Origin of the sequence: Sphingomonas sp., assembly GCF_019746665.1 — a bacterium.
Taxonomy (GTDB): domain Bacteria; phylum Pseudomonadota; class Alphaproteobacteria; order Sphingomonadales; family Sphingomonadaceae; genus Sphingomonas.
Genome location: NZ_JAIERS010000025.1, coordinates 1 through 112,639 on the forward strand (window position 1 = coordinate 1; position 112,639 = coordinate 112,639).

The 112,639-nt window shown below is 67.4% G+C and carries 103 protein-coding genes and 4 tRNA genes (1 of these 107 cut by a window edge); 53 read left to right on the forward strand and 54 right to left on the reverse strand.

Features of this window, described 5'->3' with window-relative positions; translation table 11 throughout:
- On the forward strand, positions 1-418 hold a 418-nt coding region (locus tag K2X73_RS14265; protein WP_294111917.1), incomplete at its 5' end, for a GcrA family cell cycle regulator.
- A 163-nt stretch (positions 419-581) separates the two neighbouring features.
- Positions 582-1,505 carry an AraC family transcriptional regulator gene (locus K2X73_RS14270; RefSeq protein WP_294111919.1) on the forward strand — a complete coding sequence of 308 codons (924 nt, stop codon included), beginning with the start codon at positions 582-584 and terminating at the stop codon, positions 1,503-1,505.
- A 109-nt stretch (positions 1,506-1,614) separates the two neighbouring features.
- On the opposite strand, the gene pdeM is transcribed toward K2X73_RS14270, so the two are convergent.
- Positions 1,615-2,277 carry a ligase-associated DNA damage response endonuclease PdeM gene (gene pdeM, locus K2X73_RS14275; protein WP_294111921.1) on the reverse strand — a complete coding sequence of 221 codons (663 nt, stop codon included), beginning with the start codon at positions 2,275-2,277 and terminating at the stop codon, positions 1,615-1,617.
- A 116-nt stretch (positions 2,278-2,393) separates the two neighbouring features.
- Between pdeM and K2X73_RS14280 the strand changes: the two genes are divergently transcribed.
- Positions 2,394-4,340 carry a potassium transporter Kup gene (locus K2X73_RS14280; RefSeq protein ID WP_294111922.1) on the forward strand — a complete coding sequence of 649 codons (1,947 nt, stop codon included), beginning with the start codon at positions 2,394-2,396 and terminating at the stop codon, positions 4,338-4,340.
- Positions 4,341-4,359: 19 nt separating this feature from the next.
- Positions 4,360-5,046 carry a 2,3-diphosphoglycerate-dependent phosphoglycerate mutase gene (gene gpmA / locus K2X73_RS14285; protein WP_294111923.1) on the forward strand — a complete coding sequence of 229 codons (687 nt, stop codon included), beginning with the start codon at positions 4,360-4,362 and terminating at the stop codon, positions 5,044-5,046.
- A gap of 308 nt (positions 5,047-5,354) precedes the next feature.
- Here gpmA and K2X73_RS14290 read toward each other — a convergent pair whose 3' ends face one another.
- Both K2X73_RS14290 and K2X73_RS14295 read right to left on the reverse strand, forming a co-directional pair.
- Positions 5,355-6,908 carry an MFS transporter gene (locus K2X73_RS14290; protein WP_294111924.1) on the reverse strand — a complete coding sequence of 518 codons (1,554 nt, stop codon included), beginning with the start codon at positions 6,906-6,908 and terminating at the stop codon, positions 5,355-5,357.
- Between the two features lie 69 nt (positions 6,909-6,977).
- Entirely contained in the window at positions 6,978-8,024 is a 1,047-nt protein-coding gene (locus tag K2X73_RS14295; RefSeq protein WP_294111925.1) for a LacI family DNA-binding transcriptional regulator, read from the reverse strand.
- 218 nt (positions 8,025-8,242) lie between these two features.
- On the opposite strand from K2X73_RS14295, the gene K2X73_RS14300 reads away from it, so the two are divergent.
- The 8 genes from K2X73_RS14300 to K2X73_RS14335 are packed head-to-tail and all read left to right on the forward strand — an operon-like array spanning position 8,243 to position 21,761.
- Entirely contained in the window at positions 8,243-11,062 is a 2,820-nt protein-coding gene (locus tag K2X73_RS14300; RefSeq protein ID WP_294111926.1) for a TonB-dependent receptor, read from the forward strand.
- Positions 11,063-11,120: 58 nt separating this feature from the next.
- Entirely contained in the window at positions 11,121-12,638 is a 1,518-nt protein-coding gene (locus K2X73_RS14305) for a tryptophan halogenase family protein (protein WP_294111927.1), read from the forward strand.
- Positions 12,635-14,422: an alpha-amylase family glycosyl hydrolase gene (locus K2X73_RS14310; protein ID WP_294111928.1), complete on the forward strand. Its 1,788-nt coding sequence runs from the start codon at positions 12,635-12,637 to the stop codon at positions 14,420-14,422. The genes K2X73_RS14305 and K2X73_RS14310 overlap by 4 nt, the downstream gene beginning before the upstream one ends.
- The gene (locus K2X73_RS14315) at positions 14,419-16,038 is read left to right on the forward strand and encodes an alpha-amylase family glycosyl hydrolase (RefSeq protein ID WP_294111930.1); all 1,620 of its coding nucleotides are present in this window, start codon (positions 14,419-14,421) and stop codon (positions 16,036-16,038) included. Before K2X73_RS14310 ends, K2X73_RS14315 begins: the two co-directional genes overlap by 4 nt.
- 53 nt (positions 16,039-16,091) lie before the next feature.
- The gene (locus tag K2X73_RS14320; RefSeq protein WP_294112086.1) at positions 16,092-18,098 is read left to right on the forward strand and encodes a glycoside hydrolase family 97 protein; all 2,007 of its coding nucleotides are present in this window, start codon (positions 16,092-16,094) and stop codon (positions 18,096-18,098) included.
- A complete protein-coding gene (locus K2X73_RS14325; protein ID WP_294111932.1) occupies positions 18,095-19,009 on the forward strand; it encodes an alpha/beta hydrolase-fold protein in 915 nt (304 codons plus the stop codon). Before K2X73_RS14320 ends, K2X73_RS14325 begins: the two co-directional genes overlap by 4 nt.
- Entirely contained in the window at positions 19,009-20,484 is a 1,476-nt protein-coding gene (locus K2X73_RS14330) for a tryptophan halogenase family protein (protein WP_294111934.1), read from the forward strand. The genes K2X73_RS14325 and K2X73_RS14330 overlap by 1 nt, the downstream gene beginning before the upstream one ends.
- 2 nt (positions 20,485-20,486) lie before the next feature.
- On the forward strand, positions 20,487-21,761 hold the full coding sequence (locus tag K2X73_RS14335) for a sugar MFS transporter (RefSeq protein ID WP_294111935.1): 1,275 nt from the start codon (positions 20,487-20,489) through the stop codon (positions 21,759-21,761).
- A gap of 6 nt (positions 21,762-21,767) precedes the next feature.
- On the opposite strand, the gene mtnA is transcribed toward K2X73_RS14335, so the two are convergent.
- The 5 genes from mtnA to K2X73_RS14360 all read right to left on the reverse strand — a co-directional run bounded on the left by mtnA (position 21,768) and on the right by K2X73_RS14360 (position 24,788).
- On the reverse strand, positions 21,768-22,826 hold the full coding sequence (mtnA, locus tag K2X73_RS14340; protein WP_294111937.1) for an S-methyl-5-thioribose-1-phosphate isomerase: 1,059 nt from the start codon (positions 22,824-22,826) through the stop codon (positions 21,768-21,770).
- Positions 22,823-23,458, reverse strand: coding sequence for an acireductone synthase (mtnC, locus tag K2X73_RS14345; RefSeq protein WP_365980732.1), 636 nt, complete (start codon positions 23,456-23,458; stop codon positions 22,823-22,825). The genes mtnA and mtnC overlap by 4 nt, the downstream gene beginning before the upstream one ends.
- Positions 23,455-23,991, reverse strand: coding sequence for a cupin domain-containing protein (locus K2X73_RS14350; protein ID WP_294111940.1), 537 nt, complete (start codon positions 23,989-23,991; stop codon positions 23,455-23,457). Before K2X73_RS14350 ends, mtnC begins: the two co-directional genes overlap by 4 nt.
- A complete protein-coding gene (locus tag K2X73_RS14355) occupies positions 23,988-24,617 on the reverse strand; it encodes a methylthioribulose 1-phosphate dehydratase (RefSeq protein WP_365980734.1) in 630 nt (209 codons plus the stop codon). Before K2X73_RS14355 ends, K2X73_RS14350 begins: the two co-directional genes overlap by 4 nt.
- Positions 24,618-24,714: 97 nt before the next feature.
- Positions 24,715-24,788 (reverse strand) — tRNA-Gly (locus tag K2X73_RS14360).
- Positions 24,789-24,881: 93 nt separating this feature from the next.
- On the opposite strand from K2X73_RS14360, the gene K2X73_RS14365 reads away from it, so the two are divergent.
- Complete coding sequence (locus K2X73_RS14365) at positions 24,882-26,165, forward strand: isoprenylcysteine carboxylmethyltransferase family protein (RefSeq protein ID WP_294111941.1); 1,284 nt, start codon at positions 24,882-24,884, stop codon at positions 26,163-26,165.
- Here K2X73_RS14365 and K2X73_RS14370 read toward each other — a convergent pair.
- Genes K2X73_RS14370 through K2X73_RS14380 form a run of 3 tightly spaced genes read right to left on the reverse strand, consistent with a single transcriptional unit; the run spans position 26,162 to position 30,308 of the window.
- The gene (locus K2X73_RS14370; RefSeq protein WP_294111942.1) at positions 26,162-27,079 is read right to left on the reverse strand and encodes an AraC family transcriptional regulator; all 918 of its coding nucleotides are present in this window, start codon (positions 27,077-27,079) and stop codon (positions 26,162-26,164) included. The two genes, K2X73_RS14365 and K2X73_RS14370, sit on opposite strands and share 4 nt — an antisense overlap.
- Before the next feature lie 50 nt (positions 27,080-27,129).
- Positions 27,130-27,945: a class I SAM-dependent methyltransferase gene (locus tag K2X73_RS14375; protein WP_294111943.1), complete on the reverse strand. Its 816-nt coding sequence runs from the start codon at positions 27,943-27,945 to the stop codon at positions 27,130-27,132.
- On the reverse strand, positions 27,945-30,308 hold the full coding sequence (locus K2X73_RS14380) for an HAD family hydrolase (protein ID WP_294111944.1): 2,364 nt from the start codon (positions 30,306-30,308) through the stop codon (positions 27,945-27,947). Before K2X73_RS14380 ends, K2X73_RS14375 begins: the two co-directional genes overlap by 1 nt.
- A gap of 150 nt (positions 30,309-30,458) precedes the next feature.
- Here K2X73_RS14380 and fliD point away from each other — a divergent pair, with 150 nt between their 5' ends.
- Both fliD and K2X73_RS14390 read left to right on the forward strand, forming a co-directional pair.
- A complete protein-coding gene (fliD, locus tag K2X73_RS14385) occupies positions 30,459-31,922 on the forward strand; it encodes a flagellar filament capping protein FliD (protein WP_294111945.1) in 1,464 nt (487 codons plus the stop codon).
- Positions 31,919-32,323: a flagellar protein FliS gene (locus K2X73_RS14390; protein WP_294111946.1), complete on the forward strand. Its 405-nt coding sequence runs from the start codon at positions 31,919-31,921 to the stop codon at positions 32,321-32,323. Before fliD ends, K2X73_RS14390 begins: the two co-directional genes overlap by 4 nt.
- A gap of 7 nt (positions 32,324-32,330) precedes the next feature.
- Here the strand turns inward: K2X73_RS14390 and K2X73_RS14395 are convergent, their stop codons facing one another.
- Positions 32,331-33,881: an NAD(P)/FAD-dependent oxidoreductase gene (locus K2X73_RS14395; RefSeq protein WP_294112091.1), complete on the reverse strand. Its 1,551-nt coding sequence runs from the start codon at positions 33,879-33,881 to the stop codon at positions 32,331-32,333.
- Positions 33,882-33,983: 102 nt separating this feature from the next.
- Here K2X73_RS14395 and K2X73_RS14400 point away from each other — a divergent pair, with 102 nt between their 5' ends.
- Positions 33,984-34,553, forward strand: a complete 570-nt coding sequence (locus tag K2X73_RS14400) for a response regulator (RefSeq protein ID WP_294111948.1) — start codon at positions 33,984-33,986, stop codon at positions 34,551-34,553.
- Here K2X73_RS14400 and K2X73_RS14405 read toward each other — a convergent pair.
- Both K2X73_RS14405 and K2X73_RS14410 read right to left on the reverse strand, forming a co-directional pair.
- Positions 34,550-35,287, reverse strand: a complete 738-nt coding sequence (locus K2X73_RS14405; protein WP_294111950.1) for a hypothetical protein — start codon at positions 35,285-35,287, stop codon at positions 34,550-34,552. The genes K2X73_RS14400 and K2X73_RS14405 overlap by 4 nt on opposite strands.
- A 112-nt stretch (positions 35,288-35,399) precedes the next feature.
- A tRNA-Ala gene (locus tag K2X73_RS14410) sits at positions 35,400-35,475 on the reverse strand.
- Positions 35,476-35,704: 229 nt separating this feature from the next.
- On the opposite strand from K2X73_RS14410, the gene K2X73_RS14415 reads away from it, so the two are divergent.
- Together K2X73_RS14415 and K2X73_RS14420 are read left to right on the forward strand one after the other, a co-directional pair.
- A complete protein-coding gene (locus K2X73_RS14415; protein ID WP_294111952.1) occupies positions 35,705-36,898 on the forward strand; it encodes a DUF2171 domain-containing protein in 1,194 nt (397 codons plus the stop codon).
- 132 nt (positions 36,899-37,030) lie between these two features.
- Positions 37,031-38,020: an NADP-dependent oxidoreductase gene (locus tag K2X73_RS14420; RefSeq protein ID WP_294111954.1), complete on the forward strand. Its 990-nt coding sequence runs from the start codon at positions 37,031-37,033 to the stop codon at positions 38,018-38,020.
- 108 nt (positions 38,021-38,128) lie between these two features.
- On the opposite strand, the gene K2X73_RS14425 is transcribed toward K2X73_RS14420, so the two are convergent.
- From K2X73_RS14425 to K2X73_RS14460, 8 genes are all read right to left on the reverse strand, one after another.
- Entirely contained in the window at positions 38,129-38,476 is a 348-nt protein-coding gene (locus tag K2X73_RS14425) for a nuclear transport factor 2 family protein (protein ID WP_294111956.1), read from the reverse strand.
- 377 nt (positions 38,477-38,853) lie between these two features.
- Complete coding sequence (locus K2X73_RS14430; protein WP_294111957.1) at positions 38,854-39,024, reverse strand: hypothetical protein; 171 nt, start codon at positions 39,022-39,024, stop codon at positions 38,854-38,856.
- 200 nt (positions 39,025-39,224) lie between these two features.
- Positions 39,225-40,280 carry a ribonucleotide-diphosphate reductase subunit beta gene (locus K2X73_RS14435; RefSeq protein ID WP_294111959.1) on the reverse strand — a complete coding sequence of 352 codons (1,056 nt, stop codon included), beginning with the start codon at positions 40,278-40,280 and terminating at the stop codon, positions 39,225-39,227.
- Positions 40,281-40,301: 21 nt separating this feature from the next.
- A complete protein-coding gene (locus K2X73_RS14440; protein WP_294111962.1) occupies positions 40,302-40,475 on the reverse strand; it encodes a hypothetical protein in 174 nt (57 codons plus the stop codon).
- 20 nt (positions 40,476-40,495) lie between these two features.
- Positions 40,496-40,798 (reverse strand): hypothetical protein, encoded by a 303-nt coding sequence (locus K2X73_RS14445; RefSeq protein WP_294111963.1) that lies wholly within the window; start codon positions 40,796-40,798, stop codon positions 40,496-40,498.
- 301 nt (positions 40,799-41,099) lie between these two features.
- On the reverse strand, positions 41,100-41,513 hold the full coding sequence (locus K2X73_RS14450; protein WP_365980738.1) for a PepSY domain-containing protein: 414 nt from the start codon (positions 41,511-41,513) through the stop codon (positions 41,100-41,102).
- Positions 41,514-41,650: 137 nt separating this feature from the next.
- The gene (locus tag K2X73_RS14455) at positions 41,651-43,552 is read right to left on the reverse strand and encodes a ribonucleoside-diphosphate reductase subunit alpha (RefSeq protein ID WP_294111966.1); all 1,902 of its coding nucleotides are present in this window, start codon (positions 43,550-43,552) and stop codon (positions 41,651-41,653) included.
- A gap of 448 nt (positions 43,553-44,000) precedes the next feature.
- Entirely contained in the window at positions 44,001-46,616 is a 2,616-nt protein-coding gene (locus K2X73_RS14460) for an EAL domain-containing protein (protein ID WP_294111968.1), read from the reverse strand.
- Between the two features lie 117 nt (positions 46,617-46,733).
- Between K2X73_RS14460 and K2X73_RS14465 the strand changes: the two genes are divergently transcribed.
- Positions 46,734-48,248, forward strand: a complete 1,515-nt coding sequence (locus tag K2X73_RS14465; protein ID WP_294111970.1) for a fumarate hydratase — start codon at positions 46,734-46,736, stop codon at positions 48,246-48,248.
- Positions 48,249-48,472: 224 nt separating this feature from the next.
- Here K2X73_RS14465 and K2X73_RS14470 read toward each other — a convergent pair whose 3' ends face one another.
- The gene (locus K2X73_RS14470) at positions 48,473-49,585 is read right to left on the reverse strand and encodes a serine hydrolase domain-containing protein (RefSeq protein ID WP_294111972.1); all 1,113 of its coding nucleotides are present in this window, start codon (positions 49,583-49,585) and stop codon (positions 48,473-48,475) included.
- A 45-nt stretch (positions 49,586-49,630) separates the two neighbouring features.
- Between K2X73_RS14470 and K2X73_RS14475 the strand changes: the two genes are divergently transcribed.
- Both K2X73_RS14475 and K2X73_RS14480 read left to right on the forward strand, forming a co-directional pair.
- Positions 49,631-50,101, forward strand: coding sequence for a hypothetical protein (locus tag K2X73_RS14475; protein WP_294111974.1), 471 nt, complete (start codon positions 49,631-49,633; stop codon positions 50,099-50,101).
- A 126-nt stretch (positions 50,102-50,227) separates the two neighbouring features.
- Complete coding sequence (locus tag K2X73_RS14480; RefSeq protein WP_294111976.1) at positions 50,228-52,483, forward strand: penicillin acylase family protein; 2,256 nt, start codon at positions 50,228-50,230, stop codon at positions 52,481-52,483.
- A gap of 1 nt (position 52,484) precedes the next feature.
- On the opposite strand, the gene K2X73_RS14485 is transcribed toward K2X73_RS14480, so the two are convergent.
- Both K2X73_RS14485 and K2X73_RS14490 read right to left on the reverse strand, forming a co-directional pair.
- Positions 52,485-52,561 (reverse strand) — tRNA-Pro (locus K2X73_RS14485).
- Positions 52,562-52,577: 16 nt separating this feature from the next.
- A complete protein-coding gene (locus K2X73_RS14490; protein ID WP_294111979.1) occupies positions 52,578-53,012 on the reverse strand; it encodes a PaaI family thioesterase in 435 nt (144 codons plus the stop codon).
- 179 nt (positions 53,013-53,191) lie between these two features.
- Here K2X73_RS14490 and K2X73_RS14495 point away from each other — a divergent pair, with 179 nt between their 5' ends.
- On the forward strand, positions 53,192-54,523 hold the full coding sequence (locus K2X73_RS14495) for an AarF/ABC1/UbiB kinase family protein (protein ID WP_294111983.1): 1,332 nt from the start codon (positions 53,192-53,194) through the stop codon (positions 54,521-54,523).
- A 6-nt stretch (positions 54,524-54,529) separates the two neighbouring features.
- Here K2X73_RS14495 and K2X73_RS14500 read toward each other — a convergent pair whose 3' ends face one another.
- The gene (locus K2X73_RS14500; protein WP_294111985.1) at positions 54,530-55,813 is read right to left on the reverse strand and encodes a family 1 glycosylhydrolase; all 1,284 of its coding nucleotides are present in this window, start codon (positions 55,811-55,813) and stop codon (positions 54,530-54,532) included.
- Positions 55,814-55,861: 48 nt separating this feature from the next.
- Positions 55,862-55,935: transfer RNA gene (locus tag K2X73_RS14505), tRNA-Gln, on the reverse strand.
- Positions 55,936-56,096: 161 nt separating this feature from the next.
- Between K2X73_RS14505 and K2X73_RS14510 the strand changes: the two genes are divergently transcribed.
- Together K2X73_RS14510 and K2X73_RS14515 are read left to right on the forward strand one after the other, a co-directional pair.
- Positions 56,097-57,134, forward strand: a complete 1,038-nt coding sequence (locus K2X73_RS14510; RefSeq protein ID WP_294111987.1) for a Ppx/GppA phosphatase family protein — start codon at positions 56,097-56,099, stop codon at positions 57,132-57,134.
- A gap of 10 nt (positions 57,135-57,144) precedes the next feature.
- A complete protein-coding gene (locus K2X73_RS14515; protein WP_294111989.1) occupies positions 57,145-57,816 on the forward strand; it encodes an RlmE family RNA methyltransferase in 672 nt (223 codons plus the stop codon).
- A 25-nt stretch (positions 57,817-57,841) separates the two neighbouring features.
- Here the strand turns inward: K2X73_RS14515 and thrS are convergent, their stop codons facing one another.
- Entirely contained in the window at positions 57,842-59,833 is a 1,992-nt protein-coding gene (gene thrS, locus K2X73_RS14520; protein WP_294111992.1) for a threonine--tRNA ligase, read from the reverse strand.
- Between the two features lie 133 nt (positions 59,834-59,966).
- Here thrS and K2X73_RS14525 point away from each other — a divergent pair, with 133 nt between their 5' ends.
- Positions 59,967-60,815 (forward strand): dienelactone hydrolase family protein, encoded by an 849-nt coding sequence (locus tag K2X73_RS14525; RefSeq protein ID WP_294111994.1) that lies wholly within the window; start codon positions 59,967-59,969, stop codon positions 60,813-60,815.
- Between the two features lie 104 nt (positions 60,816-60,919).
- Positions 60,920-61,201 (forward strand): hypothetical protein, encoded by a 282-nt coding sequence (locus K2X73_RS14530; RefSeq protein WP_294111995.1) that lies wholly within the window; start codon positions 60,920-60,922, stop codon positions 61,199-61,201.
- Positions 61,202-61,331: 130 nt separating this feature from the next.
- Here the strand turns inward: K2X73_RS14530 and K2X73_RS14535 are convergent, their stop codons facing one another.
- Together K2X73_RS14535 and K2X73_RS14540 are read right to left on the reverse strand one after the other, a co-directional pair.
- Complete coding sequence (locus tag K2X73_RS14535; RefSeq protein ID WP_294111997.1) at positions 61,332-61,730, reverse strand: hypothetical protein; 399 nt, start codon at positions 61,728-61,730, stop codon at positions 61,332-61,334.
- A 37-nt stretch (positions 61,731-61,767) separates the two neighbouring features.
- A complete protein-coding gene (locus K2X73_RS14540) occupies positions 61,768-62,589 on the reverse strand; it encodes an LD-carboxypeptidase (protein ID WP_294112093.1) in 822 nt (273 codons plus the stop codon).
- A gap of 87 nt (positions 62,590-62,676) precedes the next feature.
- Here K2X73_RS14540 and K2X73_RS14545 point away from each other — a divergent pair, with 87 nt between their 5' ends.
- The 4 genes from K2X73_RS14545 to K2X73_RS14560 all read left to right on the forward strand — a co-directional run bounded on the left by K2X73_RS14545 (position 62,677) and on the right by K2X73_RS14560 (position 65,385).
- Complete coding sequence (locus tag K2X73_RS14545) at positions 62,677-64,068, forward strand: Mur ligase family protein (protein ID WP_294111998.1); 1,392 nt, start codon at positions 62,677-62,679, stop codon at positions 64,066-64,068.
- 26 nt (positions 64,069-64,094) lie between these two features.
- Positions 64,095-64,334 (forward strand): DUF6356 family protein, encoded by a 240-nt coding sequence (locus tag K2X73_RS14550; RefSeq protein WP_294112000.1) that lies wholly within the window; start codon positions 64,095-64,097, stop codon positions 64,332-64,334.
- A 122-nt stretch (positions 64,335-64,456) separates the two neighbouring features.
- Complete coding sequence (infC, locus tag K2X73_RS14555; RefSeq protein ID WP_294112002.1) at positions 64,457-64,990, forward strand: translation initiation factor IF-3; 534 nt, start codon at positions 64,457-64,459, stop codon at positions 64,988-64,990.
- Positions 64,987-65,385: a DUF305 domain-containing protein gene (locus K2X73_RS14560; protein ID WP_294112004.1), complete on the forward strand. Its 399-nt coding sequence runs from the start codon at positions 64,987-64,989 to the stop codon at positions 65,383-65,385. The genes infC and K2X73_RS14560 overlap by 4 nt, the downstream gene beginning before the upstream one ends.
- Before the next feature lie 31 nt (positions 65,386-65,416).
- Here the strand turns inward: K2X73_RS14560 and K2X73_RS14565 are convergent, their stop codons facing one another.
- Entirely contained in the window at positions 65,417-65,797 is a 381-nt protein-coding gene (locus K2X73_RS14565; protein ID WP_294112006.1) for a VOC family protein, read from the reverse strand.
- Positions 65,798-65,828: 31 nt separating this feature from the next.
- Positions 65,829-68,576, reverse strand: coding sequence for a [protein-PII] uridylyltransferase (locus K2X73_RS14570; RefSeq protein ID WP_294112007.1), 2,748 nt, complete (start codon positions 68,574-68,576; stop codon positions 65,829-65,831).
- Between the two features lie 99 nt (positions 68,577-68,675).
- On the opposite strand from K2X73_RS14570, the gene K2X73_RS14575 reads away from it, so the two are divergent.
- Positions 68,676-70,286, forward strand: coding sequence for a methyl-accepting chemotaxis protein (locus K2X73_RS14575; RefSeq protein WP_294112008.1), 1,611 nt, complete (start codon positions 68,676-68,678; stop codon positions 70,284-70,286).
- A 35-nt stretch (positions 70,287-70,321) separates the two neighbouring features.
- On the opposite strand, the gene K2X73_RS14580 is transcribed toward K2X73_RS14575, so the two are convergent.
- On the reverse strand, positions 70,322-71,080 hold the full coding sequence (locus K2X73_RS14580; RefSeq protein ID WP_294112009.1) for an SDR family NAD(P)-dependent oxidoreductase: 759 nt from the start codon (positions 71,078-71,080) through the stop codon (positions 70,322-70,324).
- Positions 71,081-71,189: 109 nt separating this feature from the next.
- Between K2X73_RS14580 and K2X73_RS14585 the strand changes: the two genes are divergently transcribed.
- Positions 71,190-71,744: a Crp/Fnr family transcriptional regulator gene (locus K2X73_RS14585; protein ID WP_294112010.1), complete on the forward strand. Its 555-nt coding sequence runs from the start codon at positions 71,190-71,192 to the stop codon at positions 71,742-71,744.
- Here the strand turns inward: K2X73_RS14585 and mutS are convergent.
- From mutS to K2X73_RS14600, 3 genes are read right to left on the reverse strand one after another with little or no spacing between them, the layout of a single operon-like run.
- Positions 71,713-74,316, reverse strand: a complete 2,604-nt coding sequence (gene mutS / locus K2X73_RS14590) for a DNA mismatch repair protein MutS (protein WP_294112095.1) — start codon at positions 74,314-74,316, stop codon at positions 71,713-71,715. The genes K2X73_RS14585 and mutS overlap by 32 nt on opposite strands.
- 11 nt (positions 74,317-74,327) lie before the next feature.
- On the reverse strand, positions 74,328-74,606 hold the full coding sequence (locus K2X73_RS14595; protein ID WP_294112011.1) for a type II toxin-antitoxin system RelE/ParE family toxin: 279 nt from the start codon (positions 74,604-74,606) through the stop codon (positions 74,328-74,330).
- Positions 74,585-74,770 (reverse strand): antitoxin, encoded by a 186-nt coding sequence (locus tag K2X73_RS14600; protein WP_294112012.1) that lies wholly within the window; start codon positions 74,768-74,770, stop codon positions 74,585-74,587. The genes K2X73_RS14595 and K2X73_RS14600 overlap by 22 nt, the downstream gene beginning before the upstream one ends.
- A 63-nt stretch (positions 74,771-74,833) precedes the next feature.
- On the opposite strand from K2X73_RS14600, the gene K2X73_RS14605 reads away from it, so the two are divergent.
- Both K2X73_RS14605 and K2X73_RS14610 read left to right on the forward strand, forming a co-directional pair.
- Positions 74,834-77,095 carry an NADP-dependent malic enzyme gene (locus K2X73_RS14605; RefSeq protein ID WP_294112013.1) on the forward strand — a complete coding sequence of 754 codons (2,262 nt, stop codon included), beginning with the start codon at positions 74,834-74,836 and terminating at the stop codon, positions 77,093-77,095.
- A 65-nt stretch (positions 77,096-77,160) separates the two neighbouring features.
- The gene (locus K2X73_RS14610) at positions 77,161-77,802 is read left to right on the forward strand and encodes a TIGR02281 family clan AA aspartic protease (protein ID WP_294112014.1); all 642 of its coding nucleotides are present in this window, start codon (positions 77,161-77,163) and stop codon (positions 77,800-77,802) included.
- Here the strand turns inward: K2X73_RS14610 and K2X73_RS14615 are convergent.
- Genes K2X73_RS14615 through K2X73_RS14625 form a run of 3 tightly spaced genes read right to left on the reverse strand, consistent with a single transcriptional unit; the run spans position 77,795 to position 80,596 of the window.
- Positions 77,795-78,592, reverse strand: coding sequence for a hypothetical protein (locus tag K2X73_RS14615; protein WP_294112015.1), 798 nt, complete (start codon positions 78,590-78,592; stop codon positions 77,795-77,797). The genes K2X73_RS14610 and K2X73_RS14615 overlap by 8 nt on opposite strands.
- A 43-nt stretch (positions 78,593-78,635) precedes the next feature.
- The gene (locus K2X73_RS14620) at positions 78,636-79,424 is read right to left on the reverse strand and encodes an SDR family oxidoreductase (protein ID WP_294112016.1); all 789 of its coding nucleotides are present in this window, start codon (positions 79,422-79,424) and stop codon (positions 78,636-78,638) included.
- A 26-nt stretch (positions 79,425-79,450) separates the two neighbouring features.
- Positions 79,451-80,596 carry an acyl-CoA dehydrogenase family protein gene (locus tag K2X73_RS14625; RefSeq protein ID WP_294112017.1) on the reverse strand — a complete coding sequence of 382 codons (1,146 nt, stop codon included), beginning with the start codon at positions 80,594-80,596 and terminating at the stop codon, positions 79,451-79,453.
- A gap of 137 nt (positions 80,597-80,733) precedes the next feature.
- Between K2X73_RS14625 and K2X73_RS14630 the strand changes: the two genes are divergently transcribed.
- The 3 genes from K2X73_RS14630 (at position 80,734) to K2X73_RS14640 (ending at position 83,669) form a co-directional block, all read left to right on the forward strand.
- Positions 80,734-81,555 carry an SDR family NAD(P)-dependent oxidoreductase gene (locus tag K2X73_RS14630; protein ID WP_294112018.1) on the forward strand — a complete coding sequence of 274 codons (822 nt, stop codon included), beginning with the start codon at positions 80,734-80,736 and terminating at the stop codon, positions 81,553-81,555.
- The gene (locus K2X73_RS14635) at positions 81,552-82,988 is read left to right on the forward strand and encodes an MFS transporter (protein ID WP_294112019.1); all 1,437 of its coding nucleotides are present in this window, start codon (positions 81,552-81,554) and stop codon (positions 82,986-82,988) included. The genes K2X73_RS14630 and K2X73_RS14635 overlap by 4 nt, the downstream gene beginning before the upstream one ends.
- A gap of 150 nt (positions 82,989-83,138) precedes the next feature.
- A complete protein-coding gene (locus K2X73_RS14640) occupies positions 83,139-83,669 on the forward strand; it encodes a CHAP domain-containing protein (RefSeq protein WP_294112020.1) in 531 nt (176 codons plus the stop codon).
- A gap of 16 nt (positions 83,670-83,685) precedes the next feature.
- Here K2X73_RS14640 and K2X73_RS14645 read toward each other — a convergent pair whose 3' ends face one another.
- Positions 83,686-84,804, reverse strand: coding sequence for a M14-type cytosolic carboxypeptidase (locus tag K2X73_RS14645; protein WP_294112021.1), 1,119 nt, complete (start codon positions 84,802-84,804; stop codon positions 83,686-83,688).
- Positions 84,801-85,376, reverse strand: a complete 576-nt coding sequence (locus K2X73_RS14650; RefSeq protein ID WP_294112022.1) for a DUF4136 domain-containing protein — start codon at positions 85,374-85,376, stop codon at positions 84,801-84,803. The genes K2X73_RS14645 and K2X73_RS14650 overlap by 4 nt, the downstream gene beginning before the upstream one ends.
- 153 nt (positions 85,377-85,529) lie before the next feature.
- Here K2X73_RS14650 and ykgO point away from each other — a divergent pair, with 153 nt between their 5' ends.
- The 3 genes from ykgO (at position 85,530) to K2X73_RS14665 (ending at position 86,822) form a co-directional block, all read left to right on the forward strand.
- Positions 85,530-85,655 (forward strand): type B 50S ribosomal protein L36, encoded by a 126-nt coding sequence (gene ykgO / locus K2X73_RS14655; protein ID WP_008069451.1) that lies wholly within the window; start codon positions 85,530-85,532, stop codon positions 85,653-85,655.
- Positions 85,656-85,660: 5 nt separating this feature from the next.
- Positions 85,661-86,278: an HAD family phosphatase gene (locus K2X73_RS14660; RefSeq protein ID WP_294112023.1), complete on the forward strand. Its 618-nt coding sequence runs from the start codon at positions 85,661-85,663 to the stop codon at positions 86,276-86,278.
- 109 nt (positions 86,279-86,387) lie between these two features.
- Positions 86,388-86,822, forward strand: coding sequence for a VOC family protein (locus K2X73_RS14665; RefSeq protein ID WP_294112024.1), 435 nt, complete (start codon positions 86,388-86,390; stop codon positions 86,820-86,822).
- Between the two features lie 12 nt (positions 86,823-86,834).
- On the opposite strand, the gene pyk is transcribed toward K2X73_RS14665, so the two are convergent.
- On the reverse strand, positions 86,835-88,292 hold the full coding sequence (pyk, locus tag K2X73_RS14670) for a pyruvate kinase (RefSeq protein ID WP_294112025.1): 1,458 nt from the start codon (positions 88,290-88,292) through the stop codon (positions 86,835-86,837).
- A gap of 67 nt (positions 88,293-88,359) precedes the next feature.
- Here pyk and K2X73_RS14675 point away from each other — a divergent pair, with 67 nt between their 5' ends.
- From K2X73_RS14675 to K2X73_RS14715, 9 genes are all read left to right on the forward strand, one after another.
- A complete protein-coding gene (locus K2X73_RS14675; protein WP_294112026.1) occupies positions 88,360-88,656 on the forward strand; it encodes a DUF1244 domain-containing protein in 297 nt (98 codons plus the stop codon).
- A gap of 63 nt (positions 88,657-88,719) precedes the next feature.
- Positions 88,720-90,054 carry an amidohydrolase family protein gene (locus K2X73_RS14680; RefSeq protein WP_294112027.1) on the forward strand — a complete coding sequence of 445 codons (1,335 nt, stop codon included), beginning with the start codon at positions 88,720-88,722 and terminating at the stop codon, positions 90,052-90,054.
- Positions 90,055-90,078: 24 nt separating this feature from the next.
- Positions 90,079-90,978: an alpha/beta fold hydrolase gene (locus K2X73_RS14685; protein ID WP_294112028.1), complete on the forward strand. Its 900-nt coding sequence runs from the start codon at positions 90,079-90,081 to the stop codon at positions 90,976-90,978.
- Between the two features lie 71 nt (positions 90,979-91,049).
- Complete coding sequence (locus K2X73_RS14690; RefSeq protein ID WP_294112029.1) at positions 91,050-91,289, forward strand: DUF2312 domain-containing protein; 240 nt, start codon at positions 91,050-91,052, stop codon at positions 91,287-91,289.
- A 213-nt stretch (positions 91,290-91,502) separates the two neighbouring features.
- Positions 91,503-92,246 carry a YebC/PmpR family DNA-binding transcriptional regulator gene (locus tag K2X73_RS14695; RefSeq protein WP_294112030.1) on the forward strand — a complete coding sequence of 248 codons (744 nt, stop codon included), beginning with the start codon at positions 91,503-91,505 and terminating at the stop codon, positions 92,244-92,246.
- Between the two features lie 190 nt (positions 92,247-92,436).
- Positions 92,437-93,627 carry an efflux RND transporter periplasmic adaptor subunit gene (locus K2X73_RS14700; protein WP_294112031.1) on the forward strand — a complete coding sequence of 397 codons (1,191 nt, stop codon included), beginning with the start codon at positions 92,437-92,439 and terminating at the stop codon, positions 93,625-93,627.
- A 5-nt stretch (positions 93,628-93,632) separates the two neighbouring features.
- Entirely contained in the window at positions 93,633-96,830 is a 3,198-nt protein-coding gene (locus tag K2X73_RS14705) for a multidrug efflux RND transporter permease subunit (protein WP_294112032.1), read from the forward strand.
- Positions 96,827-98,296, forward strand: a complete 1,470-nt coding sequence (locus K2X73_RS14710) for an efflux transporter outer membrane subunit (RefSeq protein WP_294112033.1) — start codon at positions 96,827-96,829, stop codon at positions 98,294-98,296. The genes K2X73_RS14705 and K2X73_RS14710 overlap by 4 nt, the downstream gene beginning before the upstream one ends.
- Positions 98,297-98,396: 100 nt before the next feature.
- Positions 98,397-98,969: a hypothetical protein gene (locus tag K2X73_RS14715; protein ID WP_294112034.1), complete on the forward strand. Its 573-nt coding sequence runs from the start codon at positions 98,397-98,399 to the stop codon at positions 98,967-98,969.
- A gap of 13 nt (positions 98,970-98,982) precedes the next feature.
- Here the strand turns inward: K2X73_RS14715 and K2X73_RS14720 are convergent, their stop codons facing one another.
- Both K2X73_RS14720 and K2X73_RS14725 read right to left on the reverse strand, forming a co-directional pair.
- On the reverse strand, positions 98,983-100,515 hold the full coding sequence (locus K2X73_RS14720) for an ABC transporter permease/substrate-binding protein (protein ID WP_294112035.1): 1,533 nt from the start codon (positions 100,513-100,515) through the stop codon (positions 98,983-98,985).
- Positions 100,512-101,276 (reverse strand): ABC transporter ATP-binding protein, encoded by a 765-nt coding sequence (locus K2X73_RS14725; RefSeq protein WP_294112036.1) that lies wholly within the window; start codon positions 101,274-101,276, stop codon positions 100,512-100,514. The genes K2X73_RS14720 and K2X73_RS14725 overlap by 4 nt, the downstream gene beginning before the upstream one ends.
- Before the next feature lie 108 nt (positions 101,277-101,384).
- On the opposite strand from K2X73_RS14725, the gene K2X73_RS14730 reads away from it, so the two are divergent.
- Positions 101,385-102,161 (forward strand): SDR family oxidoreductase, encoded by a 777-nt coding sequence (locus K2X73_RS14730; protein WP_294112037.1) that lies wholly within the window; start codon positions 101,385-101,387, stop codon positions 102,159-102,161.
- A 57-nt stretch (positions 102,162-102,218) separates the two neighbouring features.
- Here the strand turns inward: K2X73_RS14730 and K2X73_RS14735 are convergent, their stop codons facing one another.
- Together K2X73_RS14735 and K2X73_RS14740 are read right to left on the reverse strand one after the other, a co-directional pair.
- On the reverse strand, positions 102,219-105,314 hold the full coding sequence (locus K2X73_RS14735) for a TonB-dependent receptor (protein ID WP_294112038.1): 3,096 nt from the start codon (positions 105,312-105,314) through the stop codon (positions 102,219-102,221).
- Positions 105,315-105,447: 133 nt separating this feature from the next.
- On the reverse strand, positions 105,448-105,738 hold the full coding sequence (locus K2X73_RS14740) for a 4a-hydroxytetrahydrobiopterin dehydratase (protein WP_294112039.1): 291 nt from the start codon (positions 105,736-105,738) through the stop codon (positions 105,448-105,450).
- 49 nt (positions 105,739-105,787) lie between these two features.
- Between K2X73_RS14740 and K2X73_RS14745 the strand changes: the two genes are divergently transcribed.
- The 3 genes from K2X73_RS14745 to K2X73_RS14755 are packed head-to-tail and all read left to right on the forward strand — an operon-like array spanning position 105,788 to position 107,378.
- Entirely contained in the window at positions 105,788-106,189 is a 402-nt protein-coding gene (locus tag K2X73_RS14745) for a metallopeptidase family protein (RefSeq protein WP_294112040.1), read from the forward strand.
- On the forward strand, positions 106,186-106,746 hold the full coding sequence (gene ccmA, locus K2X73_RS14750) for a heme ABC exporter ATP-binding protein CcmA (RefSeq protein WP_294112041.1): 561 nt from the start codon (positions 106,186-106,188) through the stop codon (positions 106,744-106,746). The genes K2X73_RS14745 and ccmA overlap by 4 nt, the downstream gene beginning before the upstream one ends.
- Positions 106,746-107,378, forward strand: coding sequence for a heme exporter protein CcmB (locus K2X73_RS14755; protein ID WP_294112096.1), 633 nt, complete (start codon positions 106,746-106,748; stop codon positions 107,376-107,378). The genes ccmA and K2X73_RS14755 overlap by 1 nt, the downstream gene beginning before the upstream one ends.
- Before the next feature lie 6 nt (positions 107,379-107,384).
- Here the strand turns inward: K2X73_RS14755 and K2X73_RS14760 are convergent, their stop codons facing one another.
- The 8 genes in view from K2X73_RS14760 to K2X73_RS14795 are tightly spaced (at most 33 nt apart) and all read right to left on the reverse strand, a layout consistent with a single transcriptional unit that may run on beyond the window.
- Entirely contained in the window at positions 107,385-108,254 is an 870-nt protein-coding gene (locus tag K2X73_RS14760; RefSeq protein WP_294112042.1) for a class I SAM-dependent methyltransferase, read from the reverse strand.
- On the reverse strand, positions 108,251-109,627 hold the full coding sequence (thrC, locus tag K2X73_RS14765) for a threonine synthase (RefSeq protein ID WP_294112043.1): 1,377 nt from the start codon (positions 109,625-109,627) through the stop codon (positions 108,251-108,253). Before thrC ends, K2X73_RS14760 begins: the two co-directional genes overlap by 4 nt.
- 10 nt (positions 109,628-109,637) lie before the next feature.
- A complete protein-coding gene (locus K2X73_RS14770; RefSeq protein WP_294112044.1) occupies positions 109,638-110,243 on the reverse strand; it encodes an SURF1 family cytochrome oxidase biogenesis protein in 606 nt (201 codons plus the stop codon).
- The gene (locus K2X73_RS14775; RefSeq protein ID WP_294112045.1) at positions 110,240-110,614 is read right to left on the reverse strand and encodes a DUF983 domain-containing protein; all 375 of its coding nucleotides are present in this window, start codon (positions 110,612-110,614) and stop codon (positions 110,240-110,242) included. Before K2X73_RS14775 ends, K2X73_RS14770 begins: the two co-directional genes overlap by 4 nt.
- Positions 110,598-111,113, reverse strand: coding sequence for a DUF3291 domain-containing protein (locus K2X73_RS14780; RefSeq protein ID WP_294112046.1), 516 nt, complete (start codon positions 111,111-111,113; stop codon positions 110,598-110,600). The genes K2X73_RS14775 and K2X73_RS14780 overlap by 17 nt, the downstream gene beginning before the upstream one ends.
- Positions 111,103-111,966, reverse strand: a complete 864-nt coding sequence (locus K2X73_RS14785) for a cytochrome c oxidase subunit 3 (protein ID WP_294112047.1) — start codon at positions 111,964-111,966, stop codon at positions 111,103-111,105. The genes K2X73_RS14780 and K2X73_RS14785 overlap by 11 nt, the downstream gene beginning before the upstream one ends.
- A gap of 33 nt (positions 111,967-111,999) precedes the next feature.
- Positions 112,000-112,536: a cytochrome c oxidase assembly protein gene (locus K2X73_RS14790; RefSeq protein ID WP_294112048.1), complete on the reverse strand. Its 537-nt coding sequence runs from the start codon at positions 112,534-112,536 to the stop codon at positions 112,000-112,002.
- Positions 112,533-112,639: the 3' portion of a hypothetical protein gene (locus K2X73_RS14795; protein WP_294112049.1), read on the reverse strand. Its footprint extends 31 nt past the window's final position; the window shows 107 of its 138 coding nt (coding positions 32-138); its start codon lies off the right edge, out of view; its stop codon occupies positions 112,533-112,535. Before K2X73_RS14795 ends, K2X73_RS14790 begins: the two co-directional genes overlap by 4 nt.

A 112,639-nucleotide genomic window follows, 5' to 3' on the forward strand; every position in this document is an offset into this window, starting at 1 on the left:
GCCCGCGCCGCGCCCCGCCGAGCCAGTCCGCGCCGCCGCGCCCGATGCGCCGGCGCCCGAGGAACCGCGCGAACCGCGCGAGCCCGTGCTGCGTTCGGTCGGCCCGGGCGGGTTCGTCCGCCAGGCGCCGGGCGAGCAGCAGGCGCCGATCCCGCCCGCGCCGCCGCGCCGGCTGGTGCCCGCCAAGCCGAGCCCGGAGATCGCCGGCAAGACGAGCCTGCTCGATCTGAACGACCGCATCTGCAAATGGCCGATCGGCCATCCCGGCGAGCCCGACTTCCATTTCTGCAGCGACAAGGTGAACCCCGGCTTCCCCTATTGCGTCGAGCATTGTGGCCACGCCTATCAGGCGCAGCTGCCGCGCCGCGATCGTCGTCCGCCGCCGCCCTTGCCGTTCGGAGGCCCGCGCGTTCGGTGATCGCGCCGGGCGCCGATCACGCCGGGGGTGCCAATTTTTTTTCAGAAACTTGCGCTTTGGTTGCAAATTGCCACGCGAGAACGGCAATAGCGTGATAGTTTCCATATCCGCGCTCTATTATCATCGGCGGCGACCACGATGATGCGCGGAAACGAGCGATAATTTGTCGAGCACGGCCGGCCCGAACCCCGCGTTCAGCGCGGCAAGCGGCGATGCGATGTATGATCGTATCGGCTGGTCGGCGCCACCGCAGGTGCGGCTGCTCGAATCGCCGCTGCCCCATGTGCGCGCGATTCGCCATCTCGGCGTCGCCACCCCCGGCACGGTGGTCGCCACCTCGCAGGTCGATAGCGAGCGCTGGGACGCGCTGCTGGTCAATCGCGGCGGCGAGGGCTGGCTCGAAATCCGGGCGGGGGGCCGCACCAACCGGGGCTGGCAGCATCGCGAGATGATCGCGTTCATCCCCGACGGGCTGGACACGCATCTTGAGTTTCCGGCCGACAGCCAGGCGCTGCAACTCTATGTCCGCCCCGGCATCCTGCAGGGCGCGCGCGACGGTCGCCCCGGCGCCGGACTGCGGCCGATCCTGGGCGAGCGCGATCGCCGGGTCGCGTGGCTGATGGGGCTGATCGAGCAGGAATTGCGCAGCCCCGGCTTCGGCTCGTCGCTGCTGGTCGAAGGGCTGGTGGGCGCGATCTCGGAGACGTTGGTGGCGACCTTCGTCGGCCGGGAGGACGAGGCGCGCGACCGCATCACGCTTACCCGCGCCAAGTTGGAGCGGGTGACCGATTACATCGAATCGCGCATTGCCGAGGCGATCTGCCTGGACGATCTCGCCGGCGTCGCCGGGCTTTCGGTCTATCATTTCGCGCGAATGTTCAAGGCGGCGACCGGGGACACGCCCTATCAATTCCTCCGCCGCCGCCGCATCGCGCTCGCCAATCGATTGCTGGGAGAGGGCGCGATACCGATCGCGGAGGTCGCGCTGCGCTGCGGCTTCGCCAACCAGGCGCATTTCACCGCCGCCTTCACCCGCGAGACCGGCCTGTCGCCGGGCCGCTATCGCCGGCTCGTGCAGGGCGGCTAGCGCGATTTCGAGGCAGGTGGAATCACCTGCCGGCTCGGAAATCGCGATGAAGGAGAAAGCTAGAGCGACGATCCGGTGCAATCGCATCGGAAACGGCTCTAGCGCGTCGTCACGCGGCGAGCGCGAAGCGGAGCAGCCGGTCGTCGAGCGGCACCAGCGCTTCGGCGCCCACGCCCACCGCGCGGATGATCTCGGGATGGTCGGCGTCGAGCCCGCCGGTCAGCGCGCCGAACGCCGGCAGCAGCAGCTTGCGCGCGCCCGCCACGAAGCAGCGCCGCGCGACCGAGCGCCCGCGCAGCGTCAGCCGCAATTTCGGATGATAATGGCCTGAGATTTCGGGCCGCGCTTCGCCCGCTTCCGCCGCGTGGCGCAGGACGATGCCGCCGAGGACCGCTTCCGCCGCGCGGACGCCGCCCAGGCTGGGGCACGGCGCGGGATCGTGGTTGCCCGTGATCCAGGTCCAGCGCGACGCCGCCATCATCGTGTCGAGCCGCGCCCGCGCCGCGTCGCACAGCCGCCCGCCGCCCGCCGAATCGTGGAAACTGTCCCCCAGGCACCAGATTTCGGCAGCTTCCATCCGGCGGACCAGCGCCTCCAGCGCGGCGAGCGTCGCCAGACTGTCATAAGGCGGCAGGAACTGGCCGCGCGCGGCGAACCAGCTCGCTTTCTCGAAGTGCAGATCGGCGACCAGCAACGCGCGCCGCGCCGGCCACCACAGCGCGCCCTCGCGGCACGCGGCGAACTCTTCCCCGGCGAACGAAAAGCGAACCATGTCCCCGCTATGCCGCCCCCGCCCGGCCCCTGGCAAGAGCGCCCGGCGCCCACGCGAAAAATGTTGCGCCGCACCGCGATCGGCGTAAAGCGCGCCCCACTTATGAGGCAGCGTCGATGACCAGCCCGCTCAGGCCCGCAGGAGCCGATCGCCTGCAATGGGCGACGCTGCCGCTCACGCTCGCGGCGATCGGGGTGGTGTTCGGCGATATCGGCACCAGCCCGCTTTATGCGTTTCGCGAGGCACTGGCGCAGAGCGCCGCCGACGGGATCAGCGCCGACGAGATCCTGGGCGTGCTCAGCCTCGCGCTGTGGGCGCTGATCCTCGTCGTCACCTGCAAATATGTGCTGTTCCTGACCCGCGCCGACAATCAGGGCGAGGGCGGGGTGCTCGCGCTCACCGCGCTCGCCCGGCGCGCCTTGGGCGCGGCGACCGGCCAGCGCTCGCGCGTCGCGCTGGTGCTGGGGGCGACCGGCGCCTCGCTATTCTATGGCGACGCGATCATCACCCCCGCGCTCTCGGTGCTGTCGGCGGTCGAGGGGTTGAAGACGATCCCCGGCGCGGAGGGGCTGTTCCCCGAGGAGCTGATCATCGGGCTGACCATGGGTATCCTGGTCGGGCTGTTCCTGATCCAGTCGCGCGGCACCGAGCGCGTCGCCAAGCTGTTCGGCCCGGTCTGCGCCTTGTGGTTCCTGGTGCTCGCGGCGATGGGGCTGATCCATGTGTTCGACGAGCCCGCGATCCTGCGTGTCGTCTCGCCGCATTATGGCGTGCTGTTCCTGATCGATCACGGCGTCACCGGGCTGTTCGTGCTGGGCGCGGTGTTCCTGACCGTGACCGGCGCCGAGGCGCTGACCGCCGATATGGGCCATTTCGGCCGCGCCCCGATCCAGCTCGGCTGGTTCGCGCTGGTGCTGCCGGCGCTCGCCTGTAATTATCTGGGGCAGGGCGCCTTCGCGCTGGCGGCGCTCGAGGCGGCGCAGGCGAGCGGCCAGCCCTTCGCCAATCAGGACTGGTTCTTCCTGATGATCCCGCCGTCGATCCGGCTGCCGATCATCATCCTGGCGGCGCTCGCGACGGTGATCGCGAGCCAGGCGGTGATCACCGGCGCCTATTCGTTGACGCAACAGGCGATCCAGCTCGGCCTGTTCCCGCGGCTGCGCATCCGCCAGACCTCGGCCGAACATTCGGGGCAGATTTATCTGCCGTCGATCAACTGGCTGTTGCTGGTCGGCATCCTGGTGCTGGTCGCCGCGTTCCGCAACAGCTCGGCGATGGCGGCGGCCTATGGCATCGCCGTCACCGGGACGATGGTCGTCACCTCGTGCCTCGCCTACATCGTCGTGCGCCATCATTGGGGCTGGGGGCGGTCGGCGGCGCTGGCGCTGATCGTGCCGTTCCTCGCGCTCGACTGCGTGTTCTTCGGCGCCAATATCCTGCGCGTGATCGAGGGCGGCTGGGTGCCGCTGGTGATCGCCGGCGCGATCGGGCTGATGATCAACACCTGGATGCGCGGGCGCGGCATCGTCGGCACGTTCGAGGCGCGCCAGGCGATCCCGCTCGCCGATCTCGCCGCCGCGCTCGCCAAGCGTCCGCCCGAGCGCGTGGAGGGGACGGCCGTGTTCCTCACCGCCAATCCGGCGAACACCCCCGGCGCGCTGCTCCACAATCTGAAGCACAACAAGGTGCTCCACCAGCGCAACCTGATCGTCAGCGTGCGCACGCTCGATCGCCCCGTGGTCGAGCCCGAGGAACGCTATAAGGTGCAGCGGCTGGACGATAACTTCACCAGCGTCGTGCTGAACTATGGCTTCATGGAAAGCCCCGACGTGCCGCACGATCTCGGCCGCGCCGAGCTCGCGCCGGGGGTGCCCGGCGTGCCGGCGGGGCGCACCAGCTATTTCATCGGCCGCAACACGCTGAAGGCCTCCGCCGAGGAGGGGATGCCGCTGTGGCAGGACCGCATCTTCATGTTCCTGCAGCGGAACGCCAGCGACCCGACCGATTTCCTGCGCATCCCGCCGGGCAAGGTGCTCGAGCTGGGCGAGCAGGTGACGGTGTGAGCTTCAACCGGAGACCCGAATGCCGCAACTCGTTCTGATCCGCCACGGCCAGTCCGCCTGGAACCTGGAGAACCGCTTCACCGGCTGGTGGGACGTCGACCTGACCGAGCAGGGCATCGCCGAGGCGCGCGCGGCGGGTGAACTGCTCGCGGCCAAGGGCGTCGATTTCGACCGCTGCTTCACCTCGCTCCAGACGCGCGCGATCAAGACGCTCAACCTGGCGCTGGAGGCGATGGGCCGGCTGTGGCTGCCGGTCGAGAAGCACTGGCGGCTGAACGAGCGGCATTATGGTGGCCTGACCGGGCTCGACAAGGCCGAGACCGCCGCCAGGCACGGCGACGCCCAGGTGAAGATCTGGCGGCGCAGCTTCGACGTGCCGCCGCCGCCGATGGAAGCTGGCTCGCCCTATGATCTCGCCGCCGATCGCCGCTATGCGGGCATCGCCGTGCCCGCGACCGAGAGCCTGAAGGACACGATCGCGCGGGTGCTGCCCTATTGGGAGGCGCGGATCGCCCCTGCGCTGCGGGCGGGCGAGCGGGTGCTGATCTCGGCGCACGGCAATTCGCTGCGCGCGCTGGTGAAGCATCTGTCGGGCATTTCGGACGAGGAGATCACCAGCCTGGAGATCCCGACCGGCCAGCCGATCGTCTATCAGCTCGACGCCGAGCTGAAGGCACAGGACCGCTATTATCTGCGCGATCGGTAGAGCGGCTGGTAACCGACCAGGCTCAAGCCCCTCCCCTTTAGGGGAGGGGTAGGGGGTGGGGGCGTAGCTATGCGATGCCGCCTCTTAGATGTCCCCCACCCCAACCCCTCCCTTAAAGGGGAGGGGCTTATGAGCCGCCTTGACGACAAGTCAGTCTAGGGTTTGCTCGAGACACGCCGCTCGTGCCGAGCTTGTTGAAGCGCCGGGCATGAAATCACCGCGAAATACGCCGGGCCGCTCCTCCCCTGATGGGGGGAGGAATTCTTGTGCAATCGCGTTGATCGATCGCTCAAACAGCCTATGCGCGCTCAGCCCGCGCGCGGCGCTTCCACCCGCAGCATCGCGAGCGCGGCGAGCGCCATCACCACCGCGGCGAACGCCATGGTGTAGAGCGGTTCGCCGGGGAAGAAGGCGGCCATCACCGATCCCATCACCGTCGAGACGATCAGCTGCGGCACGACGATGAAGACATTGAACAGCCCCATGTAAACCCCGAGCTTCGCCTGCGGCAGCGATGACGCCAGGATCGCGTAGGGCATCGCCAGGATCGACGCCCAGGCGATGCCGATGCCGATTTCGGCGCCGATCAGCTGATATTGGTCGGTGAGCAGAAAGAAGCTCGCATAGCCCGCCGCGCCGCACAGCAGGGCGAGCACATGGGTGCGCGCGGCGCCGATCCGCCGGGCGAGCCAGGGCAGCAGGGTGAGCGCGACGAGCGCGGCGACGCCGTTATAGGTCGCGAACAGCACATCGACCCAATTGCCCGCCGCCTGGAAGGCCGGGCTCGCGGGGTCCGCCGCGCCGAACACCCGCGCCGCGACCACCGGGGTCGTGTAGATCCACATGATGAACAGCGCCGACCAGCTGAAGAACTGGACGAGCGCGAGCCGCTTCATCACCGGCGGCATTCCCGAGAAATCGCCGACGATATGGCCGAGCAGCCGCGGCGGCCGGCCCGCGCGCGCGCCGCTGATCGCGATGATGCTGGCGATGCCATAGGCGATCAGCAGCGCGCCGAGCAGGTACATTTCGCGCTGCAAGGCATAGCCCTTCACGAGCGCCACCACGCCACTGCCCAGCGCGACCCAGGCGAGGCTGCGCGAAGGCGAGCGCTCGGCGAGCAGCCGCACCGTCTCGCCGCTTTCCTCGCCGCTGCCCGTGCCATAGCGGCGCAGCTCCTCGGGGCTGTATTCGCGGGTCGTCAGCACTGTCCATAGCACCGCCACGAACAGCGCCGCGCCGCCGAACCAGAAGGCATAGCGCACCGTGTCGGGCACCACGCCGGGTGCCGCATGATTGGCGACGCCCCAGCTTTCGAGCAGTTTCGGAAAGATCGAGCCGACCACCGCGCCCGCGCCGATGAACGCGGTCTGCACCGCATAGCCCGCCGCGTGCTGCTCCTTGGGCAGCATGTCGCCGATGAACGCCCGGAACGGCTCCATCGACACGTTGAGCGCGCCGTCGAGCAGCCACAGCATCAGCGCCGAGAAGAACAGCGCCTGCCCCAGCGCGAGGCTCGCCGGCACCAGCGCCGGGCCGACCAGCGGCGCGAGCGGCATCACCAGCAAGGCGAGCGTGGCGAGCACCGCGCCGCTCAGGAAATAGGGCCGCCGCCGCCCGAGGCGCCCGAGCCAGGTGCGGTCCGAATAATGGCCGATGATCGGCTGGATCAGCAGCCCGGTGAGCGGCGCCGCGACCCATAGCCCCGGCAGGCTTTCGGCGCTGCTGCCCAGCGTTTGGAAGATGCGGCTCATATTCGCGTTTTGCAGCGCGAAGCCGATCTGGATGCCGAAGAAGCCGAAGCTGATGTTCCACAGGCCCCAGGCCGATTGGCGCGGCCGGCTGTTGGCGATGTCTCTCACGCTCACTCTCCCCGCCGGGAAAGTGACAGTGGCGGCGGGGGCGCGCAATCGGTTTTTGCGCGTGTGGACCTAGCCCGTTGTCGAGCGCCGCACGATCAGCTTGCCCGGCAGCGTCACGCTCGCGACCGCATCGCCCCGGATCAGGCGCAGCAGCGTGTCGACCAAGGTTTCCCCCGCGAGCAGATAATTCTGCGCGACCGTGGTGAGCGGGGGGTGGGTGAGGCTGGCGGCGGGAATATCGTCGAACCCGATCACCGCGACATCGCCCGGCACCGTCAGCCCCAGCTCCTGAAGCGCCGCGAGCGCGCCGATCGCGATCGTGTCGCTCGCGCAGAACAGCGCGTCGAGATCGACCTGCCGGCGCACCAGCTCCTGCACCGCCTCATACCCCGCCGCCTGGGTGTTGAGCGCGTCGACCTGCAGCACCGGATTGGGTTCGAGCCCGGCGGCGCGCTGCGCCTCGCACGCGCCGCGATAGCGATCGAAGAATTCGGGATAATGATTGTTCGCCTGGCCGATAAAGCCGATCCGGCGCCGGCCGAGCGCGATCAGATGCTCGGCCGCCGCCGCGCCGCTGCCGATATTGTCGCAGCCGATCACCGTGCCCGGCGCCCCCGGCTGGGCCGAACCCCAGCGCACGAAATGCGTGCCCTGCGCGATCAATTGATCGAGCCTGACGCGATATTCCTCGAAATCGCCATAGCCGAGCAGGATGATGCCATCGGCGCGGCGGCTGTCCTCGTAATCGACGTGCCAGTCGCTCGACAATTGCTGGAAGGAGGTGAGCAGATCATAGCCCCTGAGCGCGCAAGTCCGCGTCAGCGAGCCGAGCATCGACAGGAAGAACGGGTTGATCAGCGATTGATCGGGGGTCGGGTCCTCGAAGAACAGCAGCGCCAGCGTCTTGGATTCACGGCGGCGCAGCGAGGAGGCGTTCTTGTCGACCTTGTAGTTGAGCTGGCGGGCGATCGCCTCGATCCGCTTGCGCGTCGCCTCGCTGACCGAGGGATTGCCCGAAAGCGCGCGGCTGACCGTGGGCTGCGAGACGCCGGCGAGCTGGGCGATGTCGAACGACGTCGGCCGCTCCTTCGCCTCGCGCGCGCTTTGGCCCGCCATCTCGTTACGCAACATCCGCCTTCACCCGTTTCGCCGCCATCCTAGCGCGCCTTGCTGCGCAACAAAAGCGCCGTTGTGAATACGTATGTGCGGCTATTCACAAGCCACGGGCAAAGGCGGAGAATTGCAGCCCTAGAAAAGGGGTGGGCGCACAGGGTGCCCTGGTTTGTTTTCCCGACCACCGGCGACAGCCGCGGGCGGGACTTTGGGAGGGGTTGATGATCGGTATCACTCGTCGCCGCGGCCTGACGCTCGGCGCCAGCAGCGTGGCTCTCGGCATCGCGCTGCTCGGTGGTGGGGCGGCCTACGCGCAGACCAATGCCGCCGCCGCCGGCGCGGCCGCCGCGGCGCCGCAGGGGGTCGATGGCGCGCAGGAAAAGCGCGCGGACGCGGAAGACACCAGCGGCGACGTGATCGTCATGGGCTATCGCAACGCGCTGCAAACCGCGATCGGCGCGAAGAAGAACCGCGATCAGATCATCGAATCGGTTTCGGCGGAAGACATTGGCCGCTTGCCCGACGCCTCGATCGGTGAATCGATCGCCCGCCTGCCGGGTGTCACCTCGCAGCGCATCTCGGGCCGCGCCGCCTCGATCTCGATCCGCGGTCTCGCACCCGACTTCTCGACCACCTTGCTCAACGGCCGCGAGCAGACCTCGACCGGGGACAACCGCGCGGTCGAGTTCGATCAATATCCGTCGGAAATCATCAACCAGGTGCTGGTCTACAAGACCCCGCAGGCGAACATCGTCGGCCAGGGTCTGTCGGGCACGGTCGACCTGCGCACCATCCGCCCGCTGGAAAGCGGCAAGCGCATCATCGCGGTCGGCGCGCGCGGCACCTATGTCGACAATGGCAAGCTCAACACCGGCACCAACGAATTCGGCTACCGCGTCAACGGCGCCTATGTCGACCAGTTCTTCGACAACACGCTCGGCGTGGTGCTGTCGGCGGCCTATAACAACGAGCCCTATCAGAACCGCGAATTCAACGCCTGGGGCTATGCCGGGCGGCCGCAGGGCAGCGTGATCGGCGGCTCCAAGTCGTACAACACTTCGGGCACGCTCGAGCGCTTCGGTCTTCAGGGCACGGTGCAGTGGCGCCCGATCCCCGAACTGACCGCGACGATCGACGGCTTCTATTCGGACTTCAAGGAACTGCAGATCAAGCGCGGCGTCGAACTGCCGCTGGGCTTTGCCATCGGCACCGGCCCCAATGATGTGCGGCTCCAGGTGGGCACCACCCAGGGTGGCGTGATCACCGGTGGCACCTTCTCGAACGTGAAGGGCGTCGTCCGCAACGATCCGTTCCAGCGCCGCGCCAACCTCTACGCCTTCGGCTACAACCTGAAATATGAGGGCAAGGACGGCTGGACCGCCACCCTCGACATCAGCTATTCGCGCACCGATCGCAACGAGCTGGTGCTGGAAACCTATTCGGGCACCGGCCGTGGCCTGGGCAATGGCGCGACCGACACGATCGGCTTCACCAGCACCACCACCGGCACCACTTTCCGCCCGACGCTGAACTATGGTGATTACAACACCATCCTGCTCACCAGCCCGCAGGGCTGGGGTGGCAACCAGATCGCGGTCACCGGCCAGCAGATCCTGGGCGGTCAGGACGGTTACTATAACAACCGCATCATCAAGGATCAGCTGGGCCAGTACCGGGTCGAGGTCGCCAAGGAAGTCAACACCAACTTCATCAGCAGCGTTGTCGTCGGCCTGAACTATACCGATCGCAGCAAGAATCTGCGCCCGGATGAATCCTTCCTCGGCCTCACCGCCAACACCAACGGGCTGACGAGCATCCAGGTGCCCGCGCAGTTCCGCCAGGGCACCAGCAACCTGCAGTTCGGGCTGGGTCCGGTGATCAGCTATGATCCGCTGCAGCTGCTCAACGCCGGCATCTATACCCGCGTGCCGAACCCCTATGGCGACGTCGTCGTCAAGGCGTTCAACGTCCAGGAAAAGCTGCTGACCGGCTATATCCAGGCGAACATCAAGTCGCAGCTTGGCATCGGCACGCTGACCGGCAATATCGGCGGCCAGCTGATCGTCACCGATCAGAATTCGACCGGCGCGACGGCGATTTTCCTCGGCACCAACGCCAATGGTTCGCCGAACATCGGCGCGCGTTTCCGCAACGCGAGCAGCGACTATGTCGACTTCCTGCCGAGCATCAACCTGTCGCTGCGCCTGCCGAGCGACTGGGTGTTCCGCGTTGGCGCCGCGCGTGAAATCATCCGTCCGCGTCTTGACGATCTCCGCGCGACCTTGTCGTTCGGCGTCGATAACAACTCGCGGGTCGTGTCGGGCGGTTCGGGCAACCCCAATCTGCGTCCGTGGCGTGCCAACGCCGTCGATGTGACGGTTGAAAAATACTTCGGCACCAAGGGCTATGTCGCGGTTCAGGGTTTCTACAAGGACCTGAAGAGCTACATCTACAACGCCGATATCCCGTTCGATTTCACCGGCTTCCCGGTGCCGCAGAACCTGCCCTTCACCCCGATCTTCCAGGGTTTCGTCAACGCGCCGATCAACGGCCAGGGCGGCAACATCTATGGCGTCGAACTCGCGGGCACGCTGCCGTTCGACGTGATCTGGTCGGGTCTGTCGGGCTTCGGCATCACCGGCGGCGGATCGTACACCGAAACCAGCATCCGCCCGACGCCTGGCGCGCCGGCGGAAGACCTGCCGGGCTTCTCGAAGGTGGTCGGCAACGGTTCGGTGTTCTTCGAGAAGTGGGGCTTTAACGCTCGCGGCAGCATCCGCTATCGTTCGAGCTTCGTCGGCGAACTGTCGGGCTTCGGCGCGAACCGTACCCGCCGCCGCGTGCTCGGCGAGACGATCTACGACGCGCAGATCGGCTATGATTTCAACGACGGTTTCCTGAAGGGCCTGTCCTTCTACATCCAGGGCCAGAACCTGGCGGACACCCCGCTGCGTACCCAGGATGCCGGGCTGCCGTTCAACGTGATCGATTACCAGACCTATGGCCGCCGCTTCCTGGCCGGCTTCACCTGGCGCTACTGATCGACCCCGCCCGCCCGGCATCGTCCGGGCGGGCTTTTTTTGTGCAAGCGAGTAAGCCATGCCCGAGGCGCCCCTCCGCGAGATCGTGATCATCGGCGGCGGCACGGCGGGCTGGATGGCGGCGGCGGCGCTGGCGCGCTTCCTCGGGCGCCAGGCGCGTGTCACCCTGATCGAGTCCGAGGCGATCGGCACCGTCGGCGTCGGCGAAGCGACGATCCCGCAAATCAAGCTGTTCAACCAGGGGCTTGGCATCGCCGAGCCCGATTTCGTCCGCCAGACCCAGGCGAGTTTCAAGCTCGGCATCGAGTTCGTCGGCTGGGGCGCGCCCGACCAGCGTTATATCCACGCGTTCGGCGCGGTCGGCTGGCCGCTGGGGCTGCTGCCCTTCCATCATTACTGGCTCCGCCACCGCGCCGAGGGCGGCACGAGTGGCCTGTGGGACTATAGCGCCGGCGCGCGGGCCGCGGCGCGCAACGCCTTCCAGCCGCCCGCCGATCGCCCGGGTCAGCCGGCGGCGGGCTATGACTATGCCTTCCACTTCGACGCGGGGCTCTACGCCGCGTTCCTGCGCCGCCATGCCGAAGCCGCGGGCGTGGTGCGGATCGAGGGTCGGATCGGCGCGGTTCGCCTGCGCGACGATGGCTTCGTCGCCGGGGTGACGCTCGACGATGGCCGCGCGGTGGGTGGCGAGCTGTTCATCGATTGCTCGGGCTTTCGCGGGCTGGTGATCGAGCAGGCGCTCCACGCGGGCTATGAGGATTGGACCCACTGGCTGCCCTGCGACCGCGCGCTCGCGGTGCCCTGCGCGCGGGTCGAGCCGCTCACCCCCTTCACCCGCGCGACGGCGCGCGCGGCGGGCTGGCAGTGGCGCATCCCGCTCCAGCACCGCACCGGCAACGGCATCGTCTATTCGAGCGCGCATCTGAGCGACGATCAGGCGGCGGCGATCCTGCTCGACGGGCTCGACGGCGCCCCGCTCGCCGAGCCGCGCCCCTTGCGCTTCACCACCGGCAAGCGCCGCGCGATGTGGGTAAAGAACTGCGTCGCCTTGGGGCTGGCGGCGGGCTTCATGGAGCCGCTCGAATCGACCAGCATACATCTGATCCAGGCCGGCATCGCCCGGCTGCTGCAGCTCTTCCCGCGCGCCGGCTTCGACCCGGCCGACATCGCCGAATTCAACCGCCAATCCGATTTCGAATGGCGCGCGATCCGCGATTTCCTCATCCTCCATTACCACGCCAACGGCCGCCCCGAACCCTTCTGGGCCGATTGCCGGGAGATGAGCATTCCCGACAGCCTCGCCCACAAGCTCGCCCTGTTCCGCGCCAACGGCCGGATCACGCGCGAGCATGAGGAGTTGTTCACCGAACTCGGCTGGCTGCAGGTGCTGATCGGGCAGGGGGTGATGCCGGCGGGCTATTCGCCGCTCGCCGATGGGTTGCCGGCGGCCGATCTCGCCCGGTTCCTGAACGACGCGCGCACCCATGCCGAGCGCGTCGCCGCCGCGTTGCCATCGCACGCCGATTTCATTGCCCGGCATTGCCCCGCATTGCCCCAGGAGACGATTGCAGCATGATGAGACTGCTCCTGCTTGTCGCGGCGTTGCTCGGCGCTGCCCCGGCGTGCGCACAGGACTATCGTGCGCGCCCGCCCGAAGACGAAATCGTCTATTTCCTGCTGCCCGATCGCTTCGACAACGCCGATCCGTCGAACGATCGCGGCGGCCTGTCGGGTGACCGGATCAAGACCGGCTATGATCCTGCGAGCAAAGGCTTTTTCCACGGCGGCGATCTGAAGGGCGTGATCCGCCGGCTCGATTATATCCAGGCGCTGGGCGCGACCGCGATCTGGCTGACCCCGGTGCTCAAGAACAAGCCCGTCCAGGGCGGTTTGGGCCAGGAATCAGCGGGTTATCACGGCTATTGGATCACCGATTTCACCCATGTCGACCCGCATCTGGGCACCGATGCCGAGTATAAAGCGTTGGTGGACGCGGCACATGCGCGTGGGATGAAAGTGTATTTCGATATCGTCATCAATCACACCGCCGATGTGATCCAGTATCGGGAGTGCAGCGGCTGCGCTTATCGCAGTATCGCCGACTATCCGTACCAGCGGCGCGGCGGTGTTGACGGCGCGGCGATCAACCCGGGCTTCGCCGGCGACGCGGTTCAAACGCCGGAGAACTTCAGCAAACTCAACGACATGAGCTTTGCCTACACGCCCTATCTCGCCAAGGGCGACGAGCACGCCAAGGCGCCCGAATGGCTGAACGACATTCGCAATTACCATAATCGCGGCAATTCGACTTTCGAGGGCGAAAGTTCTACCTACGGTGACTTTGTTGGGCTCGATGATGTCGCGACCGAACGGCCCGAAGTGGTGAAGGGCTTCATCGAAGCCTATGGCGCCTGGATCGACCGCTACGGCATCGACGGCTTCCGCATCGACACCTCGAAGCACGTAAACCGCGAGTTCTGGCCGCCCTTCGTGGAAGCGATGAAGGCGCGCGCCAAGGCGCGGGGTATTCCAAATTTCCATATTTTCGCGGAAGTTATGGTCGGCGATCCGGATACCGCGACGCTCGCCCGCTACAACGCGACCGATCGCTATCAGCCGCTCGACTTCGCTTTCACCTGGACGATGGTGGGCGCGCTCAGCGCCGAAAAGGGCACCGACAGCCTCACCCGGCTGTTCGCCGACGACGCGCTTTACCAGGGTGGTCCGCAGGCGGCGCTGTCGCTGCCCACCTTCCTCGGCAATCACGACAATGGTCGTTTCGCGACGCTGCTGCGACAACGCCGCCGCGACATGAGCGACGCCGAACTGCTCGCGCGCGTGCGGCTGGGCCATGCGCTGCTGCTCACGCTGCGCGGCACGCCGGTGCTCTATTATGGCGATGAGCAGGGCTTCAACGGCGACGGCGGCGATCAGGACGCGCGCGAGGATATGTTCGGCAGCCAGGTCGCGAGCTATAACGACAACCGCCTGCTTGGCACCGACGCGACCACCGCGACGCCGCGTTTTGACACCAGCCACCCGCTTTTCACCGAGATCGCCGCGCTCACCAAGCTGCGAAAGGCGCATCCGGCGCTCCGCCGGGGGCAGACGGTGGTGAACGCCGACAGCAAGACGCCCGGGCTGTTCGCCGTCACCCGGCGCGATCCGGCGAGTGGGGAGACGCTGTTCCTCGCCTTCAACACCTCGCAAAGCCCGGTGGAGGCGGCGGTCGCGATCGATCCCGCGATCACCAGCTTCGGCGCGCTCCACGGACGGTGCGCCGCGCCCGGCGCGCCTGGCAGCGTGCGCGTCACCCTCGCCCCGCTCGATTATGTGATCTGCGTCGCGGAGACCAAATGAACCAGTTGATGCCCCACCGTGTCGCGCCCCGCATCGCGCGCCCCTGGTGGCAGGGGGCGACGATCTACCAGATTTATCCGCGCAGCTTCGCCGATTCCAACGGCGACGGGATCGGCGATCTGCCCGGTATCACCGCGCGGCTCGATCATGTCGCCTCGCTTGGCGTGGACGCGGTGTGGCTGTCGCCCTTCTTCCCCTCGCCGATGAAGGACTTCGGCTATGACGTGTCCGATTATCGCGGGGTCGACCCGATCTTCGGCACGCTCGCCGATTTCGACGCGCTGGTCGAACGCGCCCATGCGCTGGGGCTGAAGGTCATCATCGACCAGGTTTATGCCCATACCTCGGACGCGCACGCCTGGTTCGGCGAGAGCCGATCGAGCCGGGGCAACGCGAAGGCCGATTGGTACGTGTGGGCCGACGCCAAGCCCGACGGCGGGCCGCCCAACAACTGGCAATCGGTGTTTGGTGGCCCCGCCTGGACCTGGGACGCGCGGCGCGGCCAATATTACATGCACAATTTCCTGAGCAGCCAGCCGCAGCTCAATTGCCATAGCGAGGCGGTGCAGCTGGCCCTGCTCGACGTGGCGCGCTTCTGGCTCGATCGCGGGGTCGACGGGTTTCGCGTCGACGCGATCAACTTCGCGATGCACGATCCGCTGCTGCGCGACAACCCGCCCGCGCCGCCGTCGAACAGCCCGCGCACCCGGCCGTTCGATTTTCAGCTGCACAAGTACAACCAAAGCCACGAGAATATTCCCGATTTCATCCGCCGATTGCGCGAGTTGCTCGACAGCTATGGCGCGACCTTCTCGGTCGCGGAGGTCGGCGGGGCGGACAGCGATCGCGAGATGAAGGCGTTCACCGCCGACGATCGCCATTTCAACTCGGCCTACAGCTTCGATTTCCTTTACGCCCCACGGCTCACCCCGGCGCTGGTGCGCGAGACGGTGGAGCGCTGGCCCGATCGGCCCGGCATCGGCTGGCCGAGCTGGGCGTTTTCCAATCACGACGCGCCCCGCGCGATCTCGCGCTGGGCCGCGCCCGAGGATCGCCCGGCCTATGCGCGGCTGGCAATGCTGCTGCTGCTCTGTTTGCGCGGCGACGTGTTCATCTATCAGGGTGACGAACTCGGCCTGACGCAGGTCGACATCGGCTATGACGATCTCCAGGATCCCGAGGCGATCGCGAACTGGCCGTTGACGCTGGGCCGCGACGGCGCGCGCACGCCGCTCCCCTGGACGAATGCGGCGCCCTATGCGGGCTTCTCGTGCAGCAAGCCCTGGCTGCCGCTGGGCGCGGACCATCCGAAGCTGTCGGTGGCGGCGCAGGCGGCCGATCCCGGATCGATGCTTCACCTCACCCGCCGGTTGGTCACGCTGCGTCAATCGAGCGATGCGCTGTTGCTGGGCGAGATGCGCGTGATCGCGGCGCAGGGCGCGCTGCTCGCCTTCGAACGCGCCGTGCCGGGCGAACGCCTGCTGTGCGTCTTCAATCTGGGCGACGAGCCGATCGACTGGCGGCCTGAAGGGGCGTGGACGTTGCTAGAGGCGGTCAACGGGGCGGGGCTCGAACGGCTTGGCGCCCATGCGGGCTATGTCGCGGTGGCGCGGTGAAAGGACAGAGAATGCTGAAGAAACTCGTCACGCCTGCCACTTTGATCGCCGCGATGCTCGCCGCGACCCCGGCCGCCGCGCAGGACAAGCCGGTCGCCGAGGCGAGCTCGCCGGGCGGGGTAATTAAGGTCGCGCTGTTCCTCGATGGCGATGGCCGCGTGAGCTACACCATCACCCGGCGGGGCACGCCGATCGTCGCGCCGTCGCGGCTCGGCTTTCTGTTGACCGATGCGCGCAAGATCGAGCGCTCGCTGGGCTTCGTTTCGGCCGAAACGCGCGACTTCGACGAGACGTGGGAGCAGCCCTGGGGCGAATGGCGCCGCATCCGCAACAATTACCGCGAGCTGAAGGTCCATTTCCGCGAGACTACTGCGCTCGCCCGGGTGATGGACGTGACGTTCCGGCTGTATGATGACGGTGTCGGCTTCCGTTACGAATTTCCCGATCAGCCGAACCTGAAGGCGGCGAATATCGCCGACGAGCTGACCGAGTTCGCCTTCGCGCAAGACGGCACCGCCTGGTGGAAGCCGGCCTTCCTCTGGAACCGCGAGGAATATCTCTACAACAAGACAGCTCTTTCCGCGGTGGGCACCGCCGATACGCCCGTCACGATCAAGTTCGCCGATGGCAGCTATGCCGCGCTGCATGAGGCGGCGCTCGTCGATTATTCGGGCATGGCGGTCGCGCGGACCGAGGGCAATACGCTGCGCGCCGCGCTCACTCCCGGTGCGGGGCGTGCCAAGGTGACCAAGACCGGCGCGTGGAGTACCCCCTGGCGCACGCTGATCCTCTCGGACGATGCGCCGGGCATCTATATGAGCCACCTGATGCTCAATCTGAACGAGCCCAACAAGCTCGGCGACATGAGCTGGTTCAAGCCCGGCAAGTTCGCCGGCGTCTGGTGGAACATGATCAAGGGCGATTGGACCTGGGCGCGCGGACCCAAGCACGGCGCCACCACCGCCAATGTAAAGCATTATATCGACTTCGCCGCCGCCAACAAAATTCCCAACGTGCTGGTCGAAGGCTGGAATGTCGGGTGGGACGGCGACTGGTTCGGCAATGGCAACGACATGAACTTCGCCCAGCCGACCGAGGATTTCGACGCCGACGCGCTCGCCGCTTATGGCAAGGCCAAGGGCGTGCGGCTGATCGGCCATCATGAGACGGGCGGCGCCGCGAGCCATTATGAAAGCCAGTTCGACGCCGCGTTCAAATTCGCCGCCGATCATGGTGAGATGGTGGTCAAGACCGGCTATGTCACCGATGCCGCCCAGATCGAGCGCGTCGATCCCGATGGCACGAAGCTGCGCGAGTGGCATGAGAGCCAGTGGATGAGCAATCACCACCTCCGCGTGCTGCAGGCGGCCGCCAAATATCATGTCGCGATCGACAGCCATGAGCCGATCAAGGGCACCGGCCTCCAGCGCACCTATCCCAATTGGGTGGGGCGCGAGGGGTCGCGCGGGATGGAGTATAACGCCTGGGGCGCCAAGAACCCGCCCGAGCATGAGGCGAATCTTGTCTTCACCCGGATGCTCGAAGGGCCGATGGACTTCACCCCCGGCGTGCTGAGCCTGACGGGCCAGGGGGATAGCCCCATCCTCTCGACCGAGGCCAAGCAGTTGGCGCTCTACGTCGTGCTCTACGCGCCGGTGGTGATGGCGGCGGATACGCCCGAAAACTATGCCAAGCACATGGGTGCTTTCCAATTCATCAAGGACGTGCCGACCGACTGGGAAGAAACCCGGATGCTCAATGGCGAGCCGGGCGATTTCACGACTATCGTGCGCAAGGAGCGCGGCGGGGAGAATTGGTATCTCGGCGCGATTACCGACGAGCAGGCGCGCACGCTCGACGTGGCGCTCGATTTCCTGACCCCCGGCAAAACCTATCTCGCGCAAATCTACCGCGATGGCGATGACGCGACCTACGAGACCGAGAAGCGCCATTCGATCGTGATCGAGCAGCGTCGGGTGACGAGCGCCGATCGCCTGTCGCTGAAGCTCGCGCCCGGGGGCGGGCAGGCGATCCGCTTCGTCGCGCAGGGGAAGAAGTGACGCGGGCGCTCGTCCTGCTGCTGGCGCTCTTGCTGGGGGCGTCCTCGGCGCTTGCGGCCCCGGCGCGGGGACAGTTCGTCGAGCTGCCGCGTCTGGTCTCGAAGAACCTGCCCGAACCGGCGCATGTCACGATCTGGCTGCCCCCTGGCTATGCCAAGGGCAAGGCGCGCTATCCCGTGATCTACATGCACGACGGGCAGAACCTCTTCTTCCCCAAGCTGTCCGGTTACAACAAGGTCTGGGCCGCCGATAAGGCGATGCTCAAGCTGATCGGCGATGGCGAGGCCAAAGGTGCGATCATCGTCGGCGTGTGGCACCAAAAGGCGCGCGCCGCGCAATATTTCCCGCAGGACATCTATGCGGCGCTGCCCGCCAATCTGCGCGCCGAGGCGGATCGCTTCGCGGGGCGACCGGTCTATTCGGACGGCTATCTGCGCTTCCTGGTGAGCGAGCTAAAGCCGCTGATCGACCGGCGTTATCGAACGCTGAAGGACGCACCCAACACGATGGTCGCGGGATCGAGCATGGGCGGGCTGATCTCGCTCGCGGCGATCGCGCGCTATCCGAACGTGTTCGGCGCGGCGGCGTGCGTTTCGACGCATTGGCCGCTGGTCGCGCCCGATCACATCGCTGCGGAGACGCCAGGACTCGGCGACGTGTGGGACAAGTTCCTTACCGACAAGCTCGGCGCGCCCAACGGCCGGCGTATCTGGTTCGATCATGGCGACCAGACGCTCGATCAATATTACGGCCCGTGGCAAAGCCGCGCTGATACCCGGCTGATCGCTATCGGCTGGCGCCCGGGGGATGACTTCGAGACCAAGGTCTATCCTGGCACCGCGCATGAAGAGAATAGCTGGGCGGATCGCCTGCCGGAGATTTTCGCGTGGCTGCTGAAGGCGCCGGCCTGATGCGCATTGTCGTGCTGGGCGGCGGGACGGCGGGGTGGATGGCGGCCAATCTCTTCGCCACCGCCTGGCCGCAGGCGCGCGTTAGCGTGATCGAAAGCCCCGAAATCGGCATCATCGGGGTCGGCGAGGGCTCGACCCCGCAGCTCAAGGCGTTTTTCGATCGTATCGGACTCGCCGAGCGCGATTGGATGCCGCGCGCGAACGCGACTTATAAGACCGGCATCGCCTTTCACGGCTGGTCCGAGCGCTCGGGGTGCGAAAGCTATTTCCATCCCTTTCCCAGTGACCTTGATCTCCACACCAACGACGCCTTTTTCAGCCACTGCGCGGCGCGGCGGGGTGGCGTGGATTTCGTGGCGCACCCTGATCGCTTCTATCTGCCCGCGCGGCTCGCCGCCGAAGCGCGCGGCCCGCATCCGGCCGAGGATTTTCCGTTCGAGGTGACCTACGGTTACCATTTCGACGCTTATCTGGTCGGCGCGGTGCTGCGCGATCATGCCGTCGCGCGCGGGGTCGCGCATCTGCCGCTGAAGGTGACCGAGGTGCGGGTGAGCGCCGAAGGGCAGGTGGCCGCGCTCGTCACCGAGCATGGACAGGCGATCGAGGCCGATCTGTTCGTCGACTCGAGCGGCTTCCGCTCGGTGATCGCGCAGGAAGCGCTGGGGGTGAAGTTCCGCCCCTTCGCCGACAATCTGTTCAACGATAGCGCGGTGGTGATGCCCACGCCCCGCGCCGGGCAGGCGATCGCCCCGCAGACGCGCGCGACCGCGCTTTCTGCCGGCTGGTGCTGGGCGATCCCGCTCACCAACCGCACCGGCAATGGCTATGTCTATTCGTCGCGCTACATCGACGCGGCGGCGGCCGAGGCCGAACTGCGCGCGCATCTTGGGCTGGGGCCGCACGATCCCCCGGCACGCCACCTGAAGATGAAGGTCGGCCGCGTCGAGAATAGCTGGACCGCCAATTGCCTGACGGTCGGGCTGTCGCAGGGGTTCATCGAACCGCTGGAGGCGACCGCGTTGCACATCGTCCAGGCGACGGTCGAGGGCTTTATCGCGGCGTATGAAGCGGGCGGTTTCACGCCCAAGCACCGCGACGATTTCAATGCCCGCATCAATGCCCGCTATGAAGGCATTCGCGACTATATCGTCTGCCACTACCGGGTGAATCGCCGCGCCGACAGCGATTATTGGCGCGACAACGCCGCCAACCAGGCGCTGTCCGATACGCTGCGGCGGGTGCTGCACATATGGTATTCGGGCGGCGACCTCGTCGCCGAAGTCGCGCGGCTGGGGATCGAGGGCTATTATTCGGCGGTCAGCTGGCATTGCCTGCTCGCCGGCTATGGCGTGTTCCCGGACCGTACCGAGCCGCGCGGCCAGGGCTTTGACATGGCGCGGATTGACGCCATGCTCGCGAAAAGCGCGCGCCACTTCGCGCCGCACCACGAACAACTTGCCGCTTTGGAGAGATAATCATGGCGCTCGCCCCCAGCCAGACGACGACCGAGAGTGAGGGCGTGAACGCGCCCGACCTGCAGTTCTTCGTCTTCGCGCTGTTCTTCATCTTCGGCGGCATCACCAGCCTGAACGATGTCATCATCCCCAAGCTGAAGGAGCTGTTCACGCTCAGCTATGGTCAGGCGCTGCTGGTGCAATCGGCCTATTTCATGGCCTATCTGGTGTTCTCGTTGCCCGCCGCCGCAGTGGTGTCGCGTTTTGGCTATCTGCGCACCGCGAGCTTTGGGTTGCTGGCGATGATGGCGGGGTGCCTGCTGTTCGTGCCCGCCTCCCAATCCGGACTGTTCCCGGTGTTCCTGGGCGCGCTGTTCGTGCTCGCCGCCGGCGTGACGATGGTGCAAGTGGTCGCCAACCCGCTGATCTCACTGCTCGGCCCGCCGCGTAGCGCGCACAGCCGGTTGACCTTCGCGCAGGCGTTCAACTCGATCGGCACCACCATTTTCCCGATCGTTGGCTCGGCGCTGATCCTGGGCAGCCTGAGCAAGGTCGATCCCGCGACGCTGTCGGGCGCCGCGCTCAGCGCCTATCGCACGGCCGAAACGCAGACGGTGGTGAACACCTATCTCGGCCTCGCCGCCGCGCTGCTCGTGGTGGCGGCGGTGGTGTGGACACGGCGCAACCGGCTGCCGGCGGGCACCGGCACGGACGCCAATGCGCGGCTGTTCGGCGGGTTTGATCTACTCCGCCGCCCGCGCTTTGGCTTCGGCGCGGCGTGCATCTTCCTTTATGTCGGCGCCGAGGTCGCGATCGGCTCGCTGATCGTGAACTATCTCGAACAGTCGAGCGTGATGGGGCTGTCGCAGCTCGAGGCGGGCAAGCATGTCGGCTATTATTGGGGCGGGGCGATGGTCGGCCGGATCATCGGCGCGGGGCTGTTGCGGCTGGTGTCGCCGGGCAAGGTGTTGGGCGGGGTCGCGCTCGGGGCGATCATTTTGCTGTTCGTCTCCACCCACAGCTTCGGCGCGGTGTCGGGCTGGAGCCTGCTCGCGATCGGGCTGATGAACTCGATCATGTTCCCGACGATCTTCAGCCTGGCGAGCGAGGGGCTGGGCAAGCGCGCGGCGGAAGGGTCGGGCATCATCGCCACCGCGATCGTCGGCGGCGCGGTGATCCCGCCGCTCACCGGCTGGCTGGCGGACCAATCGAACCTGCGCGTCGCCATGGCGCTGCCCGCGCTCTGCTACGCGCTGATCGCGGCCTATGGCTGGTATGCGCGGCGGCCGGCCGTTTAACGAGGGTTATGCCGGCTCCGGCGCGCTCGCCAGCGCCGCGAGCCCGTCCTTATCCACGACCCCGCGCTCCGTAATATAAGCCGTGACAAGCCGCGCGGGCGTCACGTCGAACGCCGGGTTTGCCGCGCCCGACAAAGTGAGCCGGGCCGCGCCACCCTCGGCGGCGGCGAACACCACTTCGTCGCCCGAGCGTTCCTCGATCGGCACGTCGCGACCCGTGGCGGTCGCGGGGTCGAACGTCGTATAGGGCAGGGCGACGTAGAAGGGCACGCCATTGTCCGCCGCCGCCAGCGCCTTCAGATACGTCCCGATCTTGTTGCAGACATCGCCATTCGCGGTCACCCGATCGGTGCCGACCATTACCGCGTCCACCTGGCCCTGCATCATCAGATGGCCGCCGGCATTGTCGGTGATCACGGTGTGCGGCACGCCGTGGCCGGCGAACTCGAACGCGGTGAGCAGGGCGCCCTGGTTGCGCGGGCGGGTTTCGTCCACCCACACATGCACCGGCAGTCCTTCGTCATGCGCGAGGTAGATCGGCGCGGTGGCGGTGCCGTAATCGACCGTCGCCAGCCAGCCGGGGTTGCAGTGCATCAGCACGTTCACCGGCCGATCGGGCGCCTTGGCGTGGAGCGCGCGGAGCAGCTCAAGCCCGTGTCGCCCGATCGCCTGGTTGAGCGCAACATCCTCGTCCGCGATCGCATCGGCGCGCGCGAAGGCGGCGGTGGGGCGCTGGTCAAGCGGCAGGTTGCGCACCGCCTCCGCGATCCGATCGAGCGCCCATTTGAGGTTCACCGCCGTCGGCCGCGCGGCGAGCAGCAGGGCATAAGCCGCGTCGAGTTCGTCGCCCGCCGCGAGCGCCATCGCCAGGCCATAGGCCGCCGTCGCGCCGATGAGGGGCGCGCCGCGCGTCCACATCTCGCGGATCGCCTGCCCGGCGGCGGCGGCCGAGCGCAGTTCGACCCAGCGCGCCTCCCAGGGCAGCAGCCGTTGGTCGAGGATACGCACCCCCGCGCCATCAGCGGTGCGGGTGATCGAGCGATGCCATTCGCCGGCGAGTTTCATGGCATCACCTCATCAAAGCTGGCGACATCGCCCTCGCCGCGCGCCCGATCCACCCGCAGCGCCTTCATCCCGGCCGCGCGGGCAGCGCCAACTTCCTCCGGCGTATCGGAGAGGAACAATACCGCGTCGGCCGCCACGCCGATCGCCGCCGCGATCGCGGCATAGGACGCCGCCTCGCGCTTGGGCCCGGTCTTGGTGTCGAAATAGCCGCTGAACAGCGGCGTCAGGTCGCCCGCATCGCTATGCCCGAACAGCAGCTTCTGCGCCGCGACCGAGCCCGAGGAGAAGACATAGAGCTTCAGGCCACCCGAGTGCCAGCGCCGCAGGCCCGCCACCGCGTCGGCATAGACATGGCCGGTGAAAGCCCCGCTCGCATAGCCATCGGCCCAGATCAGCCCTTGCAACTCCTTGAGCGGCTTCGCCTTCCGGTCCTCGTCGATCCAGCGAAGCAGCGTTTCGATTGGATCGCCGGGCGCGCTCGCCGAGACTTCCGCGAGGATTGGCGCGACCGCCTCGGTGTGCGCCGCGCAATAGTCGGGCAGCCGTTCACGGGCATAGGGGAACAGCACCTGCGCCACGAAATCGATGCTCGAGGTGGTGCCCTCGATATCGGTCAGGATCGCCTGGATCACGCGGGTTCGTGGCGCGGGAAGCGGCTGGCGATGGCGTCACCCGTGAAGCGCGCGATCCAGCCATCGGGGTTGAGGAAGAGGCGGATCGCGGTGAAGCGCGGGCTTGGCCCCATGTCGAACCAATGCTTCATCCCCGCCGGCACCGCGATCAGATCGCCCGCGGTGCACAGCATCGCGAACACGTGCCCCTCGGCATGGAGCGTGAACAGCCCCTCGCCCTCCACGAAGAAGCGTACCTCGTCCTCGGCATGGGTGTGCTCGTCGAGGAATTTGGTGCGCAGTTCGGCGCGCGCCGGATGATCGGGGATCATCGCGACGGTATCGACCGATTGATAGCCGCCTTCGGCCTTCAGCCGTTCGATCTCGGGCGCATAGGCGGTAAGGGCATCCGTGCCCTCCGCCAGGTCGCGCAATGGCCAGCGTTCGAAACGAACCCCGACCGGCGCGAGCGCCGCGACAATCGCGGCTTCCTCATCGGTATCGAGCAAGGGCGCGTCGGGCGCGTCCTCGGCGAAAACGCGCAGCCGGCTCATTTCAGCCCCAGATGCCGCGCGAATTGCAGCTGCGCGAGTTCGGTGGAGATCATCCATTCGATCGCTTCGATCACGCCTTCGGCCTCCGCCAGATCGGCGCCCCAGCCATAAAGGCCGTGCGCGCGGATAAGATAGGCGGGTGTCGTCCCCGGCACCAGTCGTGGCATGATCGCGCCGGCGAGCGCCTCCATATCCTGGCTGTTGTCGACGATCGGCAGCACCGCTTCGGCCTCGTGCGTTGCGATGCCTGGGAGGACCTTCAGCATCTCGTGCCCCGCCAGCCGGTAATGATCGCCCGGCAGCGCGCGGCTGAGGCCCACCGCGTGTGGCGAATGGCTGTGGAGCACCGCGTTCACGTCCGGAAACTGGCGGTAGAGCGCGCAGTGCAACACCGTCTCCGCCGAGGGGCGCTTGGCGTCGAGCGGATTGCCGTCGAGATCGACGGTCATCACATCGGCCTCGGTCAGCCGGCCCTTGTGGCGGCCCGAGACGGTGATCGCGATCCGCCCGTCGCCCAGGCGGAGCGAATAATTGCCCGCGGTCGCCGGCGCCCAGCCCTTGCCGTCGAGCCAGCGCCCGACCTGCACGATCGCTGCGCGCGCTTCGACCAGCGTCATCCCTGCCATGAACGCGATCCCCAATTCGTTAACGCGAAGCCCGGCGGGTAGAGCGCCGCCCGCTTCAAGGCAACCGCCGAAAAAGTCCGATGCGGCGGGAAGAAGGTGGAGCGGGTAACGGGACTCGAACCCGTATATTCAGCTTGGAAGGCTGCTGCACTACCCTTGTGCTATACCCGCGCGCGCCCCGGCCGATACCGGCTCGCGCGCGCCGGGGCAAGTCGTGGGCGGCATTGACGGCTTGCTTACCATTGCCGGGCTAGGTTTTTCACCATGTTGCACGATCCCGCCCTGGCGCGCGCCGCGCAGGAACAACGCCCGCCCTCGGCGGTCTCGAGCGGAGTCGGCTTCGCCGGGCTTGCCGGGGTATTGCTGTGGATCGGCATCGCCCGCTGGTTCGGCATGGACGGACCCTATTCGGCGCTGATGAACCTGGCGTTCTGCGGGCTGCCCATGGTTGCCTGGTCGGTGTTCGTCGACAAGGTCCATCGCAGCCCCTCGACCGGCATCGACTGGTCGTTGAAGCGCGATTGGCGCGAGACGTTCGATGTCAGCCTCACCAAGCTCTCCGGGTTGTGGGTCACCTGGGTCGGCATCGCCATCGTCTATGGCACGCTGCGTTTTTATTGGCAGGGCAATTACGCCTTTTCGATGCTGGTGCTCGGCTATGCCGCGCCGTTCGTGTTCCTGGGCGCCATCCCCTATATCTTCTGGATCGACCGCAAGCTGATCGAGCCCAAGGACGGCGCACATGCGCTTGGCGCGTGGCTGATGAACAGCGCGCCGGCCGACTGGCCCGCGATCAACGCTCATCTGCGCGCCTGGGCGGTCAAAGGCTTCTTCCTTGCCTTCATGCTGGCGATCGTCCCGCCGGGGTTCGGTGACTTCATCCGCGCCGATTGGCGGGCGGTCTTGGCCGATCCGGTGAAGCTCGCCAATTGGCTGATCACCTTCATGTTCGTGATCGACGTGGCGTTCGCGACCGTCGGCTATGTGCTGACGCTGCGTCCGCTCGATTCGCACATCAGGAGCGCCAATCCTTACGCGGCGGGGTGGACCGCCGCGCTGATCTGCTATCCACCCTTCGTGCTGATGGGGCCGGGGGCGCCGCTCGATTATCACCCCGGCACCGCCGACTGGACTCACTGGCTTGCGGGACAACCAGTGCTGCTCGCGCTCAACGGCGTGCTGCTGGTCGCGCTAACGGGGATTTATGCCTGGGCGACGCTGGCGTTCGGGTTGCGTTTTTCCAACCTCACCCATCGCGGCGTGCTGACCCATGGCCCCTATGCCTGGTCACGCCACCCCGCCTATCTCTCCAAAAACCTGTTCTGGTGGTGCTCGACGTTGCCGTTCCTGTCGACCGGCAACATGGTCGACGCGGCGCGGGCGACGATCCTGATGGCGGTAGTCGCCGGTATCTATTATTGGCGCGCGCGGACCGAGGAGGCGCATCTCGGCCAAGATCCCGCCTATCAGGCCTATTCGCAGTGGATGGCGCGCCACGGGCCCGTGCCACGCTTCTTCGCGTGGCTCAGCGGGCGGGGGACGGCTTAACTCAACCCGGCGCGATAGGCGCGCGGGCTTAGTCCCATCGCCCGTGCGAAGCTCATGTTGAAGCTCGGCAGGCCGGCGAAGCCGCACGCCAAGGCCACCGAGGTGAGCGACCGCTCCTCGTCCGCCAGCAGTTCACACGCGAGCGCGAGGCGCTGCGCCATCGTGAAGCGGAACAGCGTTTGCCCGGTCGTCTCGCGGAAGGCGCGCGCGAAGTGGGCAGGGGGCATCCGCGCGACCTGCGCGACCGCGTCGAGCGTCACTGGCTCGCCAACCCGGGCAGCGAGGAAGTCGCGTATCCGCGACATGGTTGTTGGGTCGAGTCGACCGGCGCTGCCCGGCGCGGCGGGCAGCGGCGCATCAAGCTCGACAAGCCCCGCCGCGATCGCGCGCAGGAGACCGTCGATCAGCAGCGGTGTGCCCGGGCCGGCGCTGCGCATCTCGCGCTCGATCAGGGAGCCGAGCCAGGCCAGCCGGTGATGGCGGGAAGGCAGCACCGGCGCCGGCGCGCGCCCGGCAAGCGCCGCGAAGCGCCCCCGTGGCACGAACAGCGTGAACGACTGGCTATTGTGCGGCATCTCCCAGCTCGTATCCATCCCGTTGGGGATGAAGGCGACCAGATCGCGCATCGCCGCCTCGTTCTTGATGAGCGTACCCTCGGTGCGGAATTCCAATCGGCCGCGGCCGCCGCGGTTGACGATCAGCGCGTCGAGGCCATGGTCGTTGCGGGTCGCATCGGCGACATGCGTGCCCGGCTTGTTCACGCCGCCCATCATCACGAGCCGGGCGTCCACGTGCGGGACGCTCACGGCGCTTACCTGAGGCGGCCCGGTCCAGATGATATCGTCGAACACCCTGTAGCCGAGCTGGGTTTGATAGCTGCCGTCCGCCATCGCAAGACTCCGAGCTGCGCGCATCGTTACGCTAGCATCGGTGCTCTGAGCGCCCAAGAGCGCGCGGATACGTATCAGGCCGCGCCCCGGTCCTGATATTCGATCACTTTCAGATAGTTGGCGAGCCGATTGGCCTCGAGCGATTGCAACAATTTATTCTGGTGCCATGGCACGACCAGATCGGCGAGCGCCGCGCTCCACGGCGCGTCGAAGGCGAACAGGATGCCAAGGCCGAACACGCCGGGCACTTCGCAGAAGCCAAGCTCGCGTCCGGCCTCCAATTCCTCGGCCAGGAAATCCTCGACCGCGGTCAGCACGCCGTTGCGCGGGCCGCCTTCATGCAGGGCGAGCGCATAATGGCCCATGCCGCGAAAGCCCCGGTTCCGACGCAGGAACGGCTCGTGCGGCACGGTGCCGCCTTCATAGCTATGCTCGTGGAGGAATTCGGCCGGGATGCGATCGGGGGCGTAATACATGTCGCGCCGTCCGACCGGCCAATGGATGTCGTGCAGGAAAGTGAGCAACGGCTTGCCGTCGCGCTTGGCGATCGCGTCGATCGCGCGCAATTCGTGATAGACGGTGTACCAGTTATGGTCGCCGTCGATCAGCCAGGCGTCGATACCCGCAAGCGTTGGGATCGCCTCCAGGCTTGGCAGCGGCAAATGCGTCACCTGCGGGCGTTCGGCGAGCCAATCGGCGAATTCGGGCTTGGGCGCGGGGTCGATCGACACCAACGTGCCCCCGCGCGCGGCGACATGATCGGCGAGCAGCGCGCTCATCCCGCCATATTCGGCGCCGATTTCGGCGAGGGTAGTAGCCTCTGCCAGATCGAGCGCGCCGAGGATGATGTCGGCGAATTCGGCCATCGAATGGATCAGCAGATCGGGCATCACGCCGCCTTCTGGTTGGCGCCGGCGATCAAGGCGCCGACGGCGCGGCGCACGATCGGGCGGAAGGTTACGGTCAACAGGCGCGGGTCGCCGCTTGGACCCTGCTCGGCTGGGGGCACGAACAGCAGCGCGGCGGGCGTCGCGCGGTAAATTCCCTCGGCGAGCCGCTCCAGCCCGTCGAGCAGCGGCTGCACCGCGCGGCGCCGTTCGCGCGCCTTCACGAAATCGTCGACCGCCTCGATCGACACCGCCTCGACCTGGACCAGCTCGGCGATCGCGCCCAGCTGCACGCCGATCGCATAGGCGCCGGGGTTGATCGGCAGGCTCATTCGGTAAAAGCCCTCATGCGTCGGTACGGCTTCGGCGCTGATCATCAGCTGCGCCTTGTCGTCGGCGATCAAGACCGGCACCGAGAAGGCGTGCGCCTCGAAATCGGATTGGCGGAAATCGAGCCCCAGCGTGCCGATCGCCGCGATACTGAGCGCGAAGGGTAGACCATGTTCCTGGATCTCGCCCGCCGGATACATGCGCTCGATCCCGGCGAGATAGGTCAGCCCGCGCTGGCGCAGACCCTCCGTGGCGGCCGTGCGGTCGATCAGCTTGGTGGTATATTCGGTGCCGAGGTTGACGTCGTGGTCGAACGCTTCGAGCAGCGCGACCTCCGCCGAGCGCGGCAGCAGCAGCAGTCGCGCCAGCACGCTCGCCACCATCCGTCGTTCGGCATCGCCACCGTCGGATTGGGCGGGCCGCGCTTTGCCGGTGTCGTGATGCGCGATGAAGGCGAGCGCGCCCGCCTGCGCGGTGTCGCGGATCGTGCTCTGGCGCCCCTTGATGTCGGCGGCCTTGCGGATCGGCTTGCCGTTGGCGTGATAGTCGATCACCGAGCCTTGCGCCAAGGTCACCAGCTGTTCGACCACCGCGATCTGCCGGATCAGCGCGCCCAGCACGCGGCCGTCATAATGGCGATTATCGAGCAGGCCGCGCTTTTCGTGCCGCGTCGGCTCGGACTCGCGCAGCAGCAGGTAGCGTCCGCTGACGCCGACGCCGAGCCGCTCGGCGAGCACGGGTGCCGCCATGTCCTGCACCGTGCCCTGATAGCCGAGATCGACCAGCATCAGCTGCTCGCCCGGCTGGATTCCGCTTTGCTGCGCGACATGCTTGGCGAGGCGGCCGGCGAACTGTTTGCTGCGGCTGACGATCTTGCGCAGCCATTGCGGCTCCACCAGCTTGGCGCGGAACGCCTTGGGGTGAGGCGGCAGACGCTTGATCTCGTCGTCCTCCAGCAGCAGCTGGCGGCCGACCACCTTGTTGAGCGGCGTATCCTCTCGGTTCAGATAAGCGTGCACCGCCGCCTCGTCGACGAAGCTCGCGCGGCGCGCGGTGAAGCGGCTCAGCTCGATCGTCGCCGCTTCGCCAAAGCCCGCCGCCTCGAAAGCGCGCGCGGGCAGATGGCCGTCGCGCAGCACGAACACCGGGCGAACGGTGCGCCCGGTCTCGCGGGCAAGCGCCTCGATCTCGTCGCGCACCCATTTTACGAAGCCGAGCATGATCGGGCCGAGCACGTCATGCCCCAGCGCCGTCGCGCTATCGTCGCCGCCATGCCCCAGCGACAGCGCCGGGCGGTGCGGCTGGAGCGCGGGCACGCTGACCCGGGTGCGCGGCTCTACCAAGGTCGCTGCCACCGCTTCCAGCCGCAGTTGCTGCTGAATGCCGGGGGCGAATTGTTCGAAATGGACGGCATGGATGCCCAACTTCACCGGCGCCTGCGCGTCGGCCACCGGATTGTCGCCCATGTGCAGGATCGCCTCGCCCGGCAGATCAAGCGCCTTCAGCACATGCTCGAACAGCCCCTGCGCCTTGGCGACGCCATATTCGCTGGAGCAGAAAATGCGCTCGATCGCGTCCGCCACCCCCGCCCCGGCGACGGTCGCGATCAGCCCGCGTAGTTGCGGTTCGGCGAGATAGGTGTCGGAGACGATGATCACCCGCAGCCCGCGCGCCCGCGCCGCGTCGATCAGTGCGACGGTGGGCGCAAAGGGGTAGCAATGCCGTGCTTCGGCCGCGAGTTCGGCCGCGACCGAGGCGGCGCGGCGCTCTTCGTACGGTTGCAGCACGGCATGGATCGCCTCGATCGAGACCTCGTCGAACCCGTCCGCCTGGCGTCGGAAGTGACGGGCGTAGCGCTCGGCGCGGACCCGCGGCTCCACCCCGCCGCCCGTGATCGGCAGATCGGCGAACACGTCGATCGGCGCGTGGACGTTGCGCCATAGCAAGGTATCGAAACAGTCGAGCGACAGCACCCGAACAGAAGCGGGCGCCTGATCGAGCAAGGTGGCGATGTCGTGCGCGCGGATAACGGTCATGCTTTCCCCCCGGTTGCGCGCATCAGTTGACGAAAATGGTAAAAGCGGCGTTAAACATGGGGGAAATGCGGTATTTCGGCCGTTTCGCCTGATCGCAAATCGCTAAAGCTTTGCCGCCGCCGGTCGTTTCTCGGTTCAGGAAAGGGCGGCATGGTCACCAACACGACGAGCACCGGCACGACGAACGCTTCGAGCACGTCGCAAATCCTCAGCTCGCTGGGCGCGGGTTCGGGGATCGATTATGCCTCGCTCGTTGGCAGCCTGGTCGATGCGCAGTTTTCCGCAAAGAATCAGCAGCTCACCGCGAAGAGCGAGGCGCTGACCGCGCAGATTTCCGCCGCCGGCAATCTGAAGAGCGTGATCGGCCAGTTCGCCAGCTCGCTGAAGTCGCTCACCAAGGGCGGCACGCTGGTCACCCAGCCGAGCAGCTCGAACAGTAATGTCGTGCGCGCGGCTGCGCTGCCGTTCGCGCGGCTTAACGGCTTTTCGGCGCAGGTCGAGGTGCGCTCGGTGGCGCAGGCGCAGGCGAGCGCGAGCCCGGTTTTCGCCGATCGCACCGCCGCGATCGGCACCGGCATGCTCACGCTGACGCTCGGCACCGCGACCACCGCGAACGGCGCGCTCACCAGCTTCACCGCCAATCCCGGCGCGAGCCCAATGACCATCACGATCAATGCGAGCAACAACAGCCTCGATGGCATTGCCAAGGCGATCAACGCCGCCAATGCCGGGGTCACCGCCAATGTCGTGGCCGATGGCGCCGGCTTCCGCCTCGCGCTGAAAGGGCAGACCGGCGCGACCCAGGGGTACCAGCTCACCAGCCAGGATGCCGGACTCGATCAGCTCGCGGTCGATGTCGGCAGCCCGGCGCGGATCGGCACCGGCGCGCAGGATGCCGAGGTCGTCGTCGACGGGTTGAGCTTCAAGCGCTCGAGCAACACGATCAGCGACCTCATCGCCGGGGTCCGGCTCGATCTTGTAAGCGCCGCGCCCGGCACCAGCGTTTCGCTCGGCAATACCCCGCCGACCAGCGCGCTGCGCCAGGCGGTGCTCGATTTCGTCGATACCTATAATCAGGTGATCGGCCAGATCACCGAGCAGACCGATCCGCAGAACGGCGCGCTGAAGGCGGATTACGCCGCGCGCGACCTGAAGGGCGGGCTGGGGCGGCTGACCCAGGTGCCGCTCTGGACAAGCACGACCAGGGGCGCGCCGACCACGCTCGCCGAGATCGGGGTCGCGACCAATCGCGACGGCACGCTGACGGTGAAGACCGATCAGCTCGACCGCGCGCTGCGCGACAATCCGCAGGCGGTGGAGGCGATGTTCCAGGACGGCGCCACCTCGACCCGGGGCGGACTGGCGGCGGCGTTCCAGGCGCTCGCCGATCGCGCGAACAGCACCGTCGGCGGGCTCGGCGCGAGCCAGGCGCGCTACACCGCGAGCAAGGTGAGCCTCGACAAGCAGCAGCAAAAGGCCAGGGACGACGCCGAAACGATGCGGACGCGGCTGACGCGGCAGTTCGCCGGCACCGACGCGCGGGTTTCGGCCTATCGCTCGGCGCAGAACTTCCTCACCCAGCAGATTGACGCCTGGAACGGGGGCGGTCGATGAGCGGCCTCGCTCCCCGGCTCGGCCGCAATCCAGAGGCCACCTATCGCCAAGTCGATCTCGCCGGGCGCACCGCGACCGCGGATGCGCATGGCCTGGTCGATCTGCTCTACGAAGAGCTGGGCCGCGCGCTCGCGGCATCAGCGGCGGCGATCCGGGCGGGCAATCTGGCGGTGAAGAGCGAGAAGATCGCGCGCGCGGTCGCGATCCTGTTCGCGCTCGAGGCCGGGCTCGATTTCGAGCGTGGCGGCCCGGTCGCCAAGACGCTCGCCGGGGTCTATCGCGGCGCGCGCAAGCAGATTCTCGACGCGAGCCTCAGCCTCGATCCGCGGCCCTTCCAGGAAGTCGCGGCGAACATGGCCGAGATCGCCGCCGCTTGGCGCCAGCTGCGCGGCGCGGCATAGGCCCGTCTCACTGCGCGAGCATCGCCCGCGCGGCGTTGCGCCCCGGCCGCCCGCTCACCCCGCCGCCGGGATGCGCGCCCGAGCCGCACAGCCACAGCCCCTTCACCGGCATCCGGTAGCTGCCGAGCCCATAGACCGGGCGCGCCGCCCAGAGCTGATCGAGCGACATGCGCCCGTGGAAGATGTCGCCGCCCACCAGCCCGAAACGGGCGTGGAGATCGGCGGGGCTGAGCGCCATCTGCCCGACGATCAACGCCCGGAAACCGGGGGCGAAGCGTTCGACGGTATCGAGCACCGCCTCGGCGGCGGCGGCTCGGGCGTCGTCGCTCCAGTCGAGCGCGGGATCGAAATGCTGCGCGAACAGGCTCGCGACGTGGCGGCCGGGCGGGGCGAGACTGCCATCGACCAGGCTGGGGATCAGCATCTCGACGATCGGCGCGCGCGACCAGCCGCGTGACCGGGCGTCGTCGAAGGCGCGGTCCATATAATCGAGGCTCGGCGCGAGGATAATGCCGCTCTTCAGATGCTCGCCGGGTTCCGGCAGCGCGGCGAAGCGCGGCAGTCCGCTGAGCGCGACGTTCATCCGGAACGTGCCCGAACCGCTGACATGCTGGCCGATCCGCGCGCGCAAGCCGGGTTCGAGCAGGCCGGGATCGAGCATGTCGAGCAGCAGCGTGCGCGGGTGGACGTTGGCGGCGACCGCGCGCGCGGCGATGCGCTCGCCATTCACGAGTTCGACCCCCTCGACCCGCCCATGCTCGGCGAGCACCCGCGCGACCGGCGTGTCGCAGCGGATCGTCACCCCCGCCGCTTCGCACGCCCGCGCCATCGCCTGCGTCACCGCGCCCATGCCGCCGATGGCATGGCCCCAGGCGCCCTTCACCCCGTTCACTTCGCCGAAGACGTGGTGGAGCAGGACATAGGCGCTCCCCGGCGTCGACGGCCCTGCATAATGGCCGACCACCGCGTCGAACCCGAACACCGCCTGGACGGGCGCGCTTTCGAAAAAACCCGCCAGCACCTCGCGCGCGCTGCGCGTGAACAGGTCGATCGCGTCGCGCTTCGCCTCGGCGCCCAGCCCCAGCAACCGACGCCCCTGATCGATCGCGCGCCACAGCCCGGCTGGATCGGCCGCCGGTGGCGCGCGATCGGCAAGCAGGCGCAGCACCTCGGCCACCGCGCCTAGCCGCCGCTCATAATCGGGCAGCGCGGCGGCATCGGCGGGCGAAAAGCGCGCGACCGCCGCGGCGCTTTGCCCGCCGCCCATCAGCAGATACCGGCCATCCTCGGTCGGCAGGAAATTGGCGTATGGCCGGCTCGCCACCCGCAGCCCGTGGCGGCCAAGCGCCATGTCGCGCTGGATCGCGGGATCGAGCAGGCCGAGCGTGTAGCTCGCGGTGGAGTTGCGGAAGCCGGGGGCGAATTCCTCAGTCACCGCCGCGCCGCCTACGACGCCGCGCCGCTCGAGCACCAGCGCGCGCTTGCCGGCGCGCGCCAGATACCAGGCACAGACCAGCCCGTTATGCCCGCCACCGATGACGATCGCGTCCCACCCCATCGCCGATGGGTGCTGGCGCAATTCCACCGCCGCCGCAAGGCGGGCGCCGGTTAACGCGTTCGTGACGGAGCGGGATGTAAGCTCCGCGCGCAAGGAACCATGATGAGCGACACGCCGATTCTCGCGCAGCACAGCATTCTCGCGGTGGACGACAGCCGTACCCAATTGGGCGTGCTCGGCCGGCGCCTGAGCGCGCTCGGCTATCTCGTCGCGCTCAGCGACACGGGGCGCGAAGCGCTCGATCTGATCGCCGGGCGCGGTTTCGATCTGGTGTTGATCGATATGGTGATGCCCGAAATGAACGGGATCGAGCTGCTAAGCGAAATCCGGGCCGCGCGCACGACGGCCGATCTGCCCGTGATCATGATGACCGCGCGCGGCGACAGCGAGGCCGCGGTCGAGGCGCTGGGCGCCGGTGCCGACGATCATATCGCCAAACCCTTCGCCTTCACCGAACTCGCCGCTCGGATCGAGCGCGTGATCGCGCGTGGCCGCCGGATCGCCGAACTGAAGCGCGCCAACGCGGCGCTCGACGCACGGATCGCGACGCGAGCGATGGAACTGGGCGAAGCGCGCGCCCAACTCGCCGCCACCCGCGCCGAGGAACGCCGGTTGCTCGCGTCGCTCGCGCAGGCTCAGGCGCGGCTCGCGGCGGTGGGGATACAGGCTTAAGGGACCAAAACCAGTTTCGCCCGCGCCAGTGCCGCCTCGCGCTCGGCGAGGCCGTTCAGGCCGCCATTCACTTTGCGCGTAAGGCCGGAGATGTCGTCGGCATCGGCGAACGCATTGCAGCCATTCGCGGTCCAGAACAGGCAGCCGGCGCGTACCCCGGTATCGGGATCGAGCAACAGATCGGGCTGGGCCACCACGGGCAGCTGGGTGATCCTCGCGATCCGGGCATAGTTGGCTCGTCCGGTCAGCTGCTTCCAGCCACGACCGCGATAGGTCCACCCGTCGGCCGGGGCGGTATTGCCCAGGTTCAGCCGGCCAAAGGCGCCCCCATATACAAGATTGGCGATCGCGGCTTGCCGATCAGGCGGCACGACCTGCTCGCCCGGTTGCCGACCAAGCCGCTGCGCGTCGGCCGAGCTGATCCGTTGCAACCCAAAGGTCGCGATCAAGCCCGCCGGGCTATAGTTGAGATTCTCGCTGGTCCGCGAAAAGCTCCACGTCTCGACCGCCGCCTGGGCGATGTTGTGCGCGATGCGCAAAGCGCTGGTGATCGCGTTTTGCGGGAAATAGCGCGCGCAGGCGGTGCCGAAGCTCAACATCAGCGTGCTCGGGGCGGGCTTGGCCGCCACCCAGGCGAGCAACGCGGCATAGCTTTTCGGGCCGAAATCGCCATCGACCGAGATGGCCTGGCCGCGATCGACCAACCGCTGCTGAACGGCGAACGCGTCGAACATCGCCCTCTCCCGCAATCGAACTGCTGGCGGCGGATGTTACGCTTGTTTCACAAGGTAGGACAGAATGAACCGCCAGCGACAGGATGGTGAAATGGCGGGCCGGCGTAAGAAGTGGTGGAGCTAGGGGGATTCGAACCCCCGACCTCTGCAGTGCGATTGCAGCGCTCTCCCAACTGAGCTACAGCCCCACATCGCCGGAGCGCGTGCCTTTAGCGGGCGCCGCGCCGCGATGCAACGCCTTTCGATCCGCCGCTAATCGGAACGCCCACGGCCAGCCGCGCGGGCGTTGCGACAAGGCGTGGGCGCCGCAGCGGAACGGGCAAAGCCATCCCCCGTTGACTGTCGAGAACAGGGCGCCAGCCGCCTGCGCCGGGCAGGCGACGCGCCTTGCGAGCAAGCTCGGCGAAAGGAACGGCGATGGGCGACAACCGCTATAATCCCAATGAGGAAAGCACCGGCAGCTATCTGACGCAGGACGGCCAGCGTGGCGGAACGCGGACACCACGTCACGACGACGCCACCGCGCGTGAATATGGCGCCAGCCGCCAGGGACGCGAAGATCGGCCCGGCGGGCAGCGGCGCGAGGGCGGCTTCGGCCAGGAGCGCGGCTATGGCGACCATGGCGGGCGCGGCTATCAGGGTGGCGAGGCTTCCGGTCAGCAAGTCCAAGGCTATGGCGCCGAGCAGCGCGAACGCGCCCAGAGCTATCAGGATCGCAACTACACCCAGGGCCAGCCACGCGGCAATTTCGGCGGGCCGGGCAATTATGGCGGGCAGGGCCAGCGCTTTAGCCAGCAGGAACATCACGAAGGCAGCGGCTACGGCCCCTATGGTCAGCGTGGCCAGGTCCATTCGGAAGGCGCTTACGGCCATGATCAGCGCGGCGGCGACACCAGCCGGAGCGGCGGCCAGCAGGGGGGCTATGGCTATCAGGCGAGTGATTACGACTATCAGGATCGCGGCTTCATGGCGCGCGCCGGCGACGAGGTCCGCAGCTGGATGGGCGACGAACGCGCCCAGCGCCGCCGCGAGCTCGATCAGCGCTATGACGAGCGCGAGGGTGGTGGCAGCCAGAATTGGGGCGGCGGCCAGCAGGGCCAGCGCCACGAGCATGATGAAAGCGAGGAACGCTATCCCGGCGGTATCCGTGGCTATTCGAATCAGCGCGGGCCGACCTTCCAGAACGGCGAGTGGATCGGCGCCGGATCGGGCTGGACCCGCGGATCGGACGAGGATGACTATGGCAGCTGGCGCCGCCAGCAGATCGAGTCGATCGATCGCGATTACGATGAATATCGCCGCGAAAACCGCCAGCGGTTCCACAGCGAGTTCGAGAATTGGCGTGCCGAGCGCCAGGGCCAGCGCTCGTCGCTGCGCCAGGTGCGCGAGCATATGGAAGTCGTGGGTTCCGATGGCGAGCATGTCGGCACGGTCGATCACGTGCTCGGCGACCGCATCCTGCTGACGAAGAGCGACAGCAATGCCGGCGGCAAGCACCACTCGATCCCCTCGCGCTGGATCGAATCGGTGGGCGAGAAGGTCGCGATCCGCAAGACCGCGCAAGAAGCGATCGCCGCGTGGCGCGAGGAACAAGAGGATCAGCACAGCTGATCGACAATCCAAGCGACGCTTTCGGCCCCGTACCCCCTTGTGGGGACGGGGCTTTGTTTTTGTGGCGACCCGGTTGCCTTCGGCGCCGCCGGGGCTAGTGTCGCGCCCGTATCGAGATCTGGAGAGGAAAAGATGGCGCAGGCGTGGACGCTCAAATCGCGACCGATCGGCACCCCGACGGCGGAAAATTTCGAACTGGTCGAGCTGCTCGGCGGCCCGCTGGAGGCGGGGCAGGTGCGGATCGCCAATCGCTGGCTGTCGGTCGATCCCTATATGCGCGGGCGGATGAACGACGTGAAGAGCTACACCCCACCCTTCCAGCTTGGCCAGCCGATGCAGGGCGGCGCGGTGGGCGAGGTGGTGGAAAGCGCCGATCCCAATGTGCCGGTGGGCACGCTGGTGCTTCACATGGACGGTTGGCGCGACGAAGCGGTGCTGCCCGGCGCGCATGTGCAGAAGCTGCCCGATCTGCCGGTCGAACCCCAGGCCTATCTCGGCCAATTGGGGATGCCGGGGATGACCGCCTATTTCGGCCTGCTCGAAGTCGCGGGCGCGCAGAGCGGGGACACAGTATTCGTCTCGGCCGCCGCCGGCGCGGTCGGCTCGACCGTGGTGCAGATCGCCAAGGCCAAGGGGATGCGCGTGATCGGCTCGGCCGGCGGCGCGGACAAGTGCGCCTGGGTGAAGGCGCTGGGCGCCGACGCGGTGATCGACTACAAGGCCGAAGGGTCGCTGGTGAAGGCGCTTGCCGCCGCCGCGCCCGAGGGGATCGACGTCTATTTCGACAATGTCGGTGCCGAGCATCTCGACGCCGCGCTCGCGGTGGCCAAGGAGCGCGCTCGCTTCGCGATCTGCGGGATGATCGACATCTATAACGACGGCAAGCCGACCGAGCTGCGCTATCTGGCGCGGGTGATCGGCGCGCGGCTGACGATCAAGGGCTTCATCGTCAGCGATTTCATGAGCCGCGCGGGCGAATTCTACCGCGACATGGCCGGCTGGTTGCAGGCGGGGCAGCTCCACCGCGAGGAAACCGTGGTGAACGGGCTCGGCGAGATGCCCGAGGCGTTTCTCGGGCTGTTCAGCGGGCAGAACAAGGGGAAGATGCTGGTTCGGGTGTAAGCGCGGTTCGGCCGCATTGCGTGCCACCCGTCGTGACGGTCGAAAAGGGGCGACGTAGACTCTACGGCGCCCGTTCAAATCACGCGCGAGAAAGGCGCTTATCACATTTTAGCATAGAAAATATTGCTCGTTGACGATCTTGCCATCTTTCCACACCGAGCGGACGATTTCGTGCCAGTGGGTTTTGCCACCGCCTTGATGATCGAAATCAAACGTCCACTCGGTAAAAGATACATCCCCATTGATCGCGGAATAATGGAGAGTAATTTCATTTACTTTCGATATTGAACCGACAAAGCTATTCATTTTGTCGATCATATCTTGACGAGAGCCGGTTTTACTGCCGTTGTGGTCGTCGCTGGTTGCGTTCTCCGCAAAGTATTTCTCGGTAGCTTCAGCCATGCGGCCTTGCTTCATCAGCTCGATTTTCTCGTTTAACAGGCTTTCGATGGACATTTTCTGTTCCCTTGCTCTACCGTTTGTACGCCTTTAACGAAGAGCAATTTAGGGGAGCGCCGTGCCCGGAACAATTGGCGTCCCGGCATTGTGGCGGCTGGGCATGATTTTCGGGACGATCGGCCCTGTTGCCGGCCGACGATGCCACGCGCCGCGCGTCAGGCCGTCCGGTTCGCGCCTTGTTGGGTACCAGCTGGCGATGAAAGGCGATAGTGCCGCCTAGTCTGCCAACTAAGCGAAGTTGTGCGCGTTGTTGCCGAGCGCGCCACGCCCAACATGCGACGTTTTGTGCCCGTGATCTGGTGAGACTGGTTGCATGGCATGAGGCCTATTGCTTCGGGAAGAAGGGGGGACGGCAAAGCCGCCACCCCTTCTCCTCACAGCTGTTGGAGTTCCAATTGGGCGTTAACGAGGTGCGACTCCGCCCAAGCATTGGTGCGAGCCAAATCGTAGGTGTCAAAAACCCACGTAGAACGCAGATAGACACCTTCGTCATCCTCAATTTCCCAAGTCCAACTATCTGCGATTGGGTAGACGCGAATTTTCATTCTGCCTCCTATATCGCAAGTCGGGAGTCCAATCTTCGAGTTACCCGCATATGTGCCGTGAAAGCGTCTGGTCGCCTATTTGATCTTATTATTCCGCCAGCAATCATCGAGCAAAGAAGCCGGGTAATCTTGTCTTTCTCCCGAGCAACGCAGTCCTTCAAAGTGTCTCCATCGCACCTCCCTCGTAGCGTGAAAGAAACTTACTCCGCCGCCACGCCGGCTTGCGCGAACATGTCCGCCTCGCCGTCCTCGTTCGCGACCTCGGCCTTGCCGAGCTTGGCGCGCTGGCGCTTGTCGAAGCTGTCCCACACCTCGCCCCAATTGCCGCGCGTCGCGCCCTTCGAATATTCGGTCGCGCGTTGTTCGAAGAAATTGGCGTGCTCGACGCCGTTAAGCAGCGGCGCGAGCCAGGGCAGCGGGTGCTCGTCGATCATGTAGATCGGCTTCATGCCGAGCTGGCCGAGCCGCCAATCGGCGATGTAGCGGATATACTTCTTGATTTCCTTGGGCGTCATCCCCGTCACCGGGCCTTGCTCGAAGGCCAGGTCGATGAACGCATCCTCCAGCCGCACCGTCGTCTGGCAGACATCGGCGATGTCATCCTTCACCGCCTTGGTGAGGCAATCGCGCTCGCGGACGAATTCGTGGAACAAGCGGACGATGCCTTCGCAGTGCAGGCTCTCGTCGCGCACCGACCACGACACGATCTGCCCCATGCCCTTCATCTTGTTGAAGCGCGGGAAGTTCATCAGCATCGCGAAGCTCGCGAACAGCTGCAGCCCTTCGGTGAAGCCGCCGAACATCGCCAGCGTCTTGGCGATATCCTCATCGGTATCGACGCCAAACTGCTGCAGATAATCGTGCTTGTCCTTCATCTCGGCATAATCGAGGAAGGCCGAATATTCGGTCTCGGGCATCCCGATCGTGTCGAGCAGGTGCGAATAGGCGGCGATATGCACCGTCTCCATATTGCTGAAGGCGGTGAGCATCATCTTGATCTCGGTCGGCTTGAACACCCGGCCATATTTGTCGTGGTAGCAATCCTGCACCTCGACATCGGCCTGGGTGAAGAAGCGGAAGATCTGCGTGAGCAGGTTGCGCTCGTGCGCCGAGAGCTTCTGCGCCCAATCGCGGCAATCCTCGCCGAGCGGCACCTCCTCGGGCATCCAGTGGATCTGCTGCTGGCGCTTCCAGAAATCATAGGCCCAGGGATATTCGAAGGGCTTGTAGGTCTTGCGAGCCGAGAGGAGGGACATGTTCTGCTCCACTAACAAAGATTATTGCCCGGCCCCCCAGGACCAAAGCGTATACGCATAAAAAGCCAGCACCACCGCGCCAGCCGTCAACATCGTTCCGGCAATGCGGCGGCGATAGATGGCGGGCTCGTCCGCCGCCGGGCGGGTGAAGGTGTAGGCGGCCGCGCCCCCGGTGGCGAGCGCGACGAGCGCCATGATCCCGGCCTCCATCCGCTTCACCGCCGCACCACGCGGGTGCGGTACACCACCCGCGTGCCCCCGCGCGCGCCGACGCCCAGGAACACGATCCCCAGGAAATAGCCGAAATCATACCAGCCGCCGGCATTGGGCACGGCATAGACCGCGACCCCGGGCAGGAACAGCGAGAGCAGCCACGCGACCGGGAAGATGAAGCCGTGCCACAGCCCGCTCACGAAACCGGGCGCGCCGGGCTGCACCGTCCCCGGCACCGCCCGCGCGCAGGCGGCGAGGCTGGTTGCGAGCAGCAGGACGAAAGCGAAGCGGGCAGGCTTGGTCATCACGCATCTCCCATCGGCGAAAGTGCCGGGAGAAAAGCGCGCGAGCGTGTGATGGGGTCCGTGGCGGTGCGGCGAAAGCGCGTCCCCTGCAAGGGGAGTTCTGGGTCGGATCGCCCCCCGGACGATCCTAAACCGTGCGGGGCACGGACTACCCCGAACTGACGCCCGCGCCGGCAAGTGACCGGGCGATGTCCCCGGCAACTAGCGGGCGTCACCCCCAGGCCCGAGCCAGGGCTGGGCCGGGCCGTGACGGCTGGGGCGGTGCCGGTGCCGGTCATCGGCATGGCGCGCGGCTGACCCGCTATTTCCAGAACCAGCGCGGCGCAATGCCCCGTCGGCTGCGGTTCAGCCACATCTGCGCATAGAGCCAAAGGCCCGATATCGCGAAGAAGATCAGCGCGAATCCGCCCAGGATCGACAGCAAAGTCCCGACCGGGCCGAAGCTTTCGCCCGAATGGAGATGGTGCAGCACGCCAACCAGCCCGCGCGTGCTGCCCGGCGCGGGTTTCGGCCGGCAGATCATCATCTCCGGGCAGACAAAGCCCGCAGGCGGCGTCGCGCGCGCCGGCGCCCCGCTCGGCCACAGCGCCGCCGCCTGGCTGAGCACGCCGGTAACCGCGATCCAAAGCATGATCACGCCAAAAATCACCGAGAGCCAACGGTGCCATTTGCGCATCCAAACCATCCCTTTGCTGTTGCGAATTATTAGCAACAATGGCGGAGCGGAGGATGGTTGGGCAAGCCATCATTTGTCGCAATTGATCGCGGACCGGGGATGACTGCGGGAACGCAGCGGGATTCCGCCGTAACCGGGCTGCCGGTTGATGGCCCTCGGGCCGGTGACGCAGGGCGTTACTGGCACGCCAGACACTCGTCATAATCCGTGTTCGGCAGCTCGATCTTCTTGAGTTCGGGCGTGTTGTCCGCCTCCACCCCGCCCGCGAAGCTCGCGCGCTGGATCGATTTCGAGCGCAGATAGTAAAGCGATTTCACCCCCAGCTCCCATGCCCGGAAGTGGAGCATCAGCAGATCCCATTTCTCAACATCGGCCGGAATGAACAGGTTCAGCGACTGCGACTGATCGATATAGGGTGTGCGATCGGCGGCAAGCTCGATCAGCCAGCGCTGGTCGATCTCGAAGCTGGTCTTGTACACATCCTTTTCTTCGGGGCTCAGGAAGTCCAGGTGCTGCACCGAGCCGCCCCGCTCAAGGATCGAGCTCCACACGCCGTCGCTGTTCTTCGCTTTCTCGCTCAGCAGCTTTTCGAGATACGGATTGCGCACCACGAAGCTGCCCGACAGCGTCTTATGGGTATAGATGTTCGCCGGGATCGGCTCGATGCAGGCGCTGGTGCCGCCGCAGATGATGCTGATCGAGGCGGTGGGCGCGATCGCCATCTTGCAGCTGAAGCGCTCCATCACCCCCATATCGGCGGCGTCGGGGCAGGGGCCGCGCTCGACCGCCAATTGCATCGAAGCCTGATCGACCTGCTCGCGAATGTGGCGGAAGATGCGCAGATTCCACTGCTTGGCCATCGCGCCTTCGAACGGCAGCCCGCGTGCCTGCAGGAAACTGTGATAACCCATCACGCCCAGGCCCACCGAACGCTCGCGCGCCGCCGAATAGGCCGCGCGCGCCATGCCCGGCTCGGCGCGATCGATATAATCCTGCAGCACATTGTCGAGGAAGCGCATCACATCCTCGATGAAGCGCTTGTCCCCCTGCCATTCGTCCCAGGTTTCGAGGTTGAGCGACGAGAGGCAGCACACCGCGGTGCGATCATTGCCGAGATGGTCGCGCCCCGTCGGCAGCGTGATTTCCGAGCACAGGTTGGAGGTCGAGACCTTCAGCCCCAGGTCGCGGTGATGCTTGGGCATCGCCTGGTTCACGTGATCGGCGAAGATGATGTACGGCTCGCCGGTCGCGAGCCGCGTCTCGACCAGCTTCTGGAACAAAGTGCGGGCATCGACTTCGCCCCGTACCGAGCCATCCTTGGGGCTGACGAGCTGCCACGCGCGCCCGTCGCGCACCGCTTCCATGAAAGCGTCGGGGATCAGCACCCCGTGGTGCAGGTTCAAGGCCTTGCGGTTGAAATCGCCCGAGGGTTTGCGGATTTCGAGGAACTCCTCGATCTCCGGGTGCGAAATGTCCAAGTAGCAGGCGGCCGAGCCGCGCCGCAGCGAGCCCTGGCTGATCGCGAGCGTGAGCGAGTCCATCACGCGGACGAAGGGGATGATGCCGCTGGTCTTGCCGTTCAGGCCAACCGGCTCGCCGATGCCGCGCACCCCGCCCCAATAGGTGCCGATGCCGCCGCCGCGCGAGGCGAGCCAGACATTCTCGTTCCAGGTATCGACAATGCCTTCCAGGCTGTCGGGCACCGAGTTGAGATAGCAGGAAATCGGCAGGCCGCGCCCGGTGCCGCCGTTCGAGAGCACCGGCGTTGCCGGCATGAACCATAGCTTCGAGATATAGTCGTACAGCCGCTGCGCGTGCGCCGCGTCGTCGGCATAAGCGGAGGCTACGCGGACGAACAGATCCTGGAAGCTTTCACCCGGCAGCAGATAGCGGTCCTTGAGCGTTTCCTTGCCGAAATCGGTGAGCAGCGCGTCGCGGCCGTGATCGACCTCCAGCGCATAGGGGCGCGGGGCGACGTGCTTGCTGTCGGGCTTGGCCTTGGCCTCGGCAGGGGCGGGCGTGTCGGCGGCAAGCGCGGTGTCGCTGGTCATGATCCTGTCGTCATCCCGAAAATCCATCGCTCGACCTTCCTCGCACTGGCGACTCGGGCGGCCCGGTCGCGATCCTATCATGCCTCTTGGCGATGAGAACAAAAAGTGCCCATCGCCATCCCCCGGGCGCAGCAAGGCTGTCGCGGCGATATGGGATCGCGCGGCCGGATATACCAGCTTTTGGGTCAGCCCCCTGAACCAACCACTATATTTTGTGGCCAATCGGGTTTGAAACGCAAGAGCGTTGATGACGATTTAAGGACTCGGTTCGTCGCTGGGAAGACTCGGTTCGTCGGCGCGCCGAGTGCCGAAATTCCGCCTCTCCCCGTCGCGACGCGCGGTCCATCGAGGCTTCGCGAAATTGCAAGAGAACGCAGGTGGAACAGAAAAATTTTTGGCGGCCCGGTGCCGGGCGTAGAATCTTGTGGAAAAGTTAGCGGCGCGCCGCGTGCCGTTTCACCCCGCCGCGCGCCGGTCAGCTCGCCTTGCGCAGCCGGGCGGGTTCGACGCTCAACCGTTCCATGTCGAAGCGTTCGGCGAACTCGACTCCGCATTTGCCGTCCTGCGCCCAGCGCACCGTCGCCGCCAGCGGCTCGCCATCGTTGATCTCGATCAGCAGCTCCGTGCCGCGCGCGTCGCCGTTGAAGGCGAGCCCGTCGAGTTGCGCGCCGAGTGGCGAGATGTTGCGCAGCCGCACCTCGCCGCGCGCGCCGCCGATATTGACCACCGCCTGGCGCATGATCGCGGTGCGCGACGGCCGGCTCATCCGATAGCCGAGCGGCTTGGCGAAGCCCGCGCCCTCCTCCAGCAGCTGCGCAACCTGCTCGGCCCGCGCCGGCGTGCCATAGACATAGCCCTGGATATGGCTGCACCCCAGGGTGCGGATCAGCTCGATCTCGTCCTGCGTCTCCACGCCTTCGGCGGTCGTCTCCATCCCGAGCGAGCCCGCGAGCGCGACGATCGCGCGGACGATCGCGGCATTGCGGTTGCCGGTGATCGCGGCGCCGCGAACGAAGCTCTGGTCGATCTTGATCTTGTCGAACGGCGCCGACTTCAGATAGCCGAGCGAGGAATAGCCGGTGCCGAAATCGTCGAGCGACAGCCTTACCCCCAGGCCCTTCAGCGCCTTGAACATCGCGTCGGTCTGGGTGCCGTCGCTCAGGAACACGCTTTCGGTGATCTCCAGTTCGAGCCGCTGCGGCGCGATGCCCGCCTTGGCGATCGCATTGGCGACGATCGCGGGCAGCTGGCGGTTGGCGAACTGGATCGGCGAGACGTTGACGCCCACCCGCACCTCGTTCGGCCAGCGCGCCGCCTCCAGGCAGGCGGTCCGCAGCACCCATTCGCCGATCGATTCGATCAGCCCGCATTCCTCGGCGACCGGGATGAAATCGGCGGGGCTGATCGCGCCGCGCTCGGGATGCTCCCAGCGCACCAGCGCCTCGAACCCCACCAGCCGCGCATTCTCGGTGCAGACCACCGGCTGATACACCAGATGCAGCTCATCCTTCACCAGCGCGTGGCGGAGATCGTCCTCCAGCTGCTTGCGGTTCTTGGCGCCGTGGAGCAGCTCCTCGCGGTAGAAACGGTGGACGCCGCGGCCATCGGCCTTGGCGGCGTAAAGCGCGAGATCGGCGTTGCGCACCAAAGTCTCGCTGTCACGCCCGTCGCCGGGCGCGATCGCGACGCCGATCGAGCAGCCGATCGAGATCGACTGGCCGCCGATCGAATAAGGCTGCGACAGCGACGCGATGATCTCGCGCCCCAGATCGGAGAGTCGCGTGATGTCGTTCTCGCCCGGCAGGATTACCTGGAACTCGTCGCCGCCGAGCCGCCCGACAAGGCCGGCATCGCCCACGGCGCGCAGCAGCCGCTGGGCGACCTGCTTCAGCAGATCGTCGCCCACCTGGTGGCCAAGCGTATCGTTCACCGCCTTGAAGCGATCGAGATCGAGCAGGAACAAGGTGGTCGGGCGGTAAGGCGCGGTTGGCGGCTGGTTGAGCGTCTGATCGAGCGAGGCGCGCATCCGCTGGCGGTTGGCGAGCCCGGTCAGCCCGTCGAACAGCGCCAGCCGGGTGATCTCCGCCTCGGCGCGGCGCTTCTCGGTCAGATCGGCGCCCGATCCGATGAAGCCGTGGAAGCGCCCATGTTCGTCGACCACCGGCCGGCCGGAGATCGACCACCAGCGGTCGGTCATCCCCTTGATCGCCGGGCGGATGGTATAGTCCGAAAAGCCGGTGCGCGAGGACAGGTGGAAGCTCAGCGTCCGCTCGGTGCCGGGCGAAGCGCTGTCCATCTGGAATACGGCGTTGAGCGGCTTGCCCAGCGGGCTCTCGCCCGACCCCGCCACCGCGCCGGCCACTTTTTCGGACAGATAGACGAGGTTGCCGTCGCGATCGGTCTGCCAGAACCAGCCGGTGCCCTGGCTTTCGAACTCGCGCACCAGGCTGAGCGCGAGCCGGCCGCTACGCATTTCGCGCCGCTCCTCCTGACTGCGACGGAGATCGAGCCGGGCGAGCCGGATCGTCGAGATCACCAGGCACATCAGATAGGCGGTGCCGATCGCGAGCGGGATACCGCGCACCCCGAGCAGCGCGAGCGCGAGCACGACCGCGCCGGCTGCCATCAGGAGAGGCGCGCGTAGCGCGCTGAGGGCGATCGCGGTGCCGCCCAGGGCGCCAAGGCCGGCGATCGTGCAGGCGATCCGATACGGCGCGAGGCTGTGCTGTCCGCCCGTCCAGAGCAGCAGGGTGAGCAGCCCGCCGAGCGCCGGCGCGTAAACCATCGCCAGCCTGATCTGGAGGATCGGCGTCAACCGGGGCAGGCGCTGCGCCACCAGCGCGGCGACACTGGTCACGACCAGCGCGACCGAGAGCAGCACCGGCAGATTGGCGCCGAGCGGCTCGGTGCCACCGAACATCGTCATCGCCGCGATGCAGGCGTGCGTAATCAGCGCCATCGGCCAGGCGGTGACCGTCTGGCGCACCGCCGGCGCGAAATCGAGCGCGTTGAGCGGGTCGCGCCCGGGCACCAGGCCAAGCGCCGCCAGCAGCGATTGGTTCGACGAAGGAGGGGCGTTATCGCGCGGCATGGTACTCTTAACTTGAGTTATGACCTCGATAGCCGGGGCGGCTTAAGAATTTGCTGATTGCCGGGTGCCGCGCGCTCCGCCTAGGGATCGCGCGACAGACGACCAGCGAGGCCAGCCATGACCGTTACGATCCGCGCCGCCGATTTGATCGAGAGCGTCGCCGACGCGCTGCAATTCATCAGCTATTTCCACCCCATGGACTATATCCGCGCGCTTGGTGCCGCGTACGAGGCCGAACAGAGCCCGGCGGCGAAGGACGCGATCGCGCAGATCCTCACCAATTCGCGGATGTGCGCCGAGGGGCATCGGCCGATCTGCCAGGATACCGGCATCGTCACCGTGTTCGTGCGTTGGGGCCAGGATTGCCGGCTGGAGGGTGATCGCTCGCTGCAAGAGGTCGTCGACGAAGGCGTGCGCCGGGCTTACCTCCACCCGGAAAACAAGCTGCGCGCCTCGATCCTCGCCGATCCCGCCTTCACCCGGCGCAACACCAAGGACAATACGCCGAGCGTGCTGCACGTGGAGATGGTTCCGGGCGCGACCGTTTCGGTCGATGTCGCGGCCAAGGGCGGCGGCAGCGAGAACAAGAGCAAGTTCAAGATGATGAACCCCAGCGACTCGATCGTCGACTGGGTGCTGGAGATGGTGCCGCAAATGGGCGCGGGCTGGTGCCCGCCGGGGATGCTCGGCATCGGCATCGGCGGCACCGCGGAAAAGGCGGTGCTGCTGGCGAAGCAGAGCCTGATGGGGCCGATCGACATGGCCCAGCTGAAGGCGCGCGGCCCGCAGAACGACATCGAGGCGCTGCGGATCGAACTGTTCGACAAGGTGAACGCGCTCGGCATCGGCGCGCAGGGGCTGGGGGGGCTTTCCACCATTCTCGACGTGAAGATCCTCGATTGGCCGACCCATGCCGCGTCGAAGCCCGTCGCGATGATCCCCAATTGTGCCGCCACTCGCCACGCGCATTTCACGCTCGATGGATCGGGGCCGGCCTATCTGGAGGCGCCCAAGCTCGAGGAATGGCCGCGGGTGAACTGGCAGCCCGACAGCGCCGCCAAGCGCGTCGACCTCGACACGCTGACGCCCGAGGTGGTGCAAAGCTGGAAGCAGGGCGACCGGCTGCTGCTCAACGGCAAGATGCTCACCGGGCGCGACGCGGCGCACAAGCGGATCAAGGACATGCTCGACAAGGGCGAGCCGCTCCCGGTCGAGTTCCGGGGCCGCGTGATCTATTATGTCGGCCCGGTCGATCCGGTGGGCGAGGAAGTCGTGGGGCCGGCGGGGCCGACGACGGCGACACGGATGGACAAGTTCACCCGGATGATGCTGGAGCAGGGGCTGCTGGCGATGGTCGGCAAGGCCGAGCGTGGACCCCAGGCGGTGGAGGCGATCCGCGATCACCGGAGTGCTTATCTGATGGCAGTGGGCGGGGCGGCCTATCTTGTCGCGCGCGCGATCAAGGGCAGCCGCGTCGTCGGCTTCGCGGACCTCGGCATGGAGGCGATCTACGAGTTCGAGGTGCAGGATTTCCCGGTGACGGTGGCGGTGGACGCCGAGGGCAACAACGTCCACCAGCTCGCGCCCTTGGTGTGGCGGGAAAAGATCGCGCGGGAGAAATTGCTGGCCTAAGGGGGACCATCGGCAGATGTAACCCAGTGAGGCCCCTCCCCTTAAGGAGTTTCGCGTCGGTCATGCCCCCGGCATGACCTAAGCAGTCCGGGGGACTGCTTACCCGGAACTGGGTTGGGGTGGGGGCGGTGAATAAGTGCTGCGCTCCGCGGATAGCCCCCACCTCCCAATCTCCTCCCCTGAAGGGGAGGAGGAGCAAAGCAAGGTAACAAGGTAACCACGCGCTATTTGAGCGCGCCGATCATCGCCTCCTCTGCCGCGGTGAAGGCCGAGCGGCCCCGGGGCGCGTCGTCGGCGACGGCGGTGACGTAGAACGCCACCCCCTGCTTGGTCTCGGGATCGAGCCACAGCCCCGAGCGCAGGCCATAGGCTTCGCCGGCATGGCCGATGCGCGCGCGGTCGTCGCCGAAGGGATCGTCGGCGCACGCGGCGGGGCGGCCCGGCAGCGCGAGCAGCATCACCCCCAGGCCATAGCCGCAATAGAAGCCGCCCTCGCTGTCGCCATTGGCGCCGTCGAAGCGCCACGCCGGACGCGTCATCGCGGCGAGGCTGCGGGCGCTGAGCAGCCCGGGCTTCACCAGCACCGAACCCAGCCGCGCCAGATCGACCGCGCTGATCCGCATGCCACCCTGGGGCGAGAAGAAGGCGCTGCTATGCGCCAGGCGGTAGCGCGCGAGATCGCAGCCGCCATCGCTCGCCGGGGTGCCGGGGCAGCCGCGCCCGGCATCGTCATCGCGCGCCACGTCGCCGCTCGCGCGGTAGAGCACCACCGCGCGCGCCATTGTTTCGCGTGAGCAGGTCGTCCAGTTGAAACAGGCGTCGATCCGCAAGGGGCGGAAGACGAGGCGCGCCATCAGCCGATCGAACCGTTCCCCCGTCGCGCCTTCCATCGCGGCGGCGATCAGCGGGAAGTTGAGATTGGCATAGGCGAAATAGCCCGCGCCGTGCGCCGCGTCCCACGCCCCCGGCTGCGCGAGATGCGCGGCGAGATCGGCATCGAGCGGCAGCGCATAGCCCGCCGCGTCGCGGATCCCGGCGGTGTGCGACAGGAGCTGGCGCAGCGTCACCGGCGCGTCAGGGAAGGCCGGGTTGCGCAGCCGCCAGCCGAGATAGCGCGCGACATCGGCGTCGAGATCGAGCTTTCCTGCCTCGACCAGGCGCATCACCGCGACCGCCACCGCCAGCTTGGATACCGAGGCGACCCGCACCGGGTCCGTCGCCCGCGTCGCTCGCCCGGTGCGGCGGTCGGCCACCCCCCGGGCCTGGCGCACGCCAAGCTTCGCGCCGGTGAACGCGACGATGGCGGCGGGGGGCGGCGGGGGGAGCGCGTCGGTCATCGCTGCAGCTTGCCGCGCGGCGCCGGGCGCAGCAAGCGCTTGAGCTTGCCCACCGCCTTGCTATCCCTCGGCGCGGAGGGAGCGATGCAGCGCGGGGGACTGGAGACGAATCTGGCGCGCGCCGGCGCGGCGCTGGGGATCGGTGGCGCGGCGAGCGGGCTGATCTGGGGCTTCTTTGCCGCGCTTGGCGGGGCGGGGCTGCTCGGCATTGCCGCCAGCGTGCTGCTCGGCGCGCTGTTCTCGGCCGCCGGGATCACCGCGCTCGCCGCGCCAATCTGGCTCGCGCTGCACCTGTCGGGCCGGCGCGGACTGGGGACGGCGGCGGCGACCGGGGCGGTGATCGGCTTCATCCTGTTCCTTGGCGCGCAGACCTATGGCTTCGGCCTTGGCGCCGCGCCCCCCGCCGATGCCGCCACCTGGGGAATGCGCTGGCTGAGCGCGGCGGCGACGAGCATCGGTTTCGCGCTGATCGGCGCCGGGGTGGCGGCGCTGATGTGGCGCGTCGCCTATCGTTGAGCGTCTGTTTGGAAATGCGCTGACTGCGCATTTCGCGGTACCGGCCCGCTCCCCCACTCTTACAATGGCTCTTGTCGATCGCGGGCGGAGGGTTCAGCTTGCGCGCCAAAAGCGGGGGAGCAGGCTATGCGGCATCTTGGTTTGGGCTTCGCGATCATGGCGCTCGCGGCCGGCGTGGCTGAGGCGAAGCCGCGCTTCGCCGCCAGCATCGTGCGCACCAGCTATGGCATTCCGCACATCAGGGCCGCCAATTGGGGCGGGGCAGGTTACGGCGTCGGCTATGCCTATGCCGAGGATAATCTCTGCCTGCTCGCCGAGGAATTCGTCGCGGTGGCGGGCGAGCGCAGCCGCTATTTCGGCGCGAAGAACAAGGCGGTGCTGGGCTTCCAGGAAATCGACAATCTCTCCAGCGACGTGTTCTTCCGCAGCCAGATCGACCTGCCGGCGCTGCGCGCGCGCTGGGCCAGGCGCCCGGCCAGGGAGCAGGCGCTGCTCGCGGGTTATGTCGCGGGCTATAACCGTCGCCTGCGTGAAGTCGGCGCGCAGGCGCCCGAGGCGTGCCGGGGCAAGCCCTGGCTAAAACCGATCACGATGGACGACATGCTGCGCGTCTCGCAAAAGCAGCTGCTGCTGGCGAGCAGCCTCGCGCTCGCGCCCTATATCGTCAACGCCGCGCCTCCGGGCAAGGCGACGTCCGCCGCGCTGCCGCCGCTCGTCGATCCGCGCGAGCGCAGCTTCGGCTCGAACGGCTGGGCGTTCGGCGGCGAGGCGACCGCGAACGGGCGTGGCCTGGTGATCGGCAACCCGCATTTCCCCTGGGAAGGGCCATCGCGCTTCTGGCAGATGCACGTCACCATCCCCGGCGAGATCGACGTGATGGGGGTGGGTCTCGCCGGCACGCCGCTCGTCGCTTTGGGGTTCAACAAGGACATCGCCTGGACCCACACCGTCACCGCCGCGCAGCATTTCACGGTGTTCGAGCTGCCCTTGGTGCCGGGTAATGCGACCAGCTATCTGGTTGATGGCAAGCCCGAGGCGATGCGCCCCCGCGCCATCACCGTGCCGACCGAGGCAGGGCCGGTAACGCGTACGGTGTATCAAAGCCGCTATGGCGCGGTGCTCACCATTCCGCTGCTCGGCCTGGGCTGGACCGCCGAGCGCGCCTATGCGGTGCGCGACGCGAACGCCGATAACGATGCGTCGCTCGCCGCGTGGATGGCGATCGGCAAGGCGCGCTCGGTGGCGGAGGTGAAGGCGGCGGTCTCCACCACGCTTGGCATTCCCTGGGTCAACACCATCGCCGCCGATCGCGCGGGCGGCGCGCTCCATGCCGATGTGACGCCGGTGCCCAATGTCTCGGGCGACAAGGCGGTGGCGTGCGCCACGCCGCGTTCGGGGGCGGTCGCGGCGCGTTTCATCCTGCTCGATGGCGGGCGCTCGGCGTGCGATTGGGACAAGGCCGCCGGCACCCCGCGCCCCGGGCTGATGCCCGCCAGCGATCAGGCGATCTGGGAACGGCGCGATTATGTCGTCAATTCGAATGACAGCTATTGGCTGAGCAACGCGCGCGCGCCGTACAGGCGGCTCTCGCCGATCCTGGGCGCCTGGGGCACCGAGCGGACGCTGCGCACGCGATCGGGCCTGATCGAGACCGAGGCACGGCTCGCCGGCACCGACGGGCTGGGCGGCGCCAAGATCGACAATGCGATCGCCACGCAAATGGTGTTCGCGAACAAGGCGCTCGCCGCCGATCTGGGGCTGAAGGCGACGCTCGCCGCCTGCGCCGGTGACGCGGCGGTCGCGGCGCCATGCGCGGTCCTCGCCCGTTGGGACGGGCGCTTCAATGCCGACAGCCGGGGCGCGGCGCTGTTCCTCAACTATTGGCCGCTGGTCGAGCGGCTGCCTGGCGCCTGGGGAACGCCGTTCGACGCCGCCGATCCGGTGAACACCCCGCGCGATTTTCGCGGCGACCCGGCGAAGCTGCGCGCGGCGCTCGCCAAGGCGGCCGATCAACTGGCCAAGCAAGGCATCGCGCTCGATGCGCGCTGGGGCGAGGTGCAGTTCGCGGTGCGCGGGGCGGATCATATCGCGGTGCACGGCGGGCCGGGGCAGTTGGGCGTGCTCAACGTCCAGCAGGCGCGCCCCGCCGCCGGCGGCCTCGTGCCGTTCCACGGATCGAGCTATATCCAGGTGGTGAGCTTCGACGAGGCCGGCCCGGTCGCCGACGCGGTGCTCAGCTATTCGCAATCGACCGATCCCGCCTCGCCGCATTATGCCGATCAAACGCGGCTCTATTCGGCGAAGAAATGGGTGCGGCTGCCCTTCACCCCGGCGGCGATCGCGGCGGATGCGCAGGGGAAAGCGAAGGCGATCAGCGAGTAATTGGTCGGGACGACAGGATTCGAACCTGCGACCCCCACACCCCCAGTGTGATGCGCTACCAGGCTGCGCTACGTCCCGACCGAGGGGCAGCCCTCTAGGCCGGTTGGGGCGGGGATGCAAGCGTCGAACCCGCCGGCACCGCGAAAACGGCGCTGGCCCGCGCCACCTGCCGCTCGCCCGCGCTCACCGCGCAGTCGGCGAAGCACAGACTCCGCCCCAGCCGCAGCGGCCGGGCGCGAAAGGCAAGCCAGTCGCCCTGGTTCGCCGCGCCGATCAGGTCGATCGAGAGGTTCGCGGTCACTACCCCGCCCAGTTCGGGCCGGGCGAGCACGCAGGCAAGGCCCATCGCATTGTCGGCGAGCGCGGCGATCAGCCCGCCATGCGCCAGCCCGCGCGAATTGGTGTGCGCGACCGCCACTTCGAGCGCGAGGATGAAGGCGTCGCCGTCGCGCATCGACCAGAGCGGCTCCCACGGATCGGTGAGCGGGCTCTGCCGAAAGTGGCGGGCGAAGCCGGGCCGGGGGTTCATCGCGGGCCGGCGGGGCGGGCGGTGGATCGGCGGCGCATTCTCGGCCCTCTCCTCGGGATCACGACGTGCGATGCTGCCACGACCATGCGCGCGGTGCCAGACCGAATGCGGCGCCCCTCGCTTTCGCGTTGGCGCGCGCGCGGGCGCTCCCCATATCCAACCGCGAAGGAGATGCGGGCTTGAGCGAGGAGTGGCGGAGCAAGGCGGTGCCGAGCGGGCGGATCGCGCGGCTAGGCGTGTTCGGGCGGCTCGCGGGCGGCGTGGCGGGCGGCGTGCTCGCCGAAGGCGCGCGCCGGCTGGCTGAGGGCGAGCGCCCGAAACTGCGCGAGCTGCTGCTCACCCCCGGCAATGTCGGCCGCGTCGCCGATCAGCTCTCGCAACTGCGCGGGGCGGCGATGAAGTTGGGGCAGATGGTGTCGATGGACGCGGGCGACCTGCTCCCGCCCGAACTCGCGCAACTGCTCGCCAAGCTGCGCGAGCGTGCGCACCAGATGCCGCCGGCGCAGCTGCAGCGCGTGCTGGCGGCCGAATGGGGGCGCGACTGGCGCCAGCGTTTCGCCCATTTCGGCGCGAGCCCGATCGCCGCCGCCTCGATCGGCCAGGTCCACAAGGCGGTGACCCGCGACGGGCGGACGCTCGCGATCAAGGTGCAATATCCGGGGGTGCGCGAGAGCATCGACGCCGACGTGGACAATGTTGCGACGCTGCTGCGCGTCTCCGGCCTGCTGCCGCGCGAGCTCGACATCGCGCCGCTGCTGGCGGAGGCCAAGCGCCAGCTGCATGAGGAGGCCGATTACGCGCGCGAGAGCGAGCAGATGCGCGCCTATGCCGATCTGCTCGGCGACGATCCCGCCTATCTGGTGCCGCGCCCCGAACCCGAGTTCACCACCGAGCGGGTGCTGGCGATGAGTTTCGTCGACGGGGTGAGCATCGAAACCCTCGCCGAAGCGCCCCAGGCGGTGCGCGACCAGACCATGCACGCGCTGATCGCGCTGGTGCTGCGCGAACTGTTCGACTTCGGGCTGATGCAGACCGATCCCAATTTCGCCAACTACCGTTTCCAGGGCGAAACCGGGCGGCTGGTGCTGCTCGACTTCGGCGCGGCGCGCGCGGTGCCCCCGGCAGTGCGCGAGGGCTACCGCGCGTTGCTCGGGGCGGGCTTGGCCGGGGATCGCGATGCCGCGCGGCGCGCCGCGATCGCCGCGGGCTTCATGAGCGCGGCCGCCGCCGAGCGTCATGGCGCGACGATCGACCGGATGATCGACGTGATCCTGGGCGAGCTTGGCCGCCCCGGCGCGTTCGATTTCGGCGACCGCGCCTTCGTGGGCGTGCTGCGCGATCAGGGCGCGAGCGTCGCCGCCGATCGCGCGAGCTGGCACCTGCCCCCCGCCGATCTGCTGTTCGTCCAGCGCAAGATCAGCGGCACCGCGCTCCTCGCGGCGCGGCTGAAAGCGAAGGTGGATGTGCGTTCGCTGGTCGAAGGGATGGTGGCGAAACCGCTCGCGGCATAAACGCGCTCACCCGATCTCCCGCGCGCGGGCCTGCTGGTGGGCTTCCTGGTCGCCCCCCGCGTCGCTTGGCATCACCACCGGCACGGTCAGGCACAGGCTCTGGGTCGGCAGCACGTCGCGCCATTGGCGGATCAGGCGCTGAAATGCCTTGCCGACCGGGCGGATCCGGCGATCGAGGTCGAACAGCCCGACCGCGTTCACCGTGCCACGCTTCTCGCGCAAGGCAACATCCCAATCGGTCTGGTCGGTCAGCGAATACCAGGTGAAGCCGACCACGGGCACGCCGTCATTGCGGACGCGCAGCACGTTCGCCCATTGCTTCCACAGCCAGTCGACCGCCTCGCGCCCGCTCGACCCTTGCGCGAGGTTGGTCTCGGTGTGCATCACCGGCAGGCGGTAGCGGCGATGATATTGGCGGGTGATTTCACTATAGCCGAAAATCTCGCCCGAGGCTTGGGTGACGCCATTCTCGGCGACGCGGTGCTCGTTGGTGATGTAATAATCATTCCCCATGATGCAGTGCTGCTTCAGCTTGTTGCCGAGGAAGAAGTGATATTCCTCGCGCGTCATGCCGTTGTCGAACAGATATTCGTACATCTCCGAATCAACCCGCCGCCCGTAATTGAGATCGAGCGACAAGAAGCGCTGCGAGTTCATCAGTTCGGCCGGGCCGATCGCGGCGGGGGATTCGGCGTGATAATATTCGGATGACTCGCTCTGGATGAAAATCGCGTCCGGCCGCACCTGCAAGATTGATCGCATCGCCAGAACATTCGCTTTGACCAGATGCTTGAGCGCGGTGACGAATGCCTGGTCGCTCGCCAGCTGTTCGTTCCACCAGCCATAGCGCGCGGAGAAAGTCGCGCAGATATACATTTCGTTGACCGGGGTATAAAGCTGCACCCAGCCAAAACGCGCGGCGAAGGCGCGGGCGTATCGGCTGAACTGCTCGGGAAAATCGGGGTTCTGAAAGTCGCCGATCCAATCGGGCACGCCGAAATGGCAGAGATCGACGATCGGCACGATGTTACGCCGCTTCAGTTCGGCGAAAGTGTCGTCGGCGAAGCTCCAGTCGTAACGGTCCGGCCCGAGCCAGCTGGAATGGATCGGCGGGCCATAACGCAAGTAACAAATTCCCATCTCGCTCACGAGGGCGAAATCCTCGCGCCAGCGGCTGTAATGGTGGCAGCTTTCCATCTCGTCGATGCGGGTACGCCCGCCATCGATCGTCGGCACGCTATTCTCGATGCCCGTCGCGAACATGAAGGTGGCGATGGTGCCTCTCCCCAAAGCTGGCGGAGAGGAAACGCGTCAGCGGCGCGAAAGGAAGCAAAAGGCTGGATGCCCCGCGTGGATTCGAACCACGATTGACGGAGTCAGAGTCCGTAGTCTTACCTTTAGACGACGGGGCAATCAGGCGCGTCGCCATACGCAGGCCGCGCCAGAGGGTCAAGAGCCTGGGCGGGACCGTTTCGGACGCGGCCCGCTTGCCCGCTTGGCGCGGCTTCGCTAGTCTCAATGTCAGGCAGCGGAGGCCGCGAGGCGGGCCGCACGATAATAATGGTGAGACGGCATGGGGGATTTGACCCAAACGCCGTTCCGACATGGCGAAAGCCATGCCAGTTCGGCTTCTTGCGAGGCGCGCGCCGGGTGCGCGGACCATCGGCTATATGCGGCGCTCGATCTCGGCACCAATAACTGCCGGCTGTTGATCGCGCGACCCTCGGCGAGCGGCTTCGCGGTGGTCGACGCCTTTTCGCGGATCGTTCGCCTGGGCGAAGGGCTGGCGACCACCGGGCGGCTTTCCGACGCGGCGATCGAGCGGACCATCGCCGCGCTCGGCATCTGCGCCGACAAGCTGAAGCGCCGTAACATCAGCCTTGCCCGGTCGGTCGCGACCGAGGCGTGCCGGCGCGCGACCAACGGCGCCGCCTTCATCGACCGCGCCTATCGCGAGACGGGGATCGCGCTCGACATCATCTCGGCCGAAGAGGAAGCGCGGCTCGCGGTGCTCGGCTGCCATGTGCTGATCGAGCCCGGCGATGGCCCGGCGCTCGTGTTTGATATCGGCGGCGGATCGACCGAACTGGTGCTCGTTGAAACCCATGGCCCAGCGCCGCGCGTGCTCGATTGGCACAGCACGCCCTGGGGGGTGGTGTCACTCACCGAGGCGACCGGCCACGCCGACAGCCAAGCCGGTCGGCTCGCGCTGTACGAGCGGATGCGCGCGGTGGTGGGGGAGAGCATGGCGCCGTTCGCGCGCCGCCTGCCGCAGGGGCTCGCGCGACCGAGGCTCCTGGGCACCAGTGGCACCGTCACCACGCTCGCAAGCGTCCATCTGGGGCTGGAGCGCTATGATCGCTCGGCGGTCGATGGGCTGATCGTGCCGACCGCGGCGATGCGGCAGATCAGCACCGATCTCGCCGGCAAGTCGATCGCCGAACGCGCGCTCTATCCGTGCATCGGGCATGAGCGCGCCGATCTGGTGGTGGCCGGGTGCGCGATCCTGGAGACGATCCTCGATCTGTGGCCCGCCGAGCGGCTGGGGATCGCCGATCGCGGCATTCGCGAGGGCATTTTGCGCCGGTTGATGCACGGCCGCGGCTTGTGAAGGGCGGTTCGTGAGCCGGGGCGGATCGGCCGGGCGGACCCGGGTACGCACCGCGCGCGGCCGCTCGCCGCAATCGACCCGCTGGCTCGAACGCCAGCTCAACGATCCTTATGTGAAGCGCGCCAAGGCCGAGGGGTTCCGCAGCCGCGCGGCGTACAAATTGCTCGAACTGAATGAAAAATTCGCGTTGCTGAGTGGCGTTCGCCGGGTCGTCGATCTCGGTATCGCCCCTGGCGGGTGGAGCCAAGTGGTGCGGCAAAAGGCGCCCAAGGCGGCGGTGGTCGGCATTGATCTGCTGCCAGTCGATCCGATCGACGGGGTGACGATCTTCCAGCTCGATTTCCTGAACGAGCGCGCGCCCGGACTGCTGACCGAGGCGCTTGGCGGCCCGGCGGACCTGGTGCTGTCGGACATGGCGGCGAACACGGTCGGCCATCCGCAGACCGATCACCTGCGGACGATGGCGCTGGTCGAGGCGGGGGCGATGTTCGCGGGCGAGGTGCTGGCGCCCGGCGGCGCGTTCGTCGCCAAGGTGCTCGCCGGTGGCGCCGATTCGGCGCTGGTCGCCGAACTTAAGCGCCAATTCACCACGGTAAAACATGCCAAGCCGCCGGCGAGCCGCAAGGACTCGTCCGAATGGTATGTGATCGCGCAGGGGTTCAAGGGGCGCGGGGAGGGGTAGCGCCCCAAAACCCCGCGCTCGCTCGCTACCGCAGATCGGGCGGCGTCGCTTCGTCCTTCAGCCGCGCGACCAGCGTGTCGAGGCTCAGTACTTGCTGGCGTTCCTGCCCCAGCACGCGCAACGCCACGGTTCCTTCTTCCGCCTCGCGCTTGCCGACCACGAGCAGCGCCGGAACCTTGGCGAGTGAGTGCTCGCGCACCTTGTAGTTGATCTTCTCATTGCGCAGATCGGTTTCGACCCGCAGCCCCGCCGCCGCGAGCGCCGCCGCGACGTGCCGCGCATAGTCGTCGGCTTCGGAAACGATCGTCGCGACCACCGCCTGTACCGGCGCGAGCCAGAGCGGGAATTTGCCGGCATAATGCTCGATCAAGATGCCGATGAACCGTTCATAGCTGCCGAAGATCGCGCGGTGGAGCATCACCGGGCGATGCTTCGCGCCGTCCTCGCCGACATAGCTCGCGTCGAGCCGTTCGGGCAGCACCCGGTCCGACTGCAGCGTGCCCACCTGCCAGGTCCGGCCGATCGCGTCGGTCAGGTGCCATTCGAGCTTGGGGGCGTAGAAGGCGCCTTCGCCGGGCAGTTCTTCCCAGCCATAATCGGCGTTCGCCATGCCCGCGCGTTCGACCGCCTCGCGCAATTCCTGCTCGGCCTTGTCCCAATCGGCGTCGGACCCGAAGCGCTTTTCGGGGCGCAGCGCGAGCTTGACCGCGTAGGTGAAGCCGAAATCCTTGTAGATGCGATCGGCGAGCGCGCAGAAGGCGCGGGCCTCCTCCACGATCTGGTCCTCGCGGCAGAAGATATGCGCGTCGTCCTGGGTGAACTGGCGTACCCGCATCAGCCCGTGCAGCGCGCCATGCGCTTCGTTGCGGTGGCAGCAGCCATGCTCGAAAAAGCGCAAGGGGAGATCGCGATAGCTTTTGATGCCCTGCCGGAAGACGAGAACATGCGCCGGGCAGTTCATCGGCTTCATCGCCATCCAGTCGGCATCTGGCGCCACCACGGGCGCGCCGCCCTCGCCATCGGGAACGATGTCGGGCACCGCGAACATATTCTCGGCGTACTTGCCCCAATGGCCGGACTGTTCCCACTGCGCCACGTCCATCAGCTGCGGCGTCTTGATCTCGCGGTAGCCGGCGGCGTCGATCGCGCGGCGCATATAGGCCTCCAGCGCGCGCCAGATGGTGAAGCCATGGGGGTGCCAGAAGACGCTGCCATGCGCTTCCTGCTGCAAGTGGAACAGGTCCATTTCCTGCCCCAGCTTGCGGTGATCGCGCTTGGCGGCTTCCTCCAGCCGGGTCAGATGCGCGTCGAGCTGCTTCTTGTTGAGCCAGCCGGTGCCGTAGATGCGGCTAAGCATCGCGTTGTTCTGGTCGCCGCGCCAGTATGCGCCCGAGACGCGCGTCAGCTTGAACGCCTGCGGATCGAGCTTGCCGGTGGAGGCGAGGTGCGGCCCGCGGCACATGTCGAGCCAGTCCTCGCCCGACCAATAGACCGTCAACGCCTCGCCCTCGGGCAGTTCGGCGGCCCATTCCGCCTTGAACGTCTCGCCCTGCTGGCGCCAGCGGCTGATCAGCTGCTCGCGCGGCCAGACCTCGCGGCGCAGCGGCTTGTCGGCGCGGATGATGGCCCGCATCGCCTCCTCGATCGCCGGCAGATCCTCCTCGGTGAAGGGCCGGTCCTTGGGGGCGAAGTCATAGTAGAAGCCATCGTCGGTCGACGGGCCGAAGGTGATCTGCGTGCCCGGAAACAGCTGCTGCACCGCTTCCGCCAGCACATGCGCATAATCGTGGCGCGCGAGCTCGAGCGCGTCGGCCTCGTCCTTCGCGGTCACCAGCGCGAGCTGGGCATCGGCTTCGAGCGGGCGATTGATATCGCGCAGCTCGCCATCGACCCGCGCCGCGATCGCCGCCTTGGCGAGGCCGGGTCCGATCGCCGCCGCGATCTCCGCCGGGGTGGTGCCGCGCGCGACTTCGCGAACGGCGCCATCGGGGAGCGTGATACGAACGGGGGCGGACATGGACTTCACCTTCAGTTGAATTCGCCCCGCTTACGCCGCGCCGCCGCACCGAGGCAAGCCACGCCTGCTTGCCGCGCGACCGCAAATGGTTAGGCTCGCGATGCCCCGACTCTCGTCGTTTAGGAGTGCTGCGATGCTGCTGACCCGCCCCGAAGGCACCGAACCCGCCGATCTCCACCTCACCCGCCGCGCGGCGGTGGGCTCCTTGTTCTTCGCGGGCTATGCGGTCGCCGCGCTCGCCGCCGAGGCGCAGCCGATCGCCACCCCCGCCGATGGCCTGATCATCGAGGAAGCGCTGATCCCCAACGGCGCCGACAAGCCGCTGCCCGCCTATGTCGCGCGCCCCGCCAAGTCCGGGCGGCACCCGGTGGTGATCGTCGTCAACGAGATTTTCGGCGTGCATGACTATATCAAGGACATCTGCCGCCGCTTCGCCAAGCTCGGCTATGTCGCGGTGGCGCCCGAATTCTTCTACCGCTCGGGCGTCAATCTGCCCGCGCTCACCGATTTCAAGGAAATCATCAAGGTCGTCAGCCAGGCGAGCGTCGATCAGGTCGATGGCGACGTGAAGGCGACCTCGGCCTGGATCAAGGCACAGAAATTCGCGAACAGCGCGAAGATCGGCATCACCGGCTTCTGCTGGGGCGGCGCGGTGGTTTGGCGCGCGGCGATGGTCGATCCGGACATCAAGGCCGGCGTCGCCTGGTATGGCCAGCTGAAGCCGCTGATCGCGCGCGCGGGCGAGCTGAAGGCGCCGGTGCTGGGGCTCTATGGCGGCAAGGACACGGGCATTCCGCAAGCTGATGTCGAGGCGATGCAGGCCGCGCTGAAGGCGGCGGGGAAGACCGGCTCGTCAATCCAGCTCTACCCGGACGCGCCGCATGGCTTCCACGCCGATTACCGCGCGAGCTATGTGAAGGCCGATGCCGAGGATGGCTGGCGCCGGCTGCTCGCCCACTTCAAGGCGAACGGCGTCGCATGAAGAAACCGCGTGCCGAGCGCTGGACGGTTAAATAGTTCGAGCTGACGGCAAAAAGGCAAGAAACTTTCATTGCCCCCTCCTATTACGCTTTTTATAATTCACCTATGCTTGCACTTGCCGCCGCGCTTATACTGGCTTCGCCATCGATGATCGGCCCTCCACGCATCGCCGGCGACTGTAAGTGGGTGCGAGGTCGCTTCGACGTTTGGAACGGATCAAGCGTACGCCGCATTTGGATTATCGGGACGCATCGGCTGATAGCACTGCGCGACGAGGATGGTGATGTCCCAAAGGAAATTCGGGATTATGTTTATTCAGGGCCGTTCCTCCTCAAGGCCGATGGTTTATTCGGCTATTTTCGAGTTTGTGCTGGAGCCGAGCGTTGACGGCCATATGCAACATGTTCGAATTACGTCGGTACGCCAGCTGAGATTTCGAGGGCGGCCCTTCCCCCTGAAGCACTAACACAAGACAATTCGGTCCTTAAAACATGGCTCGCTTTACACGGTTGCATGCTCAGCCCGGCTGGCCCTCGACCCGCGCGACCAGCGCGCGCACCTTGCCGAAATGCGAGCGGAACGCGGCGTTGTAGAGCCGGGCGGTGCGCGCGAAATGGTTGGGATCGGGCGCCTCGGCGGCGGTCTTGCGGACGCTGCCGTGCAGCTGCCCGCGCAACGCGCTGCATTCGCGCCGCAATGCCTCGGCGGTGTCACGCACTTCGGGATCGGGGTGCGTGGCATAGCGATCGAAGAACTCGCGCTGCACGTGCAGTTGATAGGCGCCCACCATCAGCCCGGCTTCGAGCGCGCGCTTGGCCAGCTCGGCGCCGGTCGGCAGCGGGCCGTTGATCAGCGCCTCGCCGGCGCTGATCGCCGCCTCGATCCGGCCGATCCTGTCTTCCAAAGCGCGCAACATCGCCGATCCCTTCGCCCCCGGCATTAAAGGCAAAAGCTTAGCGAATAGCTGCCAAGCCAAAGGGCACGAGCTTGTTGTCGGCATCATGGCCAATATCCGCCTGCCCAGAATAGGGCACGCCCAGCTCGGCGCACCAGCGCGCGACCATCGTCGCGAGCGGTTCGCCCCAGGGCGGATCGTTGGGCACCACGTCGTTCACCCGCCCCAGCCTGATCCCCGCGATTCCCTGCAGCGCCGAGGCGTGGGCGAGCTGGAACAGCATCCGGTCGACGCGGTAGAGCGGCTCGCTCACTTCCTCGATCAGCAGGTCGTGGCCGGCGAGATCGGGCAGCCAGGGCGTGCCGGCGAGCGCGGCCAGGATGGTGAGGTTGAACGCCGCCGCCGGTCGCGCGCCCAGGCCAGGCTCGAGCGCGTCCCCGTCGCCCCCCGCCAGCCACCCGAGCGTGCGCCGCACCGCGCGCCCGCCATCGGCCCGCGCCAGATCGCCCGGCATCGGCGCATGGACCGCCCGCCCGATCCCGCGGGCATAAAGCGCGCCGAGCAGGAAGCCGGCGTCGGAATAGCCGAGATAGGTCTTGCCCATCGCCGCCGGGCCGAGGGCGTCGATCACTTGGGCGAGCAGCCGGTTCGATCCATAGCCGCCGCGCGCGAACCAGATCGCGTCGATCGTGGGATCGTTCGCCACCTCGATCAACGCCGCCGCCCGCGCCGCGTCGGGGCCGGCGAAATGGCCGTCGCTCAGGAAGCATTGGGGGTGGATATGCAGCGCTACGCCGGGAAAATCGGCGGCGATCGCGCTTACGCCTGCCGCCAGCGCCGGGGTGAGCGGACGGGCGGGGGCGACGATGGCGATGTGCAAGCGGCTGGCCACGCCTATCGCTAACCCCGTCGCGACCGCGCTGCCAAGTGCTTGCCGCCGCGCGCGCCGGCGATTAGCGCGGCGGGCATGGACTATTTCTTCGTCGGCATTGGCGGTTCGGGGATGATGCCGCTCGCGATGATCCTCGCGGGGCAGGGGGCGACCGTCGCCGGATCGGATCGCGGGCTCGATCAGGGGCGCGTGCCCGCCAAGTTCGCCGCGCTCGAAGCGCTCGGCATCGCGCTGTTCCCGCAGGACGGCAGCGGCATCACCAGCAACCGGCAGATCGTCGTCGCCTCGGCGGCGGTCGAGGAGACGGTGGCGGACATCGTTCAAGCGAACGCGCTCGGCTGCCGGCGGATGACCCGGGCCGAGCTCAACGCCAGGCTGTTCAACCGCGCGCAAACCGCGATCGGCGTCGCCGGCACCAGCGGCAAGTCGACCGTGACCGGCATGATCGGCTGGCTGCTCCACGCGCTCGACCGCGAGCCGACGGTGATGAACGGCGCGGTGATGAAGAATTTCGCGCGGCCCGAGGCGCCCTTCGCCTCCGCCCTGGTCGGCGAGCCGGGATTGTATGTGAGCGAGGTCGACGAGAGCGACGGCTCGATCGCGCTCTACGCGCCCAAGATCGCGGTGCTCAACAATGTCAGCCTCGATCACAAATCGATCGAGGAGTTGCGCGCGCTGTTCGGCGCCTTCGCCGCCAAGGCGGAAACGGCGGTGGTGAATGTCGGCGATGCCGAAGCGGCGGCGATCGCGGCGGGGCTGAAGCGCGAGCGGCTCTATACGCTCGCGGTGGAGGGGGAGGCCGATCTCGTCGCGACCAATCTGGCGCCCGAGCCGTTCGCGATCACCTTCGATCTCGCCGAGCGTGGCGGCGCGGCGCGGCGGGTGCGGCTGCGGGTGCCGGGGCGGCACAATGTCGCCAACGCGCTCGCGGCGATCGGCGCGGCGCGCGCGCTCGGCATCGCTCTGGCGGAGGCGGCGGAGGCGATCGCGGGGTTCGCCGGCCTGAAGCGCCGGTTCGAGTGCGTAGGCACGGCGGCGGGTGTCACCGTGATCGACGATTTCGCGCACAATCCCGACAAGCTGAGCGCGACGCTCGACACGCTGCGCGCGAGCCCCGGGCGCCTGCTGCTGCTGTTCCAGCCGCACGGCTTTGGCCCGCTGAAAGTGATGCGGCGCGAGCTGGTGAGCGCCTTCGCCGCGCGGCTATCGCCCGAGGATCGGCTGATCCTGTGCGATCCCGCCTATTTCGGCGGCACCGTGACGCGCGAGGTGACAAGCGCCGACATCGTCGCCGATCTGCGGGCAAGCGGTGCCCCCGCGCGCCACATCGCCGATCGCGGCGCGGCGGCGGGCGCGCTGCTCGCCGAGGCACGCGCGGGCGACCGGATCGTGGTGATGGGCGCGCGCGACGACAGCCTGAGCCTGCTCGCCGCCGACCTGCTGGCGCAACTCGCCGCGCGGGGTTAGCATCGCCGCTTCAACCGGAGACCACCATGCTGCGCCTGTTCACTGCCCATCCCGCCTCGGTCGGCGAAAGCTATGCCGAACATTTCGCCGTCGCCTCGCGCTTTGGGGTGACGATGATCTGGGGAGGGGCGCGGTGCTGTGTCCATGCGCTGCTGCCGTTCCTGTGGAAAAGCGCGGGGAGCGATACCATCGCCGCGCTCAATACGACGCTGGTCGAGAAGCGGCGCGCGCAGGCGCAGCTGGTAACGGTTGATTATGTGATCTGAAGGCGCGGCGATCCGCCCGCGCCGAGGGACAATCGCCCACGCGATTGACTTTGCCAAGAACGCCGCGTGCGACTATATTGCACGATTATCCCATAACAGGAGCCATACCTATCCGTCCTCCCATGCATCGGCGTCCGATGGCGCCGCCGCCCATGAACGGGCCGCGTTTCAACGAATGGATTCAATCGCCCCGCGTCCGCGTCATCGATGAGAATGGCGAGAATCTGGGGGTGATGTACACGCGCGAAGCGATGGCGCAGGCGCAGGAAGTCGGGCTCGACCTGGTCGAAGTCTCGCCCAACGCCGATCCGCCCGTCGCCAAATTCCTCGACGTCGGCAAGTATAAGTACGAGGCGCAGAAGAAGGCGAACGCCGCGCGCAAGACCCAGAAGGCGCAGGAGATCAAAGAGATCAAGGTGCGCCCGAATATCGATGATCACGATTACGACACAAAGATGAAGAAGATTGTCGAATTCATCGGTGAGGGTGACAAGGTGAAAGTCACGCTGCGCTTCCGTGGGCGTGAAATGGCGCACGGCCAGATCGGCATGGCGCTACTTCAGCGCGTGCAGCAGGACACCGCCGAGATCGCCAAGGTGGAGGCTTACCCCCGGATGGAGGGCAAGCAGATGCTGATGGTGCTCGCGCCGAAATGAAAACTCGCCTGATATTGATCGCGGCGCTGCTCCCGCTCGCCGCGTGCAACCGCGCCGCGCCACCCCCCGCCCCGCAAGCACCCGACCATGCGGCGATGGGGCACGGGGCGATGGGGCAGGGGGCGGCCAAGCCGTCCTCCCCCGCCGCCGCCGAATATGACGCGGCGATGGCGGCGATGCACAAGGACATGGGCACCGCCTCCGCGGATGCCGACGAAAGCTTCATGCGGCTGATGATCCCCCACCATGAAGGCGCGGTGGCGATGGCCAAGACCGCGCTGAAATATGGCAAGGACCCCGAAGTCCGCGCGCTCGCCAAGGACGTGATCGCGGCGCAGGACCGCGAGATCGCGCAGATGAAGGCATGGCTCGCCCGGCGCCAACCGAAGCAGTGATCGCGCGACGGGGGCGGGGTTTGCCGAGCGCTCAATCGCTCGCCGGCGGCTCCCACAATTCGATCGGATTGCCTTCGGGATCGTGGATGCGCGCGAAACGGCCCAGACCCTGACTGTCCCATTCCTCGCGGGTTTCGATCGCCACCCCGCGCGCGTTGAGCTGTTCGAGCAGCGAGTCGAGGTCGCGCACCCGCAGGTTGAGCATATAGGCGCGATCGGCGGCGAAATAATCGCTGTCGGCGGGGAAGGGCTCGAAGATCAGCGGGCCGGATTCGGGCGACCAGGCCCAGTCGGGGCGGTCCGCCCCCTCGCCGCAGCCATTGCCGACCCCCAGCGCGTCGCGATACCAGTCGCGCAAGGCGCCGGGGTCGCGCGCGCGGAAGAAGAAACCACCCAGGCCCGTTACCGGCATCGTTCGCTCCCCTCAACCGCGCCGCGCCATGTTATGCCGCGTGCGCCAAATCCTCGTTCGCCGCCGCCTCGATCAGCCGGCGTTCGAGCGCGCGCAGCCGCTGGGCGCTGGTGATCTTGTCGCCGAACAAATCGGTCACATAGAACACGTCGACCGCGCGCTCGCCATAGGTCGCGATGTGCGCCGAATGGACCGTGACCTTCGACTGGAACAGCGCGTGCGCCAGCCGGTTGAGCAGCGCCGGCCCGTCGCGGGCGTTGACTTCGACCACGGTGAAGCGGTTCGAGGCGCTGTTGTCGATAAAGGCTTGCGGCGCGATGTCGAACGCCTCGGCGCGGGTGCGGGGCAGCGGCTTGGCGGAGAGCCGCTCGGTCAGCCGCATCCGGTTGGCGAGCGCGTCCTCGATCGCCTGGCGCAGCCGCGCGAGTTGCTCGGCGCGGTCGAACGGGCGGCCGAACGGGTCCTGCACCAGGAAATTGTCGAGCGCCATGCCGTCGCGCGTCGTGTGGATGCGCGCGTCGATGATGTTGCCGCCCGCCAGATGGATCGCCCCCGCCGCGCGGTAGAACAGCCCGGGATGGTCGGCGGCATAGAGCGTCACCAGCGTCGCGCCGCGTTCGGGATAGACCTGCGCGTCGATCGCGAGGCGCTTGTCGCCCGCCGCCGCCACCAGCCGGGCGTTGCTTGCCAACACGTCATCGGGCTCGGCGATCCAATAAGCCTCTGGCAGGCGCGCGACGAGCGCGTCGAACGCGGGCGCCTGCCAGCCGAGCGCGGCGCCGAGCCCGGCCTGCTTGGCGGCGATCCGCTCGGCGCGGCCCTTCTGCTTGTGGCCCAGCCGCAGCAATTCCTCGGCGCGTTCGTACAGCTCGCCGAGCAGCTGGCGCTTCCAGCTGTTCCACACGCCGGGGCCGACCGCGCGAATATCGACGACCGTCAGCGCGAGCAGCAGCTTCAGCCGTTCGGGGCTTTGCACCGCCTCGGCGAAATCGAGGATCGTCTTATAGTCGGAAAGGTCGCGCTTGAACGCCGTCGCCGAGGCGAGCAGGTGCCAGCGCACCAGCCAGGCGACCGTCTCGGTCTCGCCCGCGCTCAGCCCGAGCCGGGGGCAAAGTCGGCGCGCGACTTCGGCCCCCAGCACCGAATGATCGCCGCCGCGCCCCTTGGCGATGTCGTGCAGCAGCACCGCGACATAGAGCACGCGGCGCGAGACGAGCTTCTGCACGATCTCGGTCGCGATCGGATGGTCCTGCACCAGCTCGCCGCGCTCGATGCGCGAAAGCAGGCCGATCGCGCGGATCGAATGTTCGTCCACCGTATAATGGTGGTACATATCGAACTGCATCTGCGCGACGACGCGGCCGAAATCGGGCACGAAGCGGCCGAACACCCCCGCCTCGTTCATCCAGCGCAGCACGGTTTCGGGATCGCGGCGCGAGGTGAGCACTTCTAGGAACAGCGCGTTGGCGCGCGGATCGTCGCGCACCTCGTCGGCGAGCTTGGCGTCGCGCGCGGCGGCGCGCATCGCCAGCGGGTGGATTTCGAGCGCCTGGCGCTCGGCGAGCGTGAACAGCTCGATCAGCCGCACCGGATCGCGGTGGAAGAAATCATCGGCGGGCAGCGCGAGCCGCCCGCGATCGAGCACGAAGCCGTTCAACCGCCGTGGCCGCCGCATCAGCCGCGGCAAGCCGAAGCGCCGCCCGCGTGCCGCGAACGCCTCGTCGAGATGGGCGAGGAACACGCCGGTCAGGTCGCCGACCGTCTTCGCTTGCAGGAAATAATAGCGCATGAAGCGCTCGACCCGGGAGGCGCCGGCGCGTTCGGCGAAGCGCAGGCGCTCGGCGATCTCGCGCTGCACGTCGAAGGTCAGCCGGTCCTCGGCGCGACCGGCGATCAGGTGGAGATGGCAGCGCACCGCCCACAGGAAATTCTCGGCGCGGTGGAACTGGCGATATTCGGCCGCCGTCAGCAACCCAGCCTCGACAAGGCCCGCCGAACGATCGACATTGTGCGCATATTTGCCGATCCAGAACAATGTGTGGAGATCGCGCAGGCCGCCCTTGCCCTCCTTCACATTGGGTTCGACGACATAGCGGCTGTCGCCCATCTTGCGGTGGCGTTCGTTGCGCTCGGCGAGCTTGTCGGCGATGAAGGCGCGCACGCTCTGCTGCTGCACCTCCAGCCGGAAGCGGCGCATCGCCTCGTCGAACAACGCCATGTCGCCCCACACATAGCGCGCCTCGAGCAGCGCGGTGCGGATCGTCACGTCGGCCTTGGCCTGGCGCACCATCTCGTCCAGGCTGCGCGCGCTGTGGCCGACCTTCAGCCGCAGATCCCACAGCGCGTAGAGCATCGATTCGATCACCTGCTCGGCCCAGCCGGTGAGCTTCCACGGGGTAAGGAACGCGATGTCGACATCCGAATGCGGCGCCATCTCGCCCCGGCCATAGCCGCCGACCGCGACCAGCACGAGCCGCTCGCCGGCGGTGGGCGCGGCGTTGGGATGCAGCCGTTCGGTGGTGAAATCGAACAACAGCCGCAGGATCTGGTCGATCAGGAACGCCCCCGCCGCCGCCGCTTCCAGCCCGCGCGAGGGATGCTCGGCGAGCCGGCGCGCGATCTCGGCGCGGCCCGCCTCCAGCGCGGCGCGCAGCTGCGCGGTCGCGGCGGCGCGCAGGGCGGTGGCGTCGTCGCCCTCGATCGCGTGGAGCGCATCGGCGATCGCGCGGCGATCGATGATCGCGCGGCGCTGGCGCAGGCCGGCAAATCGGTTGCTCATCACATCGCCTGATAAGCGCTTGGCCGGCCATCGTCATGCCCGAAAGCGACCGTAGGAATGCTAAGTCCGCTTTAACCATAGCCCGTTACCAACGGGGCAATGACGGCGATCGCTCTTCCGCAATTGGCGCCGCGTGGCCGGCGCCTCGCGCGCCTTGCCGCGCTGCCCCGGATCGCGCCGGAAACGCTCGCCGAACGCGCCGCGCAGACCGCCGAGCTGATCGGCTGGATCGTGCCGCTCAATCTGGTCACGACGCTTGCGCTCAGCATCGTCTATGCGGTGCTCTCGCGCTCGCTGCAGGCCGCCGTGGCGGGCGCGCCGGTCCTGATCGCGACGCTTGCCGCGCTGCCGCTGGCTCGTCCCGATCTGCTGCCGCCGCGCTGGCGGGTGCCGGCGGCCGAGCAACCCCGGGCGCTGCATCTCTATGCGTTCGTGATCGGGCTCGCCTGGGCGGTGCAGCTCGCGCTGATCGACGGCGCGAGCGCGGGCACCGAACGGATTGGGATCGCCTGCGTGACGGTGGCGGTGATCGCGCTGGGGAGCAAGGTGTTCACGCTTGTCCCGGTCAACGCGCTGATCTTCATGGGGGTGATGAGCGTCGAGCTGGCCCGCCAGCTTCACCGCGTGGTGGCGGTGCCGCTGTTCTATGATGCGGCGATCCTGGTGTTCGTGGTGACGCTGTACGTGATGGCGCTGATCCAGGCGCATCTCTACGCGCAGCGGATGCGCGCGGCGGCGGAGATCGCCGTGCTCGAACGTCAGCGCGGCGAGGAGCGAACCCGCGCCGCCGCCCAGCAACAGGCGCTCGAACGCACGCACGAACGCGCCCGCGCCGCCGAGGAAGCGCGCATGGCCGAGGAACGCCGCGCGATCATGGCCGATCACGCGCAGCGCTATGAAAGCTCGGTGATGGCGGTGATCGCGGCGCTGGGCGACGCGGTCGCCGAGCTGGGCGGCTCGACCGATACGCTGCTCCGGCTGGGGGAGGCGAGCGCGGCGCATGTCCGCACCGTTCAGGCGAGCGCCGGGGTCGCCGGGCAATCGATGGCGGCGGTGCGCACCGCGGTCACCAATTTGCACGAGGCGATCACCGCGATCGAGCAGGAAATCGACACCCAGGTCAGGGCGACCGTCGCGGCCGAGACCCGCGCCGAGGAAGCACGCGCGCGCGCCGAGGCGCTGGCGGAGCGCAGCCGCGCGGTGCGCGGCATCACCGCCCAGATCGAACGCATCGCCCAGCGCACGAACACGCTGGCGCTCAATGCCCTGATCGAGGCGGCGCATTCGGGCGCGGCGGGGCGCGGCTTCGCGGTGGTGGCGGGCGAAGTGAAAGCGCTCGCCGCGCAGACCCGCGCCGCCGCGGCCGATATCGGCGATCACATCGCGGCGATGGACGACAGCGCGGGCGCGGTCGCCGGCGCGGTCGAGGCGATCGCCGGCGATGTCGCCCGGATCGCCGGGGGCGCGCACGACATCGCCCGTGCGATCGACCGCCAGGCGCAGGCGACCGACGGCATCATGGCGAGCGTCGCGGTCGCGACCGATGGCGGCGCGCACGTCCAGAACGAACTCACCGCGCTCGCCGCCCAGGCCGAAGCGGCGACCCGGCTCGCGCAAGGCATCGCCGGGGTCGCCGACGGGGTCCGCCAGCAGAGCGGCGGCCTGCGCCAGGCGAGCACCGAGTTCGCGGCGCGTCTCCGGCGGGGATAAGCGCGCGCGGGAGCGTCCGGGAGCGGTTTTCGGCGTCAACCGGCGCGCATCAGACGGTCCGCGAGCGCCGGGGAGAGGCTGTGGATGGCGCGCAGCAGCTTCGCCTTGCCGACATAGATTTCGGTTTTGCCGGCTTCCATACCGCGCACGATCTCGGCGGCGGCGGCCTTGGCGCTGATCTTCCCGCGCCCGCGCCCGCGCGTCATCTCGGTATCGACCAGCGGCGGCAGCGCCTCCACGATGCGCAGCTGCGGGGCACGCGCCTCGGCCTGATAGCGTAACGCCTTGGTAAAGCTGCGCAAACCCGCCTTGGCCGCGCAATAGACCGGCGCGCCGCTCTTGGGCGCGATCGCGAGGCCCGAGGTGATGTTGACGATCATCGCCGAAGGCCGCGCGATCAGCCCCGGCAGCAACCCCACGCACAAGTCGATCGGCGCCGCGAAGTTGACCGCGATCTCGCCAGCGAGCGCGGGCAGGTAACGCGCGGCGCCCGGATCGACGAGATCGGTCGGCAATTGCGTGCCGGCATTGTTGATGACCACCGATAAATCCGGCTCTTTCTCAGTTAGATACGCGACGAGCGCCGCGCGCTCGGCGGGATCGGCGAGGTCCGTCGGATAGGGCGTCGCGATCGGCGAGAGGGTGCTGAGCGCGTCGAGCGCCGCCGCATCCCGACCAACGGCGATCACGCGCTTGGCCCCCGCCGCCGCGAGTTGCATGAACAACGCGCGACCAATGCCGCGCCCCGCGCCCGTGAGCAGAACCGTCCGTCCCGCCAGTGAAAACCCCGCCATGCCTTGCCCCATTGATTAACCGCGCGTCGGTAGCGCCACCGGCGCCCGCGCGCATGAACCCGGGTTTAGCCCGATTTGCTTCCGTCCGTTGCCTCTCTAAGGCGTTGGGATGGATGGCCCCGATCAGATCATTCCCTTGTTGCGCGATCGCGCCGAGCAGGCCGGGCGGTGGCAGCCCCAGCCGCACGCCAAAGGGGCAATGCTGTTGTCGCAAGGAGCGCCCGGCGGCCGGCTGTTCGTGCTGCTGCGGGGGCTGGTGAAGCTTACTTATCTCTCCCCGGCGGGGGACGAGTGGATCAAGAGCTTTGTCGCGGATCAGGGGCTGTTCGGTGATTTGGAGGACGCACCCCAACGCTTTGGCGCGGTCGCGCTGGAGGACAGCCAGATCGCGGTGCTTCCCGCCGCGTGGGTCAACGGCCTGATCGCCACCGATCCCGCCATTGTCGGCGCGGCCGCCGGGTTCAGCCGCTGGCTGGCCGATCGCAAGCAGGCGCGCGAGGAGGCATTGCTCTGCGCGACGCCCGAGCAGCGCTACCAGCAAATGCTGATCACCGCGCCCGCGCTGCTCGCCCGGCTGCCGCAGCAGGATATCGCCCGCTATCTTCGGGTCACACCGATCGCGTTCAGCCGGATCAAGCGCCGGCTTCGCGCCCGGGCCGGGTGAGCGCGCCGCCCGCCACTTCCTTCAAGCGGTAGAGCGCTTCCAGGGCCTCGCGCGGCGAGAGTGCGTCGATATCGAGCGCGGCGAGCGCGTCGCGCAGCGCGTCGACTTCGCGCTCAGGCGCGGCAGCGGCCGCGGCGAACAGCGGCAGATCGTCGAGCCCCGCCGCGAGGCCGCCGGTCTTGGCGCGCCCCGCCTCTAGCTTCGCGAGCACCGCTTTCGCGCGGGCGATGGTCGCGGGCGGGAGGCCGGCGAGGCGCGCCACCGCGAGGCCATAGCTGCGGTCGGCTGGGCCGGGCGCGACCTCGTGCAGCAGCACCAGTTCGCCCTTCCATTCGCGCGCGCGGACATGGTGGAGCGACAGCGCCTCGCAACGTTCGGCAAGGCGGGTAAGCTCATGATAATGCGTTGCGAACAGGCAGCGGCAGCGGTTCTGCTCGTGGATCGCCTCGACCACCGCCCAGGCGATCGCGAGCCCGTCATAGGTCGACGTGCCGCGCCCGACCTCGTCGAGGATCACGAAGCTGCGCGGCCCGGCCTGCGCCAGGATCGCGGCGGTTTCGACCATCTCGACCATGAAGGTCGATCGCCCGCGCGCCAGATTATCGGCGGCGCCGACCCGGCTGAACAGCCTGTCGACCAGCCCCAGCCGCGCCCGCGCCGCCGGAACGAAGCTGCCGGCCTGCGCGAGCACCGCGATCAGCGCATTCTGGCGCAAAAAGGTCGATTTGCCGCCCATGTTCGGGCCGGTGACGAGCCAGAGCCGCGAGTCCTCGGACAGGCGGCAGTCATTGGCGACGAAGCGCTCGCCGCTTTTCGCCAAGGCCGCCTCCACCACCGGGTGGCGTCCGCCCGCCACCTCGAAACAAGCCTGATCGACGAGCAGCGGCCGTGTCCAGCCGCCCTCCGCCGCGCGCTCGGCAAGCCCGGCGGCGACATCGAGCCGCGCGAGCGCGTCGGCGGTCGCGGCGATGGCCTCCCGCGCCGACAAAGCGAGCGCGGTGAGTTCCTCCAAATGCGCCGCTTCCGCCGCGAGGGCATGGGCACCCGCTTGGGTCACCTTCAGCGCCACCTCGTGCAGCGCCGGCGCGTTGAAGCGCACCGCGCCGGCCATCGTCTGCCGGTGGGTGAAGCCGCTCTCGGGCCGCATCAGGGCATCGCCGTGCTTCGCCGGAACCTCGATATGATAGCCCAGGACCGCGTTGTGCTTGATCTTGAGCGCCTGAATCCCGGTTTGCGCGCGATAGTCCGCCTCGAGCGCGGCGATCGCCCGCCGCCCGCCGGCGCCCGCCGCGCGCAGATCGTCGAGCACCGCGTCATAGCCTTCGGCGATATAGCCGCCTTGCGCCGCGTCTAGGGGCGGCGAGGGGACCAGCGCGCGGGCAAGCGTGTCGATCAGCGCGCCGTGGCCCTGCAGCTTTGGCGCGATTTCCGCGATCAAGGCGGGTGGCTCGGCGAGGCGCTGTAGCCGCTGGCCCAACGTCCACGCCGCATCGAGCCCGTCGCGCAGCTGCCCCAGATCGCGTGGACCGCCGCGCCCGGCCGCCAGCCGCCCCAGCGCACGGCCGATATCGGGCGCCCGGCGCAGTTCGCCACGCAAGCCTTCGCGGGCGCCGGCATCCTCGACCAGCCATTGCACCAGATCGAGCCGCGCCTCGATCCTCGCTCGGTCCATCAGCGGCGCGGCGATGTCGGCGGCGAGCAGCCGCGCGCCCGCCCCCGTCACGGTGCGATCAACCGCGTCGAGCAAGCTCCCCTTGCGCCCGCCGCCCTGTGCTTGCGTCAGTTCAAGGCTTTCGCGGGTCGCCGCGTCGATCGCCATCGCCTGCTCGCTGCGGCGCAGGGCGGGCGGGCGTAGGAAGGGCAGCGCGCCTTTCGCGGTATGATCGAGATAAGCGACCAGCCCGCCGGCCGCCGCGAGCGCGGCTCGGCTGAATTGGCCAAACCCGTCCAGCGTCGCGACACCGAGCAGCGCCTTCAGCCGCGCTTCGCCCCGGCCGCTATCGAAATCGGCGCGTGGGCGGGGGCGGGCGTCGGCGAGCGCACCGCCTTCCGCCGCGATGACTTCCGCCGCATTCAGCTGCGCCAGTTCGGCGCTGAGCGCGGCGGTGTTGGTCTCGATGATCTCGAACCGTCCGGTCGAAATGTCGGCGGCGGCGATCGCCACGCCGCCCGCCGCCTCGCCGACCGCCACGCACCAATTCGCCGCGCGCGCGTCGAGCAATGCTTCCTCGGTGAGCGTGCCCGCCGTCACCAGCCGCACGATCGCGCGCTGGACGAGCGCCTTGGAACCACGTGCCCGCCGCGCTTCCTCGGGGCTTTCGGTCTGCTCGGCGATGGCGACGCGGTGCCCGGCCTTGATCAGCCGCGCGAGATAGCCTTCCGCCGCATGCGCCGGCACCCCGCACATCGGCACCGCCTCCCCGCCATGCTCGCCGCGCGCGGTGAGCGCGATGTCGAGGCACGCACTGGCGATCTTCGCATCCTCGAAGAACAGCTCGAAGAAATCGCCCATGCGATAGAAGAGCAGGCAATCCTCGGCCTCGGCCTTGAGCGCGAGATATTGCGCCATCATCGGGGTGGCGGTCATGGGACGTCCCACAGACGCGCCGCATGGCGCACGCTCAGGATCGTGACGGTATCGCCGACGACTTCATACCGCAGGATGTAGGGCCGCACCGTTACAAGTTCCCGAGTTCCACCGCTCGCCAGCCGCCCTCTGTTAGGAAAAGTCGCCAAGCTTTTACCAAGATCGAAAAGCCAGATTGCGACACGTTGCGCCGCGAGCGGATCGAAAATGGCGATATAGCTAGCAATCTGGTCGAGCTGCGTCAGCGCCTCGTTCAGCCTGACGACTTCAGCCATTCGAAGAACGGTTTGAAATCAGGCGTCCCCCAGGTTTTGAGCCAACGGCCAACGATAGCATGGGAATGATATCGGCCTGCGGCATAATCAGCGCGCGCGCGCGTGTCGGATGCGGCGATTGCCTCCTCATCGTCTTGCTCGAAGATGCCCGGCTCGTGCTTCATGGCGACTAACATAGACGCCACGCCCCCCCTTGGCTAGAAGCGCGGGCGAAGCGGAGGGAGCCTATGTCCGAGGAAAGCAGCACGCAATTTTCCGATCGCGAGGCGCTGCGCTTCCATAGCGAGGGACGGCCCGGCAAGATCGAGGTGATCGCCTCCAAGCCGATGGCGACCCAACGCGACCTTGCGCTCGCTTATTCGCCCGGCGTCGCCGCGCCGGTGCGTGCCATCGCCGCCGATCCGGCGACCGCTTACGACTATACCGCCAAGGGTAATCTTGTCGCCGTCATCTCGAACGGCACCGCGATCCTAGGGCTCGGCAATCTCGGTGCGCTCGCTTCAAAGCCGGTGATGGAAGGCAAGGCGGTGCTGTTCAAGCGCTTCGCCGATGTCGATTCGATCGACATCGAAGTGAAGACCGAGGACGTGCAGCGCTTCATCGAGTGTGTCGAGCTGCTCGAACCCAGTTTCGGCGGGATCAATTTGGAGGACATCAAGTCCCCCGAATGTTTCATCATCGAGCAAGCCCTGCGCGAACGGATGAACATTCCGGTGTTTCATGACGATCAACACGGCACCGCGATCATCGCCGCCGCCGGGCTGATCAACGCGCTGCACCTGACCGGGCGCGACATCAAGGCGACCAAGGCGGTGATGCTCGGCGCGGGCGCGGCGGCGATCGCCTGCGCCGAATTGATCAAGGCGATGGGGCTGCCGCACGACCAGCTGCTGATGGTCGACATGGAAGGCGTGATCTTCCAGGGCCGCGAAAAATCGATGAACCAGTGGAAATCGGCGCATGCCGTCGCCACCAGCGCGCGCACGCTTGCGGATGCGATCGAGGGGGCGGACGTGTTCTTCGGTCTGTCTGCCGCCAATGCGCTGCCGCCCGAGTTGCTCCAGAAGATGGCACCGCGCCCGATCGTGTTCGCAATGGCGAACCCCGATCCGGAGATCATGCCCGATGTCGCCAAGCAGGTGCGGCCCGATGTGATCATTGCCACTGGCCGTTCCGATTTCCCCAATCAGGTCAACAATGTCCTCGGCTTCCCCTTTATATTCCGCGGCGCGCTCGATGTGCGCGCGACCGGTATCAATGATGCGATGAAGATCGCCGCCGCGCAGGCGCTCGCCGAGCTCGCGCGCCAGCAGGTGCCCGAGGAGGTCGCGGTCGCTTATGGAGTGAAGCACCAGTTCGGCCCCGATTACATCATCCCCGCGCCGTTCGACCCACGGCTGATGGAGATCGTGCCCGCCGCCGTCGCGCAAGCGGCGATGGACTCAGGCGTCGCGACCCGGCCGATCACCGATTTCGACTATTACCGCCACAGCCTGCGCGCGCGGCTCAATCCCACGACCTCCGTGCTGCAGCTCGCCTATGAAGGCGCCCGCGCGCGTCCCAAGCGGGTGCTGTTCGCGGAAGGCGAAGAGGAGGTCGTGCTGCGCGCGGCCATCGCCTTCAAAGAAGGCGGCTATGGCACGCCGGTGCTGGTGGGGCGCGACGACGTGCCCGATCGGCTCTGCGCGCTGGGGGTGACCGACCCGGAAAATTATGAGCTGCACAACAGCCGCAAATCGCCGCTCGTCCCCGCGATGGTCGATTTCCTCTACGACCGTCTTCAGCGCCAGGGTTATTTGCGGCGCGATTGCGAGCGGATGATCAACCAGGATCGCAACACCTTCGGCGCTGTGATGCTGCAGATGGGGCAGGCCGATGCGATGATCACCGGCATCACCCGCACTTACGCCCAGGCGCTGATCCAGGTGCGGCGGGTGATCGATGTCGCGGCGGGGCGCACGCCTTTCGGGGTGCATGTGCTCGTCGGGCAGAGCCATACCGTGTTCATGGCCGACACGACCGTGAACGAGCGCCCGAACGCCGAGCAGCTGGCCGACATCGCGGAAGGCACGGCGCAGGTCGCGCGGCGGATGGGGCACGAGCCGCGCGTCGCGTTCCTCAGCTATTCGACCTTCGGCAACCCGGAGGGGCGCTGGCTGGAGAATATCCGCGAGGCGGTGAAAGTGCTCGACGCGCGCGGAGCCGAGTTCGAGTATGAAGGTGAGATGGCGCCCGATGTCGCGCTCAACCCGCAGCAATTGGCGAACTATCCGTTCGCGCGGTTGTCCGGACCGGCGAACGTGCTGATCCTGCCGGGGCTGCAATCGGCGAACATCTCGGCGAAATTGCTGCGCGAGCTGGGCGGCGATTCGGTGATCGGGCCGATGCTCGTGGGGCTTGAGAAGCCCGTGCAGATCGCGCCGATGACCTCCACCGCGAGTGAGCTGATGACGCTCGCCGTGCTCGCGGCGGGGGGAATCGTGGAGTAGGGGCAGAAAAGCTCAGGTCATTCAGCCCCGGGCCATCCGGCGGCGCTTAGGCGTTGTCGCCCGCGATGGACAATATTCCCGAACTCTCCGGCCATTGGCTGCTGATCGCCGCGATCGTGACGGGCTTCGTCCTCCTGCGCCTGCTTCGGCGGGTGCCGGTGCTCGGCACGCTGATCTCGCTCGCCAGCTGGGGCGTGGCGATGGTACTGCTGGTGGTGATGATCGATCAGCGCCAGCGGTTCGACCCCTATCTCGCGCGGCTGAGCCAGGCCTTCGGCCTCGAAGGCCAGCGGGTCGAGGGGCGCGAGCTGCGGGTCAAGATGGCGCCCGACGGCCATTTCTGGGTACGTGCGCGGATCGGCGGGGTGGAGAGGCGGCTGTTGATTGATAGCGGCGCGACCGTCACCGCGCTCTCGCCCGATACGGCGGCGGCCGCCGGCCTCACGCTCAATGACGAACTGTTTCCGGTGATCCTGCGCACCGCCAACGGCGCGGTGCGCGCGCAGACGGCGCAAGTGCCTGAACTCCGCCTGGGCAACATCGTCGCGCGCGATCTGCCGGTGGTGGTCGCGCCAGCGTTCGACGGGGTGAACGTGCTCGGGATGAACTTCCTGTCCCGCTTGAAGAGCTGGCGCGTGGAAGGCCGCACCCTCATCATGGAGCCACACCACCCGCAAGATACGGCTCAGCGCGACACCATCAGATAGCGGCCGCCACTGCCGGCTTGCGTCGTGGGCGCGACTTCGGCCCGGCTCGCCAGCCGATCCACACTATCCCGAGCGCGACAAGGGCGGCTAGCGCCGAAATCAACGCGAGCGCCGGCGCGCTGAATGCCGCGTAAGCGACAACGATCTGGCTCCAAGCGACGGTTTGCCCGATTGGGGCGACGACATAGATATGCAGCACCAGCGCCGCGAAGGTCACCAGCATTGGTTCCGCCCCGCGCCGTTCGATCGCCGCGAGCAGCAAGGCGAGACCCGGCGATAGCCAGGGCATCACCGCGTCGGGCACGATCCCGTCGAGGGGGAGGCGTGACAATACAGGTGGCATCACCAGCAGAATCGTCCCCAGCAGATAGCCGGCATGAATCGCCACCCGCCGACGATTGCGCAGCGCCATCGCGACCATTCCCGCCACCATCGCGCTGGAGACGAGATCGTGGAGGCAAATCTGTGCGCCGAGCGTCGCCGCGAACGGATCGTGTTTGGTAACGTAGCGGATCGCCATTGATTGGATCACGAGCATCCCAGCACCGACGAACAGCGGCACGGCGGCAAAGACGCTCAGCCCCAGGCTACGGTGCAGGGCGATGCGGCGAGTGTGGATTGCCCAGCTCTGCGCTGCGATCAAGACGAACCATCCGGTCGCGGTGATGCCATGCGCATGATACCCGAACGGTGCCTGCCCAAGCACGCTGAAATAATGCTTCCAGAACGCCAGGACCACGATCGGCAGTAACAGGATCGCGATCGCCCAATGGGCCCGTTTGTACGGCATCATTCTTCCCCCCGGGACGCACGAGCGGGATTGACCCCGCGGACTATGCGTCGATCGAGGTTCCTAGTGCCGCATGAACCAGCCCACCATCAACCGTAATTGTTTCACCAACGACATAATCCCCCGCGCGGCTGGCGAGATAGATCGCCGCGCCCGCCATATCCTCGTCCACGCCGATGCGCTTGGCCGGAATCCCTTGCGCGACCGCATCGCCATGGTCGCGCGCGGCGCGGTTCATCTCGCTCGCGAAGGCGCCGGGGGCGATCGAGGTGACGTTGATCGCGTCGCGGATCAGCCGCGCCGCCATTCGCTTGGTGAGGTAGATCAGCGCCGATTTGGAGGCGTGATAGCTGTAAGTCTCCCACGGGTTCAGCCGTTGGCCGTCGATCGAGGTGATGTTGATTACCTTCGCCGGGCGCTGGCGCGAGGCGGCCGCCTTGAGCGGCTCGTAAAGTGCTTGCGTCAGGAAGAAGGGGGACTTCACGTTAAGATCCATCACCTTGTCCCAGCCCTTTTCGGGAAAGGCCTCGAACGGTTCGCCCCACGCGGCGCCGGCATTGTTCACGAGGATGTCGAGCTTTTGCTCATGCTCGGCGAATTGCGCGGCCAGCGCCTTGCAGCCGGCGACGGTCGACACGTCTTGCGGCAACGCGATGCAGTTCTCGCCCAGTTCCTCGGCGGCTGCAAAGCACGCATCGGCCTTGCGCGCGCTGATATAGACCTTGGCCCCCTGGGCGATAAAGCCCGCCGCGATCATCTTGCCAATCCCGCGCGAGCCGCCCGTCACCAGCGCGACGCGGCCATCGAGGCGGAACAGGGTGGTGGTGTCCATTCGCTTTCTCTCCCGGATTGAAGGCGTCATCCGCCGCGCTTCATCGTCTCGCGCGCGATGATCAGCTGCTGGATCTGGCTGGTTCCCTCATAGATGCGGAACAGGCGCACGTCGCGGTACAGCCGCTCGATCCCATAATCGGCGATATAGCCGGCGCCGCCATAGATTTGGACCGCGCGGTCGGCGACGCGGCCGACCATCTCGCTCGCGAAGAGTTTCGCCGCCGAGCTTTCGAGCACCACGTCCTCACCGCGATCCTTGGCGGCGGCCGTTTCCAGCACCAGCGCGCGCGCGGCGAGGCATTCGGTCTTCGAATCGGCGATCATCGCCTGGATCAGCTGATGCTCGGCGATTGGCTTGCCGAACTGGCGGCGGTCGCCGGCATAGGCGACGCAATCGGCGATCAACCGCTCGGCCACGCCGACGCACACCGCGGATATGTGCAGCCGCCCGCGATCGAGCACGCGCATCGCGATCTTGAAGCCCTCGCCTTCGGCGCCGAGCCGGTTCGCGGCCGGCACCGCCACCTCATCGAAATTGACGTCGGCGACCTTCGCGCCCTTCTGCCCCATCTTCTTCTCGGGCTCGCCAATCGAGACGCCCGCCAGATCGCGCGGAACGAGGAAGGCCGAGACGCCCCGCCCGCCGGGCTCGTCGCCGGTGCGCGCCATCACCGTGAACAGATCGGCCTTATCGGCATTGGTGATGTAGCGCTTGGTGCCCGACAGACGGTAGACCTCACCATCGCGCACCGCGCGCGTCTTCACGGCCCCGGAATCGCTGCCGACATCGGGTTCGGTGAGCGCGAAGCTGGTGACGATCTCGCCGCTGGCGATGCGCGGCAGCCAATGCGCCTTCTGCTCGGCGCTGCCCGCTATCACCAGCCCCTGGCTGCCGATGCCGACATTGGTGCCGAAGGTCGAGCGGAAGGCGGGGGTGGTATGGCCGAGCTCGATCGCGACGCGGCATTCCTCGAGCATGGTAAGGCCCAGCCCGCCAAACTCCTCGGCGATCGACAGGCCGAACAGCCCGAGTTCGCGCATCTCCTGAACGATGGCGGGCGGGATTTCGTCAGCGGCCTCCACCTCGCCCTCCAGGGGCCGCAGCCGTTCGCGAACGAAGCGGCGGACGGTCTCGATCAGCTGGTCGAACGTTTCGGCGTCGAGTGCCATAACCTCTCCTTGATCGCGCGCCAGCTAGCCCGGGAGCGCCACGCGGCGCAACCCCGTGCGCCAAACCGCAAATTCAAAAGCCGGGCGATTGACCGGGCTCGGCCCCATACTATGCTACCCAAAAACGGGAGAGGCGGATGCGGTACGCGGGCAAGCGCGCGGTAGTGACAGGGGGTGCGTCGGGCATTGGCCTTGCCACCGCGCGACGATTGGCGGCCGAGGGCGCCGAGGTGGTGATCGGCGATATCGATCCCGCCGGGGCGGAGATCGCCGCCGCCGAGGGCTTCGCCTTCCGGCATTGCGATGTGCTCGACGAGGCCGCGATCATCGCGCTGCTCGAGGCCGCCGACGGTGAGGGCGGGATTGATCTGCTCGTCAACAACGCGGGGGCCGGCGGCGCGCGCGAGACGATCGACGCGATCAGCGCGGATGGGTGGGATTTCACCCAGAACCTGCTGCTGCGCTCGGTCGCGCTCGGCATCCGCCATGTCGCGCCGCTGATGGCGAAGCGGGGCGGAGGTGCGATCGTCAACACCGCTTCGGTCGCTGCGCTGCAGACCGGCGCCGCGCCCACCGCTTATTCGGTCGCCAAGGCCGGCGTGCTGCATCTGACCCATCTCGCCGCCGCCGATCTCGCCCGGCATGGCATCCGGGTGAACGCGGTGTGCCCCGGCTTCATCGTCACCAACATCTTCACCCGGGCGGTGGGAATGGAAGGCGAGACACAAACCAAAGCCAACGCAACCATCGCGCACATCGCCAAGACCGCGCAGCCGATCCAGCGCGCCGGCCGGCCCGAAGACATCGCCGCCGCGATCGCCTTTCTGGGGAGCGAGGATGCGAGCTTCGTCACCGGCGCGCACCTGGTGGTCGATGGCGGGATCACGCTCGGGCCGCGACACAGCTGGGATCCGCAGACCCCGTCGCTGTTCGCGATGCTCGAGGCGTTCAAGCAATGACCGCGACCCCGCCGCCGCGCCGCTTGCCGGGGCGGGCGCGCTTGGCGTTCGGGCTTGGCTCGATCGCCTATGGCATCAAGGACAATGGCTTCGCCACCTTCCTGTTGCTGTTCTACAATCAGGTGATCGGTCTGCCGCCGGATCGCGTCGGGGCGGTGATCGCGCTGGTGCTGGTGGTGGAAGCGTTCGCCGATCCGCTGGTTGGCTTCCTGTCGGACAATACGAGGGGGCGCTGGGGGCGGCGGCATCCCTGGATGTACGCCTCCGCGCTGCCGGTCGCGGCAGGCTGGCTGCTGCTGTGGAACCCGCCGGCCGGCTGGTCGCCGGAGGCGCTGCTAGGCTATCTTTTCGGCGCGGCGTTGCTGGTGCGGCTGGCGCTGTCGATGTTCGAAATCCCTTCCGCCGCGCTCGGCCCTGAACTCAGCAGCGATTATGACGAACGGACCAAGCTGTTCGCCTATCGCTATCTGTTCGGCTGGGTGGGTGGGCTCGGCATGTTGTTCCTGGCCTATGCGGTTTTCCTGCGGCCCGATGCGACCCATGCCAACGGCCTGCAGAACGCCGATGGCTATAGCCACTGGGCGCTGCTCGGCGCGGTGCTGATGGTGCTGTCGATCCTGTCGTCGTCGCTGATGCTGCACCCGGAGATCAAGTATCTGCCGCAGGCCGGCGCGCGCGGTGAGTCGCTGCGCGATCATTTCACCGCTTTCGGCCGCGCGGTCGCCAATCGCGGCTTTCTGGTGCTGATGGTCGCGGGGCTGTTCGCCTATACCGCGCAGGGGACGAGCTTTGCCCTGTCCAATTATCTCTATGCCTTTGTCTGGCGGTTCGCCGACATGGATTATCAGCTGCTCGCCCTTGCGCTGCTGATCGGGGCGATCGGTGCGTTCTTCCTTGCGCCCCGGATGACGCGGCGCGGCGATAAGCGGGCGGTGGCCGGGGCGTTCGCGCTCGCCAACGCGGTGCTGCTGTCGGCGCCCTATTTCCTGCATCTGCTCGGCCTGTTCCCGCCGCCGGGCGAGCGCCAAACGATCACGTTGCTGCTCGTCATCTTCTGCGTGAACACGACCGCGGGGGTCGGCGCCTTCGTCCTGGGCGCCTCGATGCTGTCCGACGTGGTCGAGGAGTCCGAGCGGCGCACCGGGCAGCGTAGCGAGGGCGTATATTTCGCCGGCAGTTTCTTCGTGCAGAAGCTGGTCGGCGGGCTCGGCGCGCTGTTCGCCGGCTTGATCCTGAAAGCCGCCGACTTCCCCGCGAACGCGCAGCCAGGCAGCGTGCCCGACGCGACGATCGAGCGGCTGGTGCTGATCTTCGGGGTCACCGTATTCGTGGTCTATGGCCTGGGGGCGCTCGCTTACCGCCGCTTCCCCTTCGGCCGGGCGGAGCATGAAGCGCGAATCGCCGCCCTTGCCGGCCAGGATCGAGCCGACTGAATCCCACCGGTGCAGGGCTGCCGAAACATCCTGTCGGCCCGTCGCCACCGTTCATCGGAAAAGGTTCCGTTCATCGGCGCGCAAGGCTTTTCATGCGCGGCGCGGTCTGCTGGATAAGCTCCAACAACATATCAGGGGCCGTGGGGGTCAATGAAGAAAGCCTTGTTCGCAGCGCGATTCGCGCTGGTGTCAGTCTGCGCCCTGATGATGGCGGCCCCAGCCGCGGCGGGCTACATGCAATGCGCCCCTTTCGCCCGCGAAGTTTCAGGCATCGAGATTCGCGGCAACGCCTATACTTGGTGGAATCAAGCCGAAGGCCGCTACGCCCGTGGCCAAGCCCCGCGCGAGGGCGCGGTGCTCGCCTTCGCCGCGACGCGCGGGATGCCCAACGGCCATGTCGCGATGGTGAGCAAGGTGCTCGGCCCCCGCGAAGTGCTGCTCACCCATGCCAATTGGTCGCGCCGGGGCGGGATCGAGCGCGACGTGCGCGCGATCGACGTTTCGGAAGCCGGCGATTGGAGCAAGGTCCGCGTCTGGTTCGCCCCGCTCGGCGGGCTTGGCAAGACGAGCTATCCCGCGCATGGCTTCATCTACGCCGCCCCCGCAGCGATCGAAGCGCCGGCGCAACTGGCGGTGAAGGCCGGCGCGCCCGGGATCGCCACCTTCGCCCCGATCGAATAAGCGCTCGCGCTCTCGATCAATATTCGTCGATCAGCTCGGCGAGCGTTTCGAGGCAGGCATGTGCCAATCGCCGGCAGCGTACCGGGTTCCAGCCCAGGGCGCGATCGGGGTTGGTGTCGTGATCCTTGAACGGCATTTCCAGCGTCATCGATACCGCGCCGTACCGCTCGGCGAGCTGGTTTGTGGACATCGACAGATTGGCCTTGCCCGGCGCCGATTTGGGATAGCCGAGCTTCGTCTGAAAATCGGGCGTGCGCGCGGCGAGCGCGTCGCGGTAGCGGTAGAATTTGGCGCCAAGCGCGTCCGACCAGCTGGGAATTCCTTCGAAACCCGCCATGAAATTGGCCGGAATCGCCTCGTCGCCATGCGCGTCGATCGCAAAGCGGACGCCGGTTTCGTCCATGGCATTGCGCACGCAGAGCACTTCGGGGCTGCGCTCGGCGCTCGGCTCTGCCCATTCGCGGTTCAGGTTCACCCCGGCCGCGTTGGTCCGCAAATGCCCGCGCGCGCTGCCATCGGGGTTCATGTTGGGCACGAGATAGAAGCGCGCCTTGGCCAGCAGCCGCGCGGTGATCGGATCATCGCCTTGCGCGAGCCGCTCCAGCGCGCCTTCCATCCAATATTCCGCCATCGTCTCACCGGGATGCTGGCGAGCATAGAGCCACACCGGCAGCGCCCCGTGCCCCACGCTTAGACAGTCGATAGACCGGCCGTCGAGCGAGCGACCAAGCTCGCGGTGGGTGAAGCCGGGGGTCGCGGCATAGCGCGCGATCAGCGCCTCGTGCCGCTCGCTCGAATAGGGCGCGAAATAAGCGAACCAGGTCAGCGGGCTAGTCAGCTCATGGCGGATTTCGAGCACGCCATCGGCGTAGCTCGTCTCGGCGAGCGTCCAGGTCTCGCGATCGGTGCTCACCCGCGCGCGATATCCCGGCCAGCCGAGCGGATAGGCGGCGTCCGCCGCGTTGAGCAGCCGCAGCGTCACGCGCTGACCGGCCTGCCCCGCCACGCGGAAATAGAACCATTGAAAGAAATCGGACTGGTGGTCATGCCGGATCGTCAGATCGGCCCGTTCCTCGTCGATTGACACGATTTCGATATTGCCGCCGTCAAAGGCGCTGGTGATGCTCAGGCTCATGGCACGGTGATAGTGCGTCCCGATTGGCCCGGAAACCCCGTGAACAACGCGCGGGCGAGTTTGTCGGCGGTTGCTTGCGGCTGTGCGGCCTGGGCACGGGTGTCCGCCTCGGTGATCGCGCGGCCCTCCCATACGATGTCTCGCTGCGGCAGGCGGCGCAGCTGGACCGACAACTGGGTGACATAGACTTCGCGCTGCCGCGCCTTGCCGACGCCAAAGCCGATCGAGCCGCCGCCGCCGAACCCGCCGCCAAAGCTGCCGCCGCCGATGCCGATGCTCACCGGCTTCTGCGCGACCCCCACCGGGCGGCTTTCACGCGCGATCGCGACCACGGCTTCATAAGGCCCGGCGGCGGCGGTGCTGAAGCCCTGCGCGGAGAGCGCCGCCCCGACCGGTCGGGCATAAAGCTGAAATTCCAGACTGGTCGGGTCGCCGCCTGGGGCCGGCAGCACCGCCACCGCGCCGCGCTCGATCGGTTGATTGAGGTGAAACCGCGTCACCCGCACCGGGTTCGCGGTTGTGCATCCACCCAGCAGCGCCGCCAGCGCCATATATACCGCCACCTGCCGCATCACCTGCTCCCTCATGCCCGACAATCGATTCCGCTGGCACAACGTTTAGCGGGGCCGCGCAGTTTCGCACACGGGTTTTGCTTGACTATTGTCGGGCTCGCCCCTAGGCGCAGCGCCTTTCCAGCAGCCCTCAAACACGAAGCGAATCACGCAATGAAGATCCGCAATTCCCTGAAGTCGCTCAAGGACCGGCACCGCGATAACCGCGTGATCCGCCGTCGTGGCCGCACTTATGTGATCAACAAGACGCAGCGCCGGTTCAAGGCCCGCCAGGGCTGAAGCCCGTGGCCGCCCGGCCGGCCGCCGTCATTTTCGACGTCGGCAATGTCTTGTACGATTGGAACCCGCGGTTCCTTTACGAGCGCCTGATCGACGACGATCGGGCGCTCGACGCGTTCCTGCGCGATGTGTGTACCAAGGACTGGCATTTCCAGCACGACGCCGGGCGCCCCTTCGCGGAGACGTCCGCCGAGCTGACGGTGCAATATCCCGAGCACGCGGCGCTGATTGCCTTGTGGGGGCCGCGCTTCAACGATCAGTTGGGCGACATGCTGCCGGGGATGCGCGACCTGGTGCTTGACCTGGATGCGGCGGACGTGCCGCTGTTCGCGATCACCAATTTTAGCCATGAGTTCTGGCCCCCGTTTCGCACGCGCGAGGCCGAGCTTTTCGACCGGTTTCGTGATATCGTCGTCTCGGGCGAGGAGCAGCTGGTGAAGCCCGATCCAGCGATCTACACGCTCGCGCTCCAACGCTTCGGGCTGGCGGGGTCGGACGCGATCTTCATCGATGACCGGCTCGACAATGTGGAAGCCGCGCGCGGCGTGGGAATGCGCGCGCACCATTTCACCGACGCGAGCGCCCTGCGCGCCGAGCTGGCGGCGTTGCAGTTGCTCGCCTGATCGCTGCGCCGGCCCTCTGCCGGCTATTGCATCGCATCCCCTGATCGTCGATTTTCGGCCGCCGGCCTGTCCGCTTGCCGCCTGCTTCGCCGGCCCACGGGAGAAGATCATGACCGATCTTAAGGTCGCGCTCGCCATTATTCTGGCCGCCACGCCATGCAGCCTCGCCGCCCAGGGGAAACCGCAAAAGATGCCCGCACCCATCGTCTATTTCGATATCGCCGGCCCCGCCGATGCGAAGCAGGCCGCCTTTTATGAAGCCGTGTTCGGCTGGACCGCGGGGCCGGGCGGGGTGGTCTCGGTGCCGGTCAGCGGGCCTCGGCTGTCGGGAACGCTGCGCACCGATCCGGCACAGAAGGTGATCTATATCGGCGTGCCCGACGTTACCGCGACGCTGAAGGACATTGTCGCGCACGGCGGCAAGGTGGTCGCACCGCGCTTCGAGGTGAAGGGGGTGGTGGTGCTCGGCCTGTTCACCGATCCAGCCGGCAACGCGATGGGGCTGGTGGAGCTGACCGCGGACGGGAAAACCAAGGTGCCTTGAGCGCCAAGGGCGTCAATGCCCATAGCCCTTCAGCTCGTCGCCGATGATCCGCACGACATGCAGCACATTGGTCGAGCCCGGTGTGCGGAATGGTACGCCCGCCATCACCACCACCCGGTCGCCCGCGCCGGCGATCTGGTGGCGTAGCGCCATACGCTTGGCCTTGGCGACCATTTCCTCGAACGACTCCACATCGCGCGTGTGGACGGCATAGGTGCCCCATAGCAGCCCCAGCCGCCGGGCGGTTTCCATCTTGGGGGTGAGCACCAGGATCGGCACGCCCGGCCGCTCGCGCGCCACCCGCCGCGCGGTCGACCCAGAGGTGGTGAAGCAGATGATCGCTTTGGCGGAGACGGTGTTGGCGATGTTCTTCGCCGCTTCGGCCAGCGCGTCGGCGGTGGTGGGATCCGGGCGCAGGATGGTGAAGTGAACGCGCTCGCCGTGCATCGGATCGGCTTCGACCGCTTCCGAAATGGCGTTCATCATCGCGACCGACTCTGTCGGCCAGGCGCCGGCCGCGCTCTCGGCCGAGAGCATGATCGCATCGGCGCCGTCATAGACGGCGGTCGCCACGTCCGACACTTCGGCGCGGGTCGGGGTGGGGGCGGTGATCATCGATTCGAGCATCTGCGTCGCGACCACCACCGGCCGCCCCTGGCGCCGCGCGACCTCGACGATGCGCTTCTGGAGCGGCGGCACCGATTGCGGCGGCAGCTCGACGCCCAAGTCGCCGCGCGCGACCATCACCCCGTCACACTGCTCGACGATTTCCTCCAGCCGGTCGAGCGCGGCGGGCTTTTCGATCTTGGCGAGGAGCGCCGCGCGGCCCTGGATCAGCCGGCGGGCGTCGGCCAGGTCATCGGGGCGCTGGACGAAGGACAAAGCGATCCAGTCCACCCCCTGGTCGAGCGCGAAATGCAGATCGGACACGTCCTTTTCGGTGAGCGCCGCCATGGGCAGGATCACGTCGGGGACGTTAAGCCCCTTGTTGTTCGACAGTGGTCCGCCAACCTCGACCTGCGTCTCGATGCGATGGGCTTCGTGTTCCAACACGCGCAGCACCAGCTTGCCATCGTCGAGCAGCAGCCGCGCGCCGGGCTCGATTGCCTCGAAAATCTCGCGGTGCGGCAGCTCGACGCGCTCGACGGTGCCCGGGGTCGCGTCGCGGTCGAGCGTGAAGCGCTGACCCGTCACCAACTGCACCTTGCCGCCGTCAAATCGGCCGACCCGCAACTTTGGGCCTTGAAGGTCGGCTAGAATCGTCGTCGGCCGCCCGGTTCGCTTTTCGAGCGCGCGGATGGTTTCGATCAGCGGGATTTTACTCGCCTGGTCGCCATGGCTCATATTGACGCGGAAGGCGTCGGCACCGGCGCGGGCGAGGCGCTCGATCATCTCGGCGGTGCTGCTCGCGGGGCCGAGGGTTGCGAGGACGCGCACCTTGCGCAGGCGGGGGGCGATGGTTTTGCTCATTATGTCCTCGCTGGCCTTGGCTGGCCCCTCGTCTAATGCCTATCTCGCGCGGCTCAAGGAGGAATAGATGCGTGATATCGATGCGATCGACGATCAGGTGGCGGCCGCTGCCTTCCGCCGGCTGGTCCGGCACCTGCGCCACCGGCACGATGCGCAGAATGTCGATCTGATGGGGCTGGCGGGATTCTGCCGCAATTGCCTGGGTGATTGGGTGGCCGAGGCAAGCGACGGCGCGCTCACCCGTGAGGAAGGCCGCGCGGCGGTTTACGGGATGCCCTACGCAGAGTGGAAGGCGCGCTTCCAGACCGAGGCGAACGCGGAACAGCTCGCGCGGATGCAGGAAAGCGTTGCGAAAAATCAATAAACGCCTCCTTGCCGGAGCGCCCGGTCGGTCTATCGTTCGGCGCTGAATCATCAGGGGGACGCCATGAAGACCATCATCGCCGCGCTGCTGCTGGCCGCTGCGCCCGCCGCGCTCGCTCAGAGCGCGCCCGTGCCCAAGCGGGCCACGTACATCCACGCCGGCACCCTGCTCGCCCGTCCGGGGGAGCCCGCGCGGCGGCAGGTGACGGTGGTGGTACGCGACGGCAAGGTGGCCGAGGTGCGCGATGGTTTCATGGCGCCCGAGGCGGGGACCACGTTGGTCGATCTGAAGGACAAATTCGTCCTCCCCGGGCTGATCGACCTTCACGTTCATAGCTGGGGCATTGGCGGCGACCCGTTGCGCGAGCGGTTGGGCGCGCTCAACCGGGACGGCTATGACGAGATGGTGGAGGCGCAGAAGAATCTGCGCGCCGATCTCGAAGCCGGCTTCACCACCATCCGTGATCTGGGCGGCGATCCGCGTGGCGTGCGGGCGCTGCGTGACGCGATCGCGCGCGGTGAGATCGAGGGGCCGACGATCGTCAATGCCGGTCGGATGATCTCGGTGACCGGGGGGCATGGCGACGGCACGAACGGGCTCGCCGAGGAGTTCGCCGACGCGGTCCATGCCCACCAGATCAACACTTGCGATGGGCCGGACGATTGCCGCCGCGCGGTGCGCCAACAGATCGGGCTGGGCGCGCAGGTGATCAAATTCGCCGCGACCGGGGGTGTGCTCTCCAACGTGGCGGGCGGGCTGGGGCGGCAGATGACGCCGGAAGAGATGCGCGCGATCATCGAAACCGCGCACAGCTTCGGCCGCAAGGTGGCGGCGCACAGCCATGCGGCGGAAGGGACCAAGGCCGCGCTCGAAGCCGGCGTCGACACGATCGAGCATGGCAGCTTCCTTGATGACGCGGCGATCGCGCTGTTCAAGGCCAAGGGCGCTTATCTGGTGCCGACGATGATCGCGCCTGTCTCGGCGCTGGAACAGGCGCGCGCCGGTGCCTTGCCCGCCGCGACGATCCCGAAGGCGGAAGCGGCGGCAGCGGCGGCCTTCGAAAGCCACAAGAAGGCGATCGCGGCCGGCGTGAAGATCGCGTTCGGCACCGATACCGGCGTCTCGAAGCACGGCGACAACGCCCGTGAATTCGCGCTGATGGTCCGCGCCGGCATGACCCCCGCCGCCGCGATCCGCGCCGCCACCCTCACCGCCGCCGAGGCGCTGGGGCGTGAGGGGGAGCTCGGCAGCATCGAGCCGGGGAAGGCCGCCGATATCATCGCGGTGGCGGGCGATCCGACGCAGGACGTGGCGCGGTTGCGCGGCATCGAGTTCGTGATGCACGCTGGCACGGTGGTGAAGGCGGGCGGCAAGCGCGCGGCGTTTCCAGCCGAGTGAGCCCGGTTGCTGGGGGAGGGCGGAATGACAAGAACTATTGGTCGGGCGATTCTGGCAGGTGCCGCGCTGTCGGCGATCGGTGCCGTCCCCGGGTTCGCGGCGCCGCAGCGCTGGCCTTTGGCGATCACTACCGAGCCGGCGGCCGATCGCGCGCATCCTGCCCGAATCGAGGTGCTGCGCATTCCCAGCGGTGACGCGACGATGAACGGCATTGCTTATGTGCCAGCCGGCGTGGGGCCGCACCCGCTGTTCGTTTTGCTACACGGCTTACCGGGGAATGAGCGCAATTTCGATCTGGCGCAGACGCTGCGTCGCGCCGGCTGGACCGTGGTGATGGTCCATTATCGCGGCGCCTGGGGCAGCCAAGGGCGGTTTTCCTTCCAGCACTGCCTGGAGGATGCCCGCGCCACGCTCGCCTATGTGCGCGATCCCGCCACTGCCGCGAAGCTGGGGGCTGACCCGAAGCGCGTCGTGCTCGGCGGGCACAGCATGGGCGGCTGGGTGACGGCGATGACGCTTGCCGACGATACTGGGCTGCTGGGGGGTGTGATCATATCGGCCGGCGACTTCGGCGCGATCGGGGCGCGGGCGCGAACGGCGCGCGCCCAGGTCGTGGCCTCGATGGACGATAATCGCGCGCCGCTGGCGGGTGTCACCGGAGAGACGATGGCCGACGAATTGGCCGCCAACGCCGATCGCTGGACCTTTGCCGGTCTAGCGCCAAAGCTGCGCGACCGGCGCTTGCACGTGATGTGGAGCGACGACTTCGTGGCGGAGGACTCGCGCCGCCTGCTGGCGGCGGTGCGCGCGCCGGGCGGCAAGCGGATCACCGAGGATCACGTCGCGACCGATCATGTCTGGTCCGACAAGCGGCTGACGCTGCAGGCGCTGACCCTCAAATGGCTTGCCACGCTGCCGCAATGACGGTGGTTGAGCAGCGCCCTGCTTTCGCCTAGGAGCGCCGCTCAACGCATAGCTGGAGCTACCGAACCCCCATGAGCGATGTTGTCGCCGCCGACGAATTGAGGCTGTTGATCGAGCGTGCCGAGCGGCTGGAAGAGGAAAAGCGCGGCATCGCGGACGACATCAAGGACGTGATGGCCGAGGCCAAGAGCCGTGGCTATGACGTGAAGGCGATCCGCAAGATTATCGCGATCCGCCGCAAAAAGCGCGAGGAGTATCAGGAAGAGGAAGCAATCCTCGATACCTATCTCGCCGCACTCGGCATGAGGTAGGCTAGCCCCTTTCGGCCATAACGCCTGCCCCACAAACGTCAGCCGCGCCGCCGAGAGGATGGCGATGTGACGGAGAGGCGGGCGTTGCCCGGCAATCTCGTCCCTCATGTGCCGTCGCGTGGAGTCCATCCCTTACGCCACTCGACTTGCCCCTGAGCGCCTCCTTCCGGTAACGGCGCGAGTCACCTCGCGACATCACCCACGAAGGATCCCATGGCCGGCCATTCCAAGTTCAAGAACATCATGCACCGCAAGGGCGCGCAGGATAAGAAGCGCTCGGCGATGTTTTCCAAGCTCAGCCGCGAAATCACGGTCGCGGCGAAGATGGGCCTGCCCGAGCCCGATATGAACCCGCGCCTGCGCGCGGCAATCAACGCCGCCAAGGCGCAGTCGATGCCCAAGGACAATATCCAGCGCGCCATCGACAAGGCGAGCAAGGGCGAGGGCGAGAATTACGAGGAAGTCCGGTACGAAGGCTTTGGTCCCGGCGGCGTGTCGCTGATCATCGAGGCGCTGACCGACAATCGTAATCGCACCGCGACCAACGTCCGCACCGCCGTTTCCAAGAATGGCGGTAACCTTGGTGCGAGCGGATCGGTGAGCCACGGCTTCAGCAGGCTTGGGCTGATCACCTATCCGGCGAGCGCGGGCGATGCCGAGCGGTTGTTCGAAGCGGCACTCGAGGCCGGTGCCGACGACGTCACCTCAGGCGACGACGGCCACGAGATCTGGACCTCGATCGAAGCGCTGCACGAAGTCGCGAAGGCGCTTACCCCCGTGCTCGGCGAACCCGAGGGCGCGAAGCTTGCTTGGCGGCCAGGCACCACCGTGAGCGTCGACGAGGCGGCGGCTGCGCAATTGTTCAAGCTGATCGACACGCTCGACGATGACGATGATGTCCAGCAGGTTTGGGGCAATTACGAAGTGAGCGACGAGGTAATGGCGAAGCTTGGCTAGCTTAGGTGCGACCCAAAACGGATGCGCAACATTTTGAAAGTTTGCGCATTTTACGAAAAAATGTTTGCTTTCGCCTAAGCCCGCCCCTTGCAAATTCTCGCTGGCCTTTTCACTTAACGGCTCGCTGAGCAGCTGCAGCAAAGCGCTTGGCGAACCGCGGGGGCGCCACCCCTATATAAGGGGGAAGCGCATGGGGCACGGCCGGCAACTCCTGATGATGGGCGCGCTGATGCTCGCGGCGTGCGGGCAGCGTGGCGGGCCGCCGGCGCCGCCGCCGACGGTCGTCACCGTCGCCACGCCGTTGCAGCGCAACGTCGTCGATTGGGACGAGTATATCGGTCGGTTCGAGGCGCCGCAGGACGTCGAACTGCGCCCGCGCGTCTCCGGCGCGATCGACCAGGTGCTGTTCAGCGACGGGCAGAATGTCCGCCAGGGCCAGGCGCTGTTCGTGATCGATCCGCGCCCCTATCGCGCCACCTTGCAGCAGGCGCGCGCCCAGGTGCTCCGCGCCGAGGCGACGCTCGCCAATGCCCGCACCGAACTCGCCCGGGCGCAAACCCTGCTCGGCGCGCAGGCGATCAGTCGCGAGGAGTTCGAAACGCGCGAAGCGACCGTGCGGACCGCCCAGGCCGATTTGCGCGCGGCGCAGGCGCAGGTAACGAACGCCGCGCTCAATCTGAGCTTCACCACCGTCCGCGCGCCCGTATCGGGCCGGATTTCGGACCGGCGGGTAAGCCGGGGCAATCTGGTGCAGGATGGGCAGACGGTGCTCACGCGGATCGTATCGATCGACCCGATCTGGTTCACCTTCACGGGTGCCGAGAATTTCTATCTGAAATATCTGCGCCAGGACGCAAGCGGGCAGCGCAAGTCGTCGCGCTATACGCCCAACCCGATCGAGATCCAGCTCGCCGATGAAAGCGGCTATCGCTGGAAGGGGCGGATGGCGTTCGTCGACAACGCGATCGACGCGCAATCGGGCACGATCCGCGCGCATGCGGTGGTGCCGAACCCGACCGGCTTCCTCACGCCTGGTTTGTTTGGTCGCGCGCGGCTGCTCGGTTCCGGCACGTATCACGCGATGCTGGTGCCCGATGAGGCGATCCTGACCGATCAGACTCGCAAGCTCGTCTATGTTCTCACCAAGGACAACAAGATCGCGCCGCGCCCAGTCGTCACCGGGCCTCCGGTGGAGGGGCTGCGCGTGGTCAAGGAGGGGCTGGGACCGAACGAGTTGGTGGTGATAAACGGCATCACCCGGCTGCAACCGGGGATGTCGGTGCAGCCGCGGCGCACCGCGCTGAAGCCCCGCGCCGAAGATACCTCACCGGTGGCGCAGCCGATCGACGCACCGCTGCCGGCCGAAGCCAAGGCGGGCTGAAGGCCATGCGCTTCCCACACTTCTTCATCGATCGCCCGATCTTCGCGGCGGTCTTGTCGATCCTGATCATCGTGTTCGGCGCGGTCGCCTATCCGATCCTGCCGGTCGCGCAATATCCGGAGATCGCGCCACCGACGGTGGTGGTGAGCGCCACTTATCCGGGCGCGACCGCCGAGACACTGGCGGAAACGGTCGCGGCGCCGCTCGAAGAATCGATCAACGGCGTCGAGAAGATGATCTACATGTCGTCGTCGTCGACCGGCGACGGCGCGATCGCCATCACCATCACCTTCGCGCAGGGGACGAATGTCGATCAGGCGCAGGTGCTGGTGCAGAACCGCGTCTCCGAGGCCGAACCGCGCCTGCCCGAGGAGGTCCGTCAGATCGGCGTGACGGTGCGCAAGAACTCGCCCGACATCCTCATGTGCGCGGCGCTTTATTCGCCGGACAAGAGCCTTAGCCAGCAATATGTTTCCAACTATGTGACCACCCAGCTGCTCGACCGCCTGTCGCGGATCGAGGGCGTGGGCAGCGCGCGCATCTTCGGCGGACGCGATTACAATATGCGGGTCTGGATCAATCCCGATCTTGCCGCCGCGCGCAATCTGACCGTGGATGAGATTATCGGCTCGGTCCGTGCGCAGAACGCGCAGGTCGCCGTCGGTTCGGTCGGCCAGCCGCCGTTCAACCGGGGCGGCACCGCGTTCCAGCTCGGCATCACCACCAAGGGCCGCCTGGCGAGCCCCGAAGAATTCGGCGATATCATCATCAAGAGCGATGCCCAGGGACGGCTGACGCGGGTGCGCGATGTCGCGCGCGTCGAGCTTGGCGCGCAGGATTATTCGATCAACCCGTTCCTTTCCAATCAAGAGACGAGCGCGGTCTGCCTTACCCAGCTGCCGGGATCGAACGCGCTCGCGACCGCCGCCCTCGTCAAGCAGGAACTGGCGACCAGCGCGAAGAGCTTCCCCAAAGGCCTGGCGTATCAGATCCCTTACAACCCGACCGAGTTCATCGAAGCCTCGATCGAGGCGGTGCAGCACACCTTGTACGAAGCGCTGTTCCTGGTCGCCTTCGTCGTGCTGCTGTTCCTGCAAAGCTGGCGCGCGGCGCTGATTCCGATCCTGGCGATTCCGGTGTCGCTGATCGGGTCGTTCGCGATGCTTGCCGCGTTCGGCTTCTCGGTCAATAATCTGTCGCTGTTCGGCATGGTGCTGGCGATCGGCATTGTGGTCGACGACGCGATCGTCGTGGTCGAGAATATCGAACGGTTGATGGAGGAGAAGGGCCTCTCCCCCCGCCAAGCCGCGCATGAGACGATGGACGAAGTGTCCGGCGCGCTCGTCGCGATCGCGCTGGTGCTGTGCGGTGTGTTCATCCCGACCAGCTTCATCCCGGGTATTTCGGGCCAGTTCTACCAACAGTTCGCGCTGACGATCGTTTCCGCGACGGCGATCTCGGCGTTCGTCTCGCTCACCCTGTCGCCGGCGATCGCCGCGCTGGTGCTGAAGCCCAAGGCGCATGGCGAGCCCGCGTCCGGGATACGAGGCGCCGGCGCGCGGTTCGCGCGCGGGTTCAACCGCGGCTTCGATTGGCTGGGCGAGCGTTATGGCCGCTTCACCGCGCGCGCGGTGCGGACGCTGGGGCTGATCGTGATCGTCTACGCCGGTCTGATCGCGCTCGCCGGGTGGCGCTTCACGGCGACCCCGACTGGTTTCATCCCCGCGCAGGACCAGGGCTATCTGATCGTCGCGGTGCAGCTGCCGCCGGGCGCCTCGCTTCAGCGCACGACCGAGGTGTTGCGCCGCGCGCAGGAGATCGCACTGAAGCAGCCGAGCGTGCGTGGAACGGTGGCCTTCGCCGGGCTTGACGGCGCGACCTTCACCAACGCCCCCAACGCGGCCGCCATGTTCGTGCCGCTGAAACCTTTTGGCGAGCGTGGGTCGTCCGACGCGGTCGCCAACCAACTGCGGCAGGCGTTCGCGCCGATCACCGATGGCATCCTGCTGGTGATCCCGCCGCCGCCGGTGCGCGGCATCGGCACGGGCGGCGGCTGGAAGATGCTGATCGAAGATCGACAGAACCAGGGTTATCAGCTGCTCGAACAAGTCGCCTTCGCGATGATGATGAAGGCCAATCAGGCGCCCGGCATCACCGCCGCCTTCACCACTTTCAATGCGCGTACCCCCCGCATCAAGGCCGATATCGACCGTGAACGCGCCGAACAGCTGGGCGTGCCGGTGGCGAACGTGTTCTCAACGCTCGGCACCTATCTTGGCTCGACCTATATCAACGATTTCAACTTCCTGGGCCGGACTTTCCGGGTGACGGCGCAGGCCGACGCGCCCTACCGCGATGAAGCGTCGGACATTGGCCGGCTGCGTACCCGTTCGGCCTCGGGCGAGACGGTGCCGCTCGACGCAGTGATGTCGCTCAAGACCGAGACCGGGCCGTACCGCGTCGTGCGCTATAACCTCTACCCGTCGGCCGAGCTTCAGGGGGATACGATTCCCGGCTACAGCTCGGGCCAGTCGCTCGCGACCATGGCGCAGCTGGCGCGTGAGACGCTGCCGGCGGGGATGAGCTTTGAGTGGACCGAGCTCGCCTATCAGCAGGAGCGCGCGGGCAATACCGGTACGATCGTGTTCGGCCTGGCGGTGCTGTTCGTCTTCCTGCTGCTCGCCGCTAATTACGAAAGCCTGGTGCTGCCCTTCGCGGTCATCCTGATCGTGCCGATGTGCCTGCTCGCCGCGATCGTTGGCGTGAACCTGATGGGGATGGACAATAACATCCTCACCCAGATCGGATTGGTCGTGCTGATCGGTCTCGCCGCGAAGAACGCGATCCTGATCGTCGAGTTCGCCAAGGCCAACGAGGACGCGGGCATGGAACTGCGCGAAGCCGCTCAGCACGCCGCCGCGCAGCGCTTGCGGCCAATCCTGATGACCTCGATCGCGTTCATCCTGGGTACGCTGCCGCTGGTGATTGGCTCGGGTCCAGGTGCCGAGATGCGCCGCGCGCTCGGGGTCGCGGTGTTCTTCGGCATGATCGGGGTGACGACCTTCGGGCTGTTGTTCACCCCCGCCTTCTACGTCATCAGCCGCAAGCTGGGCGACCGTGCGAGCAGCTTCCTTCGCCGGCGCAAGCTGGACGACACGCCGCCACCCACCGCGCACGAACCCGCGCCGGAGCCCGCCGAATGAGCCGTGCCGCCCGTCTCACGCCGCTGATTGCCGCGCTCCTTGCCGGGTGCGTTGTCGGCCCCAATTATGTGAAGCCCGCCGCTCCCCTACCGAGCGATTCAAAGCTGCGCGAGGTGGAACTCGCCGCGCAGGCGCGGGTGAGCGCGGAGAAGCTGCCCGAGAAATGGTGGCAGCTCTACCGCGATCCGGTGCTCGATCGGTTGGTGACCGACGCGCTGACGCACAACACCGATATCCGCGTCGCCGCCGCGAACCTTCAGCGCGCGCGCGCGGTACTCGCCGAGCAGCGCGGGGCACGTCTGCCAACGCTCACCCCATCGGCCCAATATAGCCGCCAGCAGGGCAACAGCGCCAATGCCGCCGCCTTTGGTGGTGGGGGCGGGGCGGCGCGAACCTTCCAGTTCGATCTGTTCCAGCTGGGGATCGATGCGTCCTACGAGGTTGATCTGTTCGGCGGCGTGACCCGCGCGATCCAGGCCGGGCGCGGCGATGTCGAGGCGTCGGTGGCGCAGCTCGACGCGGCTCGAGTGGCGGTCGCGGCGGAGACGGCGCGCAACTATGCCGCCGCTTGCGCCAATGCCCAGCAATTGGCGGTCGCGCGTGAAACGGTGCGGTTACAACGCGAAACGCTTGGGCTGACCCGCCGCAGCTTCGACGCGGGGCGTGGCACCCAGCGCGACGTGCAGCAGCAGGAAGTGCTCGTCGCCCAGGTGGAAGCACAGCTGCCGGGGTTGGAGGCGGAGCGCCGCGCTGCGCTCTATGCGCTGGCGACGCTCACCGGACGCCCGGCCGAACAAGTGGATGCCGAGGCCGATCGCTGCACGGCGGTGCCCCAGCTCGATCAGCCGCTGCCGGCGGGCGACGGCGCCGCGCTCATCGCGCGCCGGCCGGACGTGCGCGCCGCCGAACGCACCCTCGCCGCCGATACCGCGCGGATCGGGGTGGCGGTCGCCGACCTTTATCCTTCGATCAGCCTGCTTGGCCGCATCGGGCTCAACGCGACGCGCGGCAGCCAATTGTTCAAGGGCACGTCGGTCAATTATTCGATCGGGCCGCTGATCCAGTGGAATTTCCCGAACCAGACGGTCGCGCGCGCGCGGGTGCGGCAGGCGCGCGCCCAGGCCGAGGCGTCGCTCGCGCGGTTCGACGCGGCGGTGCTCGCGGCCTTGAACGAGACCGAGCAGGCGCTCGCCCGCTATGCCGGCGCGCTCGACCAGCGCGAGGTGCTGGCGCGCGCCGAGACGGCGAGCACCGAGGCGGCGCGGATCAGCCGGCTGCGCTTCCAGAGCGGCCTCGATAGTTCGCTCCAGCTGATCCAGGCCGAGCGCGACCTGGCCAACGCCCGCACCGCCCGCGCTCAGGCGGAAGCTTCGGTGGCCGAGGCGCAAGTGTCGCTCTTCCGCGCGCTCGGCGGCGGATGGGAGGGGGCGCCCGAGGTGACGCGGCGGGCGCCGGGGAGTCCGTAAGCGTCCCTTTGACAGGAACGGATCGGCTTCATGGTTGCCTCGACAACGCGCGCGCTTCAGGCAATGTCGCTGCGCTGTGGTACAAGTTTGAGGTGATGGGATGATTCTGGTCCTGACGGCTGCTGCTGCGGCGCTTGCGGCTCCGTCCGCGATATCAAAGCGCTGCGACGCCACCGATCAATGGCGTCTGGTGTTCGTCAATGGCCCTGATGGCCGACACGTTTCGGGCAAGCGTGAGGATCTGCTGCGCGCGATCCGGCGCGGCAGCCCGGTTCGGGTCGGCTGGGGTGAGGCGGCGGCCGACGGCAAATGGTCGGTCGAGGAATACGCCAACACCAGCTTCGTCAATATCATGGCCGGGCGCGAGGTGATCGCGCAAATCGAGCCCGGCCTGATCCAGAGCAGTTATATCGATCCAGACAAAGCCGGCCTGAAGACGCCGCTGGTCGATTGGCTTGCGATGATCGGGACGAACGGTCGCTTCGACGCGGTAACGATTGACCGCAAGAGTGGCGAGCAATTGCGGCGCCTTGTGCAGCGGACGACAGTATATTGGTATGCTTTGGCGCCCGACCCGCGATGCGATGTGCGACCGGAGCCCAAGGTGGCGCCGCGCGGTAGACTGAATAGCGTCGAGCTTGATGAACCAAGCAAGCGGGTGGCTGGCGAGTAGCCAAGCTATGTGGCTACCGCCCGATCCGCCGTTCCAGCCAGTCCGCCGCCTCGTCCGGGCTCTTCTTGTCGGCATCCCGATCGACCAGAAGATTTGCCTCGCGCATCGCCTCGACCGGGATGGCATCGACTAGGCCCCGCAACGCACCCACGAACCGCGCGTCACCCGTATGAGCGCGCGATACCAGCAGCACCGCGTCATAGCCCGGGATCGCGCCCTTGGGGTCGCTCAGCACGGTCAGCTTCTGCGCGGCGATCCGGCCGTCGGAGGAGAAGGCGGTGATCACGTCGGCTTCGCCGCTCGCCACCGCGCGGTACATGAAAGTGGGGGCATAGGCCTGCGCCTTGCGGAAATGCAGCGGATAGGCGCGCTGCACCGCCGCCCATTCGGGGCGCTCGAGAAACTCCAGGTCCGAGCCGAGCTTCAGTGCCGGCGCCTGCGCGACTAGATCGTCGAGGCTCTTGAGCCCGCGCTTCGCCGCGACGTCGCCGCGCAGCGCGAACGCATAGGCATTCTCGAACCCCAGCGCCCCGAGCAGCCGCACGCCATGCTCGCGCGCGACCCAATCGCCCACCTGTCGCACGATCTCGGCCCGGGCGGGCACGTCCTGGCGCTTCATCTCGTTGGTGAAGATCGTCCCCGAATAATCGACATAGACGTCGATATCGCCGCCCGCGAGCGCGCCGAACACCACCGCCGATCCCAACCCCTCGCGGTAGCGCACCTGATAGCCCGCGCGCTCGAGCCGGTGGCCGATGACGCGCGCGAGGATATATTGCTCGCCAAAGCCCTTGGCACCCACGGTCACGCTCGGGCGGCTGCTTGGCATCGCGGGCGCGAGCGCGGCGAGCACGCCCGCCGCCAGCACCACCACCGCCACGATCGCGCGCACGCGCTTGCGCTCGGCGATGCCATATTCGACCATGCCGAGCAGCGCGTCGACGGTCAGTGCCAGCCCCGCCGCGGCGAGGCAGCCGGCGAGCACCAGCGCCCAATTCTGCGTCTGCAGCCCGGCGAAGATCATGTCGCCAAGCGAGGGCTGGCCGACGGTGGTGGAGAGCGTCGCGGCGCCGATCGTCCAGACGGCGGCGGTGCGTATCCCCGCCATCAGCACCGGCGAGACGAGCGGCGCCTCGATCAGCAGCAGCTTCTGCCACGCGGTCATCCCGACGCCGTCCGCCGCCTCGATCACCGCCGGGTCGAGACCGTTGAGGCCGGTGACGGTGTTCCGCAGGATCGGCAGCACGGCATAGAGCGTGAGCGCCATCACCGAAGGCAGGAAACCGAGCGCCGGAATCCCGCCGCCCACCGCCGCCGACAGGCTCAGCAGCAGCGGATAGAACAGCGCGAGCAGCGCGAGGCTGGGGATGGTCTGCACGAGGCTCGCGAAGCCCAGCGCCGCGCGCGCCACCGCCGGCCGCCGCGCCGACCAGATGGCGAGCGGCAGGCTGATCACCAGCCCCAGCGCGATGGCGCTCGCCGCGAGCAGCAGATGCGCCGCGAGCAGATCGGGCACACGCTTCAGCGCCTCCAGGAACGGGCTCATGCCGGGCGTTCCAGCGCGCGCAAAGCGCTGGCCTGTTCGCGCGGTACGGCGACCAGCGCCCGCGCCTCGGCCGAGCCTTCGCCCGCGATCAGCGCGCGCGGGCTCGCATCGGTGACGATCCGGCCCGCGGCCATCACCAGCACCCGGTCGGCGAGCAGCAGCGCCTCGGCCATGTCGTGCGTCACCATGATCGTGGTGAGGCCCAGCCGATCATGCAGCGCCCGGATCGCCTTGCCCAGGCTGTCGCGCGTGATCGGATCGAGCGCGCCGAACGGCTCATCCATCAGCAGCAGCCCCGGCTCGGTCGCGAGCGCGCGGGCGACGCCGATGCGCTGGCGCTGGCCGCCCGAGAGTTCGTCGGGAAAGCGCGTGGCGAAATCGCGCGGCAGCTCGACCAGATCGAGCAGTTCGTCGATCCGCGCGCCATGGTCCTTCAGCCCCGCCAGCCGCCGCCCGATCGCGATGTTTTCGCCCACGGTGAAGTGCGGGAACAGGCCGATATTCTGGAAGATATAGCCGATGCCGCGCCGTAGCCGGTGCGCGTCCGCCGCCAGCACGTCGTCGCCGTTGATCAGCACCCGGCCCTGGCTGGGCTCGATCAGCCGGTTGATCATCTTGAGCAACGTCGATTTGCCCGAGCCCGACGCGCCTACCAGCGCCACGAAACTGCCCGCCGCGATCTCCAGACTGACGGCGGCCACCGCATCGGTCGCCCCATAGCGCTTGGCGACGGCATCGAAGCGGACGGAAGGGCCGGGCATCGGTGCCGGTGATGCGGGATCGACCGGCGCGCGTCAAATGCTGCTACGCGGCGCGCTCGCTTTGCGGCATGAACCGGCAAAGCCGAGTCGAGTGGCAAGGGGGCCGTCATGCAGCGCATTTTCATCACCGGCGGCGGATCGGGCATCGGCGCCGCCACCGCCAAGCTGTTCGCCGCGCGCGGGTGGCAGGTGGGACTGGGCGATGTGAACGAGGCCGGGCTCGCCGCCACCGCCGCCGCCTTGCCGCAGGGCGCGCGCACCTACGGGATCGACGTGCGCGACCGCGAGCCCTTCGCCGCCGCGCTCGCCGATTTCGCGGGCGACGACGGGCGGATCGACGTGATGATGAATAATGCCGGCATCGCCGTCGGTGGGCCGCTCGCCGCCAACAGCTGGCAAGAGATCGACCGCGTCGTCGGCATCAACCTGATGGGCGTCGTCAACGGAGCCAAGCTGGCTTACCCGTATCTGAAGACGGCGCGCGGGTGTCTGCTCAACGTTTCGTCGGCGGCGGGTATCTATGGCGGGCCGGGCATTGGCATCTATGCCGCGACCAAATTCGCGGTGCGTGGCCTGACCGAGTCGCTCGATGGCGAATGGGCGGGGGAGGGCATTCGCGTGCGTGCGCTGATGCCGAGCTTCATCGACACGCCGCTGCTCGAAGCAGGCATCGCCGGCACCAATTACAGCGTCCGTCAGACGGTGACGGCGGGCGGGCTGGAGATCACGCCGGTGGCGCAGGTCGCTGAAGCCGCATGGGCGGCGGTGCATGGCACGCGGCTCCACACGCCCGTGGGCAAGACCGCCCAGCGCCTGGCCTTCGCGGCGCGCTGGATGCCGGGCGCTTTGCGCCGGCAAATGGGGCGGCGGGGGTTGGCGCGATAGAAAACCTCCCCGGCGCGAACGCCGGGGAGGCCAAGGCCCTGCTCGCGCGGTGCGTGCTTAAAAGCGCACGGTTGCCGAGGCGCGGAAATTGCGGCCGAGAATGCCGTCGAAATAGGTCACCGTGCCGCCACCCGCGGGGGTGGGGAACGGCGTTTTCTCGTCGAGCAGGTTGTTGATCACGAAGCGCAGCGTGAAGCGCTTGGTGACATCGGCCGAGAGCGTGGTGTTGAAGAAGCTTACCGAGCCGACATTGGGGAAGTCGCGGTTGGTGATCGGCTCGTCGGGATCGACCCGGGTCGGGCCGAAATATTGCCACTGCCAGGCCCAGCTGAAGCCAGGCGTGGTGTAATAGAGATTGGCATTGGCCTTGTGCGGCGAATAGCCGATCGAGTTGCGCAGCGTCGTCCGGTCGCCCGCGCCCACCCGCAGCACCAGCTCATCGGTGTACTGATAATTACCCTGGAACGCGATCCGGCTCTGCGCGCCCAGGAAAGGGGTCGGGATCGAATAGCCCAGGTCGACGATCAGGCCACGAAAATTCTGGGTCGCGGCGTTGGCGAAGCCGGTGTTGATGAAGGTGATCTGCCCAGCCGCGTTGCGGGTGAAATTGCCGCACAGATTGCTCGGATAAGTGGGCGAGTCATAGCAACCTTGGAGCACCTGCGTGGCGTTGAGCGAGGTGATCGCGTTCTGCAGGCGGATGTCCACCCAGTCGACCGTCAGGTTCAGGCGCGGCAACCAGCGCGGCCGCACGATCGCGCCGAGCACATAGGCATCGGCTGTTTCGTTGCGCAAATTGGTGTTGCCGGCCAGCGTCCCCCGGGTGGTGAAGTCGACGATGTTCGACTGGAAGCCTGCGGGTAGCCCAGCCGCTTGGCAGTTCGCCGCGCGCCGCGCCGGGTTGGGCCCGATATTGATGAAGCGCGAATCGCACGGGTCGTTCGCGGTGGTGAAGATCTGGCTGGTCGGGTTGAACAATTCGGTGATCGCCGGCGCGCGGACGGAGCGCGTATAGTTGCCGCGGAAGGTGATCCCCGAAATCGGCTCCCACCGCGCATCGCCCGTGTAGGTGAAGTCACCCCCAGCATAGCTGTTCTCGATATAGCGCGCGGCGCCGTGCAGTTCGAGCGAGCGGATGAACGGGATGTTCTGGTCATTGCCGATCAACGGCACGCTCAATTCCGCGAACCCTTCATTGGTGTAGAAGGAACCCCGCACCGGATCGATCGGCACGCTGCGCCCGAACTGGATGCGCTGTCCCGGATTATTGGGATCGGGCTGACCGAAATAGAAAGCGCCCGGATCGAAATTCGCGCTTTCGTTGCGATGCTCATACCCCAGCGCGAAGCCGACCGGGCCGCCCCAGATGTTGAACAGATTGCCGGTAAGCGAGGCGGTGACGACCCATTGCTCGTTCACCTGGCGCGGATTGGCGGTGGTCGTGACATAATCGCGCGCGGCCTGCGAGATTTGCTGGCCGAACGGGTTGATCGGCGCGCAGGTGCTGCTGATCGTTGCGATCGGCGCGTTTACCGCGCCGGGCGCGCAGACGATGTTGCCGCTGGCGTCGCGCACCGCGTTGAGCGCATTTTGGAAGTTCTGCTGCACCAGCACCCGCTCGCCGCCCTGGGTGGTCGAGCGGCCATAGTTGCCGACGACCTGGAACTTCATGTCCTGTCCCAGCGCGCGGAACTTGATGTCGGTGCCGGCGACGAAGCGGTAAAGCTCGACCGTCGACGATCCCGCGCCCGAGATCAGATCGGTGTTGGCGCGCCCCAAATAGAAGCGATCGGGGAAATCCGCCGCCGGGTTGCTCGTCAGCGAATTGACGATCGTCGCCCGCGCCGCCGGCGACAGGAACGGGTTGTCGACGCTCAGGATGAAGTTGCCGTCCGGGGTGCCCGCCGCGTCGAACAGCGCGGTGTTGTACACCGGCTGGTTGCGCAGCTGCTCGCCCCGACTGTTGGCGTACCAACCCTCGAAGAACAGCCGCGTGTTGTCCGAAAGGTCGTAATCGGCGAGCGCGGTGAACAGATAGCGCTTGGCGGGGGCGAGCAGAGTGTTGGGCAGCACGAAGCCGTTGCCACCGTTGAAGTTGATCAGATTGCCGGTCTGCTGGCCAAATTCGATCGGCACCAGATTGCCTTGCTGATCGAAGGCAAGCGCCTGGCCGGCGCCGTTGGTGACGCTCGGCTGGAACCCGAACTGCCCCACCTGGCCGGGCGAAATCGGGAAGAAATCGGTGACCAGCGGCGCGCCATTCGGATTGAGCGCGGGAATACGGCGATCGCCGATATACACGCTGCTGAAGGGCGAGCTGCCCGGCAGCGGCGTGGTGAACGAGCTGTTGAGCCGCGAATCGGGGCGGTCCTCCAGCGTCAAGCCGCCCTGCTCGTTATACTCGGCGGCGATGGTGATGTTGCCGCGCCCTTCGGCGAAGTTGGTGCCGAACAGCCCGCGGATGCGCGCATCGGTCGCGTCACCGCGCTCGCTGATGCCATATTGGCCATCGAGCACCAGCCCCTTGAACTTGCGCTTGGTGATGATGTTGATCGTGCCCGCGATTGCGTCCGAACCATAGATCGGCGCGCCGCCGACCGCGATCGTATCGACCCGATCGACCAGCAGCGTAGGGATGACGTTGAGGTCGACCTGTACGCCCGAACCGGTCGGTCCGAAGATCGAAGAGCTATTTGAGGTAACGAAGCGCCGACCATTGACAACGACGAGCGTCCGCTGGTCACCCAAGCCAAAAATGTTAACAAAATTCTGTCCCGATCCGAACGCACCCGCCTGGCCGCCGGCGCGGCTGCTGCCGGGCACGCCGAACGAGGGCAGGGTGTTCAGCGCATCGGCGATGTTCGAGAAGCCACGCTGATCGATATAGGCCGAATCGACCGTGATCGTTGGCTGGCCGCTCTGAAGGTTGCGCCGGGCGATGCGCGAGCCGGTAACGACGACGTCATCGGTATTGCGCGCATCATCGGCGGGCACCGCCGCCTGTTGCTGCGCGGGGCCGCCAACGGCGACCGGGTTGTCCGGCTGGGCGTTCCCCGCATCCTGATTGTTGACCTGCGCCACCGCCGGCGCGGCAGCAAACGTCGCCACGAGCGAAACCGACGCGATCAGCGCCGCGCGCATTTTCTTCCGCATACAAAACCCCTTGTCATCCCAAGCTACGCGTTTTTACGTAGTTTACGGTCGGGACTGCGGGGCTCTACGTCAACTACTTAGGTATTATTACGCAAGCGTTTCTGATTTAAACTGTGTCAGCAAGGCAACACAGTCATTCCAGAAACGAATCAATCGCCTGCGCCAGCTCGACATCTTGTCCGGAAAGGCCGCCGGCATCATGCGTGGTGAGAAGTATCTCCACGCGGTTCCACACGTTCGACCATTCGGGGTGGTGATCGGCCTTTTCCGCGAGCAGCGCGACCCGGGTCATGAAAGCGAAGGCTTCGCTGAAATCGGCGAAGCTGCAGGTGCGGCGGATGCCGTCGCGTTCCTCGTCATAATCCCAGTCGGGCAGTCCATCGAGCGCTTCGGCGCGTTCGGCGTCGCTCAGCCGTTCGATCATCGCTGTGCCTCCCTTGCTCTTGTCGTCTGCCCGTGCCTATCACCGAGCGATGACGAGGCAAGCGCCGACTTTGGACGCGATCGAGGCGTGCGCGCGCGACGTGCTCGCACGGCTGCCGGCCCCCTTCGCCGCGCATCTTCAGGACATTGTCCTGATCGTCGAGGAGTTCGCAGACGACGAGACGCTCGACGCGCTCGGGATCGAGGACCCGTTCGAGCTGACCGGGCTCTATCACGGCCGGCCGGTCGGCGAGAAGGCGCTCGCTTCGGGCGACCTGCCCGATCGCATCCACTTGTATCGCCGACCAATTCTGGATGAGTGGTGCGCGACCGGGGTAACCCTCGACGCGCTGATCACGCATGTCGTGGTGCATGAGGTTGGCCATCACTTCGGCCTGTCCGACGCCGATATGCACGCCCTCGAAGCCTCGGTGGCCGAGGAAGGCGCGTGATCGCTTTTGAAGGCGTTGCCTGTGAACGCGGTGGGCGGCGGCTGTTCTCTGGCGTGAGCTTCTCGGTCGCAGCGGGCGGCGCCCTGCTGGTACGCGGCCCCAATGGCGCGGGCAAATCGAGCCTGTTGCGTCTCGCCGCCGGGCTGCTCGCTCCGGTCGAGGGGCGGGTGGTGGGCGAGGGCGCGCGGGGTTGGCTGGGGGAACTGCACGCGCTCGACCCCGAATTGCCGCTCGGCCGCGCGCTGGGTTTCTGGACCGGGCTCGACGGCGCGGGGACGCGTCTGGCGGCGGCGCTGGGCCGCGCGGGGCTCGCCGCGCTCGCCGAGGTGCCGGTGCGATTGTTATCGACCGGGCAACGGCGCCGCGCGGCGCTGGTGCCGTTGCTGGCGGCTGCCCCGCCGGTGTGGTTGCTCGATGAACCGGCGAGCGGCCTCGACGTGAGCGCGGTCGATCTGCTTGGCCGGCTGATCGCCGACCACCGCGCCGGCGGTGGCGCGGTGCTGGTCGCAACCCATCAGCCGATCGACCTGCCGGGTGCCGAGGAGCTGGTGCTGTGATCGCGGCACTCATCGCCCGCGACCTGCGCCGCGCCTGGGTGGGCGGCGGCGCGGTGCTGCCGATCGCGTTCTTCTTGCTGGTGACGATCCTGTTCCCGTTCGCTGTCGGCCCCGATGCGGCCTTGCTCGGCCGCGTCGCGAGCGGGGTGATCTGGGCGGCGGCTTTGCTCGCGGCGTTGCTTCCGGTCGAGCGGCTGGTCGCGCCCGATCTGGAGGCGGGCGTGCTCGATCAGCTCGCCGTGCGCGGGGTGCCGCTGGTGCTGATCGCCGCCGCCAAGCTCGTCGCGCATTGGCTGAGCTTCGGGCCGCCGCTGATGCTCGCCGCGCTGATCGCGAGCGCGCTGCTTGCGCTGCCGGGCGATCGGCTCGCGGCGGTCGAGCTGGCGCTGGCGGTGGGCACCCCGGGGATGGCGGCGTTGGGCCTGGCGACCGGAGCCTTGGTCGCCGGCCTGCGCGGGGCGGGGGCGGTCGCGGGGCTGGTGATGCTCCCGCTTGGCGTGCCGCTGGTGATCTTTGGCGCGGGCGCGGTCGAGAGCGCGCAGGGGCTCAAGCTGCTGGGGGCGACGACCCTCGTGCTGATCGTCGGCGCGCCGTTGGTGGCGGCGGGGGCGATGAAGATCGCGCGCGAGTAGCGGTCGCTACCGCGACCACCTTGCCCAGATCGCGGTCGGCAGCAGCAGGCCGCGCGCCTCCTCGCGCACGGCCAGCTCGCCCGCTTCCACCGTGCCGCCCAGCTCGGCGAGCGCCTGGCGCAGCAACTCTTCGAGCGCGAGCGCCGACAGGCGCACCGCATAGACCGTCAGAAACAGGAAGCGCGAGCGTTCATCGAGCAGCCGCCGGCAATCGGCGATCAGCGCGGGCAGACCTTCCTCGAGCTTCCACACCTCGCCCTCCGGCCCACGACCATATTTGGGCGGATCGAGCAGGATGCCATCATAGCGCCGACCGCGTCGTCCCTCGCGCGCGACGAACTTGGCGGCATCGTCCACCAGCCAGCGGACCGGCGCGTCGCTCATGCCCGAGAGCGCCGCATTGCCCCGCGCCGCCTCGACCGACTTCTTCGAGGCGTCGACATGCACCATCCGCACGCCCTTGGTGGCGAGCGCCAAAGTGCCGACCCCGGTATAGCCGAACAGATTGAGGCATTCGGGCGCCTCCACCCCTGCCACCCGCTCGCGCATCCAGCGCCACACCGGCGCCATGTCCGGGAAGAAGCCGAGGTGGCGGAACGGCGTCGTTTGCGCGGTAAAGCGCACTTCCTCCCAACGGAGCGGCCAGCCGGCGCGGGGCACCTCGCGGTTGAATTGCCAGCGGCCACCGCCTTCCTCGTCGGAGCCGGGCAGGAACTCGGCATCCGCGCCCCAATCGGCGCTGGCCGGCGCCCAGAGCGCCTGCGGCTCGGGGCGGATGAAGCGATGGCGCCCATAGCGTTCGAGCTTGCGGCCATGGCCACTGTCGACCAGGCCATAATCTTCCCATGGCTCGCCGATCAGGGTCTTAAGGCTCATCGCCCGGCATTCTCGCGGACATGGGCCGTGATCGCGGGCAGCGTTGCCGGCAGCACGGTGTAGCGTTCCGCGCGCTCGAACAGATTGCCGACCCGCGGGGGCAGGCCGGGCCGAACCCCGGTCGCGCGCTCCACCGCGTCACGGAACTTGGCGGGGTGCGCGGTGGCGAGCGTCACCACCGGCACCTGGGGATCGAGCGCGATCTGGCGCGCGGCGGCAAGCCCGATCGCGGTGTGCGGGTCGATCACCTGGCCGGCCGATTCCTGCGCCCGGCGCATCGCGAGCGCCATGTCGTCGGCGTCGATCCGCGCGCTCGCGAAGATCGGCGGCGGGGTGGGGATCGCTAGCCGCCGGGTGCTGGCGAACGCCGCCATTTGCGCGGCAGTGCGGTCGCCGTCGCGCTCGTTCAGATCGAACAGCAATCGCTCGAAATTGCTCGACACCTGAATGTCCATCGAGGGCGCGGCGGTGGGCGTCACCGTGCCGACCGAATAATCCCCTGCGGACAGCGCGCGGTGGAGGATGTCGTTGACGTTGGTCGCGACGATCAACCGCGCGACCGGCAGCCCCATCCGCGCCGCGACATAGCCCGCGAAAACGTCGCCGAAATTGCCTGTCGGCACCGAAAAGGCGACCGGCCGTTCCGGCGCTCCCAGGCGCACGGCCGCGTAGAAGTAATAGACGACTTGTGCCGCCAGCCGCGCCCAGTTGATCGAATTGACCGCGCCGAGCCGCAGCCCCGCCAGGTCGGGCGCGGCGAACATCGCTTTCACCAGCGCCTGGGCATCGTCGAAACTGCCCTGGACGGCGATGTTATGGACATTGGGCGCGAGCACCGTCGTCATTTGCCGGCGCTGCACATCGCTCACCCGCTCGTGCGGATGCAGCATGAAGATTTCCACGCCCGCGCGCCCCGCGAGCGCGTCGATCGCCGCCGAACCGGTATCGCCGCTCGTCGCCCCGATCACCGTGAGCGGTGCCTCGCCTTCGTCCAGAAAGCGTTCGAACAACAGCCCAAGCAACTGCAGCGCGACGTCCTTGAAGGCGAGCGTCGGGCCGTGGAACAGCTCGAGCAGCCAATGGCGTGCGTCGAGCTGGACGAGCGGCGTCACCGCGGCATGGGCGAAGCGGCCATAGGCCGCCTCGGTCAGGGCGCGCAGCGTCTCAGGGTCGAGCACCCCCGCCGCGAATGGCGCCAGCACCTGGGCGGCGGTTTCGGCATAGCTCAAGCCCTGCAGCGCGGCGATCTCGGTGGGCGACAGGTGCGGCCACGTCGCCGGCACATAGAGCCCGCCATCCTGGGCGAGGCCCGCGAGCGTCGCTTCTCGAAAGTCGAGCGCGGGTGCGGCCCCGCGAGTGCTGATATAGCGCATCGTCCCGCGTCTACTGCGGATTGCCCGCTCTGCGCCAGCGCTGTCTGAGCGCGAGCGCGTAGATGGCGAGCGCGCTGATGGCGAAGAGGAACCATTGGACCGCATAGGCCAAGTGATTGTTGGGCAGGCTCTCGGGGTCGGGACGCTTGGGCGCGGTAAGGCCAGGGGCGGGGGCGGCGCTCACGATCATCAGGCGGAGGGATGCGCTGGGCGCCAGCCAGCTGCGATTCTGGCGCTCCGGCACGATCCAGCCGCGCACCGGGCCACCGCGCCAATCGGGGCGAAAACGGGGATCGGGCGCGGCGCCGACATCGACCGCGAAGCCGCCGTCCGGTCCGCCGCAGCGCGCGATGTGGCGGAACCCGGCCGCGCCCGCGCCCTCGGTCCGCCAGCCATTGACCCCGGCGCAGAACGCCTGGGTCTGGCGAAACAGCAGCGCCGCGTCCGTGGCGCCGGTGGGGAAGGGGATGGCCGGCAACGCCTCGTTCGCGCGGTAGCGGGCGATCAGCGCTTCCTTTTCGTGGCGCCGCTGAAGCTGCCAGAAGCCCAGCGCCAGCATGGTCGCCACCGCCGCCAGCACGATCAGCGTCGCGAGGATCGGCACGCGCCGCGTCACTGGCGACGCCCCTCGCCCGCCGCGTTGCGCAGTTCGAGCGCGAGCATCGCCGCCTTGCTGACCCGCAAGCCAGCGATCACCGCCGTCGCCGTCAACGGTGCCCAAAGCAGCACATGCAGCCAGAGCGGCGGGTGCAGCAAGAGTTCGACCGTCAGCGCGAGCACGACGATCACCGCGCCGATGATCAGGGTCAGGAACGCCGCCGGCCCGTCACCCACGTTGAACGCCGCCCGGTCGAGCCCGCAACGGGGACAGATCGGGCGAAAGCGCGTCATCCCCTCGAACAGGCCGGGCGCGCCGCAGCGCGGGCACAGGCCCTTGAGCGCCGTCTCGACGAGCGGCGCGGGCTGGCCCTCAGGCGGTGCCGACACACCAGGGCTCGGGGTGGTGGTCGATCGGGGGGCCTTCCAGACCCGGTGCGGGGAAGCGCGCCTTGAACGTGAAGGCGTGCGCGCTCGGGCCAAATTGGTCGATCAGCCACAGCCGGTGCAGCGCGTCCTCGATCGTCGGTCGCGTGCCGGCGGGCACCCACCAGAGCGCCTGATAGGCGCCGGGCAAAGGCTCGAACCAGCCACGCCGCCGCGCCATCACGGGGGTGTGGGCGCTGCGATAGACGAACGCGAACAGCGCTTCGGCATCGGCCCAGACCGAAAGATTGACGATCACCCGCGGATCGGGGGTAGGCTGAAGATCGGTCGCGTCGTTGCCGCTGCCGGTCAGCCGCCAGACGAAGCCGGGAATCGTCTCGGCGACCGCATTGATCCGGTCGAGCTCGGCGAAAAAGCCGGCGACGGCGGGATCATCGGCCGGCGCGATCAGCCGGCCGATATTCACTTGAGCAAGCTGGTAGCCGCTCGCCTCAACCGGCATGAACCGTCGCGCCCCAGCCGCCCCACACATAGATGGAGACGAACAGGAACAGCCACACCACGTCGACGAAGTGCCAATACCAGGCCGCCGCCTCGAAGCCGAAATGCTGGCGGGGGGTGAAGTGGCCGGCATAGACGCGCGCCAGGCAGACGATCAGGAAGATCGTGCCGATGATCACGTGGAAGCCGTGGAAGCCGGTCGCCATGAAGAAGCTGGCGCCATAGTTGAGCCCGGCGAACTTGAACGGCGCCTCGGCATATTCATAGGCCTGGATGGTGCTGAACAGCAGGCCGAGCAGGATCGTGATCCACAGCCCGCGCTTCAGCCCTTCGCGGTCGCCATGGATCAGCGCGTGGTGCGCCCAGGTGACGGTGGTGCCCGAGAGCAGCAGGATCACGGTGTTGAGCAGCGGGAAGCCGAAAGCGTCGATCACTTCCAGGCCCTTGGGGGGCCAGCTGCCGGCCAGGTTCTTTACCGTCTCCGGCAAACGCTGCGCGGCGCCTTCCACCCATTCCACGGGTGCGGGGAACAGCGAGAAGTCGAAATAGGCCCAGAACCAGCCCAGGAAGAACATCACTTCGGAAGCGATGAACAGGATCATGCCATAGCGCAGGTGCAGCTGCACCACCGGCGTATGATCGCCGCGATGCGCCTCGCGGATCACGTCGCCCCACCACAGGAACATGGTGGCGAGCACGCCCATCAGGCCGACGCCGAACACCGCCGGGCCGTTGGCGACCTTGTGCATCCACATGATACCGCCGATCGCGAGCAGCCCCGCCGCCATCGAGCCCATCAGCGGCCAGAAACTGGGCGGAAGAATGTGATAATCGTGGTTCTTGGCGCCTGCCATTCGCGTGTCCCCAATTAAGTCCCTGAACCCGCTCTAGCCGCCGGCCTTCGCGGAATCCACCGGATAGAAAGTATAGCTGAGCGTGATCGCCTTCACATCGGTCGCGTCGCTGTCTTTCAGCATCGCGGGGTCGACGAAGAAGATCACGGGCATCCGCACCGTCTCGTGCGGTTTCAGCGTCTGCTGGCTGAAGCAGAAGCACTGGATCTTGCTGAAATAGCGGCCCGATTCATCGGGGGTAACATTGTAGCTCGCCGAGCCGGTGATCTCGTGGTCGCTATTGTTGGTCGCGGTGAAGAACGCCATCTGCCGCTCGCCGAGCCGCACCGTCATCGAGCGCTGCTCGGGCGCGAAGCTCCAGGGGAGCTTGGGATTGACGTTCGCGTCGAAATCGACACGCATCGTCGCGTTCACCGCGCCGGGCGCCTGCTTGGCGCGGTTGGTGGTGCCGTTGAGCCCCGTCGCCTCGCAGAAGATGCGATAGAGCGGCACGCTCGCATAGCCCAATCCGGTCATCCCGCACACGGCGAGCCCGGCGAGCAACGCGGTGCGAAGCTTGCGGTCGATCACCGGCCCATCCCCGCCTTGATCTTGGCGATCGCGATCAGGAAGATCAGGATGGCGAGACCGCCCAACACAATGCCCATCACCCGCGCCCGGTCGCGCTGGCGAC

Excerpts from the sequence above, each read along its gene's own strand:
- pdeM (WP_294111921.1), bottom strand. The coding sequence starts at position 2,277 with ATGGTTCGCTTTTCGTTCGCCGGGGAAGAGTTCGCCGCGTGCCGCGAG.
- K2X73_RS14280 (WP_294111922.1), top strand. The coding sequence starts at position 2,394 with ATGACCAGCCCGCTCAGGCCCGCAGGAGCCGATCGCCTGCAATGGGCG.
- gpmA (WP_294111923.1), top strand. The coding sequence starts at position 4,360 with ATGCCGCAACTCGTTCTGATCCGCCACGGCCAGTCCGCCTGGAACCTG.
- K2X73_RS14295 (WP_294111925.1), bottom strand. The coding sequence starts at position 8,024 with ATGGCGGGCCAAAGCGCGCGCGAGGCGAAGGAGCGGCCGACGTCGTTC.
- K2X73_RS14300 (WP_294111926.1), top strand. The coding sequence starts at position 8,243 with ATGATCGGTATCACTCGTCGCCGCGGCCTGACGCTCGGCGCCAGCAGC.
- K2X73_RS14305 (WP_294111927.1), top strand. The coding sequence starts at position 11,121 with ATGCCCGAGGCGCCCCTCCGCGAGATCGTGATCATCGGCGGCGGCACG.
- K2X73_RS14310 (WP_294111928.1), top strand. The coding sequence starts at position 12,635 with ATGATGAGACTGCTCCTGCTTGTCGCGGCGTTGCTCGGCGCTGCCCCG.
- K2X73_RS14315 (WP_294111930.1), top strand. The coding sequence starts at position 14,419 with ATGAACCAGTTGATGCCCCACCGTGTCGCGCCCCGCATCGCGCGCCCC.
- K2X73_RS14320 (WP_294112086.1), top strand. The coding sequence starts at position 16,092 with ATGCTCGCCGCGACCCCGGCCGCCGCGCAGGACAAGCCGGTCGCCGAG.
- K2X73_RS14330 (WP_294111934.1), top strand. The coding sequence starts at position 19,009 with ATGCGCATTGTCGTGCTGGGCGGCGGGACGGCGGGGTGGATGGCGGCC.
- K2X73_RS14335 (WP_294111935.1), top strand. The coding sequence starts at position 20,487 with ATGGCGCTCGCCCCCAGCCAGACGACGACCGAGAGTGAGGGCGTGAAC.
- mtnA (WP_294111937.1), bottom strand. The coding sequence starts at position 22,826 with ATGAAACTCGCCGGCGAATGGCATCGCTCGATCACCCGCACCGCTGAT.
- K2X73_RS14350 (WP_294111940.1), bottom strand. The coding sequence starts at position 23,991 with ATGAGCCGGCTGCGCGTTTTCGCCGAGGACGCGCCCGACGCGCCCTTG.
- K2X73_RS14355 (WP_365980734.1), bottom strand. The coding sequence starts at position 24,617 with ATGGCAGGGATGACGCTGGTCGAAGCGCGCGCAGCGATCGTGCAGGTC.
- K2X73_RS14365 (WP_294111941.1), top strand. The coding sequence starts at position 24,882 with ATGTTGCACGATCCCGCCCTGGCGCGCGCCGCGCAGGAACAACGCCCG.
- K2X73_RS14370 (WP_294111942.1), bottom strand. The coding sequence starts at position 27,079 with ATGCGCGCAGCTCGGAGTCTTGCGATGGCGGACGGCAGCTATCAAACC.
- K2X73_RS14375 (WP_294111943.1), bottom strand. The coding sequence starts at position 27,945 with ATGCCCGATCTGCTGATCCATTCGATGGCCGAATTCGCCGACATCATC.
- K2X73_RS14380 (WP_294111944.1), bottom strand. The coding sequence starts at position 30,308 with ATGACCGTTATCCGCGCGCACGACATCGCCACCTTGCTCGATCAGGCG.
- fliD (WP_294111945.1), top strand. The coding sequence starts at position 30,459 with ATGGTCACCAACACGACGAGCACCGGCACGACGAACGCTTCGAGCACG.
- K2X73_RS14390 (WP_294111946.1), top strand. The coding sequence starts at position 31,919 with ATGAGCGGCCTCGCTCCCCGGCTCGGCCGCAATCCAGAGGCCACCTAT.
- K2X73_RS14395 (WP_294112091.1), bottom strand. The coding sequence starts at position 33,881 with ATGGGGTGGGACGCGATCGTCATCGGTGGCGGGCATAACGGGCTGGTC.
- K2X73_RS14400 (WP_294111948.1), top strand. The coding sequence starts at position 33,984 with ATGAGCGACACGCCGATTCTCGCGCAGCACAGCATTCTCGCGGTGGAC.
- K2X73_RS14405 (WP_294111950.1), bottom strand. The coding sequence starts at position 35,287 with ATGTTCGACGCGTTCGCCGTTCAGCAGCGGTTGGTCGATCGCGGCCAG.
- K2X73_RS14415 (WP_294111952.1), top strand. The coding sequence starts at position 35,705 with ATGGGCGACAACCGCTATAATCCCAATGAGGAAAGCACCGGCAGCTAT.
- K2X73_RS14420 (WP_294111954.1), top strand. The coding sequence starts at position 37,031 with ATGGCGCAGGCGTGGACGCTCAAATCGCGACCGATCGGCACCCCGACG.
- K2X73_RS14425 (WP_294111956.1), bottom strand. The coding sequence starts at position 38,476 with ATGTCCATCGAAAGCCTGTTAAACGAGAAAATCGAGCTGATGAAGCAA.
- K2X73_RS14430 (WP_294111957.1), bottom strand. The coding sequence starts at position 39,024 with ATGAAAATTCGCGTCTACCCAATCGCAGATAGTTGGACTTGGGAAATT.
- K2X73_RS14435 (WP_294111959.1), bottom strand. The coding sequence starts at position 40,280 with ATGTCCCTCCTCTCGGCTCGCAAGACCTACAAGCCCTTCGAATATCCC.
- K2X73_RS14440 (WP_294111962.1), bottom strand. The coding sequence starts at position 40,475 with ATGGCGCTCGTCGCGCTCGCCACCGGGGGCGCGGCCGCCTACACCTTC.
- K2X73_RS14445 (WP_294111963.1), bottom strand. The coding sequence starts at position 40,798 with ATGACCAAGCCTGCCCGCTTCGCTTTCGTCCTGCTGCTCGCAACCAGC.
- K2X73_RS14455 (WP_294111966.1), bottom strand. The coding sequence starts at position 43,552 with ATGGATTTTCGGGATGACGACAGGATCATGACCAGCGACACCGCGCTT.
- K2X73_RS14460 (WP_294111968.1), bottom strand. The coding sequence starts at position 46,616 with ATGCCGCGCGATAACGCCCCTCCTTCGTCGAACCAATCGCTGCTGGCG.
- K2X73_RS14465 (WP_294111970.1), top strand. The coding sequence starts at position 46,734 with ATGACCGTTACGATCCGCGCCGCCGATTTGATCGAGAGCGTCGCCGAC.
- K2X73_RS14470 (WP_294111972.1), bottom strand. The coding sequence starts at position 49,585 with ATGACCGACGCGCTCCCCCCGCCGCCCCCCGCCGCCATCGTCGCGTTC.
- K2X73_RS14480 (WP_294111976.1), top strand. The coding sequence starts at position 50,228 with ATGCGGCATCTTGGTTTGGGCTTCGCGATCATGGCGCTCGCGGCCGGC.
- K2X73_RS14490 (WP_294111979.1), bottom strand. The coding sequence starts at position 53,012 with ATGAACCCCCGGCCCGGCTTCGCCCGCCACTTTCGGCAGAGCCCGCTC.
- K2X73_RS14510 (WP_294111987.1), top strand. The coding sequence starts at position 56,097 with ATGGGGGATTTGACCCAAACGCCGTTCCGACATGGCGAAAGCCATGCC.
- thrS (WP_294111992.1), bottom strand. The coding sequence starts at position 59,833 with ATGTCCGCCCCCGTTCGTATCACGCTCCCCGATGGCGCCGTTCGCGAA.
- K2X73_RS14525 (WP_294111994.1), top strand. The coding sequence starts at position 59,967 with ATGCTGCTGACCCGCCCCGAAGGCACCGAACCCGCCGATCTCCACCTC.
- K2X73_RS14530 (WP_294111995.1), top strand. The coding sequence starts at position 60,920 with ATGCTTGCACTTGCCGCCGCGCTTATACTGGCTTCGCCATCGATGATC.
- K2X73_RS14535 (WP_294111997.1), bottom strand. The coding sequence starts at position 61,730 with ATGTTGCGCGCTTTGGAAGACAGGATCGGCCGGATCGAGGCGGCGATC.
- K2X73_RS14545 (WP_294111998.1), top strand. The coding sequence starts at position 62,677 with ATGGACTATTTCTTCGTCGGCATTGGCGGTTCGGGGATGATGCCGCTC.
- K2X73_RS14550 (WP_294112000.1), top strand. The coding sequence starts at position 64,095 with ATGCTGCGCCTGTTCACTGCCCATCCCGCCTCGGTCGGCGAAAGCTAT.
- infC (WP_294112002.1), top strand. The coding sequence starts at position 64,457 with ATGCATCGGCGTCCGATGGCGCCGCCGCCCATGAACGGGCCGCGTTTC.
- K2X73_RS14560 (WP_294112004.1), top strand. The coding sequence starts at position 64,987 with ATGAAAACTCGCCTGATATTGATCGCGGCGCTGCTCCCGCTCGCCGCG.
- K2X73_RS14565 (WP_294112006.1), bottom strand. The coding sequence starts at position 65,797 with ATGCCGGTAACGGGCCTGGGTGGTTTCTTCTTCCGCGCGCGCGACCCC.
- K2X73_RS14570 (WP_294112007.1), bottom strand. The coding sequence starts at position 68,576 with ATGAGCAACCGATTTGCCGGCCTGCGCCAGCGCCGCGCGATCATCGAT.
- K2X73_RS14575 (WP_294112008.1), top strand. The coding sequence starts at position 68,676 with ATGACGGCGATCGCTCTTCCGCAATTGGCGCCGCGTGGCCGGCGCCTC.
- K2X73_RS14580 (WP_294112009.1), bottom strand. The coding sequence starts at position 71,080 with ATGGCGGGGTTTTCACTGGCGGGACGGACGGTTCTGCTCACGGGCGCG.
- K2X73_RS14585 (WP_294112010.1), top strand. The coding sequence starts at position 71,190 with ATGGATGGCCCCGATCAGATCATTCCCTTGTTGCGCGATCGCGCCGAG.
- mutS (WP_294112095.1), bottom strand. The coding sequence starts at position 74,316 with ATGATGGCGCAATATCTCGCGCTCAAGGCCGAGGCCGAGGATTGCCTG.
- K2X73_RS14595 (WP_294112011.1), bottom strand. The coding sequence starts at position 74,606 with ATGGCTGAAGTCGTCAGGCTGAACGAGGCGCTGACGCAGCTCGACCAG.
- K2X73_RS14600 (WP_294112012.1), bottom strand. The coding sequence starts at position 74,770 with ATGAAGCACGAGCCGGGCATCTTCGAGCAAGACGATGAGGAGGCAATC.
- K2X73_RS14605 (WP_294112013.1), top strand. The coding sequence starts at position 74,834 with ATGTCCGAGGAAAGCAGCACGCAATTTTCCGATCGCGAGGCGCTGCGC.
- K2X73_RS14610 (WP_294112014.1), top strand. The coding sequence starts at position 77,161 with ATGGACAATATTCCCGAACTCTCCGGCCATTGGCTGCTGATCGCCGCG.
- K2X73_RS14615 (WP_294112015.1), bottom strand. The coding sequence starts at position 78,592 with ATGCCGTACAAACGGGCCCATTGGGCGATCGCGATCCTGTTACTGCCG.
- K2X73_RS14620 (WP_294112016.1), bottom strand. The coding sequence starts at position 79,424 with ATGGACACCACCACCCTGTTCCGCCTCGATGGCCGCGTCGCGCTGGTG.
- K2X73_RS14625 (WP_294112017.1), bottom strand. The coding sequence starts at position 80,596 with ATGGCACTCGACGCCGAAACGTTCGACCAGCTGATCGAGACCGTCCGC.
- K2X73_RS14630 (WP_294112018.1), top strand. The coding sequence starts at position 80,734 with ATGCGGTACGCGGGCAAGCGCGCGGTAGTGACAGGGGGTGCGTCGGGC.
- K2X73_RS14635 (WP_294112019.1), top strand. The coding sequence starts at position 81,552 with ATGACCGCGACCCCGCCGCCGCGCCGCTTGCCGGGGCGGGCGCGCTTG.
- K2X73_RS14640 (WP_294112020.1), top strand. The coding sequence starts at position 83,139 with ATGAAGAAAGCCTTGTTCGCAGCGCGATTCGCGCTGGTGTCAGTCTGC.
- K2X73_RS14645 (WP_294112021.1), bottom strand. The coding sequence starts at position 84,804 with ATGAGCCTGAGCATCACCAGCGCCTTTGACGGCGGCAATATCGAAATC.
- K2X73_RS14650 (WP_294112022.1), bottom strand. The coding sequence starts at position 85,376 with ATGCGGCAGGTGGCGGTATATATGGCGCTGGCGGCGCTGCTGGGTGGA.
- ykgO (WP_008069451.1), top strand. The coding sequence starts at position 85,530 with ATGAAGATCCGCAATTCCCTGAAGTCGCTCAAGGACCGGCACCGCGAT.
- K2X73_RS14665 (WP_294112024.1), top strand. The coding sequence starts at position 86,388 with ATGACCGATCTTAAGGTCGCGCTCGCCATTATTCTGGCCGCCACGCCA.
- pyk (WP_294112025.1), bottom strand. The coding sequence starts at position 88,292 with ATGAGCAAAACCATCGCCCCCCGCCTGCGCAAGGTGCGCGTCCTCGCA.
- K2X73_RS14675 (WP_294112026.1), top strand. The coding sequence starts at position 88,360 with ATGCGTGATATCGATGCGATCGACGATCAGGTGGCGGCCGCTGCCTTC.
- K2X73_RS14680 (WP_294112027.1), top strand. The coding sequence starts at position 88,720 with ATGAAGACCATCATCGCCGCGCTGCTGCTGGCCGCTGCGCCCGCCGCG.
- K2X73_RS14685 (WP_294112028.1), top strand. The coding sequence starts at position 90,079 with ATGACAAGAACTATTGGTCGGGCGATTCTGGCAGGTGCCGCGCTGTCG.
- K2X73_RS14690 (WP_294112029.1), top strand. The coding sequence starts at position 91,050 with ATGAGCGATGTTGTCGCCGCCGACGAATTGAGGCTGTTGATCGAGCGT.
- K2X73_RS14695 (WP_294112030.1), top strand. The coding sequence starts at position 91,503 with ATGGCCGGCCATTCCAAGTTCAAGAACATCATGCACCGCAAGGGCGCG.
- K2X73_RS14700 (WP_294112031.1), top strand. The coding sequence starts at position 92,437 with ATGGGGCACGGCCGGCAACTCCTGATGATGGGCGCGCTGATGCTCGCG.
- K2X73_RS14705 (WP_294112032.1), top strand. The coding sequence starts at position 93,633 with ATGCGCTTCCCACACTTCTTCATCGATCGCCCGATCTTCGCGGCGGTC.
- K2X73_RS14710 (WP_294112033.1), top strand. The coding sequence starts at position 96,827 with ATGAGCCGTGCCGCCCGTCTCACGCCGCTGATTGCCGCGCTCCTTGCC.
- K2X73_RS14715 (WP_294112034.1), top strand. The coding sequence starts at position 98,397 with ATGATTCTGGTCCTGACGGCTGCTGCTGCGGCGCTTGCGGCTCCGTCC.
- K2X73_RS14720 (WP_294112035.1), bottom strand. The coding sequence starts at position 100,515 with ATGAGCCCGTTCCTGGAGGCGCTGAAGCGTGTGCCCGATCTGCTCGCG.
- K2X73_RS14725 (WP_294112036.1), bottom strand. The coding sequence starts at position 101,276 with ATGCCCGGCCCTTCCGTCCGCTTCGATGCCGTCGCCAAGCGCTATGGG.
- K2X73_RS14730 (WP_294112037.1), top strand. The coding sequence starts at position 101,385 with ATGCAGCGCATTTTCATCACCGGCGGCGGATCGGGCATCGGCGCCGCC.
- K2X73_RS14735 (WP_294112038.1), bottom strand. The coding sequence starts at position 105,314 with ATGCGGAAGAAAATGCGCGCGGCGCTGATCGCGTCGGTTTCGCTCGTG.
- K2X73_RS14740 (WP_294112039.1), bottom strand. The coding sequence starts at position 105,738 with ATGATCGAACGGCTGAGCGACGCCGAACGCGCCGAAGCGCTCGATGGA.
- K2X73_RS14745 (WP_294112040.1), top strand. The coding sequence starts at position 105,788 with ATGACGAGGCAAGCGCCGACTTTGGACGCGATCGAGGCGTGCGCGCGC.
- K2X73_RS14760 (WP_294112042.1), bottom strand. The coding sequence starts at position 108,254 with ATGAGCCTTAAGACCCTGATCGGCGAGCCATGGGAAGATTATGGCCTG.
- thrC (WP_294112043.1), bottom strand. The coding sequence starts at position 109,627 with ATGCGCTATATCAGCACTCGCGGGGCCGCACCCGCGCTCGACTTTCGA.
- K2X73_RS14780 (WP_294112046.1), bottom strand. The coding sequence starts at position 111,113 with ATGCCGGTTGAGGCGAGCGGCTACCAGCTTGCTCAAGTGAATATCGGC.
- K2X73_RS14785 (WP_294112047.1), bottom strand. The coding sequence starts at position 111,966 with ATGGCAGGCGCCAAGAACCACGATTATCACATTCTTCCGCCCAGTTTC.